General features: G+C 68.0%; 120 protein-coding genes, 2 tRNA genes and 1 pseudogene (1 of these 123 running past the window's edge). 45 read left to right on the forward strand and 78 right to left on the reverse strand.

Annotated features, from left to right (window positions below):
* From LT974_RS04290 to fer, 6 genes are all read right to left on the reverse strand, one after another.
* Positions 1-713 carry the 5' portion of a DUF5803 family protein gene (locus tag LT974_RS04290; protein ID WP_232589435.1) on the reverse strand. 10 nt of this gene lie to the left of the window's left edge, so 713 of the gene's 723 nt are visible here — the first part of the coding sequence; its start codon is at positions 711-713; the stop codon falls past the left edge of the window.
* Positions 710-1,375 carry a DUF2110 family protein gene (locus LT974_RS04295; RefSeq protein ID WP_232589436.1) on the reverse strand — a complete coding sequence of 222 codons (666 nt, stop codon included), beginning with the start codon at positions 1,373-1,375 and terminating at the stop codon, positions 710-712. Before LT974_RS04295 ends, LT974_RS04290 begins: the two co-directional genes overlap by 4 nt.
* Entirely contained in the window at positions 1,375-1,893 is a 519-nt protein-coding gene (locus LT974_RS04300; protein ID WP_232589437.1) for a transcription factor, read from the reverse strand. Before LT974_RS04300 ends, LT974_RS04295 begins: the two co-directional genes overlap by 1 nt.
* A 66-nt stretch (positions 1,894-1,959) precedes the next feature.
* On the reverse strand, positions 1,960-2,940 hold the full coding sequence (locus LT974_RS04305; protein ID WP_232589438.1) for a bile acid:sodium symporter family protein: 981 nt from the start codon (positions 2,938-2,940) through the stop codon (positions 1,960-1,962).
* A gap of 57 nt (positions 2,941-2,997) precedes the next feature.
* Positions 2,998-3,546 (reverse strand): tRNA (cytidine(56)-2'-O)-methyltransferase, encoded by a 549-nt coding sequence (locus LT974_RS04310; RefSeq protein WP_232589439.1) that lies wholly within the window; start codon positions 3,544-3,546, stop codon positions 2,998-3,000.
* 47 nt (positions 3,547-3,593) lie between these two features.
* Positions 3,594-4,280, reverse strand: coding sequence for a ferredoxin Fer (gene fer, locus LT974_RS04315; protein WP_232589440.1), 687 nt, complete (start codon positions 4,278-4,280; stop codon positions 3,594-3,596).
* A 102-nt stretch (positions 4,281-4,382) separates the two neighbouring features.
* On the opposite strand from fer, the gene LT974_RS04320 reads away from it, so the two are divergent.
* The 3 genes from LT974_RS04320 to LT974_RS04330 all read left to right on the forward strand — a co-directional run bounded on the left by LT974_RS04320 (position 4,383) and on the right by LT974_RS04330 (position 6,891).
* Positions 4,383-5,189, forward strand: coding sequence for an N-acyl homoserine lactonase family protein (locus tag LT974_RS04320; RefSeq protein WP_232589441.1), 807 nt, complete (start codon positions 4,383-4,385; stop codon positions 5,187-5,189).
* A 62-nt stretch (positions 5,190-5,251) separates the two neighbouring features.
* The gene (locus LT974_RS04325; protein ID WP_232589442.1) at positions 5,252-6,238 is read left to right on the forward strand and encodes an NAD-dependent epimerase/dehydratase family protein; all 987 of its coding nucleotides are present in this window, start codon (positions 5,252-5,254) and stop codon (positions 6,236-6,238) included.
* 251 nt (positions 6,239-6,489) lie between these two features.
* Positions 6,490-6,891: a hypothetical protein gene (locus LT974_RS04330; RefSeq protein WP_230888523.1), complete on the forward strand. Its 402-nt coding sequence runs from the start codon at positions 6,490-6,492 to the stop codon at positions 6,889-6,891.
* A 32-nt stretch (positions 6,892-6,923) separates the two neighbouring features.
* On the opposite strand, the gene LT974_RS04335 is transcribed toward LT974_RS04330, so the two are convergent.
* The 5 genes from LT974_RS04335 to LT974_RS04355 all read right to left on the reverse strand — a co-directional run bounded on the left by LT974_RS04335 (position 6,924) and on the right by LT974_RS04355 (position 12,438).
* A complete protein-coding gene (locus LT974_RS04335; protein WP_232589443.1) occupies positions 6,924-7,106 on the reverse strand; it encodes a hypothetical protein in 183 nt (60 codons plus the stop codon).
* Positions 7,107-7,175: 69 nt separating this feature from the next.
* Positions 7,176-8,189 (reverse strand): cytochrome b/b6 domain-containing protein, encoded by a 1,014-nt coding sequence (locus LT974_RS04340; RefSeq protein ID WP_232589444.1) that lies wholly within the window; start codon positions 8,187-8,189, stop codon positions 7,176-7,178.
* Entirely contained in the window at positions 8,186-8,578 is a 393-nt protein-coding gene (locus tag LT974_RS04345; protein WP_232589445.1) for a hypothetical protein, read from the reverse strand. Before LT974_RS04345 ends, LT974_RS04340 begins: the two co-directional genes overlap by 4 nt.
* On the reverse strand, positions 8,578-9,252 hold the full coding sequence (locus tag LT974_RS04350; protein ID WP_408611694.1) for a 4Fe-4S dicluster domain-containing protein: 675 nt from the start codon (positions 9,250-9,252) through the stop codon (positions 8,578-8,580). The genes LT974_RS04345 and LT974_RS04350 overlap by 1 nt, the downstream gene beginning before the upstream one ends.
* A gap of 3 nt (positions 9,253-9,255) precedes the next feature.
* On the reverse strand, positions 9,256-12,438 hold the full coding sequence (locus tag LT974_RS04355; protein WP_232589447.1) for a molybdopterin oxidoreductase family protein: 3,183 nt from the start codon (positions 12,436-12,438) through the stop codon (positions 9,256-9,258).
* A 171-nt stretch (positions 12,439-12,609) separates the two neighbouring features.
* On the opposite strand from LT974_RS04355, the gene LT974_RS04360 reads away from it, so the two are divergent.
* Both LT974_RS04360 and LT974_RS04365 read left to right on the forward strand, forming a co-directional pair.
* Complete coding sequence (locus tag LT974_RS04360) at positions 12,610-14,703, forward strand: hydrogenase iron-sulfur subunit (RefSeq protein ID WP_232589448.1); 2,094 nt, start codon at positions 12,610-12,612, stop codon at positions 14,701-14,703.
* A gap of 2 nt (positions 14,704-14,705) precedes the next feature.
* A complete protein-coding gene (locus LT974_RS04365; protein WP_232589449.1) occupies positions 14,706-15,329 on the forward strand; it encodes a TorD/DmsD family molecular chaperone in 624 nt (207 codons plus the stop codon).
* 7 nt (positions 15,330-15,336) lie between these two features.
* On the opposite strand, the gene LT974_RS04370 is transcribed toward LT974_RS04365, so the two are convergent.
* The 5 genes from LT974_RS04370 to LT974_RS04390 form a co-directional block, all read right to left on the reverse strand.
* Positions 15,337-15,477, reverse strand: a complete 141-nt coding sequence (locus LT974_RS04370; protein ID WP_232589450.1) for a hypothetical protein — start codon at positions 15,475-15,477, stop codon at positions 15,337-15,339.
* A 42-nt stretch (positions 15,478-15,519) separates the two neighbouring features.
* Positions 15,520-15,861 carry a hypothetical protein gene (locus LT974_RS04375; RefSeq protein WP_232589452.1) on the reverse strand — a complete coding sequence of 114 codons (342 nt, stop codon included), beginning with the start codon at positions 15,859-15,861 and terminating at the stop codon, positions 15,520-15,522.
* Between the two features lie 139 nt (positions 15,862-16,000).
* Complete coding sequence (locus LT974_RS04380) at positions 16,001-16,261, reverse strand: hypothetical protein (RefSeq protein WP_232589453.1); 261 nt, start codon at positions 16,259-16,261, stop codon at positions 16,001-16,003.
* Positions 16,262-16,328: 67 nt separating this feature from the next.
* The gene (locus tag LT974_RS04385) at positions 16,329-17,027 is read right to left on the reverse strand and encodes a DUF7124 domain-containing protein (protein ID WP_232589454.1); all 699 of its coding nucleotides are present in this window, start codon (positions 17,025-17,027) and stop codon (positions 16,329-16,331) included.
* The gene (locus LT974_RS04390) at positions 17,024-18,754 is read right to left on the reverse strand and encodes an aldehyde ferredoxin oxidoreductase family protein (protein ID WP_232589455.1); all 1,731 of its coding nucleotides are present in this window, start codon (positions 18,752-18,754) and stop codon (positions 17,024-17,026) included. The genes LT974_RS04385 and LT974_RS04390 overlap by 4 nt, the downstream gene beginning before the upstream one ends.
* Positions 18,755-18,832: 78 nt before the next feature.
* Here LT974_RS04390 and LT974_RS04395 point away from each other — a divergent pair, with 78 nt between their 5' ends.
* The 3 genes from LT974_RS04395 to LT974_RS04405 all read left to right on the forward strand — a co-directional run bounded on the left by LT974_RS04395 (position 18,833) and on the right by LT974_RS04405 (position 21,576).
* Positions 18,833-19,450, forward strand: a complete 618-nt coding sequence (locus LT974_RS04395; RefSeq protein ID WP_232589456.1) for a molybdenum cofactor guanylyltransferase — start codon at positions 18,833-18,835, stop codon at positions 19,448-19,450.
* Positions 19,451-20,040: 590 nt separating this feature from the next.
* Positions 20,041-21,081, forward strand: coding sequence for a hypothetical protein (locus LT974_RS04400; protein WP_232589457.1), 1,041 nt, complete (start codon positions 20,041-20,043; stop codon positions 21,079-21,081).
* Between the two features lie 30 nt (positions 21,082-21,111).
* Positions 21,112-21,576: a hypothetical protein gene (locus LT974_RS04405; protein ID WP_232589458.1), complete on the forward strand. Its 465-nt coding sequence runs from the start codon at positions 21,112-21,114 to the stop codon at positions 21,574-21,576.
* Positions 21,577-21,741: 165 nt separating this feature from the next.
* Here the strand turns inward: LT974_RS04405 and yqeC are convergent, their stop codons facing one another.
* From yqeC to LT974_RS04430, 5 genes are all read right to left on the reverse strand, one after another.
* The gene (gene yqeC, locus LT974_RS04410; RefSeq protein ID WP_232589459.1) at positions 21,742-22,461 is read right to left on the reverse strand and encodes a selenium cofactor biosynthesis protein YqeC; all 720 of its coding nucleotides are present in this window, start codon (positions 22,459-22,461) and stop codon (positions 21,742-21,744) included.
* Positions 22,462-22,779 carry a helix-turn-helix transcriptional regulator gene (locus LT974_RS04415; protein ID WP_232589460.1) on the reverse strand — a complete coding sequence of 106 codons (318 nt, stop codon included), beginning with the start codon at positions 22,777-22,779 and terminating at the stop codon, positions 22,462-22,464.
* An 81-nt stretch (positions 22,780-22,860) separates the two neighbouring features.
* Positions 22,861-23,577, reverse strand: coding sequence for a GAF domain-containing protein (locus LT974_RS04420; RefSeq protein WP_232589462.1), 717 nt, complete (start codon positions 23,575-23,577; stop codon positions 22,861-22,863).
* A 35-nt stretch (positions 23,578-23,612) separates the two neighbouring features.
* Positions 23,613-23,867: a hypothetical protein gene (locus tag LT974_RS04425; RefSeq protein WP_232589463.1), complete on the reverse strand. Its 255-nt coding sequence runs from the start codon at positions 23,865-23,867 to the stop codon at positions 23,613-23,615.
* Between the two features lie 58 nt (positions 23,868-23,925).
* Complete coding sequence (locus tag LT974_RS04430; RefSeq protein WP_232589464.1) at positions 23,926-24,153, reverse strand: universal stress protein; 228 nt, start codon at positions 24,151-24,153, stop codon at positions 23,926-23,928.
* 100 nt (positions 24,154-24,253) lie between these two features.
* Between LT974_RS04430 and LT974_RS04435 the strand changes: the two genes are divergently transcribed.
* Entirely contained in the window at positions 24,254-24,958 is a 705-nt protein-coding gene (locus LT974_RS04435; protein WP_232589465.1) for a DICT sensory domain-containing protein, read from the forward strand.
* A 42-nt stretch (positions 24,959-25,000) separates the two neighbouring features.
* Positions 25,001-26,221 carry a metal-dependent hydrolase family protein gene (locus tag LT974_RS04440; protein ID WP_232589466.1) on the forward strand — a complete coding sequence of 407 codons (1,221 nt, stop codon included), beginning with the start codon at positions 25,001-25,003 and terminating at the stop codon, positions 26,219-26,221.
* 1 nt (position 26,222) lies between these two features.
* Here the strand turns inward: LT974_RS04440 and LT974_RS04445 are convergent, their stop codons facing one another.
* Positions 26,223-26,525 (reverse strand): hypothetical protein, encoded by a 303-nt coding sequence (locus LT974_RS04445; RefSeq protein ID WP_232589467.1) that lies wholly within the window; start codon positions 26,523-26,525, stop codon positions 26,223-26,225.
* Positions 26,526-26,618: 93 nt separating this feature from the next.
* Here LT974_RS04445 and LT974_RS04450 point away from each other — a divergent pair, with 93 nt between their 5' ends.
* Complete coding sequence (locus tag LT974_RS04450) at positions 26,619-27,245, forward strand: cyclase family protein (protein WP_232589468.1); 627 nt, start codon at positions 26,619-26,621, stop codon at positions 27,243-27,245.
* On the opposite strand, the gene LT974_RS04455 is transcribed toward LT974_RS04450, so the two are convergent.
* Positions 27,242-27,481: a hypothetical protein gene (locus LT974_RS04455; protein ID WP_230891410.1), complete on the reverse strand. Its 240-nt coding sequence runs from the start codon at positions 27,479-27,481 to the stop codon at positions 27,242-27,244. The two genes, LT974_RS04450 and LT974_RS04455, sit on opposite strands and share 4 nt — an antisense overlap.
* Positions 27,482-27,570: 89 nt before the next feature.
* Here LT974_RS04455 and LT974_RS04460 point away from each other — a divergent pair, with 89 nt between their 5' ends.
* On the forward strand, positions 27,571-28,002 hold the full coding sequence (locus LT974_RS04460; RefSeq protein ID WP_232589469.1) for a DUF7112 family protein: 432 nt from the start codon (positions 27,571-27,573) through the stop codon (positions 28,000-28,002).
* On the opposite strand, the gene LT974_RS04465 is transcribed toward LT974_RS04460, so the two are convergent.
* The 3 genes from LT974_RS04465 to LT974_RS04475 are packed head-to-tail and all read right to left on the reverse strand — an operon-like array spanning position 28,003 to position 31,267.
* Positions 28,003-28,530, reverse strand: coding sequence for a response regulator (locus LT974_RS04465; RefSeq protein ID WP_232589470.1), 528 nt, complete (start codon positions 28,528-28,530; stop codon positions 28,003-28,005).
* A gap of 45 nt (positions 28,531-28,575) precedes the next feature.
* A complete protein-coding gene (locus LT974_RS04470) occupies positions 28,576-30,678 on the reverse strand; it encodes a PAS domain S-box protein (RefSeq protein WP_232589471.1) in 2,103 nt (700 codons plus the stop codon).
* 4 nt (positions 30,679-30,682) lie between these two features.
* Positions 30,683-31,267, reverse strand: a complete 585-nt coding sequence (locus tag LT974_RS04475; RefSeq protein WP_232589473.1) for a HalX domain-containing protein — start codon at positions 31,265-31,267, stop codon at positions 30,683-30,685.
* Positions 31,268-31,600: 333 nt separating this feature from the next.
* On the opposite strand from LT974_RS04475, the gene LT974_RS04480 reads away from it, so the two are divergent.
* Positions 31,601-32,581: a transcription initiation factor IIB gene (locus tag LT974_RS04480; protein ID WP_232589474.1), complete on the forward strand. Its 981-nt coding sequence runs from the start codon at positions 31,601-31,603 to the stop codon at positions 32,579-32,581.
* A gap of 80 nt (positions 32,582-32,661) precedes the next feature.
* Here the strand turns inward: LT974_RS04480 and LT974_RS04485 are convergent, their stop codons facing one another.
* Complete coding sequence (locus tag LT974_RS04485) at positions 32,662-33,219, reverse strand: DUF1684 domain-containing protein (protein ID WP_232589475.1); 558 nt, start codon at positions 33,217-33,219, stop codon at positions 32,662-32,664.
* An 87-nt stretch (positions 33,220-33,306) separates the two neighbouring features.
* Between LT974_RS04485 and rtcA the strand changes: the two genes are divergently transcribed.
* Entirely contained in the window at positions 33,307-34,326 is a 1,020-nt protein-coding gene (gene rtcA, locus LT974_RS04490; RefSeq protein WP_232589476.1) for an RNA 3'-terminal phosphate cyclase, read from the forward strand.
* 15 nt (positions 34,327-34,341) lie between these two features.
* Here rtcA and LT974_RS04495 read toward each other — a convergent pair whose 3' ends face one another.
* The 6 genes from LT974_RS04495 to LT974_RS04520 all read right to left on the reverse strand — a co-directional run bounded on the left by LT974_RS04495 (position 34,342) and on the right by LT974_RS04520 (position 41,266).
* Complete coding sequence (locus tag LT974_RS04495; RefSeq protein ID WP_232589477.1) at positions 34,342-34,812, reverse strand: carotenoid biosynthesis protein; 471 nt, start codon at positions 34,810-34,812, stop codon at positions 34,342-34,344.
* Between the two features lie 30 nt (positions 34,813-34,842).
* Positions 34,843-35,610, reverse strand: coding sequence for an ABC transporter permease (locus LT974_RS04500; protein ID WP_232589478.1), 768 nt, complete (start codon positions 35,608-35,610; stop codon positions 34,843-34,845).
* Complete coding sequence (locus LT974_RS04505) at positions 35,607-36,587, reverse strand: ABC transporter ATP-binding protein (RefSeq protein WP_232589480.1); 981 nt, start codon at positions 36,585-36,587, stop codon at positions 35,607-35,609. Before LT974_RS04505 ends, LT974_RS04500 begins: the two co-directional genes overlap by 4 nt.
* A 60-nt stretch (positions 36,588-36,647) precedes the next feature.
* A complete protein-coding gene (gene ppc / locus LT974_RS04510) occupies positions 36,648-39,329 on the reverse strand; it encodes a phosphoenolpyruvate carboxylase (protein WP_232589481.1) in 2,682 nt (893 codons plus the stop codon).
* A gap of 81 nt (positions 39,330-39,410) precedes the next feature.
* Positions 39,411-40,343, reverse strand: a complete 933-nt coding sequence (locus tag LT974_RS04515) for a hypothetical protein (protein WP_232589482.1) — start codon at positions 40,341-40,343, stop codon at positions 39,411-39,413.
* A gap of 44 nt (positions 40,344-40,387) precedes the next feature.
* Positions 40,388-41,266: a DMT family transporter gene (locus tag LT974_RS04520; RefSeq protein WP_232589483.1), complete on the reverse strand. Its 879-nt coding sequence runs from the start codon at positions 41,264-41,266 to the stop codon at positions 40,388-40,390.
* A 77-nt stretch (positions 41,267-41,343) separates the two neighbouring features.
* On the opposite strand from LT974_RS04520, the gene LT974_RS04525 reads away from it, so the two are divergent.
* Positions 41,344-42,252 (forward strand): ketopantoate reductase family protein, encoded by a 909-nt coding sequence (locus LT974_RS04525; protein WP_232589484.1) that lies wholly within the window; start codon positions 41,344-41,346, stop codon positions 42,250-42,252.
* A 10-nt stretch (positions 42,253-42,262) separates the two neighbouring features.
* Here LT974_RS04525 and LT974_RS04530 read toward each other — a convergent pair whose 3' ends face one another.
* The 6 genes from LT974_RS04530 to LT974_RS04555 form a co-directional block, all read right to left on the reverse strand.
* A complete protein-coding gene (locus LT974_RS04530; RefSeq protein ID WP_232589485.1) occupies positions 42,263-43,513 on the reverse strand; it encodes a hypothetical protein in 1,251 nt (416 codons plus the stop codon).
* Between the two features lie 166 nt (positions 43,514-43,679).
* Positions 43,680-44,282 carry a DUF6663 family protein gene (locus tag LT974_RS04535; protein ID WP_232589486.1) on the reverse strand — a complete coding sequence of 201 codons (603 nt, stop codon included), beginning with the start codon at positions 44,280-44,282 and terminating at the stop codon, positions 43,680-43,682.
* A 161-nt stretch (positions 44,283-44,443) separates the two neighbouring features.
* Positions 44,444-45,385, reverse strand: a complete 942-nt coding sequence (locus LT974_RS04540; RefSeq protein WP_232589487.1) for a winged helix-turn-helix domain-containing protein — start codon at positions 45,383-45,385, stop codon at positions 44,444-44,446.
* A 56-nt stretch (positions 45,386-45,441) separates the two neighbouring features.
* The gene (locus tag LT974_RS04545; protein WP_232589488.1) at positions 45,442-45,945 is read right to left on the reverse strand and encodes a metal-dependent hydrolase; all 504 of its coding nucleotides are present in this window, start codon (positions 45,943-45,945) and stop codon (positions 45,442-45,444) included.
* A gap of 44 nt (positions 45,946-45,989) precedes the next feature.
* Entirely contained in the window at positions 45,990-46,241 is a 252-nt protein-coding gene (locus LT974_RS04550; protein ID WP_232589489.1) for a hypothetical protein, read from the reverse strand.
* 156 nt (positions 46,242-46,397) lie between these two features.
* Positions 46,398-46,604, reverse strand: a complete 207-nt coding sequence (locus LT974_RS04555) for a cold-shock protein (protein ID WP_230888480.1) — start codon at positions 46,602-46,604, stop codon at positions 46,398-46,400.
* A gap of 154 nt (positions 46,605-46,758) precedes the next feature.
* Between LT974_RS04555 and LT974_RS04560 the strand changes: the two genes are divergently transcribed.
* Together LT974_RS04560 and LT974_RS04565 are read left to right on the forward strand one after the other, a co-directional pair.
* Positions 46,759-47,865, forward strand: a complete 1,107-nt coding sequence (locus tag LT974_RS04560) for a M24 family metallopeptidase (RefSeq protein ID WP_232589490.1) — start codon at positions 46,759-46,761, stop codon at positions 47,863-47,865.
* A 95-nt stretch (positions 47,866-47,960) separates the two neighbouring features.
* The gene (locus tag LT974_RS04565; RefSeq protein ID WP_232589492.1) at positions 47,961-49,397 is read left to right on the forward strand and encodes an MATE family efflux transporter; all 1,437 of its coding nucleotides are present in this window, start codon (positions 47,961-47,963) and stop codon (positions 49,395-49,397) included.
* 6 nt (positions 49,398-49,403) lie between these two features.
* Here LT974_RS04565 and LT974_RS04570 read toward each other — a convergent pair.
* Positions 49,404-49,476, reverse strand: a tRNA-Thr gene (locus LT974_RS04570).
* 165 nt (positions 49,477-49,641) lie between these two features.
* Here LT974_RS04570 and LT974_RS04575 point away from each other — a divergent pair.
* The 4 genes from LT974_RS04575 to LT974_RS04590 are packed head-to-tail and all read left to right on the forward strand — an operon-like array spanning position 49,642 to position 52,417.
* Entirely contained in the window at positions 49,642-50,100 is a 459-nt protein-coding gene (locus LT974_RS04575; RefSeq protein ID WP_232589493.1) for a YbhB/YbcL family Raf kinase inhibitor-like protein, read from the forward strand.
* Positions 50,101-50,155: 55 nt separating this feature from the next.
* Positions 50,156-50,827, forward strand: a complete 672-nt coding sequence (locus tag LT974_RS04580) for a phosphoglycolate phosphatase (protein ID WP_232589494.1) — start codon at positions 50,156-50,158, stop codon at positions 50,825-50,827.
* 40 nt (positions 50,828-50,867) lie between these two features.
* Positions 50,868-51,890 carry a carbohydrate kinase family protein gene (locus LT974_RS04585; protein WP_232589495.1) on the forward strand — a complete coding sequence of 341 codons (1,023 nt, stop codon included), beginning with the start codon at positions 50,868-50,870 and terminating at the stop codon, positions 51,888-51,890.
* A gap of 26 nt (positions 51,891-51,916) precedes the next feature.
* Entirely contained in the window at positions 51,917-52,417 is a 501-nt protein-coding gene (locus LT974_RS04590; protein ID WP_232589496.1) for a DUF7504 family protein, read from the forward strand.
* On the opposite strand, the gene thiC is transcribed toward LT974_RS04590, so the two are convergent.
* The gene (gene thiC, locus LT974_RS04595) at positions 52,418-53,860 is read right to left on the reverse strand and encodes a phosphomethylpyrimidine synthase ThiC (protein ID WP_232589497.1); all 1,443 of its coding nucleotides are present in this window, start codon (positions 53,858-53,860) and stop codon (positions 52,418-52,420) included.
* An 85-nt stretch (positions 53,861-53,945) separates the two neighbouring features.
* Positions 53,946-54,692, reverse strand: a complete 747-nt coding sequence (locus tag LT974_RS04600; protein WP_232589498.1) for a ribonuclease H-like domain-containing protein — start codon at positions 54,690-54,692, stop codon at positions 53,946-53,948.
* A 119-nt stretch (positions 54,693-54,811) separates the two neighbouring features.
* Here LT974_RS04600 and LT974_RS04605 point away from each other — a divergent pair, with 119 nt between their 5' ends.
* On the forward strand, positions 54,812-55,237 hold the full coding sequence (locus LT974_RS04605; RefSeq protein WP_232589499.1) for a hypothetical protein: 426 nt from the start codon (positions 54,812-54,814) through the stop codon (positions 55,235-55,237).
* Positions 55,238-55,247: 10 nt separating this feature from the next.
* Here LT974_RS04605 and LT974_RS04610 read toward each other — a convergent pair whose 3' ends face one another.
* Positions 55,248-55,619: a hypothetical protein gene (locus LT974_RS04610; RefSeq protein WP_232589500.1), complete on the reverse strand. Its 372-nt coding sequence runs from the start codon at positions 55,617-55,619 to the stop codon at positions 55,248-55,250.
* Positions 55,620-55,724: 105 nt separating this feature from the next.
* On the opposite strand from LT974_RS04610, the gene LT974_RS04615 reads away from it, so the two are divergent.
* From LT974_RS04615 to LT974_RS04640, 7 genes are all read left to right on the forward strand, one after another.
* Positions 55,725-57,020 (forward strand): 5'-deoxyadenosine deaminase, encoded by a 1,296-nt coding sequence (locus LT974_RS04615; protein WP_232589502.1) that lies wholly within the window; start codon positions 55,725-55,727, stop codon positions 57,018-57,020.
* Between the two features lie 53 nt (positions 57,021-57,073).
* The gene (locus LT974_RS04620) at positions 57,074-57,487 is read left to right on the forward strand and encodes a hypothetical protein (protein WP_232589503.1); all 414 of its coding nucleotides are present in this window, start codon (positions 57,074-57,076) and stop codon (positions 57,485-57,487) included.
* A gap of 282 nt (positions 57,488-57,769) precedes the next feature.
* Positions 57,770-57,898, forward strand: coding sequence for a hypothetical protein (locus tag LT974_RS17725; protein WP_269069708.1), 129 nt, complete (start codon positions 57,770-57,772; stop codon positions 57,896-57,898).
* 137 nt (positions 57,899-58,035) lie between these two features.
* Entirely contained in the window at positions 58,036-59,184 is a 1,149-nt protein-coding gene (locus LT974_RS04625; protein WP_232589504.1) for a helix-turn-helix transcriptional regulator, read from the forward strand.
* A gap of 129 nt (positions 59,185-59,313) precedes the next feature.
* Positions 59,314-60,564: a Glu/Leu/Phe/Val family dehydrogenase gene (locus LT974_RS04630; RefSeq protein WP_232589505.1), complete on the forward strand. Its 1,251-nt coding sequence runs from the start codon at positions 59,314-59,316 to the stop codon at positions 60,562-60,564.
* A 107-nt stretch (positions 60,565-60,671) separates the two neighbouring features.
* On the forward strand, positions 60,672-61,346 hold the full coding sequence (locus tag LT974_RS04635) for a helix-turn-helix domain-containing protein (RefSeq protein ID WP_232589506.1): 675 nt from the start codon (positions 60,672-60,674) through the stop codon (positions 61,344-61,346).
* Positions 61,347-61,492: 146 nt separating this feature from the next.
* On the forward strand, positions 61,493-62,110 hold the full coding sequence (locus LT974_RS04640; RefSeq protein ID WP_232589507.1) for a response regulator transcription factor: 618 nt from the start codon (positions 61,493-61,495) through the stop codon (positions 62,108-62,110).
* A 15-nt stretch (positions 62,111-62,125) separates the two neighbouring features.
* On the opposite strand, the gene LT974_RS04645 is transcribed toward LT974_RS04640, so the two are convergent.
* On the reverse strand, positions 62,126-62,329 hold the full coding sequence (locus LT974_RS04645; protein ID WP_232589508.1) for a hypothetical protein: 204 nt from the start codon (positions 62,327-62,329) through the stop codon (positions 62,126-62,128).
* Between the two features lie 431 nt (positions 62,330-62,760).
* Between LT974_RS04645 and LT974_RS04650 the strand changes: the two genes are divergently transcribed.
* Positions 62,761-64,134, forward strand: a complete 1,374-nt coding sequence (locus LT974_RS04650; RefSeq protein WP_232589509.1) for an NAD(P)/FAD-dependent oxidoreductase — start codon at positions 62,761-62,763, stop codon at positions 64,132-64,134.
* Between the two features lie 45 nt (positions 64,135-64,179).
* On the opposite strand, the gene LT974_RS04655 is transcribed toward LT974_RS04650, so the two are convergent.
* Positions 64,180-65,448 carry an RNA-guided endonuclease InsQ/TnpB family protein gene (locus LT974_RS04655; protein WP_232589510.1) on the reverse strand — a complete coding sequence of 423 codons (1,269 nt, stop codon included), beginning with the start codon at positions 65,446-65,448 and terminating at the stop codon, positions 64,180-64,182.
* A 221-nt stretch (positions 65,449-65,669) separates the two neighbouring features.
* On the opposite strand from LT974_RS04655, the gene LT974_RS04660 reads away from it, so the two are divergent.
* From LT974_RS04660 to bcp, 3 genes are read left to right on the forward strand one after another with little or no spacing between them, the layout of a single operon-like run.
* Positions 65,670-66,356: an AzlC family ABC transporter permease gene (locus tag LT974_RS04660; RefSeq protein WP_232589512.1), complete on the forward strand. Its 687-nt coding sequence runs from the start codon at positions 65,670-65,672 to the stop codon at positions 66,354-66,356.
* Entirely contained in the window at positions 66,353-66,670 is a 318-nt protein-coding gene (locus tag LT974_RS04665) for an AzlD domain-containing protein (protein ID WP_232589513.1), read from the forward strand. Before LT974_RS04660 ends, LT974_RS04665 begins: the two co-directional genes overlap by 4 nt.
* A gap of 31 nt (positions 66,671-66,701) precedes the next feature.
* A complete protein-coding gene (gene bcp, locus LT974_RS04670) occupies positions 66,702-67,157 on the forward strand; it encodes a thioredoxin-dependent thiol peroxidase (RefSeq protein WP_232589514.1) in 456 nt (151 codons plus the stop codon).
* Here the strand turns inward: bcp and LT974_RS04675 are convergent.
* The 6 genes and pseudogenes from LT974_RS04675 to LT974_RS04700 form a co-directional block, all read right to left on the reverse strand.
* Positions 67,154-67,285, reverse strand: a pseudogene (locus tag LT974_RS04675) (tautomerase); the annotation flags it as partial. The gene bcp and the pseudogene LT974_RS04675 sit on opposite strands and share 4 nt — an antisense overlap.
* A 224-nt stretch (positions 67,286-67,509) precedes the next feature.
* Entirely contained in the window at positions 67,510-68,163 is a 654-nt protein-coding gene (locus tag LT974_RS04680) for an O-methyltransferase (protein ID WP_232589516.1), read from the reverse strand.
* Positions 68,164-68,270: 107 nt separating this feature from the next.
* Positions 68,271-68,840, reverse strand: coding sequence for a thioredoxin family protein (locus LT974_RS04685; RefSeq protein ID WP_232589517.1), 570 nt, complete (start codon positions 68,838-68,840; stop codon positions 68,271-68,273).
* A gap of 52 nt (positions 68,841-68,892) precedes the next feature.
* Positions 68,893-69,840 (reverse strand): MBL fold metallo-hydrolase, encoded by a 948-nt coding sequence (locus LT974_RS04690; protein WP_232589518.1) that lies wholly within the window; start codon positions 69,838-69,840, stop codon positions 68,893-68,895.
* Positions 69,841-69,884: 44 nt separating this feature from the next.
* Positions 69,885-70,502, reverse strand: coding sequence for a uracil-DNA glycosylase family protein (locus LT974_RS04695; RefSeq protein WP_232589520.1), 618 nt, complete (start codon positions 70,500-70,502; stop codon positions 69,885-69,887).
* 25 nt (positions 70,503-70,527) lie between these two features.
* A complete protein-coding gene (locus LT974_RS04700; RefSeq protein WP_232589521.1) occupies positions 70,528-71,349 on the reverse strand; it encodes a hypothetical protein in 822 nt (273 codons plus the stop codon).
* Between the two features lie 99 nt (positions 71,350-71,448).
* On the opposite strand from LT974_RS04700, the gene LT974_RS04705 reads away from it, so the two are divergent.
* The 3 genes from LT974_RS04705 to LT974_RS04715 all read left to right on the forward strand — a co-directional run bounded on the left by LT974_RS04705 (position 71,449) and on the right by LT974_RS04715 (position 73,770).
* On the forward strand, positions 71,449-72,963 hold the full coding sequence (locus LT974_RS04705) for a cryptochrome/photolyase family protein (protein WP_232589522.1): 1,515 nt from the start codon (positions 71,449-71,451) through the stop codon (positions 72,961-72,963).
* A 55-nt stretch (positions 72,964-73,018) separates the two neighbouring features.
* A complete protein-coding gene (locus LT974_RS04710; protein ID WP_232589523.1) occupies positions 73,019-73,288 on the forward strand; it encodes a hypothetical protein in 270 nt (89 codons plus the stop codon).
* A gap of 110 nt (positions 73,289-73,398) precedes the next feature.
* Positions 73,399-73,770, forward strand: coding sequence for a winged helix-turn-helix transcriptional regulator (locus LT974_RS04715; protein WP_232589524.1), 372 nt, complete (start codon positions 73,399-73,401; stop codon positions 73,768-73,770).
* A 65-nt stretch (positions 73,771-73,835) separates the two neighbouring features.
* On the opposite strand, the gene LT974_RS04720 is transcribed toward LT974_RS04715, so the two are convergent.
* The 5 genes from LT974_RS04720 to LT974_RS04740 all read right to left on the reverse strand — a co-directional run bounded on the left by LT974_RS04720 (position 73,836) and on the right by LT974_RS04740 (position 78,039).
* The gene (locus LT974_RS04720) at positions 73,836-74,129 is read right to left on the reverse strand and encodes a MarR family transcriptional regulator (RefSeq protein ID WP_232589525.1); all 294 of its coding nucleotides are present in this window, start codon (positions 74,127-74,129) and stop codon (positions 73,836-73,838) included.
* A 150-nt stretch (positions 74,130-74,279) separates the two neighbouring features.
* Positions 74,280-74,582, reverse strand: a complete 303-nt coding sequence (locus LT974_RS04725) for an archaellum operon transcriptional activator EarA family protein (protein ID WP_232589526.1) — start codon at positions 74,580-74,582, stop codon at positions 74,280-74,282.
* A 55-nt stretch (positions 74,583-74,637) separates the two neighbouring features.
* On the reverse strand, positions 74,638-74,841 hold the full coding sequence (locus LT974_RS04730) for a heavy-metal-associated domain-containing protein (RefSeq protein ID WP_232589527.1): 204 nt from the start codon (positions 74,839-74,841) through the stop codon (positions 74,638-74,640).
* An 80-nt stretch (positions 74,842-74,921) separates the two neighbouring features.
* Positions 74,922-77,513 carry a heavy metal translocating P-type ATPase gene (locus LT974_RS04735; RefSeq protein WP_232589529.1) on the reverse strand — a complete coding sequence of 864 codons (2,592 nt, stop codon included), beginning with the start codon at positions 77,511-77,513 and terminating at the stop codon, positions 74,922-74,924.
* Positions 77,514-77,622: 109 nt separating this feature from the next.
* Positions 77,623-78,039 carry a DUF4149 domain-containing protein gene (locus tag LT974_RS04740; protein ID WP_232589530.1) on the reverse strand — a complete coding sequence of 139 codons (417 nt, stop codon included), beginning with the start codon at positions 78,037-78,039 and terminating at the stop codon, positions 77,623-77,625.
* A gap of 70 nt (positions 78,040-78,109) precedes the next feature.
* Between LT974_RS04740 and LT974_RS04745 the strand changes: the two genes are divergently transcribed.
* Together LT974_RS04745 and LT974_RS04750 are read left to right on the forward strand one after the other, a co-directional pair.
* Positions 78,110-79,753 carry a potassium channel family protein gene (locus tag LT974_RS04745; RefSeq protein WP_232589531.1) on the forward strand — a complete coding sequence of 548 codons (1,644 nt, stop codon included), beginning with the start codon at positions 78,110-78,112 and terminating at the stop codon, positions 79,751-79,753.
* A gap of 200 nt (positions 79,754-79,953) precedes the next feature.
* Positions 79,954-80,610, forward strand: coding sequence for an RAD55 family ATPase (locus tag LT974_RS04750; protein WP_232589532.1), 657 nt, complete (start codon positions 79,954-79,956; stop codon positions 80,608-80,610).
* Between the two features lie 921 nt (positions 80,611-81,531).
* Here LT974_RS04750 and LT974_RS04755 read toward each other — a convergent pair.
* From LT974_RS04755 to LT974_RS04790, 8 genes are all read right to left on the reverse strand, one after another.
* The gene (locus tag LT974_RS04755; RefSeq protein ID WP_232589533.1) at positions 81,532-81,963 is read right to left on the reverse strand and encodes a GIY-YIG nuclease family protein; all 432 of its coding nucleotides are present in this window, start codon (positions 81,961-81,963) and stop codon (positions 81,532-81,534) included.
* 2 nt (positions 81,964-81,965) lie between these two features.
* The gene (locus tag LT974_RS04760; protein ID WP_232589534.1) at positions 81,966-82,943 is read right to left on the reverse strand and encodes an aldo/keto reductase; all 978 of its coding nucleotides are present in this window, start codon (positions 82,941-82,943) and stop codon (positions 81,966-81,968) included.
* Positions 82,944-83,005: 62 nt separating this feature from the next.
* A complete protein-coding gene (locus tag LT974_RS04765; RefSeq protein ID WP_232589535.1) occupies positions 83,006-83,422 on the reverse strand; it encodes a DoxX family protein in 417 nt (138 codons plus the stop codon).
* A gap of 121 nt (positions 83,423-83,543) precedes the next feature.
* The gene (locus LT974_RS04770; RefSeq protein WP_232589536.1) at positions 83,544-84,311 is read right to left on the reverse strand and encodes a helix-turn-helix transcriptional regulator; all 768 of its coding nucleotides are present in this window, start codon (positions 84,309-84,311) and stop codon (positions 83,544-83,546) included.
* Between the two features lie 258 nt (positions 84,312-84,569).
* Positions 84,570-85,259, reverse strand: a complete 690-nt coding sequence (locus LT974_RS04775) for an SOS response-associated peptidase (RefSeq protein ID WP_232589538.1) — start codon at positions 85,257-85,259, stop codon at positions 84,570-84,572.
* A gap of 29 nt (positions 85,260-85,288) precedes the next feature.
* Positions 85,289-86,134 (reverse strand): class 1 fructose-bisphosphatase, encoded by an 846-nt coding sequence (locus LT974_RS04780; RefSeq protein ID WP_232589539.1) that lies wholly within the window; start codon positions 86,132-86,134, stop codon positions 85,289-85,291.
* Entirely contained in the window at positions 86,134-86,925 is a 792-nt protein-coding gene (locus tag LT974_RS04785; protein ID WP_232589540.1) for a class I fructose-bisphosphate aldolase, read from the reverse strand. The genes LT974_RS04780 and LT974_RS04785 overlap by 1 nt, the downstream gene beginning before the upstream one ends.
* 94 nt (positions 86,926-87,019) lie before the next feature.
* Positions 87,020-87,700, reverse strand: a complete 681-nt coding sequence (locus tag LT974_RS04790; RefSeq protein WP_232589541.1) for a DUF7409 domain-containing protein — start codon at positions 87,698-87,700, stop codon at positions 87,020-87,022.
* 84 nt (positions 87,701-87,784) lie between these two features.
* On the opposite strand from LT974_RS04790, the gene LT974_RS04795 reads away from it, so the two are divergent.
* A complete protein-coding gene (locus tag LT974_RS04795; RefSeq protein WP_232589542.1) occupies positions 87,785-88,654 on the forward strand; it encodes a 3-hydroxyacyl-CoA dehydrogenase family protein in 870 nt (289 codons plus the stop codon).
* Positions 88,655-88,997: 343 nt separating this feature from the next.
* On the opposite strand, the gene dnaJ is transcribed toward LT974_RS04795, so the two are convergent.
* The 4 genes from dnaJ to LT974_RS04815 all read right to left on the reverse strand — a co-directional run bounded on the left by dnaJ (position 88,998) and on the right by LT974_RS04815 (position 95,469).
* A complete protein-coding gene (gene dnaJ, locus LT974_RS04800; protein ID WP_232589543.1) occupies positions 88,998-90,146 on the reverse strand; it encodes a molecular chaperone DnaJ in 1,149 nt (382 codons plus the stop codon).
* 102 nt (positions 90,147-90,248) lie between these two features.
* Complete coding sequence (locus LT974_RS04805; protein ID WP_232589544.1) at positions 90,249-92,636, reverse strand: DUF2298 domain-containing protein; 2,388 nt, start codon at positions 92,634-92,636, stop codon at positions 90,249-90,251.
* 157 nt (positions 92,637-92,793) lie between these two features.
* Positions 92,794-94,680: a molecular chaperone DnaK gene (dnaK, locus tag LT974_RS04810; protein ID WP_232589546.1), complete on the reverse strand. Its 1,887-nt coding sequence runs from the start codon at positions 94,678-94,680 to the stop codon at positions 92,794-92,796.
* Between the two features lie 186 nt (positions 94,681-94,866).
* Positions 94,867-95,469 (reverse strand): nucleotide exchange factor GrpE, encoded by a 603-nt coding sequence (locus LT974_RS04815; RefSeq protein ID WP_232589547.1) that lies wholly within the window; start codon positions 95,467-95,469, stop codon positions 94,867-94,869.
* A 101-nt stretch (positions 95,470-95,570) separates the two neighbouring features.
* On the opposite strand from LT974_RS04815, the gene LT974_RS04820 reads away from it, so the two are divergent.
* Positions 95,571-96,929, forward strand: a complete 1,359-nt coding sequence (locus LT974_RS04820; protein ID WP_232589548.1) for a DEAD/DEAH box helicase — start codon at positions 95,571-95,573, stop codon at positions 96,927-96,929.
* Here LT974_RS04820 and LT974_RS04825 read toward each other — a convergent pair.
* Positions 96,926-97,273, reverse strand: coding sequence for a hypothetical protein (locus LT974_RS04825; protein WP_232589549.1), 348 nt, complete (start codon positions 97,271-97,273; stop codon positions 96,926-96,928). The genes LT974_RS04820 and LT974_RS04825 overlap by 4 nt on opposite strands.
* A gap of 70 nt (positions 97,274-97,343) precedes the next feature.
* Between LT974_RS04825 and LT974_RS04830 the strand changes: the two genes are divergently transcribed.
* The 3 genes from LT974_RS04830 (at position 97,344) to LT974_RS04840 (ending at position 99,908) form a co-directional block, all read left to right on the forward strand.
* Positions 97,344-98,852, forward strand: coding sequence for a DUF790 family protein (locus LT974_RS04830; protein ID WP_232589550.1), 1,509 nt, complete (start codon positions 97,344-97,346; stop codon positions 98,850-98,852).
* Positions 98,853-98,913: 61 nt separating this feature from the next.
* The gene (locus LT974_RS04835) at positions 98,914-99,540 is read left to right on the forward strand and encodes a SatD family protein (RefSeq protein WP_232589551.1); all 627 of its coding nucleotides are present in this window, start codon (positions 98,914-98,916) and stop codon (positions 99,538-99,540) included.
* Positions 99,537-99,908, forward strand: coding sequence for a hypothetical protein (locus LT974_RS04840; RefSeq protein WP_232589552.1), 372 nt, complete (start codon positions 99,537-99,539; stop codon positions 99,906-99,908). The genes LT974_RS04835 and LT974_RS04840 overlap by 4 nt, the downstream gene beginning before the upstream one ends.
* Position 99,909: 1 nt before the next feature.
* On the opposite strand, the gene LT974_RS04845 is transcribed toward LT974_RS04840, so the two are convergent.
* Complete coding sequence (locus LT974_RS04845; protein ID WP_232589553.1) at positions 99,910-100,476, reverse strand: DUF7122 family protein; 567 nt, start codon at positions 100,474-100,476, stop codon at positions 99,910-99,912.
* Complete coding sequence (locus tag LT974_RS04850) at positions 100,473-101,384, reverse strand: RsmB/NOP family class I SAM-dependent RNA methyltransferase (protein WP_232589554.1); 912 nt, start codon at positions 101,382-101,384, stop codon at positions 100,473-100,475. The genes LT974_RS04845 and LT974_RS04850 overlap by 4 nt, the downstream gene beginning before the upstream one ends.
* 113 nt (positions 101,385-101,497) lie before the next feature.
* Here LT974_RS04850 and LT974_RS04855 point away from each other — a divergent pair, with 113 nt between their 5' ends.
* Positions 101,498-102,244: a proteasome assembly chaperone family protein gene (locus tag LT974_RS04855; protein WP_232589557.1), complete on the forward strand. Its 747-nt coding sequence runs from the start codon at positions 101,498-101,500 to the stop codon at positions 102,242-102,244.
* 301 nt (positions 102,245-102,545) lie between these two features.
* Here LT974_RS04855 and LT974_RS04860 read toward each other — a convergent pair.
* The 6 genes from LT974_RS04860 to LT974_RS04885 form a co-directional block, all read right to left on the reverse strand.
* Positions 102,546-102,635, reverse strand: a tRNA-Gly gene (locus LT974_RS04860).
* Positions 102,636-102,764: 129 nt separating this feature from the next.
* Positions 102,765-103,451 (reverse strand): class I SAM-dependent methyltransferase, encoded by a 687-nt coding sequence (locus LT974_RS04865; RefSeq protein WP_232589558.1) that lies wholly within the window; start codon positions 103,449-103,451, stop codon positions 102,765-102,767.
* 5 nt (positions 103,452-103,456) lie between these two features.
* Positions 103,457-105,571: a type II secretion system F family protein gene (locus tag LT974_RS04870; protein WP_232589559.1), complete on the reverse strand. Its 2,115-nt coding sequence runs from the start codon at positions 105,569-105,571 to the stop codon at positions 103,457-103,459.
* Position 105,572: 1 nt separating this feature from the next.
* Positions 105,573-107,222, reverse strand: coding sequence for a type II/IV secretion system ATPase subunit (locus LT974_RS04875; RefSeq protein ID WP_232589560.1), 1,650 nt, complete (start codon positions 107,220-107,222; stop codon positions 105,573-105,575).
* A 62-nt stretch (positions 107,223-107,284) separates the two neighbouring features.
* Positions 107,285-108,211 (reverse strand): D-2-hydroxyacid dehydrogenase, encoded by a 927-nt coding sequence (gene ddh, locus LT974_RS04880; protein WP_232589561.1) that lies wholly within the window; start codon positions 108,209-108,211, stop codon positions 107,285-107,287.
* A gap of 51 nt (positions 108,212-108,262) precedes the next feature.
* On the reverse strand, positions 108,263-108,493 hold the full coding sequence (locus LT974_RS04885) for a hypothetical protein (RefSeq protein ID WP_232589562.1): 231 nt from the start codon (positions 108,491-108,493) through the stop codon (positions 108,263-108,265).
* Between the two features lie 81 nt (positions 108,494-108,574).
* On the opposite strand from LT974_RS04885, the gene LT974_RS04890 reads away from it, so the two are divergent.
* Positions 108,575-108,814 (forward strand): hypothetical protein, encoded by a 240-nt coding sequence (locus LT974_RS04890; RefSeq protein WP_232589563.1) that lies wholly within the window; start codon positions 108,575-108,577, stop codon positions 108,812-108,814.
* Here LT974_RS04890 and LT974_RS04895 read toward each other — a convergent pair whose 3' ends face one another.
* The gene (locus LT974_RS04895) at positions 108,815-110,044 is read right to left on the reverse strand and encodes a CobW family GTP-binding protein (protein ID WP_232589564.1); all 1,230 of its coding nucleotides are present in this window, start codon (positions 110,042-110,044) and stop codon (positions 108,815-108,817) included. It lies immediately after the preceding gene.
* Positions 110,045-110,105: the final 61 nt, after the last annotated feature.

The following is a 110,105-nucleotide window of genomic DNA, read 5'->3' on the forward strand; positions in this document are numbered from 1 at the left end:
TAGTCGAGACCGGACTGCTCGCGCTCGCGCTCCAGCCGGCGGATGCGCAGCCGGTAGTAGACGACGCCGCCGACCGCGACGACCGCCAGCACGCCGACGATGCCGCCGAAGACGTAGAGGTCGCGGTCGAGGTAGTACTCGGCGCTGACGGTGGCGCTGTCCAGGGACTCCCAGCGCAGGTGGACGCGGTTGTCCTCGATGGATTTCTCGTAGCCGCCCGGCGAGACGTCGCCGAAGATGGGGAACGACACGCGCATTCCCGGCGGCAACACGACCTCGTGCGAGCCCTCGAAGTCGAGGGGCGCGTTCACCGAGCGCGTGCCGGCCGTCCCGGTGTACGCGAACGTGCCGTTCGCCGCGGGCAGGTCGACCACCGTGCGCTGGTCGCGCGTGGAGACGTCGATGGCGTCCGCGCCGACGACGGTGCCGTTCTCGTAACGGAACTGTACCGCCGAAATCAACACCGGGTTCCGGCCGCCGAACCCGCTCGTGGAGGCGAGCCGCACCTGTTCGGTGCCGTTCACGTCGGCGACGGTCTTGTACTGTTCGCCGGTGACGTTGAGCGTGACGTCGGCGTCGCGGTCCCAGTCGTAGGTCGCGTTCTCCGCGAGTTGCTCGTCGCTGGGCGCGGGCGCGCCGCCGAGACCGGTACCGGCGCAGCCGGCGAGTGCGACGAGCGCGAGCAGCCCGAGCGCCACCCTGGCCCTGCTCATGGAACGACCGCGAGCAGCTCCGAGGGGAGGTACTCCCCGATGGCCGCGAGCAGGCCGGGCGGGTCCGTGCCCTCGCGGCAGACGATGCTCTGTTCGAGCAGACCGAGGCGTTCGACGGTGACGATGTCTTGGGCGTGGCCGGCGCGGTTGACCGTCGCGCGGACCTCGCCGCGGGTCGCGCTGTTGACGTTCAGCCGGCCGGTGCCGCGCGTCCACTCGTAGAGGCGGTCGCGCTCGACCTCCGCGAGTTCGGACGGCTCGCCGTACGTGAACCGCAGCGGGACGTGCTGCACGAGCCCGAAGCGTTCGCGAATCTGGGCGGCCGTCCCCGGCCCGAGGCCGAGTGCGTCGGTGGGCACGCGGACGTCCTCGCCCGCGTCGAGCACGAATCCCTCGTCGTCCCAGGATTCGAGCGTGCCGACGTACGTCTCGCCGGCCTCGAAGCCCTCGGTGATTTCGCCCCACGTCTCCGCGAGGACGTTCCGCGCGGCCACCTCGTCGGGACCCTCGAGGGTCACCGTCGGGAAGTCGTCGTGGCGCACGCCGACGTCGTACTCGACGTCGAGTTCGCCGACGTCGTTCTCCACTTGCGACCGGAGGCTGTCCAGCGAGCGCTCGCGGGCGTCCCCCTTCACGTACAGTTTGGTTGCGAGAACGACCATCAGGCCCTCACTCCGAGTTCCGCGCGGAGATTCTCGATGCGCTCGTCCATCGCTTCCACGAGGTCGGTGTTCTCCATCGCTTCGACGGGCGACCCGCACTCGGGGCACTCGAAGCCGAGGTCCATCGCCTCCCCGAACTCGAAGCGAATCGAACACACTTCACAGAGGTAGAACTCGTTGTCCAGCTCGTACTCGCGGCGGTCGACGAGCGCCTCCAGCAGGCGGTCCATCTCCTCGCGGAGGTTCTCCGGGACGTTGTCGTACTCGAACGTCCAGAGGTACGTGAGCCACCCCGAGTCCTCGTCGCGGACGCGGCGGTACGTCGCGAGGTCGTTCTCGTAGAGGATGAACAGCGCTCGGCGCACGTCGTTCAGTTCGAGCCCGAGCCGCTCGGCGAGCTCCTCGTCGGTCACCTCGCCGTCCGGCGGGGACACCGCCACCGGCATCCCCTTCGGCCCGACCAACTCGTGGAGGTACTTCTGAACCACGGGGTCGTCGAGTAGCTCCTCAAAAGCCATTACGTCAAAAAGGGGTCCGCGCCGGCATTAAGTCTTGTCACTCCCCCGTCTGACGGGCGCGGACCGTCAGTCCGCGGTCGCGGCGGCGGCGTCTGCGGTCTGGTCGTCGCGCCACGTGAAGTAGCTCGCGAGCGCGGGGCCGCTGACGTTGTGCCAGACGCTGAACAGCGCGGGGATGAGCGCGGCCGCCGGGTCGAACAGCGACGCCGCGAGCGCGACTGCGAGCCCGCTGTTCTGGAGGCCGACCTCGAAGGTCGTCGTCCGCACGCGGTCCTCGGACATGCCGAACAGCCGGCCGACGCCGTAGCCCGCGCCGAGCCCGACGCCGTTGTGGAGGACGACAGCAGCCAGCACGAGCACGCCCGCGGTGAGGATGTTGTCGACGTTCGCACCGACGACGCCGGCGACGATGGCGACGATGGCGACGACGCTAATCACGGGGAAGACGTCGACGCCGACCTCGGCCGCCTTCGGCGAGTAGCGGTCGAGGACGTACCGAATCCCGAAGCCGAGCACGACCGGAATGATGACGATCTGGACGATGCTCGTGAACATCTCCATGAACGTCACGTCGATGGCCTCCCCGAGGATGAACAGCGTCCACGCGGGCATCACGATGGGCGCGGCGAGCGTCGTCACCGTCGTGATGGCGACCGACAGCGCGACGTCGCCGCGGCCGAGGTACGACATCACGTTCGACGCAGTACCACCGGGGGCCGCGCCGACGAGGATGAGGCCGACGCCGATGGCGTCCGGCAGGTCGAAGAGGAGGTAGAGCGCGTACGCCGCCAGCGGCATCACGAGCCACTGCGTCACCGCGCCGATGCCGACGTCGACGGGGCGCTCGACGAGGCGCTTGAAGTCCGCGGGCTGGAGCGTCAGCCCCATCCCGAGCATGATGATGCCCAAGAGGGGGTTGACGTAGTCCAGCACGGGGACGAACGCGTCCGGATAGGTGAGCGCGAGGCCCGCCGCCGCAATCACCCAGACGACGAAGTACTTGCTCGCGACCTGTGCCACCCGCGAAATCCCGCCGCTGACGCTCATGATTGGACGGTGACGGCCCGCGAGAAGAAACCTTCGCCTACTGGCAGTATTGTGGATTCACTCCTCGTCGACTTCCTCGACGCGCTTCCCGAGGGCCTGTGGAATCACGCGCTGCTCGGCGTTCTCGTACTCCTGGTCGAGTTCCGCGCCGTCGAAGAGGTGATCGAGGAACACCGCCAGCCCCGCCACCTCCGAGTGGGGCTGGTTCGTGACGCCGACGTTGAAGTCGGCTTCCTCGTACACCTCGAAGGAGACCTTCTCGCCGCCGACGACCACCAGGAGGGGTTGTCGCTGGTCGTCGTGGACGCGTCGAATCTCGCTCTCGACGTCCTGCAGGCGCTCGCCGTACATCGTGAGGTGGACGATACAGCCCTCCCAGTCGCGGATGAACGCGTCCAGTCCGTCCGTGAGTTCGACGTCGAAGGGGCCGCCGAACCGCTCGGTGATGTCCGCGACCGTCTGCTCGGACTGCCCGGCGTTCCCGGGGAAGACGACGCGGTCCGCGCCGAGCGCGCGCGCCGTCAGGCCGACGTGCGTGGTCATCCGGTCGTCCCGGCCCGGCCGGTGGCCGTACCGGAGCACCGTGACCTCGGGGTATCCCTGCATACGTCCGCAGAATCGTCCCGCCGGGGTACGCGTTTCGACTCGCGGGGTCAGTCGTCGGCGTGCGCGAGTTCGAAGGGGTACGGCGGCAGCCGGAGGTCCTCCAGCTCCGCGAGGTGTTTGACGTTGTAGACGACGCGGAGGTCCTCGGTGGTGGGAACGCCGTTGCAGGACAGCCGGATGTCCCGGTCGACGAGCTCCGGGGAGAGAATGTGGTCGGTGGGCTGGGAGAGGTCGCCGTCGACGACCACGACCGCGCAGTTCGCGCACGCGCCGCCACGGCAGGCGTACGGCCACGCGAACCCGCGGTCCTCGGCGGCCTCCAGCAGCGACTCGCCGGGCGCGACGTCGAACTCGCCGTGGTTGACGGGGTCGAGGCCAGCGTCGGCGGCGCGCGCGAAGAGGTCGTCGTCGCCCAGCGCCCAGCCGTAGTCGTCCAGCACGGCGTAGTTCAGGTACTCGACGTGGGTCTCCTCCCACGGCCGGAAGTCGCGTTCGGGGTCGACGCCGTAGTCCGTCGGCGACTCGGTGCCGAAGCCGGCTTCCGTCGCGATGTCCGTGCCGTCGTCGGCGTCCTCGCTGGTGACTTTCTCGTAGGCTGCGCGCACTAACTGGAACTCCGCCGCCGACCCGCCCTGGTCGGGGTGGGCCTCCTTGACGCGCTCGCGGTACGCGTGCTCGATCTCCCCTTCGCTGGCGTCCTCGTCGACCCCCAGCACGTCGAAGGGAGAATCCATGTTCGACTCGAAGGGCCACACGTTCAAAAGTCTCTCCGCGGGCGCGCTCGTTGCCGGGGCTCGGCAACCACGCTTAGGAGGGAGCCGGGCGCAGCCACGGGCATGCCCGCGTCGAAGCTCTACGCGTTCGATACGGCCGACTGGGACTACGAGTACAGCTCGATGGTGCGCGGCGAGCAGCCCGGCGAGACGTACGCCTCGCCGTGCCCGTGTTACCTCGTCGACCACCCCGAGGGGACAGTGCTCGTGGACACCGGCGTCGACCCGGCGATGGTCGCCGACCCCGAGCACTACGGCAACTACGGCGCGCCGCAGGCCGCCGACCACACCGCGGACATCGAGACGAACGCCGGGCGGCGCGCGTCCGCGCTGCTCACGGACGTCGGCTACAGTCCCGAGGACGTCGACGTGGTGGTGCTCACGCACCTCCACCTCGACCACGCGGGCGACGTGAAGTCGTTCGCGGACGCCGAAATCGTCGTCCAGCAGGCCGAGTTGGAGTACGCGTGGTGGCCCGCGGACCCGTTCCAGCGCGACCTCTACCTGGAGGGGGACTTCGGCGTGCTGCGCTCCCCGGAGTTCGACGTGACGCCAGTCGAGGGACGCTACGACGTGTTCGGCGACGGTGCCATCGAGTGCGTCCCGACGCCCGGCCACACCGCCGGCCACCAGTCGGTGAAGGTCGACCTCGAGAACGAGGGGACCGTCGTGCTCGGCGGCGACGTGGCGTTCCTCGAAACCGCCTACGAGGCCGACCGCCAGCCGTCGTTCGCGTGGGACACCGAGACCGCCATCGCAACCGCGCGCCGCCTCCGGAACGACGCGCAGCGCTGGGACGCCGACGTCTACCTCGCCCACGACCGCGACCACCTCGACGCGCTCCCGGAGCCGCCCGCACACCTCGACTGAACGACGCACGCTGCGTGTCACCCATCGGAACGCTCTTGGCCGACGGTCCGGTGTCGTCGGGTATGGACCTCACAGGCAAGCGCGTCGTCGTGACGGGTGCCGCCGGACTCGTCGGCTCCCACCTCGCCGCGGACCTCGCGGCCGACAACGACGTGCTCGCGGTGGACAACCTCTCGAAGGGCACGCGGGACCGCGTCCCGGACGGCGTGGAGTTCGCGGAGGCCGACGTGCGCGACCCCGACGACGTGGCCGACGTCATCACCGCGGACGTGGACGTCGTCTTCCACTTCGCAGCGTACACGGACACCAACTACGGCGAACCCCGCCAGCTGTTCGAGGAGAACACGGAGATGACGTACAACGTCCTCGAACGCATGCACGAGGTCGGCGTCGACAAGCTCGCGTTCACGTCCTCGTCGACAGTGTACGGCGAAGCGCCGATGCCGACGCCCGAGGACTACGCGCCCCTCGAACCCATCTCGGTGTACGGCGCGAGCAAGCTCGCCGACGAAGGCCTGATTTCGACGTACGCCAACTCCTACGGCATCCAGTCGTGGGTGTACCGGTTCGCGAACATCGTCGGGCCGCGCCAGCGCGGCAACGTCGTCCCGGACTTCATCGAAAAGCTGCTGGACGACCCGGAGACGCTGGAGATTCTGGGGGACGGCCGCCAGGAGAAGTCCTACCTGCACGTCGAGGAGTGCGTCGACGCCATGACCCACGTCGTCGAGCACGCCGGCGAGCACAGTTCGCCGAGCAATCGGACGGAGTCCGATGACGCCGCCGACGACTACTACGTCTACAACCTCGGCACGCGCACCACCACCTCCGTCAACCGCATCGCGGACATCGTCGCCGACGAACTGGGCGTCGACCCCGACTACGAGTACACCGGCGGCGACCGCGGCTGGACGGGCGACGTCCCGAAGATGCGCCTTTCCATCGAGAAGCTCTCCGCGCTCGGCTGGGAGCCCAGCCAGTCCAGCGACGAAGCCGTCCGGGAGGCCGCCCGCGTGCTCGTCGAGGAACTGCGCGCGGAACGCGAGTGACCGGCCCAACGGGAATCAGCCCCGTGGCCAAACGGCGAACAGTACGACGTCGCTACGCTTCTCCCCATCGAGGAACTACCCGAGGGATCGAACCTCCTCGTCGGCGGCCCGCCGCTGACGGGAAACGCGAGCTCTCTGCGCGAGCTCGCGAGCGATTCGGCTCCACGGGTGGGTAATCTGCCGTCGCCCGAGAGACGGAAAATCGCCCGCACAGCCGAAGGTTCAAGCTGCCGTCGCACCTTCGGTCGTCCATGCGTATCGAACTGCGGGTGTGCAAACACTGCTACGAGGGCGAACACGGCAACCCAGAGAAGACGGCCGTCACGAAGGACATGGTGGAGATCGCGCGCCGCGTCCGCGAGTACAAGGACCTCATCGGTCTGGACGCGCTGTACGTGACGATGGTCGAAGAGGGCGACCCCGGCGGTGCCGAGGAACTCCCCGCCATCGTCGCGAACCTCGACCACGACCAGGTGAACCTCGCGGACACCCAGCTCGTGATGGAGGACGACGACGGCAACATGCTCGTCTACCCCGAACCCGAGGACATTCTGGACGTGCTCACGCGGAACATCGACCAGATTAGCCAGCAGACCCGCCAGGACGTCACCGTCGAGCTCTCCGAGGAGTCCGCGGAACTTCTGACGGCGTAACGACCGCGAGAAACGGGTTTTGGCGCGGCGATTCAGCTCAGGAACGGCCACGCGAGCAGCACGAGGAACGCCGACACCGCGACCGCGCGCAGCAGGTCCGAGGTCGGGTCGATGCCGTCGTCGAGGTCGCGGCCGATCCACCAGACGGTGAACACGCCGCCGACGGCGACGAGCAGTGCCAGCGCGACGTACACGAGGTCGAGTACACCAGCCATGATAGCGGATAGCACGACGAGTGCCTTAAACGAACCGGCTGACGGCGAAAAAACGGAGCCGTGGTGTGGTTACTCGTCGCCGCGGGGCTGGCCGCCGTCTGCGGCAGCCTCGGGCTCGGAGTCGTGTTCGTCGCCGGCGACCTGCTGCTCGTAGCGAGCGCGCAGGACGTTGCCGTACGTCGAGAGCACGACGCCCAGCAGCAACACGAACATCCCGATGTTGACGCCGATGGTGAGCAGGATGCTCGTCGGCCCGCCGCCGGGGGTCAGCCCGGCGGGTATCGGGTAGCCGGAGTCGAAGATGCTCGCGACGAGCATGCTGACGATGCCGATGACGACGGCAGCGCCGGCGAGGTTCACGGCCCACTTCCACGTGGGGCGCAGCGAGAGCAGCTCGATGCCGGTGCCCTCGTGGTCCTCGTGTTCCTCGTGGGGCATCATCGACTTCGGCACGAACGCCTTCATCTCCACGGGGTAGAACGCGGGGTGGAACCCGTGCTCGAAGATGTGGAACATGATACCCATCACCATCACGACCCCGAGCAGGCCGTGGAAGGTGACGAACGCGGTCGCGGCAGCCTTCGTCTGGAAGAACTGCGCGAGCCCGACCTTGCTCCAGATGAGCAGCCCGGAAATCATCAGGAGGACGAGCTCGACCGTGAAGATCCAGACGACACCCTTCCCGACGTACGACAGCAGCGGGACCTCGTCGGAGGAGTAGCCCGCAAACTGACGCGCGTTCGGGTGGCGTTCGTCGGCACGCCCGAGGACGAACTGCACGTCCTGGACGAACGCCTTCGCGTCCGTCGGCGTCGGGAGCACCGCCCTGAAGTTCTTGCGCCGTCCCGGCCCGATGAGCATCAGCGTCACCCAGAAGACGGTGAGCACGATGAGGCCGAAGCCGGCGATGCGGTGGAGCGCGAGCACGCCCGCGTTGCCGCCCATGAACTCCACCATCCACCAGAGTTCGTCGTTGAACATCACGGAGTAGCCCGTGAAGAACAACAGGAAGACGTCCAGCGCGAGCAGCGAGTGGAAGTACGTCGTGACGCGCGTGAACTTCCCGTGGTCCATGTTCGTCACGCGCTCTCACCTCCGCTATCCGCGTCGCGGCCGCCGTCCGTGGCGACCTCTGCGGGTTCGTCGGCGTCGCGCATCCGCGCGCCGAGGCGACGGAACGCCCCCCAGTGCACGAACACCAGCGCGAGGATGAACACGCCCAACAGGACGTCGACCGCGTGAACCACGACGATGAGCGCATCCAGCAGCGGGTCGGTGTTGCCGGCGACGTAGTCGGTGCCGACGCCACCGCCTTCGACGGTCGGGTTGACGCGGTACAGCGTCTCGAAGCTCGCGTCGAAGGGGCCGTTGACGTACCAGACGGAGGCGACTGCGACGACGATACCGACGACGGCGCTGACCGCGATGGCGAGCGCCTCCGACATGCCGCGTGCGTCGTCGCGGCGAGCCATCAGTTGAACACCTCCGCGTCCTCGCCGAAGATGACTCCCATCGCTTCGTCGTTGAAGAACGGGTCGCGGTCGCGCTTGTCGAGTTCGTCGGCGATTTGGCCGGGCTGGCCGACGAGGATGGCGTCTGTCGCGCACTCTTCGGCGCACGCCGGGCCCTTCCCGACGTTCTGGCGCTCCTCGCACATCGTACACTTGTCCATGATGCCGCCGGTACCGACGACCGCGTTCCCGCCGTCGTCTTCGTCGGGGAACTGCGGGGCGCCGAACGGACACGCCGACAGGCAGTACTGACAGCCGACGCAGAGGTCCTCGCTGACCTGCACAAAGTCGTCGTCGTTCTTCTGGAGCGCGTCGGTCGGACAGACCGACACACAGGGCGCGTTCTCGCAGTGGTAACACTGCATCGGGATGGCGGTCTCGCCGGGGAACGCGCCGTCGTCGAGGGCCTGGTCGCTGCTGGCGTTGTAGCCGTCGTCGGCTTGCTCGCCCTCGAACATCGTGGAGATGCTGATGCGCTGTTCCTCCGGGCCGATGTCCCACGTGCGATTGCACGCGACGACACAGCCACCGCAGTCGATACAGGCCTCGACGTCGGGGAAGATGCGGGCACCTTCGCCGGTGCTCATGACCCCCTGGCTCAAGACCTCACGTTGTGATTGTTGGTTCGATGACATGGGTTACTGAACGGGTTTGTTCTCCCGGACGTCGAAGTCTTTCTGTCGGCCGATACCGTTCTCGTCCTGGGGGAACGAGAACGACGACAGGTCGACGTCCATGTTGAGTTCGTCGACCACGGCCTGGGTCGCCTTCCGGATGCGAACCATCGCGGCCTTCGTCTCCTGCATCTGGGTTTCGACGTCGTACCCCGGCGACGTGATGGAGTTCACGCTGTCACCGATGGCGTACGGTGCCATCCCGTCCGGGTACTCGTCCAGGAGGCTCTCCCCTTGGAAGATGCCGCCCCAGTGGTACGGGAGGAACGTCTCCTCGGCGTTCGGGCGATTCGTCACGCGCGCTTTCACCAGCACGGAGCCGCGGTTCGTCGTCTCGACGACCACGAGTTCCCCGCCGTCCACGCCGAGCTCCTCGGCCATGTCCGGGTGAATCTCGGCGTACATGTGCGGCTGGAGGTCCGCGGTGAAGATGTTCGACCGCGTCTCCGACCCACCACCCTGATGTTCGACCTGTCGACCGGTCGTCATGATGGTGTCGATGCCGCCGTCCGAGTCGGCGATGCGGCTCATCGCCTGCGTCTGGACTTCCGAGTTGTTCTGGTCCAGCCGGTAGACGTTGCGCTGCTGGCCGTTCGCCGGCCACTGCTCGGTCAGTTCCGGCTCGGGGCTCTCGATGGGCTCCCGGTGGACGGGCGTCGTGTCGAGGAAGTTCCACGCGACCGCGCGAGCCCGACCGCGCCCCGTCGGCGGGTCCGGCTGCGGGTTGTCGAACTGCGCCCAGAACTCGAGGTCGAAGTCGAACTCGTCGCGCTCGTTGAGCGCCACCGCCGCGTCGTACGCCGAGTGGTCCTCGCTGAGCGCGTACTCGAACGGGAGTGACGGTGCCGAGGGGTTGTTGAGGTCCTCGGGCAGCGCCGTCGCGAAGCCCGGGTACTCCGGGACGCCCTCGAGTTCGCCGTCGTACCAGTCCGGCGAGAACGACGCCCGAAGCATGTTCAGGCCTTCCTCGCCCCCCTGGTCGTAGGTCTCCTGGAGCGGGTACTCCTTGTCGACGTCCATCGACGCCCACTCCTCGGGCGTCGGTGCCTGCGTTCCCCAGCGGGAACGGAAGTCCTGCCCGCCCTCGCGGGGGTCGACTTCGTCGGTCCAGAGAATCGGCGTGCCCGGGTGTCCGTCACCCCAGCACGGCCACGGGAGACTCCAGTACTCGCCGCTGACTGGGACCTCCGAGTCGTGACACTTCGTGTCCTCCTCGGAGAACGCGTAGTCGTACTCCCGGTGTTGCTGGAGCCGCTCGGGGCTCTGCTGGTAGCCGATGGTCCGCACACCGAGGTTGATTTCTCGCAGCGCCTCCTCGTACGTTGACTTCCCGTTGAACAGCTCGGGGCCCGAACCCCAGTCGAAGTGCTCGCCGAAGCCGAGGCGGTCGGCCAGCTCCTGCATGATCTGCAGGTCCGGCTTCGCCTCGTGGCTCGGCGGCCGCACGGGCTCGCTCCACTGCACCGCGCGGTGGGAGTTCGTGACCGAGCGCCAGTGCTCGTACTGGCTGGCCGCCGGCAGCAGGATGACGCCGTCGTCGCGGTCCGGCAGCACGGACGCCAGCGACGGGAACAGGTCGACGACGACCAGCAGGTCCAGCGCCTCCATCGCCTGGCGCATCCGTGGCATCTCCGAGATGGAGTTCGAGGAGTGCCCCCAGAAGAACGCCGCCTTCACGGGGTTCTCCTGGTAGATGGGCGACTCCAGTAGCCGGTCATCTTGGGGGAGTGCCGCTTCGAACCAGCGGGCGACCGTCAGCCCGTTCTGGAACATCAGCGAGCGGTCCTCCGCGGAGGCACCTGGGTCGCCGCCCTGCTGCTCGTAGAGGTCCGAGGGCATCGTCTCGAACTTCTGGGAGAGGTCCTGGTAGCTGATGTCCCCGGACGTCACCGGCGTCTGGTCCCAGACGTCGGCCCAGTACTCCCAGGAGCCACGGCTGGAGACGCCGTAGTAGCCGGGGAGGATGTGGCTGGCGACGCCGAGGTCCGTCGCACCCTGTACGTTCGCGTGGCCACGCATCACCTGCAGGCCACCGCCCGAGTGGGCGGCGCTCCCGGAGGCGAGGCTGGTCAGCGCGTACGAACGGATGTTCTGCGTGCCGTTGTTGTGCTGGGTGCCACCCATCGCCCACTCGATCTGGACGTTGGGCTTGTTCTCGATGATGAGGTCGCCGAGCTCCCGGACGCGGTCGGCGCTAATCCAGGTGATTTCCTCGACGGTCTCGGGGTCGTAGTCGTCGAGTTCGCCGTCGACGTCGGGCCACCCCTGCACGCGGTCTTCGAGCATCTCGTCGTCGAGCTCGCCCTGCTCTCGGAGGTACCGAATCAGTCCCATCATCAGCGCGACGTCCGTCCCCGGACGCAGCCGGTAGAAGTCGTCGGCGTGGGCCGACGTCTTCGTGTATCGGGGGTCCACGGAGACGACCGTGCCGCCGCGGGCCTGCCCTTCGAGGATGTGCTGCATCGCGATGGGGTGGGCTTCCGCGGGGTTCTGCCCGATGATGATGTTGAGGTCGAAGTTCCGGTAGTCGTTGACCGTGTTCGTCATCGCTCCGTAGCCCCACGTGTTCGCGAGGCCGGAGACGGTCGTGGAGTGGCAGATTCGGGCCTGGTGGTCGATGTTGTTCGTGCCCATGAAGGAAGCGAACTTGCGCGACGCGTACGCCTCCTCGTTGCAGTGGTGGGCACTCCCGAGGAACATCAGGCTGTCTCGGCCGTACTCCTCCCAGATTCGTTCGAGCTCCTCGGTGATGTGGGAGTACGCTTCGTCCCACGTGATCTTCTTCCACTCGCCGCCTTCCTTCCGCATCGGATGTTTCAGACGTCGCTCGGAGTGTTCGCTGCCGTAGATGGCAGCCCCCTTCGAGCAGAGCGACCCGTTGTTAATCGGGTTCTCCGTCCAGGACTCCTGCCCGACGAAAGCGTCACCTTCACGTTCCCCGCGGAAACCACATCCGACCGCGCAGAAGTTACAGATGGTCTTGGTGAGCGTCGAATCGTCGCCGGAGATGTCGGCGCCACCGCTTTCGCCGTCCTGAGCGAGCGTTTGGCCGGTTATCCCGCCGCCGAGGGCGATGCCGCCCGCGAGGGCGCTCGCCTTCATGAACGAACGGCGGTCTAGGTCCAGAGAGACCGGTTGTGTACTCATGGTTTAGAGCCTGTCACCGTGTACCACGATTAATGAGGGGGGAGCCACTTTAGTGTTCCTGCCTCGTTCCGCCATTCTGACCTCCAAACTCCCGGAAGGAAGTGGGTCCTGCCGGTTCTTCGTGGGAGCCAGCCGCAACCTCTTTCGGTGGGCGCACGTAACGGCGAGTGAATGAACGTCGGGGCGTTCGTCTGTGGCTGCGGTGGTGCGGTCGACCTCGACCTCGAAGGCGTCCGGGAAGGCGTCCGGGACGTCGACGTCGTCGCGAGCGGGTCGCTCCTCTGTACGGAAGGGCTCCCGAAAGTCCGACACGTCGTCGAGGAGTACGACCTCGACCACCTGATAGTCACGGCCGAAAGCGACAACTGCAAGCAACGATACCGGACGGTGCTCGACGACGCCGGGCTCCACCCGGAGGCAATCTCGTTCGTCAACCACCGCGAGCGCGGCGCGTGGGTCCACGACGAGGCCGACGCGACCGACCTCGTCGCGCGGAAAATCAACGCCGCGTACGCCGGCCTCCGCGAGGAGGCACCGCCGCGAACCGTCTCCCGGGAAGCCGGCGACGGCGTCGTGGTCGTCGGCGACCCCGAGGCCGCCGAGGCGCTCTCGGATTCGGCCGATGTCACGCTGCTGGCCGACGGGAAGGACTTCGCGGACGCCGACTACGACCTCCGCGACGTCACCATCGCTCGCGGCCGCGCCACGGACGTCGACGGCGTCTACGGCGAGTTCGAGCTGCAGGTGCAGGCCGGCGTCACCGAGGACTGCATCGACTGCATGGAGTGCGTCAAGCAGGGGCCCGACGAGTACGTCACGAGCAAGCCCGTCGACGTGCTGCCGGGCGCGCCGAACGGCGACTGGGTGGACTGCTGTCCCACGGACGCCATCCACCCCGAGGAGCGCACCGTCGAGGCCGACCAGGTCGTCTACCCGGACGCGTCCCGGGAGACCCGCGGCGGCCGCATGGGCTTCTACACGGGCCCCGTCGACGCCGCGACCGTCGCGGCCGTCCAGGACTTGATCGGCGGCATCGAGAAGCCGCAGTTCCTCGACGTGGAGATGGACGTCTGCGCCGCGGGCGGGTCCAGCCAGCAGGGCTGTACGGTCTGTTCGGACGCCTGCCCGCACGGCGCGGTCTCCCGCCCCACCATCGACAGCGTGGAGTTCGACGAAGTGGCGTGTGAGGGCTGTGGCGCGTGTACGAGTGCGTGCCCGACCGGTGCAGTGCGCGCCCGCGAACCCTCGAACGAGCGCATCGCCCGCGAGGTCGAGTCGATGCTCGTCGAGACCGACGACTCCGGGCTGCTCTCCTCGTCGGACGGCATCGAGACCGGCGTCGTGGCGTTCGTCTGCGACGAGCGCGCGAGCCGCACGCTCGACGAGTACGGCCGCCGCGCGCGCCAGCAGGACGGCATCGAGTACCCGCCGCTGCTCCCCGTCGAGGTGCCGTGCGCGGACACCGTCGGCGAGGCGCACGTCTTGCACGCGCTCGCCGTGGGCGCGGACGGCGTCGCCATCGTCGGCTGTGGTGGCGACTGCCTGCACTCCGGCCCGGACCCGAAGGCCGAACTCGTGACGCGCGTGAACCAGGCGACCGAGGACCTCGGGCTCGGCAAGCGCACCGCGTTCTTTGCGCCCGAACCCGGCGAGCCGGAGGCGTTCGTCGAGGACATCAGCCGGTTCGTCGAACTCGGCCTCGACCCGTCGCCGGTGCCGACCGGCCACGAGGCCACCGGCATCGCCGACGCGACCACCGCGAACCCCGAGTTCAACACTCACGAGTGGGGGCTGGAGAGCGTGCGCGCCATCGTCCCCCACACCGACCCCCGGGACGTCATCCGCGGGCTGGAGTCGTTCGGCCGCGTCGAAGTCAACGAGGACTGCACGTTCACGCCGACGTGTTCGAACCTCTGCCCGACCGACGCGCTCCGCCGCGAGGACGCCGGCCTGGAGTTCGACCACGAGCGCTGCGTGAACTGCGGGCTCTGCGAGGAGGGCTGCATGGAGGACGCCATCCGCGTGGACGGCGGCCTCGAACTCGGCCTGCTCCCCGAGCACAACGACGGGGACGCGTGGACGACCGTCGCGGACGGCGAGATGCGGGAGTGTCGCCGCTGCGGCAAACCGTTCACCAGCGAGGCGTCCGCACAGAAGATTAGCGAGGAAGTCGGGGACGTCGTCGCGGGCATCGCGCCCGACGCCGACGGCGACGTCTTCGAGTACTGCAGCGACTGTCGCGCGAAACTCGTCTACGACACGTAACCATGAGCTTGGACCAGCAGGCACTCTACGACGCACGACTCGAACTCGTCGACTACCTCGTCGACGCACTCTACGACACCCCCGAGGCGGCGTTCGTCGAACGACTCCTCGACGGCGGCCTCGACACGCCCGCCGACTCCATCAACGACGACCTCGATGCGGGCTTCGAGTACCTCCACGAGTTCGTCGAGGAGAACGAGGGCCGCGACGTCGAGGCGGTCGTCGACGACCTCGCCAAGGAGTTCACGCGGGTGTTCGTCGGGCCGCGGCCGCCCGTCCAACCCCACGAGACGTACTACCGCGAGGACACCGACTTCCTCTCGTCGGGGCTGGCGGAAGTCGACGCCAGCTACGGTGCCGCCGGCTGGAAGGTGCCGGAGTCGATTAGCGAGGAAGCCGACTACGTCGGCGTCGAACTGTTGTTCCTCCGGAACCTGCTGCGCCGCCAGCAGGCCGGCGAGGAGGAAGCCGTCGGCTTCGAGCGCGTGTTTCTCGACGAACACCTCTCGACGTGGCTGGACGCCTACCTCGACGACGTCGTCGAAGCCACCGACGAGCCGTTCTACCTCGCCGCGGTCCACGTGCTCCGCGGGTTCGTGGCGTTCGAACGCGACCTCGTCGCGTAGAAAGAAATTACTCGTCGTCGTCGTTGTCGCCGGACTCCTGCTCGGCGTCGTTGATTTCGCCTGGGGCGACGGCGTGGTCCGTGACGTCCTCGCCTTTGTACTGCATCGCGCGGCCCTTCGGTTTCCAGCCGGACTCTTTGTGTGCCATGTGATGCCGTAGTGCGGGGGGCGTAGAAAACGTTGCGGTCGCCTACTCCGTCGGCGGCGCGTTCGGCGGGCGCTCCTCCTGGTCGTAGTTGTCGAGAAACACCGTCGCGAACAGGTCGGCGTGCATCGCCAGCACGTCCGCGGGGTCGACGCCCACTGACTCGGCCTGCTGGTCGAGGAACGCCGCGAGCGCGTCGGTCGGCTCGTAGGTGACCGTCCGCTCGTCGACGTCGAACTCGACGTCCTGCTCGCCGGAGACGAGGTGTTCGACCTCCAACAGCGCCTGCTCGACTTTCGTTTCGAGCGCGTCCTCGCGGTCGCTCATGCGCTTGTCCGCCCACTCGTCGGCGGCCGCGACGAGGCGGTCGCTTGCTTCGAACTGCATCAGAAGCTCAGCCCCTCGCCCTCGAAGGCGACCTGCCACGTCGTCACTTCCTCACAGACGGGACACTGGCGCGTCGTCGCGTTCGTCTCGCAGGCCGGCATGCGGGTCATGTTCTCGCATTGCGAGCATTCGTACATCATTACGGCGGGAACGACTCGGGGGCGGGCTCGTTCTCGCCGGCCTCGCCGTAGACGTAGACGACGCCCGCGCCGAACCCGAGCAGCACCAGCAGCCCGAGTGCGCCGCCGACGAACGTCTGCCCGACGTAGGGGCCGACGACGCCCGAGTACGCCTGCGTGAGGTTCACTACGTTGAGCGCAGTGACGACAGTCCACAGCAGGACCAGCAGTACCGCGACGGGGAGCCACCCGGTTTGGTCGATTGCCTCTCTGAGACTCATGTCCGTGCGGACGGGCTCTCGCGTAAAAAATCATTCCCCCACGGAACGTCGCCGCGAGATGGCGCCGTCAGTCGTCGAGTTCCCAGCCAGCGCTCTCCGCGGCGTCGGCGAGGTCGACGAACTCCCAGCCGGCGTCCTCGGCGATCCACTCCTCGCCCTCGGTGCCGACGACGACCATCCGCTCGGAGTAGAACATCGAGTGCTCGCCGATGGCCGCGAGCCGCTCGGCGGGGCCGTCCCCGGAACCGTTGAAGAAGTCGATGTCGAGCTGGTGCTCGCGCAGGAACGAGTTGATGGCGTGCGCCGGCACGTCGCCGACCAGCCCCACCCAGTCGGACCACTCGTTCGTCTCGGCGAGCGCGATGCGCGGGTCGACGAGACGCTGGACGGCCTCGTACGTGTACGCAGTCGCCATCTCGTCGACGCCGCCGCCGTGCGGGCCGCTGGCCTCGGGCGCTTCCGCGCGGTCCTCTGCCGGACCCGCACCGCCACCCGAACCACCGTGCTCTTTCGGGATGCCCGCGGGGCTGTTCGAGGACTCGTAGGGAACGTGCGGGATGCGGTCGCCCTGCGAGTCGCCGGACGGCTCCTCGGGTTCGTCGGCGGACGCGGCCGCCCCGCCGTCGCTGCTACTGTCGGCGGGCGTGCCACCGACGTTGCCGTCGATGTCGTCGGACGCGTCGTCGCGCCACAGCCAGTCGCCGTCGTTACCCTCGTCTTCGTCGGTCTCCACCTCGACGTCGTCTAGGTCGATTCGGTCTGTCACTGTGTAATCTCCGTCAAGTCGAGTCGGTCGAGCGTCGCCTCGGTCGGGACGCCCTCGCTGTCCCAGCCGCGGGCGTCGTAGTACGCGTCCAGCATCGCGTCGAATTGCTCCCGGTCGACGGCCGCGCCCTCCGCAGGGCCGTCCGGCAGCGGGACGGTCATCGCTTCGGGGAGCGCGTCGTCCTGTCGGTCGTGGCCCTCGCGGACGTTGAACAGCCGCGTGAGGTTCCAGGCGCGCTCGCCGAGGTCGGCCAGCGACTCCGTGGTGGCGTCCACGCCGATCGCGCGCAGCCAGCGCGCGCCCTGTTCGGGTGCGGCTTCGCCCGCGAAGTCGTCGGCGACCAGACACCAGCGCGCGCTGCGGGCGTTCTGCTCGCTGACGACCGCACGCACGCGGTCCGCGTCGCTCCACGACTCGGCGGCGACCGCGGCCTCCTCGATGGGGCGGGCGCGCCGGTGGCACGCGCCGCGGTCGCTGGTCGCGTACGCGAGCGCCATCGCGGGGGCCGCTCGCGGGTCGTACGTCGGGAGTTCCATCGCCTTCACCGCGGGAATCAGTTGGTCGAAGCCGAGCCGGTCGGCGGCCGCGACGACGCCGTCAGCGAGCCCATCCCCGAGGGCCGTCTCCCGCGTGGCGACCTCGCGGATGAGCCGCCGCGCGCCCTCGGGGTCGCCGAAGTCGACGTCCCTGTCGAGGGCACCGCGCTCGCTCGCTCGGGCGGCGAACGCGACCGCGCTCCCGGCGCTGATGACGTCCACGCCGAGGCGGTCGCAGAGCCCGCCGAGTTCCGCGATCGCGTCGAAGTCGCTGATGCCGAGGCCGGCACCCAGCGTGATGGATGCCGCGCCCCGCGGCACCGTCTCGCCGTCGCCGTCGGGCACGCGGAACCCGCCCGGCACGGCCTCGCCGGGTCGCTCTCGCCCGACGCTGGCTTCGCGGACGGCCTCGATGCCGATGTCCTCGGCACCGTCGAACGTCCCCGACTGCCAGCCCCGCGTTGGAAGCGCGCCGACTTCGTCCGCGAAGTCGACGGATTCGAGGGTCTCGCTGGCGGCTTGCCAGCGCCCGACCTCCGCGTCCGCGAACTCCTCGTCTGCGGCTTCGAGTTCTGACGGCGTCTCGGGCGCGTCGCCGCGTGCGACGACGGCCTTCAGCCCTTTCGCGCCCATCACGGTGCCCGCGCCGCCGCGGCCCGCGTGGTGGTCGCCGCCGTCCGTCGCGACCGTCGCGAACCGAACGCCGTGCTCGCCCGCGGGGCCGACGCACGCGACCGCCGCGTCCGGATACTGGGCGTCCGTCTCGGCGGCGTCCATGCCCGCGAGCTCGGGCGCGTCCTCGATGCGCGCGGTGCCGTCTTCGACGACGAGCACGCCCGGCTCGTCGCGCTCGCCCTCGACGAGCACGAGCAGACAATCAGCGAGACTGCCCGCGAGCCGCGCGGCGAAGTCGCCGCCGGCGTAGGAATCCAGAAAGGCGTCCGTGAGCGGGGACTTCGTCACGACCGCGAACCGGGGTTCGCCGGGCGCACGCCCGGTCAGCGGGCCGACCGCGAACGCGAGCAGATTCTCGGGGCCGAGCGGGTCGACGCCCGCGTCGGTGTCCGCGAGCAAGTAGCGCGCGGCGAGGCCCTTCCCGCCGACGTAGCGCCGTCGCCACTCGGGCGGAATCGCCTCGCGCGACACGGTCCCCGAACCGAGCCGCACGCGCAACACGTGGTCCCCGACCATGCCCGAAGGCAACGGTTGCGCGGGGTTAAGCGTTGCCGCTCCGGAGCGTTCAAGCGACTGGCGCGCCGACGTTCCCCCGTGCGCTCAGCAGTCGTGCTTGCGGGCGGCCGCTCGACACGCTACGGCGACGGCGACAAGGCGCTGGCCGACCTCGCCGGGATGCCGATGCTGCGCCGGGTCGCCGACCGCCTCGCCAACGTCACCGACGAACTAGTCGTGAATTGCCGCGACGACCAGCGAAGTGCTCACCGCGACGCCCTCGACGGCTACCCGAACCCCGTGCGCGTCGCGGAGGACCCGGAACCCGACGAGGGCCCGATGGCGGGCATCGCCGCGGGCCTCCGCGAAGCAAGCGGCGAGTACGCGCTCGTCGTCGCTTGCGACATGCCGTTCGTCGACCCGGCCGTCGTCGACCTCCTCTTCGACCGCGCCGCCGGCCACGACGCCGCCGTCCCCGAGATGGACGACGGCTGGTACCAGACGACGCAAGCAGTCTACCGCGCTGACGCGATGGCCGCGGCCTGCGCGGACGCCCTCGACCGCGGCGACCGCAAGATTCTCGCGCCCCTCGAATCGCTGGACTGGGTCGCCGTCCCCGAGAGCGACGTGGCTGCCGCTGGCGACCTCGAATCCTTCGAGAACCTCAACACGCGCGAAGCCGTCGAAGACGCGGCCGGGCGGTTCGCCCCGCAGTAGCGTTGCGTGGTTTCCTGCGAGAATTGTCTCGACTGAATCGGTACGTAGGGATGCCTACCTAACGGCTGTTTCAGCGGGGAGTTGTCGAGACAATAGGAGTTCAACAAAGCTATCCCAGACACTATCGTATCCGGTCTCGTTACGTCCCTCCTCCTGGCCGTTGGTCGGCGACACCAGATACTGTCTTGCTTGTTCACCATGTGCTGGCAACCGGCGTAACGGTTACCCTTCTCGTCTTGCTCCCCCAGGCATGAGCCTTCTTAACTGAAAATCAGTCAGACGGACAACAGACAGTAGCTGGAGAGTAGTAGTTTGACTTTGTATTCAGTACGTGACGACAGCAGTAGTCCCGACCTCGAATCAGCAGGGTCGTTGCGCCGGTAGTAGAGAGTCCCCACTCCTCTAGCTAGAACCGGTGTTAAAGAGACATCTCAGTTCGTTCACTTTTATCGCCAGGATTTCACCAATTTCTCAATAGGCTAAAATGGTAGAAAAGTATATACTAAACTGGTTTAATACTGCTAATGCGTATGAAAGACCAAACAGATGGAGCTAGTTCAGAATTAGATAGCTCACGACGACGGAATATTATGAAATCCGTCCTCTCAGGTACGGCTATCTCACTTGGTGGTGGATCGATAATCTCAGGAGATGCCCTCGCTGCTCAAGCATCAGACGAATACGAAGAGAAAGATTTCGCTGCCGAAAATAGGGATTCACATTCCTACTCGGCCCCTGATAACATCTATGCAACTCAATATAAGACCCAGATTGGAGGGGCGTTCGGGTACAGACAATCCAGTAAAAATAATGTCGGGAACTGGGTTCACCGATTCGGTGCCGCACTTGACGCCAAGCACTTTGTTCGAGATGATGGCCAATCAGAATGGGAGCAGTTTGAAGGCATTAAAGAGATGGAAATTGAACTGATGGAAACGGGGGATAGCGGAAACAATCCCTCGATGAATACTCCGGCAGGAGGGTTTAAAGTTGGTGCAAGTCCAAACCCCGAACATAATACTAGCGCAGATTATACTGACGCGGTATACACACTAGCTAAATCTGCAATTGCAGCGGCAAACCCCGGGGCAAATGCCGCCATAATAGCTTCTGACGTTCTTAACTCGGCATTATCAGCGAGCTCTGGTACATACGATAATACTCAAGTATATACATGGACGTTCAACTCAAATAACACTAAACAGAAGGCAAATGCCCACTGCCTTTGGAATATTGAAGATCCAGACAGTGATACAGCCAAGTGCAACGTCTCCTTGCGGGCGTATGACGGAACGAACTATAATACCTGGGCTCAACTAACGACAGATATCACAGTACATAGCGGTGATAGTGATTCTGGAGAGATTCCAGATCCGTCACCATGGCCGACCCAACAGACGATAAACTCAGAGCAAGAACCAAAGGACCCACCTGTTCCAGATGACCACGTTATCGAAAAACGCCATACGGAAATCTCCCGAAGCGAAGGGATGGAAAGCCCAGTAACGGTTCCAGCAGCGGACCTCTCTGAACAGAATACCCCTGCACACATAGAATCGGATGAAGAGGTTACTATCATGGAGTTCCCCATAGAGACACGTATTAGCGCATATGCTGGCTATGTTGAGTAAGCAAAATATCGTAACGGTATTAAAAACCACATGAATAAATCCCGCCGCGAGCTGCTGTCGATGGTCGCTGCAGGGACACTCTCATTCAGCGGCTGCACAGCGCTCGAATCCGCCCCCCCAGGTGTCGCCATCGAGGCGATCTCATTCTCGAACTTTTCCGCCAACAACCACACAATCGAGTATCAACTCGCACGCGACGACCAAGTGGTGGTCGACGCGAGCGTGACACTGAACGCAGAACGGACAGACAGTAACGGCGACGACGAGTACTACGCCAACAAAATCGTCGAGCACGAAGAACTCCACCAGCAAGCGGTCTACACGATGCGCTGCCGGCTAGCCGACGACGAGGAGTGGCGCCACGAATTCACCTTCAACGGCGAGTCGTACACCTGCCTGAAACTCTCTATTGACGTCAACGACCACGAGAGTATGGCCGTCCTGACCGGCGAAGTGCCCGCAGAGAGGTGTTCCGCGCTAACCACTACTGATTAGCTGGCTCTATTGAAATCCTATTTTCTTGGCAATTTCCCCCACTGAAACAGCCGTTAGGTAGGTGAGCCAATTTATCTCTGTAGATTCTACCAGATTTCGTTGACGTTCACACGCTTCTGCTGAATACGGGGCGCTTGCCGAACGAAGAAATTGGACTCGCGACGACTAGACGACGGTCTTCACCGGGTCGTCGGCTTTCAGCGACGTGACGACGACGCGGGGCACGTCCACGCGGTCGTGGACGCCCTCGGCGATTTCCGTGGCGGTTTGGACGAGCGCGGCGTCGTCGGCCATGTTCACGAGCGGAATCGCGGTCGCGTCCTCGGGAACGTCTCTCATCCCGCCTTCGGGGTGGGCGAGCACGCGTGCGACGTCTTCGGGGCGAATCTCGTCGCCGACCGCGAGGTCCGTGAGGTCGGCGACGCGCTCGGGTCGGTGGGCGACGGCCTCCGAGAGCGGTTCGCCGACCGCACGCACGCTCGCAATCGGCACCACGACGTCCGCACAGGCCGGAATCTGGGGTTCGTGCTCGCCCGGCGCTTTCAGCCGACGGGTGCGCGCGCCGTCGGCTTTCACGAGGACGGCGTTCGCGCCGGCATCCGAGATGCTCGCGATTCGCTCGCGCTCGTAGCCGCGGTAGCGGTCCTCGCGCTCGCGCTCGGGCACCACGCCGAGCGGCCACTCGGTCGCTTCGTGGACGACGGCGGCCGGGTCGTCCGTGACGACGACCCGGGAGACGTGTTCGTCGAAAATCGGGATGCGGACGGTCGCGGTGACGACCGCGCGGTCGACCCGTTCGGCGAGCGCGTACAAGAGCGACTTCTTCCCGCCCGCCCCGACCGCGCAGACGACTCCCTCGGCGTCGACGGCGTCAGCGAGCGCCATTCAGTTGGCGAGCAGCAGGTGGTCGTCGTCGAGCTCCTTGACGGCGTCCCGGACGTAGCGGTTCTCCCACTTGCGGCGCGCGCGGAGTTCGCGGTCGCCACGCGTCGTGACCTCGTACTCGTTGGTGCGCTCGTCGCGCTGCCCCTTCTCGATGAGCCCCTTCTCGACGAGCGTGTCGAGGTTGGGGTAGAGGCGGCCGTGGTTGATGTCCGACTCGTAGTACTGTTCGAGTTCGTCCTTGATGTCGAGCCCGTTGGGGTCTTCGAGGCCCGCCGTCACGACGAGGAGGTCGCGCTGGAAGCCAGTGAGGTCGTCCATGGTTCTGGTTGCAGCGAGGTCCGGTATCGTATTAAGTTCGGTGGCCACTCCGTCTCGGGAAAACACGCGCGAGCGGCCGGCTCAGGCCTCGACGCGCGGCGGCGTCAGGAGGTCCGAGTCGGCGAGCGCAGCGCACGCGCCGGCGATGGCGAGCACGCGGTCGGGCGTGAAGACGTCCGGCTCGTGGGCTTCCGCATCGATGATGCCGACGACGTCGCCGTCCGCGAGGATGGGACAGCAGAACTCGCTCTGGACGCTGTCGTCGCACTCGTAATACGGGCCGTCGTAGTCGCCGACGTCCTCGACGAGCACGGCTTCGCCCGTGAGCCCGACGGTGGCGTTGTTCGAGCGTTCGGCGAACGACTCGGTGAGCGGGAACTCCGCGCGGGAGTGCTCGCCGACGTACGCCTCCTTGACGAGCACTTCCTCGCCGTCGGGGTTGGTGGCGCGGCGGTAGACGCCGAGCCAGTCGGGGTTGGTCTCCTCGGCGAGCCGGCGCACCGTCTCGTCGAGCGCGACCAGGCGCGCGGTGTTGGGGTGGTCGCGGAGGCGTTCGGGCTCGTACTCCAGCCCGCAGATGGGCGCGAGGTTGTACAGTTCGTCCGCGAGGCCCACACCACAGGTACCATCCGGCCCGAGTTCGGGGACGGGGTAGACGTAGCAGTCCTCGACGGTGTCGGCGTCGACGGTCGCGTGTGGCGGGCGGGCGACGAGCGCCGCGCCGCGTTCGGCGGCGTTCGTCGCGTGGTCGGTGTACTCCGGGAGGTCCACGGCCCGGAGGTAGGACTCGTGGTTCATACTGTGACGTTCGTCGCGGGGACGTATATGGCCGTTCACTCTGGCAAGACGCCGGCGTCGAGCGCGCGCTCCCCGGGCTCGGTGATGCGGTAGACGACCTCCCCGGTGACGGGTTCGACGAGATCGCGTTCGGCGAGCGCCGCGAAGCGGGTCTCGACGTACGGCGTGTGCATCCCGATGCGGTTCGCGACGATGGCGGGGTACTCGGCGCTGCGGCCCGCGAGGAACGTCAGAATGGCGACGTCTGCGGGACGGCTCCACGCTGGTCGGCCCGGCGTTGCCTCGTGCATACTAAATCATGAGCCATGCTACCACATAACACTGTCGTCGAACGGGACCCAGCTCCGCTCACGTCGTGACGACGGTGACAGCGCCGTCGAGTGCGTCGTCGACGGTGTAGTTGACGTCGAGGCTCGGGACGCTCATCATCGACTCGCGGCGCTCGGCGTACTCGTCGTCGGTCGTCACGTGGACCAACACGAGTTCCGCGTCGACGCCCGCGGCGAGTTCGCCGGCTTCTTCGACGAGGGATTTCGCGGAGTCGGAGGCTTCCACGACGGCGATGGCGCGTTCCATGTTCCACCGCCGTCGTCGTCCCACCATAAATCTCGCGGGCCCTCGCGGGTTGGCACACACCAGCCGAACGCATTTGTACCAGGGGTGGAACGGTCGGAGTATGAGCCTCCGCGAGGTGGTTGCGACGGTCCGGGGGCGCGAGAAGACGCTCACGGTGTACACGGAACCCGGGACGGACGTCGTGCCCGAACTCCGGGAGTACTTCGTGTCCCAGAACGTCGCCATCGAGGAAGCCGACGCCGGCAGCGACCCCGAGCACGCGGTGCTGTCCGACGACGGCGAGTTCCTCACCGCAGTCGGCATCGACGCGCTCCGCTCCCTGACCCACGGGAGTCCGCGGTCGGTCGGCGAGGACGCCGCGTACGGCCGCCTGCTCTCGCACCTCGACCGCACCACGTTCACGTCGTACAACCACCGCCAGATGCTGGAAGCCTCCCGCGAAATCGAGGACCGCGCGTGGCGCACGGGCGACGGGCGGCTGTTCGCGGGCTTCCAGCGGCTGTCGAACTTCGCGGGCGAACGCGGCACCTACGAGCGCCTCGCCAGCACCGACCTCGACGTCCACGTCTACGGCGTCCCCGACGACACCGTGGACGTGCCAGAGGACGTGACCTTCCACGGCAGCGCAATTCCGGACGTCGCGTCGCTGTGGTTCGTGGTCTTCGACGGCAGCGACGACCCACAGCAGGCGTGCGCACTGCTCGCCGAGGAACACAGCGACGGGTTCTACGGCTTCTGGACGTACGACACGAGCCTCGTCGACGACGCGTTGGACGCGCTCGGCGCTGCGCGGCGGTCGGCCTGAACGGAGGGTAACGCTTTCCCGGTGGCGCGCGAACCCCCAGTCATGCGAGTGTTCGACGTCGCACGACTCGTCGACGGCCAACGCGACGACGCCGTCGACGACGCGCGCCTCGTCGTCGAGGACGACGGCACCGTCGCCGCGGCCGGTCCCCGCGAGTCCGTCGACGCACCGCCAGACACCGAGCACGTCGAGTTCCCGGACCGCACCATCGTCCCCGGGTTCATCGACGCGCACGTCCACCTTCAGGGTGCGCGCTCGATGGACGTCGCCGACTGGACGACCACGCCGGACTCGCTGGCGGCCGCCCGCGCCACCGCGGACCTGCGGAAGTTGGCCGACGCGGGGTTCACGAGCGTCCGCGACCTCGGGAGCACGGTCGGCCTCGGGCTCCGTGAGGCGGTCGCGGACGGCGAGGTTTCGGGGCCGCGGGTGTTCACGAGCGGCCGCGCAATCTCCCAGACCGGCGGCCACGGCGACATCCACGGGCTCCCCCACGAGTGGGTCGCCGACGGCACGCCGCTGTCCACGCTCGCGGACGGGACCGCCGAGTGCCGGCGGGAAGCCCGCAAGCGAGTCCGGGACGGCGTCGACTGCCTGAAAATCATGACCACGGGCGGCGTGCTGAGCGAGCGCGACGCGCCCGACCGCCGCCAGTTCACGGACGACGAAATCACGGCGATGACGCGGGAGGCCGACCGCGCCGGCGTCGACGTCGCCGCTCACGCGCAGGGCAGCGCTGGCATCAAGGCCGCGCTCCGGAACGGCGCGACGACCATCGAGCACGGCTTCTACCTGGACGACGATTGCATCAGCCTCCTGAAGGAGTGTGGCGGGACGTTCGTCCCGACGCTCTCGATTATGTACCGCATCACCGAGCGCGGCGGCGACCACGGCGTCCCCGAGTGGGCGTTGGAGAAAGCCCGCGAAGCGCGTGAGGCCCACGTCGAGGCCGTCGAGCGCGCATACGAGGCGAACGCCGCCATCGCCGCCGGCACGGACTTCATGGGGCCCGAGCTGGTCCCACACGGCGAGAACGCCCTGGAGATGGAGCTGCTCGTGGACGAAATCGGGTTCTCGGAGATGGACGCCATTCAGGCGGGAACGCGGGTCGCCGCGCGCACGCTCCCGCGGAACGACGTCGGGACGCTGACGGAGGGCGCTCGCGCGGACTTCGCGGTCCTCGCAGACGACCCGCTGGCGGACATCTCGGCGGTGCGGCGCGTCGAGGCGACGTACGTGGACGGCCGGCGGGTGGACGTCTGAGTCACTCGTAGCGCCGCGAGCGCACGGCGGTCACGAGCGCGACGAACAGCACGACGAGCGCGTAGCCACCGACGACGACGCCGGTCGTGCGGTCGAACGTCTCCGCGACGCCGAACGCGAGCGTGACGAGGCCGAAAATCGAAAGCGATAGCCCGAGCAGGCGCGCGAGTGCGGCGGGGTCCTCGGCGGCCTCGCGGTCGTACAGCGGGACGTCGTCCATCGACTCTTGACGGCGGAGCACCAATCCTGTGCCGACGAGCACGACCCCGAGAGCGCCGTAGAGCGCGCCGGCGACCAGTCCCATACGTCGTACTGCCCGAGGGCGGGCTTAATGTTTACTGATTTTACACGAACCGGCACCGCGAACGTTTACCCGGAGGCGGTGGTAGCCGGTGTCATGTGGGACCTCACGCACGAACTCGGCTCCGGGCTGCCGTACCCCGGCGACCCGCAGGCGGCCGTGACGCCGCACGCGACGTTCGAGGCGGACGGATACCGGGTCGCCGAAGTCGCGTGCTCGACGCACTCGGGGACGCACGTCGACGCGCCCGCACACCTGCTCGCGGATGGCGCGACGCTCGGCGCGTACGACGTCGAGACGTTCGCGTTCGACGCGCGAATCGTGGACTGCACGGCGTTCGACGCGCGCGAGCCGATTCCCGTCGCCCGCGTCCCCGACACTGACGCCGACCTCCTCGTCTTCCACACTAGCTGGAGCGAGCACTGGGGCGACCAGCGGTACTTCGACCACCCCTACCTGACCGCTGCTGCGGCAGCGCGTTGTGCGGACCTCGGCTGTCACGTCGGCCTCGACGCGCCGAGCGTCGACCCGTCACCCTCCGAGCACGCGACGGACGACGAACCGACGGGCTATCCGGCACACCACGCGCTGCTCGGCGGCGAGCGACTGATTCTGGAGAATCTACGGAACCTCGGCGCGCTCCCACAGCGTTGTGCGATTCGAGCGTACCCGCTGCCCGTGGATGCAGACGGCGCACCCGTGCGAGCGGTCGCCGACGACTAGGCCTGGTCGGCGGTGCCGCGGTCCTCGACGAACCCGGACTTGAACGCGATCCAGCCGAGCACGCTGATGAACAGAATCGGCGGGAGGATGACGAACCCCCACAGCGGATTCAGCCCCCAGACGAGCAGCAGAACGACGTCCGCGATGCCGAGCAGGAGGAACGGGAGGATGGCGAGGAACGCGTACCGCCGGCTTCCGCCGGCGTCGTCGGTCGGCGTCGGTATCGGCGCGTCCATAGTCGGTGGTTCGCGACCGGTGACCAAAAGCCCACGCTTTGCGCGCGGGACCCGTCTGGCTTTTACGCGCGAGCGCCGTCCGTTCGTGTATGACCGACTACGTCTCCGAGGAGACCGTCGAGACGGTGACCGGGACGGTCGCCCGCGCCGGGGGGACGCGCCGTCACGAACTCCGCCTGCCCGCGGACGCGGCAGCCGACTTCCCGGCCGGCGAGGTTGTCCGCGTCGTCCTCGACGGCGACGAGTACCACGCGCAACTCCGCCACCACGACGACGGCACGCCCGTGATTCGCGGCGCGTACGACACGCCGTCGCTCGCCCGCGACCCCGGGAGCGCCACCAACCACCTCGCCGAGTGGCTCGACGACGGTCCGCTGGAGGCCGGGCGCTCCGTGCACGTCGATGTCGTCGAACCCGGGCTCAAGTACGGCGTCCGCGTCCCGGGCGAGTCCGCGACGTACGCCGCGACCCAGCCGCCGGATTCGAGCCTCTCGGCCATCGCCGACTCTCTCGACGAGTAGTCACTCCAGGTCGCGGAAGACGATGCGGTAGTCCCGCGCGTCGAAGCCGTCCGCGATGTCGTCGGCCCGCTCGCGCAGGTCGCGCACGCGCTCGGCGTCGTCGTGTTCGCCGGCCGCGCGGCGCTCGCTGGCCTCGTGGAACGCTTCGATGGCCTCGACGTACGCCGCCAGCGAGCGCAAGCGCTCGACGACGTCGGTCAGGTCGTCCTCCGAGACGGGTTTTCTGAGGTAGGCGTCGTACCCGAGGCCGACAATATCCTCGTCGGGTTCGTTTGCCGTCACCATCACCACCCGGCAGTCGTAGCCCGCGTCCCGAATCGCCGCCAGCACCTCGTCGCCCGAGACGTCGGGCATGTCCCTATCGAGAAGCACGACGTCCACATCCGGCGAGAGTGTGTCGAGCGCGGCCTCGCCGCCGTTGGCCGTCCGCACGTCGTACCGGTCGCCGAGTCGGTGCTCGTAGACGTCGAGGTAGTCCTGCAGGTCGTCGACGGCGAGCACAGTCGCGTCGTCACGCCCCCGGCTCATAGCTAGTCGTACTGACAGCCAACGTCAGGTGCTGTAAGTGTTGTCCTACTCACCACGACAGCCGGTGATTTCGAATCGAGCACCGCGGTCCGGGTCGCCCTCGTCCGGCGGAACGGCGTCGACGGTCCAGCCGTGGGCGTCGGCGATACGCTCCACGATGGCGAGCCCGAACCCGGTGCCGCCGTCCACGGACGTGAACCCGCGCTCGAACACCTCGTCGTGGCTACCCTCGGGCAGACCCGGGCCGTCGTCGATGACGGCGAAACCGTCCGCGCACGACGTGACTGTGACTGAGACACCGCCGGCGTCCCCAGCGTGCTCTACGGCGTCCTCGTGAGCGTGCGAACGAGGGTTCGTGGAGCCATGCCCCACGGCATCCTCAGAACGCTTCGCGTTCTGGGGGTCTGTGGAACCATGTTCCACAGCATTTCGGAAGAGGTTCTCGAACAACTCCTGGAGCCGCGTCGGGTCCGCTTCCACGCTGTCGTCGGTTTCGACCGCGAGCGTCGCGTCAGCCGCGTCGATACAGTCCCACGCGTCTGTCGCGACCTCGGCCAGCGCGGCGGACTCGGTTTCGTCAGCGAGCCCGCCCTGTCGGGCGAGTTTGAGCACGTCCTCGACGAGCGCTTCCATGCGGTCGAGGGCGCTGCTGGCGCGGTCGAGGTGGTCGTGGTCGCCGGTGTCCGTCGCGAGGTCGAGGCCCCCGCGAGCGACGTTGATGGGGCTGCGGAGGTCGTGGCTCACGACGCTGGCGAACTCGTCCAGGCGCTCGTTCTGCCGTTCGAGTTCGCGCTCGCGGGCCTTGCGCTCGGTGATGTCCCGAATCGAGGCGAGCACCACCACGTCGCCCTCGTAATCGATGCTCGTGGCGCTGAACTCGCAGAAGCGCACGTCGCCGTCGGGTTGCCGGATGCGGCTCTCGAACGTCTGCCGGCGGCCGGCCGCGGCCGTCAGTTCGCCGGCGACGCGTTCGAGTTTCACGCGGTCCTCGGGGTGGAACAGCTCGCAGGCGTCCGCGGCCAGGAGTGCCGCCCGGGAGCGCCCGAACAGCGCCGACGCGCGCTCGTTGGCGAACGATAGCTCGCCGTCGGCGTACGTGACGACGGCGTCGTGGCTCTGCTCGACGAGCGTCCGGTACTTCTGCTCGCTCTCCCGGAGCGCGTCCGCCGAGCGCAGCCGCCGGAGCGTCGCGGAGACGTGCGCCATCAACAGTTCGACGAGCTCGGCGTCCGTCTGCGAGAACGCGCCGTGCTCCCGGGAGCCGGCCTGGAACACGCCGACGTCGTCGATGGGCACGCTCAACACGGCCGTGTACTCGGGACTGGCGGGCTCGGCGTTTTCGTGGTCGCCGACGTCGTCGACGACCATCGAGGTGTTCTCCTGGTAGGTCCGCCCGGCGATGCCGGTGTCGGCGGGGAGACGCTGGGAGTCCTCGGGCTCCAACTCGGTGGACGTGGCCTTCGGGACGAGGTAGCCGTCTTCGACGACGTCGATGCCGCAGACGTCGAATTCGAGGATGTTTTCGGCGGCGTCGATGGCGAGGTGGTAGATGCTGGTGGCGTCCTCGCAGCCGACCATTCTGGCGGCGACGCTGTGGAGCTTCTCGAACTGCCGGCGCTCGGTCCGGAGGGAGTCGCGCAGTCGGTCGCGCTCCCGGGCGGCGTCCAGCCGCGTGAACCCCTGGCCGACGACTCTGCCGACGGCAGCGAGGCGCTCGCGCTCGGCGTCGGTGTCGGCCCGCGTGTCCGGCCCGAACGCGAGCGTCCCGTAGTAGTCGTCGGCGTCCACGACGGGGACTGCGGCGGCGTGCGCGTCGTCGTACGCGACCCACGTCACGGTGCGTTCGTCCGCTGCTGGTGCATGTGCATCGTCACCCAACGGTTCGGGCTCGCCGCCTATCTCGTCGGACCCGGACGGGGTTGGGCCGTTCGCTGCGCCCCGGAACGTCGGCGCGACGGTCTTCGGGTCGGGAGGTTCGACTGCGCCCTGGCTCGCCGTCGCGGGTTCGTCGTCGGTGCCACAGAAGCAGGCGAACTCGTGGCCGGCGTCGACGACGGCGTCACAGACGCTCGCTCGGAGGTCGGGGACACTGTCGGCTCGCTGGACGGTTCGCGTCACCGTGCTGACGAGGGGGCGGTCCGGCGACATCTGGTCAGTCGCTGCCCGTGTTCTGGTCGGGGACGTCGCGGAACGCGACGCGGAAGTCGTCGAACCCGAAGCCGTCCATCGTGTCGTCGATGCGGTCCCGGAGCTCCTGGATGCGGGCGACGAGCTCCTGGTAGGACTCGTCGAGTTCGAGGTCGCCGTCGTCGGCCTCGGATTCGAGCAGCGCGCGCTTCGAGGAGAGGGCGTACAACTCCTGGAGGCGGTCGTCGTACGCGGAGCGGTCGAGGAGGGTGTCGACGACGTCGTGGAGGTCGTCGCGGTCGACGGGCTTGAGGAGGTACTCGTCGAAGCCGAGGTCGACGACGTCGGTGTTCGGGCGCACGCCCGTGACCATCGCGACGCGGCAGTCGTACTCCGCGTGGCGGATGCGGTCGAGGACGTCCTCGCCGGAGAGCCCCGGCATCCGCCGGTCGAGGAGCACGACGTCGACGGCGTCGTCGAGTTCGTGCAGGGCGGCTTCGCCGGTGGTCGCGGTCTGGACGGCGTACCGCTCGGAGAGCCACTCGGCGTACACGTCGGTGAGCGCTTCGTCGTCGTCGACCACGAGTACGCGTGCCTCTTCGTCAGTCATGCGTGGGAATCGGCCTGTGTTGTATCGATAGTCACCCGAGTTAAAGGTTTCTCCAGCCGGAACTCTCCCCTCAAAATACCCCGACGGCACCGGTCGTGGTACTGACTACCACCGAAACACCTTTCAGTTACCACCCTACCCTTCGGTTATCGTGGCCGAATCGTTAGGCACCCCCAAAAGTCGGCTATTCTCGCTTCTTTTCGTCTCTGTGGCCGAAAGAGAGTGTGTCAACGATGCGCAAAACTGCAAAAGGTTTAAGTACTTATCGCTCCTACTACTGAGTACGACGAGTCGGGCAGCCTCGTGCGCCCTCCACCCGACGTTTCCACCACCATGAGTGACACCACAATCCGTACGTACTCCAGTGACCGACAGCACAACGAGAACGAATCCGAATCCGAGGTAGAGTCCGCGGACGAGACCGTCACCTGCCCCGAGTGTGGCGGCCGCGTCGTCAACGACGAGGAACACGGCGAGTCCATCTGTGCGGACTGTGGCCTCGTCGTCGAGGAGGACAGCATCGACCGCGGCCCCGAGTGGCGCGCGTTCAACTCCACCGAGAAGGACAACAAGAGCCGCGTCGGCGCGCCCACCACGAACATGATGCACGACAAGGGGCTGTCGACGAACATCGGCTGGCAGGACAAAGACGCCTACGGCAACAGCCTCTCGTCCAGTCAGCGCCAGAAGATGCAGCGCCTCCGCAAGTGGAACGAGCGCTTCCGCACCCGCAACAGCAAGGAGCGCAACCTCAAGCAGGCGCTCGGCGAAATCGAGCGGATGGCCTCCGCACTCGGCCTCCCGAAGGAGGTCCGCGAGACGGCCTCGGTCATCTATCGCCGCGCCCTCAGCGAGGACCTGCTCCCCGGCCGCTCCATCGAAGGCGTCGCGACGAGCGCGCTGTACGCCGCGGCCCGGCAGATGCAGACGCCGCGCTCCATCGACGAAGTAGCCAACGTCAGCCGCATCGACGCGATGGAGTTCAAGCGGACGTACCGCTACATCGTCCGCGAGCTCGGCCTCGAAGTCGCGCCCGCCGACCCCGCCAGCTACGTCCCGCGGTTCGCCTCCGAACTCGACCTCCCGGACGAGGTCGAGCGCCGCGCCCGCGAACTGCTCGACAACGCCAAAGAGGACGGCGTCACCAGCGGGAAGTCGCCGGTCGGCCTCGCGGCCGCCGCGATCTACGCCTCGAGCCTGCTCACCAACCACAAGGTGACCCAGAGCGAGGTCAGCGAGGTCACGGACGTCAGCGAGGTCACCATCCGGAACCGCTACCAGGAGCTCCTGGAAGCGACGGAAGTCGCGGCCTAACGCGGCCGACTGCGGTCACTGGTGGCGTCACTGCTGACGGTTTTTCTGTTCTTCACACCGCGTAGCCGGCGGCTCGCCGCTCAGGCGTCGTAGGCCTTTTCGCCCGCCCGAATCGCCACGTCGAGGCGGTTGTCCGCGGACGGGAGCGCACACGAGAACTGGTCGGCGTACGCACAGAAGGGGTTGTACGCGAGGTTGAAGTCAACGACGACGTCCTCGCCCTGTTCGGCGTCCGCGGCGTCGACGTCGAGGTAGCGGCCGCGGTGGTACGTCTCGCCGCCGTTCGTCTCGTCGGCGAACGGGACGAACAACGAGTCCTCGCCCTCGACGCGGAACGCTTCGAGGGTGCGGTGCTCGCCGTCGAGCGTGAACCCGAGCACGCCGACGCGGTCGTACTCCGCGGGCGGCCCCTGCGTGGTCTCCAGCGAGACCGGCTCGGGGTTCTGCGCGCGCCCGAAGCGTGCGACGACGCGGTAGTCGGGGTCGGGCTCGAAGTACGACAGCCCGTCGAAGTCCTCGCGGTCCTCGGGGGGAATCGGGGACTGCGGGTGCTCCGCGAAGAACTCGTCTTTCTCGGCGCGGTGCTCGCGGACGCGCTCGCGCCACGCCGCTTCGTCGAACGCGGGCTCGTCGGTCATGGCTGGTGGTGTGGCCGGGAGCGTGGTAACTGTGGCGACTCCGCGAGGTGACGAATCCCTTTTCACCTCCGAACGTCTCGTACCGGTATGAACATTCTCGACGGGGGCGAGGGCGGCGGCCAGCTGGTCCGCACCGCGCTCGCGCTGTCCGCGGTCACAGGCGAACCGTTCCGGATGCGACACGTCCGGCGCGCTCGCGCGAACCCGGGCTTGCAGGCCCAGCACTGCGCGGCAATCGAAGCAGTCGCGGCCGTCTGCAACGCCGAGACGGGGGGCGTCGAAGTGGGCTCGGAGTCGTTCACGTTCGAGCCGAACGAGGACATCGACGAGGACGCCGACCCGGCGGACCAGGGGGTCGTCGGCGGCAGCGTCTCCGTGGAAGTCGGCACCGCGGGCAGCGTCCCGCTGGTGTTCGACGCGCTGCTCCCGGTCGCGGTCGCGCTCGACGAATCCTTCACCGCGCGACTGGAGGGCGGCACCGACGCGAAGTGGGCGCCGCCGTTCGACTACTTCCAGCACGTCAAGCTCCCCGTGCTGCAGGAGCACGGCCTCGACGCGGACGTTACCCTGAATCGCCGCGGGTTCTACCCACGCGGCGGCGGGAAGGCGACGCTGACCATCGAGCCGTCGACGCTCGACGCGCTCGACGTCACCGAACGCGGCGAGCGCGAGTCGCTGACCGCGTACTCCGTCGCCGAGGAGTCCGAGGCCGAGGACGACGTCGCGGAGCGCCAGGCCGAGCCCGCGCCCGACGCGGCCGACGTCGAGACCGAGTACGCCGAAGCCGACTGCTCGGGGTCGGCGTTCGTGCTCGCAGCCGAGTACGAGCACTCCCGTGCTGGCTTCGCGGAGCTCGGCGAGATGGGCGTCGAGCCCGAGACGGTCGGCGAGAAGGCCGTCGAGCGCTTCGAAGAGTTCGAGGCCGGCGACGCCGCGGTCGACGAGTCCCTCGCCGACCAATTGCTCCCGTTCGTCGCGCTCGCTGGCGGCGAGATTCGCGCGCCCGAAGTGACGACGCACGTCGAGACCTGCATCGACCTCCTCGCCGAGTTCGGCTACGAGGTCGACGTCGAGGACGACGGCGACACGGTCCTGCTGTCCGCGTAACAGCGATTCGCTTTTCTACAGAACGAGTGTGGCGAGGCCGGCAGTCACGGCGCTGATGGCGAGCCAGCCGGCGAAGTTCCACCACGGCACCCCGCGGAAGCGCGGCCCGGGGAGGTCGTCGGTGTACGTCCAGCGGCCGTCCGCGACGCCGCGGTGGTCGACGAGCGCGTCGTAGCCGGTCGCGAGCGCGGCTGCGAGGACGACCGGCGCCCAGCCGTCCGTGACGAGGAGCGCTACCCGGAACGCGACGTAGATCGCGCCCGTCCACCCGAACAGCACGTAGACGGGAACGCCGAGGACTTTCGGGCCGACGTGGTGTTCGAGCCAGCCCAGATTGATGACGACTGCTTCCGCGACGAACGCGACGACAGCGCCGCCGCCGAAGAACGCGAGCACGGCGGCCGACGGCCACGTCAGCGCGGCGTGCGCGAGTGCGAGGAGGCCGACGGCAGCGACGCTCGCGGCGAACGCGCGATTGCTCGGCATGCAGGAAGGGAGAGCGGCGGCCGGAAAAAGCTAGTCGGTGAGGCCGTAGCCGCGCTGGAACAGCCAGACGTCGATAGCGAGCACGACCACCGTGAGCGCCGACAGCACGACGAGCGCGGTGTCGGGTTCGATGTCGGAGACGCCGATGATGCCGTAGCGCACGCCGTTGACCATGTACACCATCGGGTTCAGGTAGCTCGCGGTGCGCGCGAGCCCGTCGAGGGCGTCGAGGCTGTAGAAGACGCCGCCGAAGAACACCAGCGGCCGGAGGATGAACTGGTTCAGGACCGTGAGGTGGTCGAAGTCCTCCGCGACGAGCCCGCCGATGACGCCGAACGCCGCGAACAGCGTGGTGATGACCCCGAGGAACGCCACCGCGTAGAACGGGTGGGCGAGCGTTCGGACGGGCGTGAACAGCGCGCCGATGACGGCGATGAGGATGCCGATGAGCACGCCACGGAGCGCCGAGGAGACGACGTACGCGACGACCATCTCCCAGTACGCCATGGGGCTGGTGAGCGTCTCGTGGATGTACTCGTTCCAGCGCCCGTGGAAGATGGAAAAGGAGGCGTTCTCGAAGGCGTTCGAGACCGCACCCAGCACGGCCAGCCCGGGGAGGATGAACTGGATGTAGGGGACGCCGCCGATGTCGCTGATGCGCGCGCCGAGGATGACGCCGAACACGCTGAAGTAGAGCACGTTCGTGATGAGCGGCGGCAGGAACGTGTTGTACGGCCGCCGGACGAACCGCAGAATCTCGCGGCGCGTCAGCGACTTCAGTCCCGTCGAGAAGCTCACGGGGCCACCTTCTGTGTCTCGCTGTCCTCGTGGTCGCCGCTGCTGCCGTCGGTGGCGTCGCCACCGGTGCGGGTGATGTCAACGAAGACGTCTTCGAGGCTGGTTCGTGCGACGTCGACGTCGACGACGCGGTGGCCCGCCGCCTCCAGTTGGCGGACGGCGACCGGGACGACTTCGCTGCCGCTGCTCGCGCGCAGCGTCACCGTGGTTCCGTCGACGGCGACCCTGTCGACGCGGTTGTCGTCGATGGTCGGGGTCGCTGCGGGCGCGGCGTCGAGCGTGAGCGTCACTTCGTCGGTGCCGCGCTCGGTGAGGTCGTCGGGCGTCGCGACGGTTACTTTCTGCCCGGAGTCGATGATGGCGACCTCGTCGCAGAGGCGCTCGGCCTCCTCGATGTAGTGCGTGGTGAGGAGGATGGTGGTGCCGTCGTCGTTGAGCCCGCGGATGACCTCCCAGAGGTCGTGGCGCAATTCGACGTCCACCCCGGCGGTGGGTTCGTCGAGGATGAGGAGGTCGGGGTCGGTGACCATCGCTCGCGCGAGCATGAACCGGCGCTTCATCCCGCCGGAGAGCCAGTCGAAGCGCGTCTCGGCCTTCCCACCGAGCCCAACGGTTTCGAGGGCTTCGGCGGCCCGCTCGGCGGCCTCCTCGTCGGAGACGCCGTGGTAGCCGGCCTTGTGCATCAGCACTTCGCGAATCGGGAAGAAGCGGTCGACGTTGTACTCCTGGGGTGCGAGCCCGATGGCGTCCCGGGCTTCCCGGTAGTCGTCCTCGACGTCGTGGCCGAACACTTCGGCGGTGCCACTGGTCTTCCGGGCGAGCCCGACGAGCGTGTTGATGAACGTCGTCTTCCCCGCGCCGTTCGGCCCGAGCAACCCGAAAAAGGAGCCCTCCGGAACGGACAACGAGAGCCCGTCGAGCGCGCGGACGTCCCCGTACTCCTTGACGAGGTCGTCGGTGCGTATCGCTGGCGGCATTTAAAATACGGAAGGCACGTGACGCGGTTAAGGCCACGGAAGTCGGCGATCGGTTCTGGCTCAGCCCGTGTTCTGCATGCCCGCGGCGACGCCCATCACGGAGAGCCGGAGCGCGCGCTCGGCGCTCGGACTCCGCTGCTCGCGGTCCAGTAACTCCACTTGCAGGAAGTTCAGCGGGTCGACGTAGGGGTTGCGGCGGTCGAGGCTCTCACGGAGCCACGCGCGGTCCACGAGGTCGTCGCGCCCCGTCGCCGCCAGCACTTCGCCGCGGGCTCGTTCGTACTCGTCGTCGATGCGCGGCTGGAAGCGCTCGCGGAGGTCGTCGGGCGCGAGCGCGGCGTACTCGTGGGTAATCTCGGGCTCGCTGCGCGCGAGCGCGAGCGCCGCGTTGTCGAGCGTCGTCCGGAAGAACGGCCACTCCTCGTACATCTCTTCGAGGAGGGCGTCGTCCTCGCAGGCGGCCAGCCCCGCGCCGAGGCCGTACCAGCCGGGGATGACACACCGCGTCTGCGTCCACGAGAACACCCACGGAATCGCGCGCAAGTCTTCCACGGCGCGCTCGCCCGTCCGGGAGGCGGGCCGAGACCCGAGGTTGAGGTCCTCGACGACGTCGATGGGCGTTATCGCCTCGAAGTACGAGACGAACCCCTCCGAGTCGAGGAGGTCGCGGTACGCTTCGCGGGCCGTCTCCGCCATCTCCGCCATCGCATCGACCCACTCGTCGGGGACGTCCGGGTCGTCCTCGGCGATGGCGGCGTGGCGCGCTCTCACTTGGGCGTTCAGCATCTGTTCGAGCTCGCGCTCCGCGATGCGGGGGTTGCCGTACGTCTCCGCGATGGACTCGCCCTGCTGGGTGAACTTCACGTCGCCCGTCACCGTCTCCTTGGGGAGCGCGAGCAGCGCCTCGTTCATCGGGCCGCCGCCCCGCGAGATGGAGCCGCCCCGCCCGTGGAAGAAGCGCACGTCGACATTATGGTCCTCGCAGATGGCGGCGAGCCGGCGCTGCGCGCGGTCGAGCTGCCAGTTCGCCGCGAGGAAGCCGTTCTCCTTGTTGGAGTCGGAGTACCCCAGCATAATCTCCTGGGTACGGTCCCGGGCGTCAACGAGCGCGCCGTACGCCTCGTTCTCGAACAGCGTCCCGAGGATGTCGCGGGCGTTCGACAGCGCCGACCGCGTCTCCAGGAGGGGCACCACGTCGAGGCCGGCGTGGTCGGGCAGCGAGAGCACGCCCGCCTGGTCCGCGAGGAAGACGACTTCCAGCACGTGACTCGGTTCCTCGGTCATGCTGATGCAGTACGCGTCGATGGCGTCCGGGCCGTACTCGCGGTGCCAGTCCGCGAGCGCGTCGAAGCGCCCGAGCACGCGCGCCGTCTCGTCGTCCACGCCCTCCGTGTCTTCGAGGTCCACCACGGGGTCGTCTTGGAGGACGGCTTCCGTGAGGAACGCCACGCGTTCGTCCTCGCTCATCCCCGCGTAGTCGATGCCCTCACGGTCGAGCGCCTCGCCGACTGCGTGCGTGTGTTTCTCGCGGTGGTCGCGGAGGTCTAAGGCTGCGAGGTGGAAGCCGAACGTCTCCACGCGCCGCACGAACGGCGCGACGTGCTCGTCGGCGACCTTCCCGAGCCCGGCCTCGCGCAGGCCGGCTTCGAGCGCGCGAACGTCTTCGAGCAGGCTCTCGGTGTCCGCGTAGCCGCCCGGCTGGACGTCGGTCACGCGGTCGACGCGCTCCTGTACGACGGCGACGACCTGCCGGAACAGTTCGTCGGGGTAGCGCTCGGCGACCTGGTCGACGACCCGGGGCACGTCCTCGCTAGCCTCGTCGAGGAGGTCCGCGGCCGCTTCGCTGTCCACGCGCGTGCCGTCCATCGAGAGCGCGCCGAGCAGGTCGTCGAGGTCGTCGAGGTAGCGCTCGGTGACGAGCCGGCGCTGCCGGTCGAGCACGCGCTCGGTGGTTTCGGTGGTGACGTAGGGGTTGCCGTCGCGGTCCGAGCCCGCCCACGACCGGAACGCCAGCACTTCCGGAACTTCGGGCGGGTCGTCGTAGCGTTCGGCGAGCGCGTCGTCGAGGTCCGCGTACACCTCCGGCACGACGTCGTAAACGGCGTTCGCGAGGTAGAACTGGACGTCGCGCGCCTCGTCGAACGGCGTCGGCTGGCGCTCGCGCACGCGGCGCGTCGTCCACAACGACTCGACGTTCGCCTCGATGCGGCGCCACGTCCGCTCACGTTCGCGGGGCGTGAGCCGTCGCTCGTCGAGTTCTTCGAGCAGTTCGCGGATGCGCTTGAGGTGGGCTTTGACGGTCTTCCGCCGGGCTTCGGTCGGGTGTGCGGTGAACGTCGGGACGACGTGGACGTCGTCGAGAATCCCGGCAACTTCGTCGGCGCTGGCGCCTGCGTCGGCGAGCACGTCAACTGCCCCGCGGACGCTGTCCGCGAGCGTGCCCTCGGCCTCGCTGCGGCGGAGTTCGCGGACGCGCTCGCGCTCCTCGGCGAGGTTCACGAGTTCGAAGTACCCTGCGAACGCTCGCGCGAGGTCCTCGTAGCCGTCGATGTCGGCTTCGGCGACGACCTCTCGGAGGGCGTCGCGGTCGTCGCTGTCGCCGCGTCGGTAGTCGATGGCGGCCGTGCGCGCGGCCTCGACGGCGTCGTAGGCCGCCGGTGACTCGTGAGCGCGCATCGCGTCGCCGAGCGTGGCACCGAGTTCACGGACGTCCTCGCGGACGCTCCTGCTGTGCAAGTCCATACCACACAGGTGGTCGTGCGGGGTTTTCAAAACACGGGTCGGCGCGACATATTGCCACTCGATTACGAGTGAAGAATTAGTCTACTCCGCCGGACTCTCCCACGGTGCCGCCGACGGCGACGACTCGGGTGCGACGGTGACGTTCGTCTCGTAGGTCACGCGGTCGTCCTGCACGGAGACAGCCACGGTCGCGCTGTAGAGCGCTGGGACTGCCGTCGGCGACCCGCTGCTGCGGTCCGCGTACGTACTGGCAGACACGTCGTCCTCGGCGTTCGGCACGTCCACGACGAACCCGTACTTGCCGTTCGCGTTCCCGCCGTTCTCGACGCTAACGTCGTAGGGCGCGCTGACGTTCTCCGCGAACGTCCAGTTCGCGATTCGCGTCCCGTTCACCGTGCCCTCGGTGACGTCGAGGGCGACGGTGTCGGAGGACTGGGTCTCTGTCGCGACCCGTGATCCGTTCTGGAACGCGGTAACGTTCGTGTCCGAGCCCTCGTCGATGACCTCAACGCGCCACGACGCCGTTCCGTCCGAGAACGTGAACGTCACGGGGCTGCCGCTCGTCGGCGTGACGACCGCCTCGAAGCGCCGCGTCTCGCTCACGTCCACGGCCGCCGTCCAGTCGTTCGTCCCGTTCGCGTCCGAGAAGTTCCGCTCGTCGGGCTGGGCGATGCGCGTCCCGTTCTCGACGCTCCCGACGGAGGCCGCCGTGATAGTGCCGCTGCTCGCGGACAACAACGACGCGTTCGCGTCCCACGTTCCGACGCCCGCCCCCAGTACGTTCCGAAGGTTCGCGTGGTCGGCGTCGTCGTGCGTGTTCGTCTGCACGAGCAACCCGCCGACCCCGGCCTCGGTAGCGCGCTCGTAGCCGACCACGTCGTCGGTCTCGCCGTGGTTCCGGGTGGCGAGGTTCTCCGTGAACACGACCGCGTTCAACACCAGCGCGAGCACCACGAACGCGAGCGCGAGTCCGAGCCCCGCGACGAGCAACAGCTGGCCGCGGTCCCGGTCCATGTCTCCGGGAGAAGCGGGCGGAGTACAAAAGGATTGTCGCGCGGCTACCCCGTGCGCGCGGTGCTGACGAGCGCGACGCCGACGCCCATCACGACGCCGCCGACGGCGAACCCGGGGCCCAGCGTTTCGCCGAGCAGGAGCGCGCCGAGCACGCCGCCGACGAGGGGCTGCGCGAAGAAGCACGCCGCGACCACGGTCGCCGTGGTGCGTTCGACGCCGCGGTACCAGAGGAACCACGCGGCCGCGGTGCTCGCGAGTCCGAGGTACGCGACCGCACCGACGACGCCCGGCGTGAGGGGGACGGTCGCGCCGGTCATCGCGAGTTCGACGGCGGCGAGCACGCCGAGCACCGGCACTGCCGCGAGCGAACTGTACGTTGCCGCGACGAGCGCGCCGTGCTTCCGGACGAGGCGCGCGCCGTCCACGGTGTAGGCCGCCCACGCCGCGCTCGCGACGAACAGCACCGCGACGCCAAACGCGCTCCCACCGCCGATGGAGAGCCCGTACTGGCCCGCGACGACGAGCGCGGTGCCGACGCCAGCGAGCGCCATCCCGCCGGTGGAGCGCCACGTCAGCCGCTCGTCGAGCATCGTGACGCCGAGTAGCAGCGTGAACACGGGCGTCAGCATCGTCAACAGCGACCCCTGACTGGCGGTGGTACGGTCGGTGCCGACGAACTGCGTCGCCAGCGTGAGCGCCACCCACGCGCCCAGCCGGAGGAAGCCGCGGCGGTCCCGCGCGGAGAACGATGCCTGCGTCCCGAGCGCGCGCAGCGCGACGTAGAGCGCGACGCCGCCGACCACGATTCGGAGGAACGCCAGCGTCACGGGCGGCACGGACGCGAACCCCCACTTGCTGACGACGTACATGCCGCCCCAGAGGCCGGCGGCGGCAAGCGGCGCGGCGGCGTCCCGGAGTCCCATAGTCGCTCGCGGACGCCCGCCTCCTAAGTCCCATCGAACCCCGGGAGGCTTTACCGACACCCGCCGTACCGCCGCCCATGCGCGTGGTCGTCCTCGGTTCGGGGTCGCTCGGGTCGCTGCTCGCGGGAGCGCTCGCCACGGCGGACGTGGACGTGACGCTGCTCGGCCGGGACGGGGACCACGTCCGTCGCGTCCGCGAGCACGGCCTCCGGTTCACGCACCCGGACGGCCGCGAGGAACAGATTCCGCTGGACGTGGCCACAGAACACGCGGCCGCCGTGGACGCCGACCTGCTCGTCGTCTGCGTGAAGAGCTACGACACCGGCGACGCGCTCGCCGATATCGCGGGGTACCTCGGCGACGCGGACGTGCTCACGCTCCAGAACGGCCTCGGGAACGCCGAAGCAATCGCCGACCACGTTCCCCGCGAACGCGTGGTCGCGGGGACGACGACGCACGGCGCGGTTCTCGAAGCCCCCGGCCACGTCCGGTACGCGGGCCGCGGCGACACCACCATCGGCCGCTACTTCGCGGCGAACGACGCTCGCGTCGAGGCCGTCGCGGACTGCTTGACTGCGGCGGGCATCGAGACGAGCGTGACCGACGACCCCGAGGCCGCGGTGTGGACGAAGGTGCTCGTGAACGCGGGCATCAACGCGGCGACGGCGCTCGCGCGCGTGCCGAACGGCGCGCTCGTCGAGTCCGAGAGCGGCGAGCGCGTGCTCCGGCGTGCGGTCGAGGAGGGCATCGCGGTCGCACGCGCCGAGGGAATCGCGGTGCCGCGGGACGCCGTCGAGCGCACGCGCGAGGTCGCCGAGCGCACCGCGACGAACCCGTCCTCGATGCGGCAGGACGTCGAGCGCGGCCGGCGAACCGAAATCGAGGCGCTGAACGGTGCGCTCGTCAGGCACGGCGCAACCCACGGCGTGGAGACGCCGGTCAACGAGACACTCGCGGAGCTCGTGCGACTCGCCGAAGAAAAGTAGGGCGCGCGGACTACTCCTCGTTGCGCGTGACTTCGTAGGAGAACTGCATCGCGTTCTCCGGCATAATCTTCACCGACCACGCCCCCGCGGCGGGGTCGTCGAGTCGGTACCGGAACGTCTGGTGTTCGCCGCTGTCGGCGTACGTCCCGTCGGACGTCGCCTGCCGGCGGGACGAGCCGAGGTCGACGGTGCCGCGGTTCGTCACGCTGACGCGTTCGGCGGCGACCTCCGTGCCGTTCGGCGAGACGAACGTCACGTCGAAGCTCGCCGGCTCGCTGTCCGCGCTCCGGTAGCGGCTCGCGGACAGGTCGAGGGTCACGTTCTCGGTGTCGTCGCTCACTTCGAACGACGTCTGGAAGGGCTGGTCGGGCTGAGTCCACACCTGGAAGCGGAGGCTGACGCGCTGCCAGTACGAGGAGCGGTCGGGGCGCGCCGGGTCCTTCAGCCCGAGGTCGAGTTCGGCGCGGTAGTCGCCGCGGTCGGCGTCACTCGGCGGCGTGACGGTGACCTCGATGGTCGCCGTCTCGCCCGGCGCAATCTCGTTGGGCGCGTCGATTTCCACCCACGAGCGTTCGAGCGTGTCGCGGTTGGCGTTGGGGCGGTAGCGGTCCTCGGTGACGAGTTCGGGGCTCACCGGGACGGCCTGGTCGCCGGTGTTCTCCACGACGAACTCGCGGGTGAACGAGTCGCCGGCCTGCACCTGCGAGTGCATGTACGTGTCCGAGACGACGCGCACGGTGGGATCCTGCCAGACTTCGACGTTCAGGGAGACGCCGTTGGCGGGCTGTGCGGGGCGGCCGGGATAGGAAATCGTCTCGTTCGTGAGCGCGATTGCCCCGGCGTACCGGTTGAGTTCGGCGTCCTCGGGAACGGAGACCGTGACGTCGAACTCCCGTTCCTCGCCGGCGTCGAGCTGGAGGTCCGAGCTCCCGATAGAGACCCACGACTTCTCGACGGGCCGCTCGCCGCGCGGCGGCACGAATAGGTGCGGCGAGAGCGTCACGGCCTCGTCTTCGCCGTTCTCGACGGTTATCGTGACGGTCTCGCTCTCGCCGGGCTTGAGGCGGAGGTTGCGGTACTGTTCGTCGACGTACAGTCGCGTGTAGTTCGTCTCGCCGTCCGACTGCTGGACCGCGTCCGCGTCGGCGGTCGCGGGCGAGTCGGTGGCGGGGCTGTTCGGCTGGGCGAGTGCCGTTGCGCCCGCTGCCGAGACGACGAGGACGGCAGCGATGGCGACGGCGGTAATCGTTCGCGCGTTCATGTGTACCTGCCAGTCCCGGCAGCGCTGTCGCTACGTTGCGGTACCAATCAGGGGCTTGCGGGGACCAGCGTCGGGACTGTCGGATGGTCGACTATTAGTAGTTCGGTTAGGTCAAGCGCCGATAGAACCGGCGACAGACTCTTGTGGATGCGACGGTCGTCCGACGTTAGGCTTCCGAGGGGCGCGGACAGTCGTAGGTGTCGCGGACGGTGTCCGCGAGAATCGATTCCTTGTGCAGGACGAGGTAGACGACGACGAAGTCGTGGTCGAGCGGCCGGAAGACGAACACCTCGTGCTCGCAGTCTTCCTCCTCGTTCAGGCGGTCGACGAGCGGCTCCAGCGGGAACGCCCCGGTCTGTATCTCCTCGAAGACGTCGCGCTCGCCGGGCTGTTCGGCGAACGCGTACACCGCGCCGTTGGGTTCGCCGTCCGCACTGAACGTCGGCCGGCCCTGCACGCCGGTGGCCTCCTGGTGGGCTTGCTCCATCGTGTCGAGGGCGGCCTCGAACAGGCCCGAGACGGCGTCGGCGTAGGTGAACAGCGTGCGCTTGCGGACGTCGAGGGCGGCGAAGCGCGCGTCGCCGTCGTCCCACGAGAGCGTCGCGTCGACGAGGTAGCCGGGTCGGAGCGCGTCGACTGCGAGGTCGTCGTAGCCGTCGGCGGCGACGCGGACTGGCTCGTGGTCGGCCCGGTCGAGCAGCAGGAGGTCGTCGGCGCGCTCGGGGGCGGCGCCGAGCACGCGGAACGTGCTCTCCGTCGTGGTCTCCATGCGCCGGGATTGCGTGCGAGAAGGGATAAGGGCGTCCGTCTTCGCGCCCAGCGGAGCCCTGGCCGTGCCTCTGCCCGCCGGCAGCGGCACGTCGTGTCCGGAAAGCATAAGACTCGACGAACCGGTGTTTATTTCCTGTTGTTCGTGCCAAAACGAACCGCTCAGTCCGCGGAGACGCGGCCCGCGTCGTCGGCGGCGTCCGCACAGCGGCGCTCCGTGTCCACGACGCGGAGGTCGCCGTCGAGCGTGACGTCCATCGCCTCGCCGGCCAGCGCAAATGACACCGTCACGCGCGTCGGGTCGGCGTCGTACGTCGTCGACGCGTCGGTCACGCACCACGGGAGCGTCCAGTGCTTGCGCGTGTCGAGCTCGACGCCGTGGTCGGCGTGGAACGCCACCACGTTGGAGTTGTCCAAAAGCGACAGCCCGACCGGCGAGGAGATGGTGTGCTGGCACTGCACGCACGTGTGGTCGACGCGCACGTCCAGCCCGAGCAGGTCCTCGTCGTCGGGGACGACGGCGGTGTCCACGCGGCCGCCACACTCCGGACAGACGCCGTCCGCGGCGAGACAGTGGAGGTGGCGCACGCGCTGGTCGAACGCCGCCTCGATTTCGGTCGTCGAGCGGTCGCGCAGCCCGCCTGGCGGGAACGCGTAGCGGCCGTAGACGCTCTCGCAGTCAGTACACCGGACGGTGAGGCGCTCGTCGGCGTACGCGGCTTCGAGCGAGCCGCCGCAGTCGAAGCAGTCGCCGGTCACGGGGAATTCGAGGGTGACGCGCTCGGTGAACGTCCCCGCGAGGATGGCGCGGACGACCTTCTCGCCGGCGTACTGGAACTCGTAGCCGTCCTCGACCTGCCGCACGAAGTGGTCAGTGAGCTTCGAGAGGTGGTAGTTGAACTGCGCGCTGTCCTTCATCCCGACCCGCTTGCGGAGGTCCGAGAACGCGACCGGGTGGTCGGGCGCGAGCCACAGCTCCTGCAGGATGGTGATTCGGGTCTCGTTCCCGAGCAGCGCGAACGCCTCGGCGGGCGGCAGGCTGTCGTCGAGGCTGCCGTCCGGGTCGAGGGGTGCGCCGTCGAGGGGCGTGTCGGAGCCGCTCATGCGCGGACGTACACGGACACGGGCCATAAGCCCTCGCAAAAATTCGGTTATGTAACTTACGCGAGAGGAATCGCCAGCACAACAGCAGCCGCCGTCGTGAACACGCCGAGGGCGAACAGGCCGACGTTCCAGACGGTGCTGTCGGCGGGGGTCAGCCCCAGCGAGTAGCGCGTGCTCGACACCGGCCACAGCGCGGCGACGCCCATCGGCGTGAGCGCGTCCGCCAGCAGGTGCGCGAGAATCGCGAACGCCGCGACCCCGCCCGCGCCGACGGTGAGTTCGACGGCCTGTTCGGGCGCGAGCGCGAGCCCGGCGGGACCAGTGAGGAGCCACGCCGCGCCACCGACGAGGACGCCGACGACGCCAGCGAACAGGAGCGTGTGCGTGACGCCGCGGTGCGAAATCAGCGGGATGTCGTGGTCGGCGTCGGGCAGCGGCGTCAGCGCGAGCACGAGCGCCAGCCCCGCCGCGGCCGCGACGACGCGGCCTAGCGACCCCAGTACGTACAAGACGGGTGCGTACGCGAGCAACGCGACGCCGTAGTGACCACTCCGGTACACAGTCTATCGTCGGCCCCGAGCAAGTAGAGGGTTCCGAGAGCGACTCAGGGCTGGCGCACGAGCAACACCGCGCCGACGACGAACGCCAGCAGGTACGCGGGGTGGCCCTGCGCGTACGCGACCGCTTCCGGGAGCGCCGCGCTCACGTCGCCGGTCGCCACCGCGGTGTCCAGCGTCTGGTCAGGTGCCTGCGCCCACAGCGCGAAGTGCGCTATCGCCGCCACGCCGAACACCACACCGACCAACTGGTACGCTCGGCCCGCCAGCGCGTCCCCGAGAGTCTGCGTAATTCCCATACGCGAGTGGTCGTGCCGCCGGTAGAAAAACCGTCCGCAGTCGTGCGACTCGCTGCTCGAACTTCGATGCGTCCGTACACACAGCAGTCGCTACGTCGTGTAGCGTCTCAAAGAAGTGGAACGTCGGCCGTCACTGAAAGCGACGGCGGGTAGGACTTAGTTGCGGACGAGGTTCGTCGCGCGCGGGCCCTTCGGGGAGGACTCGATGTCGAACTCGACTTCCTGACCCTCTTCGAGGTCGGGACCGCCGATGTCCTCCATGTGGAAGAACACGTCCTCGTCGTCGTCCACGTCGTCGCTGTCAGTCGAAATGAAACCGTAGCCGCCAGTGTCGTTGAAGAAGTCAACCTTGCCTTCTGCCATTACAAACAACCGTAGGGCCGCTTCGGGGATAACGCTTCCGAGAGTCGAGTTACCACGGGCCTCCGGGGGTGTTCGTCGCTATTTCCGGGCCGAGTCCAGCCGGCTGCGGCCGCACTCGACTACTGTTAAGGGCGTCCACGAGCGAGCTATCGGCATGTCAGCGTTCCAAACGCGCACCCGAGAGTGCCAGCAGCGACTCCGGGAGCGCGGTGCCAGCGGCGTCGTCCTGTTCCCGAGCCCGAACCTCTCCTATCTCGGCGGCTTCCGCGAGGAGCCCGGCGAGCGCCACCTCTTCCTGTTCGTGCCCGCGGCGGGCGACCCGGCGTTCGTCGCACCCGAACTGTACGGCGAACAGCTCCGCGAGGCCACGTGGGTCGAGGACGTCCGGCTGTGGGCCGACGTCGAAGACCCGACTGAGTTGGTCGCCGAGACGGCCAGCGACCTCGGGATGGCCGACGGCGAACTGTTCGTGGACTCGACGATGTGGGCGCGGTTCACGCAGGACCTCCGCGCGACGCTCCCGGACGCGACGTGGGGGCTCGCGGACGAAGTGCTCGGCCCGCTGCGCGTGCAGAAGGACGACGCCGAGTTGGACGCGCTCCGGCGCGCCGCGGACGCCGCCGACGCCGCGATGGAGGACGTCCACGACCTCGGCGCGGACGCGATTGGGATGACGGAGCGGGAACTCGCGACGTTCGTCGAGGACCGCCTCGTCGCGCACGGCGGCGACGGCACGTCCTTCCAGACCATCGTCGGGAGCGGGCCGAACGGCGCGAAACCACACCACCACCGCTCCGAGCGCGAAGTCGAACGAGGCGACCCCGTGGTGTTGGACTTCGGAACGCGCGTCGACGGCTACCCCAGCGACCAGACGCGCACGGTCGTGTTCGCGGGCGACCCACCGGCCGAGTTCGAGCGCGTCCACGACGTCGTTCGAGAAGCCCAGCAGGCCGCGGTCGAAGCGGTCGAACCGGGCGTGCCTGCGGAGGACGTGGACGCCGCCGCGCGCGAGGTCATCGCGGACGCCGGCTACGGCGAGGCGTTCGTCCACCGCACGGGGCACGGCGTCGGCCTCGACGTCCACGAGGAGCCGTACATCGTCGGCGGCAACGAGCGGCCACTGGCGGAGGGCATGGTGTTCTCGATTGAGCCCGGCGTCTACCTCGACGGCGAGTTCGGCGTGCGCATCGAGGACCTCGTGGTCGTCACCGAAGACGGCTGCGAGCGCCTCAACGACACGCCGCGCGGCTGGCGAGCGTAGCGCGGCGAGCGACCCACGACTGTCCGGCCCGCGGTCTATATTTCGTTCCGAAATAGTTGCGTTTTTATCCGGGCCACGCCGAGCACGAAGTAGTCGTGGTCCCGAACCCGTTCAGTCGGCTCCTCCGCGAAATCGGGCTGGCGCTGGCGCGCCTCGGGCTCATCTCCGAGGAACGCGCCCGCCGGACCTCGGACCTCGCGTGGCCGCGCATCGTCACCGGCGTCGCGCGCATGTCCAAGAGCGCCGCGGACGTCGCGATGGTGGGCGTCGTCCTCGGGAGCTCCGCCATCGCCGGCGTCGGGTTCGCCGGCCCGTTCTGGGGCGCGGCGTTCAGTCTCGGCGGCGGGCTCGCGGCGGGGACCATCGCGCTCGTCTCCCAGCGCTTCAGCGCCGAAGCCTACGACGAACTCGGGCAGGCCATCCGGTCGAGCACGCTGCTCGTGTTCGCGACGACGCTCCCGGTCGCCGCGCTGTTCTACCTCTTCCCCGTCGAACTCATCGAACTGCTGACCGACGACCCCGCGGCCGTCACGTACGGGGCCGACTACCTCCGCGTGCTCGCGTTCGGCGTCCCGTTCGCCGGCCTCAACCTCGTCGGGAGCCGCTCGCTCATCGGGGCCGACGACGCGTGGACCGCGATGGTGTTGCGCGCGGGCGGGGCCGTCGTCAACATCGGCTTGAACGCCGTGTTCATCTTCGCACTCGGGTGGGGCGTCGAGGGCGCGGCGCTCGGCACCGTCGTCAGCAACGTCGTCATCGTGGCGGCGTTCGTCGTCGGTATCACGCGCGGCCGCCTCCCGCTCGTCGGCGCGTTCCCCGTCACCGTCTCCCCGTTCGGCGGCTACTGGGACCGCGAGACGTGCCGCGACGTCGTCAGCATCGGCCTGCCGGTCGTCGGTCGGAACTCCGTCTGGACGGGCGCGCGCTTCCCCCTCCTGGCGTTCGTCGGCCTGCTCGGCTCCGAGGTCGTCGCCGCGTACGTCGTTACGCGGCGCATCTGGGGCATCATGAACGCGCCCGGCTGGGGGTTCGGGCTCGCCGCGTCCAGCCTCGTCGGCCAGGAACTCGGCCGCGGCGACGAGTCCACCGCGGAAGCCTACGGCCGCGAAATCGTCGTGTTCTCTGTCGCCACATACGCACTGTTCGCCGCGCTCGTCGCCATCTTCGCCCGGGACATCGTCGTGCTGTTCGTCGAAGACCCGACGTCCGCGAGCGTCCCCATCGCGGTCGGGATGGTGTACGCGGCCGCGCTCGCCATCGTCCCGCAGGGCGTCACCAGCGCCGTCGCGGGCGCGCTCGACGCCACCGGCGACACCCGCTGGCCGTTCTACAGCCGCGTCTTCGGCATGTTCGGGCTCGCCATCCCGCTGGTCTACCTCGGCGCGACGACCTCGCTGGGGATTCTCGGCATCTACCTCGCGTTCTTCGCGGAGACGGTCGCGCCCGCCGTCATCAACTACTACCGCTTCGCCACCGGGAAGTGGAAGGCCATCAGCCGCGGCTATCGGCCGGAAGCCGCGACCGACGACTGAGAAGGAAGCCGTGGGGGGGAGTTGAACCCCCGACCGGTCGATTACAAATCGACTGCTCTGGCCACTGAGCTACCACGGCGCGCGTCGCCACGTCAACGTACAGCCAACGAGGAAATAACCCCTTTGATACCCGCCGGGTTCGCCGCCCGACTCCGGGACGGGCCACACGTGGCCTCCCGTGGCCGGCGACGAGCTTTTTGTGTGTGCCGAGCGAGCAGTCGATAATGCACTGGAGTGGTCGCGCGTGAGTCTGTCCGTGTCCAGCCCCGCGTTCGCCGACGGCGACCGGATTCCCGAGCAGTACGGCCACGACGCCGCGAACGTCAACCCCCCGCTGTCGATTTCGGGGGTGCCCGACGACGCGGTGTCGCTGGCGCTCGTCGTGGACGACCCGGACGCCCGGAAGCCCGCCGGAAAAATCTGGGACCACTGGACGGTGTGGAACGTCCCGCCGAGCGTCGAGGAGATCCCCGAGAACTGGGACGCGAGCGCCGACGGCGCGACTGAGGGGACGAACGACTTCGACGAGCGCGGGTACGGCGGGCCGGCGCCGCCGGACCGCGAACACACGTACCAGTTCAAACTGTACGCGCTCGACACCGAACTCGACCTGCCCGAGTCGGCGGGCCGGGAGGCGGTCGAAGCCGCAGTCGAGGGCCAGGTCCTCGACGACGCGCTCCTCGAAGGGACGTACGCGCCCTGACGCGCGAGCGCCCGCGAAGAGTACGGCATTTACGCCAGCACTCCCTTCTCCGGGTATGGTCGCGCCGCTCGCCGTCGACATCGACGGGACGCTGAGTCGCCCGGACCGGTCCATCGACAGTCGCGTGCTGGACGTGCTCCGGGAGTGGGAGGCACCGGTCGTGATTGCGACCGGGAAGGCGCTGCCGTACCCGGTCGCGCTCTGCCAGTTCGTCGGCGTCGCCGAGCGCGTCATCGCGGAGAACGGCGGCGTCGCGTACGTGAACGACGAACTGTTCTACTTCGGCGACAGGGACGCCGCCGCGGACGTCCACGAGGCGTTCGCGGACGCGGGCTTCGACCTCGGTTGGGGAGAGTCGGACCTCGTGAACCGCTGGCGGGAGACCGAACTCGCGGTGAACCGCGAGCGTCCGCTGGACGTGCTGACGGACCTCGCGGACGAGTACGGTCTGAGCGTCGTGGATACAGGGTTCGCGTACCACGTGAAGGCCACCGAGCCGAGCAAGGGCGCGGCGCTGGAGGTCGTCGCCACGGAACTCGGCTACGAGCCCGCGGACTTCGCCGCTGTCGGGGACTCCGCGAACGACGTGGAGCTGTTCGAGGCAGCCGGCGAGTCGTACGCCGTGGCGAACGCCGACGACGCCGCGCGCGACGCCGCAGAGGTCGTGCTCGACGAGTCGTACGCCGACGGCTTCCTCGCGGCGACGCGGCGCATCCGTGCCGAGTAGCGACTCGGGGAATTTAGTGGCGTCGCGCGAACCACGAGGTATGGACTTGGCCGCGCGGCTCGCGGACGCTCCCTCCCCGACGATGACGATGCTGCCGGACGGGAGCGTCGACCGCCGGTTCGGCGTGCTCGACCGCGGGCACGCCCCCGAGAGCCGCAGCGTGTTCGTCGAGCAGTTGTCGGGCGGGCAGCGCTCGTTCGTCACCGAGCACCGCGGCGTCGAACCCGGCGGGCAGGCGGTGAACGCGGCGATACAGGGCCGCGAACTGGGCGCGGACGTCGAACTGTACGGCCACCTCGACCACGAGGTGTTCGGCGTGCTCGACGCGGACGGTCACTCGATGGGCGCGCCCGCGTCCGTGAACGTCTACGAGTTCGAGGACTCCGCTTTGATGCTGACCACGGAGTCGACGGACATCCGGACCTGGACGTACGACGACCTCGTCGCCGCGGGCGGCGACGAAGCGCTGGACGCGGACGCAGTCGTCTGGACGAACTGGTCGTCGCTGGCGAACTCAACGGATGCGCTCCACCGCGCGGCCGACCGCCCCGGCGAGGGCGGCGTGCTCGTGCTCGACCCGGGCGGCGTCGCGGTGCGGACGCCCGCCGAGCGCGCGGGCTTCGTGGACGCGCTGGGCGCGCTCGCGGACCGCTACGACGTAATCGTCAGCGCGAACGACGAGGAACTCGGGTCGCTGGCGTCGGCGGTCGGCGTCGAAGGTAGCGTCGTCGAGGAAATCCGTCGGCTCCGCGAGCGCGCGGGCATTACCGCGGTCGTGATGCACGGCGAGCAGCGCGCGGTCGCCGCCACGTGCGGGGAGGTCGTCGCCGTGCCGAACTTCGAGACGGCGGACGTCTCCCGGTTCACGGGCGGCGGCGACCGTTTCTCGGCTGCGCTCGGGTTCGCGAGGGCCTGCGGGTGGGCGTGGGAGCCGTCGCTGTGGCTCGCGAACGCGTGTGCGTCGTACTACGTCGGCACGGGGTTGACAGGCGACCGCGCCGCCATCGCGGAGTACGTGAGCGAGGCGGCGGTGCTCGCTGGGGACGGGAGCCACAACGATTAACCGTCAACCTTTCGATAGAATTACTGATGAGCGGCGACGCAGGGCGCTCCGCTAGCGCCCCGGACACCGGCGAGGCCCGTGAGGGCGCGACGCTCGTTCTCGGCGAAACCAGTCACGACGACGCCTGCCGTCGGCTCGCCAACGAGAGCGCCAACTACGCGCACCGCGTCCGTGCGACTACCGACGCGGAGTCGGGGACGTGCTGCGCGAGCGCGGATGACCTGTACGACACCGGCGTCTACGAGGACCTCGCGCTCGCGGAGGCCGGCATCGTCGTCTCGGACACGATTGCGAACCTCGACGGCGGCGTCACCGAGCCGAACCCCCTCGTCGTCTGCGTGGACGGGCTGCCGCGGCCGACCGACGAGACCGGCCGCCAGCAGCTCGTCCAGTTCCTCCACGCCGTCACGCACCGCGTCGGCACCGCGAACGGTCGCTGTCACGCCCACCTCGCCGTCGACGCCGACGACGACCTCGCCGAGGTCGTCGAACCGCTGTTCGAGACGGTCGTCGACGCCAGTCCCTAGTCAGTCGTCGGCCGCGAGGTCGTCGGCGTGGTCGTGCTCTTCGAACTCCGCGCTCTCGGGTACGTCACTGGTGTCGTGGACGCCGACCGGCGGGAGGTTCACGCCGGCAGCGGGCGACGCTCCGAGGTCGGTGTCGGCGTCGATGTTGTCCATCTCGCCGTCCGCGTCGCGGGCATCCTGGTCGATGCGCATCGAACAGAACTCGACGCCACACATCGAGCAGAAGCGCGCGTCCTCGTAGTTGTCTCCGGGGAGCGTCTGGTCGTGGTAGTCGCGGGCGCGCTCGGGGTCGAGCGCGAGGTCGAACTGCCGCGACCAGTCGAACTCGTAGCGCGCCTCCGAGAGCGCGTCGTCCCAGTCGCGGGCACCCGGGAGGCCGGCGGCGACGTCGCCGGCGTGCGCGGCGATGCGGTAGGCGGCCATCCCCTCGCGGACGTCCTCGGCGTCGGGGAGGCCGAGGTGTTCTTTCGGCGTGACGTAACACAGCATCGCAGCGCCCGCACGCGCCGCCTCAGTCGCGCCGATGGCGCTCGTAATGTGGTCGTAGCCGGGCGCGACGTCCGTCACCAGCGGCCCGAGCACGTAGAACGGCGCGCCGTCGCAGACCTCCTGCTGGCGCTCGACGTTCGCCCGAATCTCGTCCATCGGGACGTGGCCCGGCCCTTCGACCATCACCTGGACGCCGTGGTCCCACGCGACCTGCGTGAGTTTCCCGAGCGTCTCCAGTTCCGCGAACTGGGCGTCGTCGCTGGCGTCCGCCAGCGACCCCGGGCGGAGGCCGTCGCCCAGCGAGAACGTCACGTCGTGCTCGCGGAATATCTCACAAATCTCCTCGAAGCGCGTGAACAGGGGGTTCTGCGCGCCGTTCTCCTCCATCCACTGCGCGAGAATCGACCCGCCGCGGGAGACGATGCCGGTGGTGCGGCCGTCCGTCAGCGGGAGGTGTTCGGCGAGCACGCCCGCGTGTATTGTCATGTAGTCGACGCCCTGCTCGGCCTGCTTCTCGATGACGTCGAGCAGGAGGTCGGGCGTGATGTCGGGCACGCCGTCGACGCGCGTGACGGCCTCGTAGATGGGGACCGTGCCGACGGGCACCGGCGAGTGCTCGACCTGCATCTCGCGGATGTCGTCGAGGTTCGCGCCCGTCGAGAGGTCCATCACGGTGTCCGCGCCGTAGTGGACCGCGGTGTGGAGCTTCCGGAGTTCCTCCTCGCGGCTGCTGGTCGTCTCGCTGTTCCCGATATTAGCGTTCACTTTCGTGGCGAACTCGCGGCCGATGACCATCGGGTCGAGCGAGGCGTGTTCGTGGTTGGTCGGGACGACGGCCTGCCCGTCGGCGACCTGCTGGCGGACGAACTCGGGGTCGCGGTTCTCCCGTTCGGCGACTCGTTCCATGGCGGGCGTGACCGTCCCGTCGCGGGCGTGTTCGAGCTGCGTCGGCATGGATAACTAGGTGGTAATACCAGGTAATAAAACGTGGTGGTGGCCGCGGCTCAGAGTAGGCAAACGTCGGGAGAAGCGTGGCGGCTCAGGCGTGGGGCTCGAAGACGTCCTCGTGGAGTCGGCCGGCGACCGTGTCCAGCAGCGTCTGGAGATTCTGGGTGTCGTAGCGGTTGTACTCCACGAGTTTGTCGAGGGCGGCCTCGTCGCCGTCCTCGTAGCGGTGCCAGAGCCGGACGGCCTCGCGGCCGTCGACGTCCATCCCGCCGCGGTCGATGCCGAGGTCCTGCTCGACCTGCTTGAGCCCGCCGGTCAAATCGAGGCGCCGGCAGAGGTACATCAAGTCGAGGTGCGGCGCGTCCACGCTGACGTCGTAGTTGTGCTCGACGAACGGCTGGTCGAAGCGCTTCCCGTTGAACGACACCACGAGCGAGGCGTCCAGCAGCTCCGCGAGGTTCTCGCTGGTGAGGTCGTCGCCGCGCACGAGCGTCTCGGTGCTCCCGCCGTGGTGGACGCTCACCGTCGTCACGTCGCTGCCGCGCTTGTCCAGGCCGGTGGTTTCGATGTCGAAGAACGCCACGTCGTCGGCGACGTTCTCGTAGAGCCGCCAGAGGGCGTTGTTCGGGAACGCGTCGGCGAAGAACTGGGTGTCGCCCGTGTCGAGCGCCGCCCGGGCGTCGTCGATGAACGCGTGGACGTTCGCGGCGGTGGTCTCGCCGACGCCGGGCGCGCTCGCGTCGAAGTCGTCCCAGTGCGTGACGCCGTGCTGCCAGAGGCGTCGCTCGGTGGTTTCGCCGACGCCGGGTGCGGGGATGAACGAGTTCTCGACGCGCATACTACTCGGTGGGTGCCTGCGGTACAAAGGCGTCGCGGTCCCGCGGTCGGGCGCCTCCCGTACGAACACCGAGCACGACCAGCGGAAGCCTTCAGTTCGTTCGGTCCCTACGCCTCGTCGTGCGTCGAACTGTGCTCGCCGTCGTCGCCGGCGCCCTCGCGCAGGCCGCGCTCCTCGCGGCCGTCTCGGGGATGCCACACCACCACCCGGGCCTCGGAACGATTGCGTTTCGCGTGCTCTCGGTCGGCGTCGTCGGCGGATTCGTCGCGGCGGCTGTCGCCGACCACGCGCCGTTCCGCGCGGGCGCTGCGTCCGGCAGCCTCGCAGGACTCGGCGTCGGCGCGGGGTTCTGGTGGCTCGTCTTCTACGGCGACGCGGTCGGCGTCTTCCACCACTTCCACTACGCGCTCGCGACGACGACCGCGCTCGTCGACCTCCTCACGGCGACGCCGCGCCTCGTCGTCGCGGGCGGGGCGCTCGTCGTCGCCGTCGCGTTCGCCGCTGGCGGGCTCGTGGGCGGGTACGCCGCGAACCGCCAGCCCTGAAGGCCCTGAACTACGTCGCGGCGCGCGACGCCACCAACCCGAGCAGCCACGTGACCACGAACCCCGTGACGGTCGCGGCCGTCTCGCCGGCGACCGCGCGCACGCCGGTCGACACGAGCAGGTAGCACACGACGACCACGCCACAGGCGAGTAGCGCCCACGCGACGCCCGCGAGCCGGCTGTCGAGGCGCTCAGTCCACGAGTCCGCGTAGATGTTCGGGACCGCGACGCCCGCGAGAATCACGAGGGCAAACGCGTCCCGTTCGCCCGGCACGTGCGAGAAGACCAGCGAGACGGCGGCGAGCGCGACGACGACGGACGTGGCTGTCACGGCGAACTCGACGCTGCCGAGCCACGACCGGAATCGAGAGAGCGCGCTCATACTGGCTGGTTTCGCGCCGGCGGCTTCAACGTAGCGACGAGTCGCGCGCAGTGAGGCACGAGACCGCAACGCGTTAGGGGCGGAGGCGGCGTACGTGGTGACGGTATGACGCTACTGTGCGCCGACACTGTCGTCTGTGACGCCGACCGGACCATCGACGACGGCGCGGTCGTCGTCGCCGGCGACCGCATCGAGGCGGTCGGCGACCGCGGGGACCTCGCGGACGCGTACCCGGACCACGAGCGCGTCGACTGCGACGTGCTCGTCCCCGGGCTCGTCGGCGCGCACATCCACTCCGTACAGAGCCTCGGCCGCGGCATCGCCGACGACGAGGAGCTGCTGGACTGGCTGTTCGACCACGTGCTCCCGATGGAGGCGTCGATGGGGCCAGACGAGATGCGCGCGGCCGCGGACCTCGGCTACCTCGAACTAATCGAGTCGGGGACGACCACGGCCATCGACCACCTCTCGGTCGCGCACGCCGACGAAGCGTTCGACGCCGCCGCCGACGGCGGCGTCCGCGCGCTCATGGGGAAGGTCCTGATGGACAAGGACTCCCCGGACGGCCTGATGGAGGATACCGACGCCGCGCTCGCCGAGACCGAGGACCTCATCCAGCAGTACGACGGCATCCGGAACGACCGCATCCGGTACGCCATCACGCCCAGGTTCGCCGTCTCCTGCACCGAGGCGTGCTTGCGGGGCTGCCGCAGTCTCGCCGACGAGTACGGCGTGCGAATTCACACGCACGCCAGCGAGAACCGCGGCGAAATCGAGACCGTCGAGGACGAGACGGGGATGCGCAACGTCCACTGGCTGGACGAAGTCGGGTTGACGGGCGAGGACGTGGTGCTGGCGCACTGCGTGTGGACCGACGAGACCGAGCGCGAGGTGCTCGCCGAGACGGGCACGCACGTCACGCACTGCCCGTCCTCGAACATGAAACTCGCCTCCGGCGTCGCGCCGATTCGGGACTACCTCGACCGCGGCATCAACGTCGCGCTCGGCAACGACGGCCCGCCCTGCAACAACACGCTGGACGCGTTCACGGAGATGCGCCAGGCCAGCCTCCTCGGGAAAGTCGAGGAACTGGACCCGACCGCGATTCCCGCGCGCACCGTCTTCGAGATGGCGACCCGCAACGGCGCGAAGGCCGCGGGCTTCGAAACCGTCGGCAAACTCCGCGAAGGATGGACGGCGGACGTCGTCGGGCTCACGACGGACAACGCGCGCTCGACGCCGATTCACGACCCCTACTCGCACCTGGCGTTTGCGGCGCACGGCGACGACGTGATGTTCACGATGGTCGACGGCGAAGTGCTCTATCGGGACGGCGAGCACGTCCGGCTGGACGACGCGGGCATCCGGGAGCGCGCCCGCGAGTTCGCCGACGCGTACTGACCGTTCGCCGGTTCGCCCACAGCTCTATTTGGTAGCCACTCGCACACCAGGGCATGGGTTACGCCGAGGACATGTGCGACATCGTCGTCTCGCACGCCGGCCGGAAGGTGCGCTTTTTCGTTCGTATCGACCCGGACACCCGCGAACAGGACGTGCTCCACGAGCGCGAGGACCTCGAGTGGACCGACGAGGACGCTGACGCCGCCGACTCCGAACTCCAGGAACTCGTCGCGAAGACCGCCTACGAGGCCCAAATGGGCGCGGAGAACGTCACCCAGCTCGTGAAGGTCGCCGACGACATGGTGCTGTTCACGGGGTTCATCGAGGACGAGGTGGTCGTCGTCTCCTTCGAGCGCGGGATTCTCGGCGCGCTGCCGGCGATGGTCGGGGAGTTCCGCGAGTACATGCTCGACCACGACGTCGAATTCACGGCGCTGGCCGAACCCAAGCAGTCCGCGGACGGCTGACCGGTGGTGTTCAGATAAGCAGTTTCCAGCAGCAGAGTTGTGGGGGACAGCTGAAAGCCCTCGGCTGTCTCGGCTCCCGCGGCTCGCTGCGCGCGTTCGCTCCCGCTGGTCGCTCACGTGCTTGTGTCGCCGGGATTCGCCGAGACGCCTCGCCCTTTCAATCCACCAGGATTACCGGCTGTATCGGCGAGCACATCAAGCCAGTTTCAGTCCTTATCTGAACACTGCCGGCTGACCCGGCACCACGCTTTTCCGGCGGGCGCACGCACCTCTGGACGTAGTATGTCCCGGAGCGAGCCGGTTCAGTGTCCGATTTGCGGCTGGACGGGGCACGCGAGCGACCTCGACGAGACGCCGTCGGGGTCGGCGTGCCCGACCTGTGGCGAGCCCGTCAGCGCGGCGTCGGCCTGACGGCCAGCCGCGATTTTCTCTCATTTTCGCGTCGCTCGGCGTGGACTGTGGCTTCGTCACGGGGACCTCGAACCAGAGTGACACGACCGCGGGCCAGCGATAACAACGTTTTCAAGCGCACCGACCGGAGTGAGCGTATGGACCGCGGTCTGGCGTGTTGGGTGGTCGGGTTGCTCGTCGTGGCGTCGGTCGCCGCGCCAGCGGCGGGCACCGGTGCGCCGGACGGCCCGTTCGGCGTTGCACAGGAAGAGTTCGACCCGGACGACGTGACGTTGTCCGCGGCGCTCGACGAGGACGGCAGCGCCACGTGGTCGTTCAAGTACCGGATGGAACTGACGACGGAGAACGAGACGCAGGCGTTCGAGGAGTTGCAGGCGGACATCGAGGCGAACCGGTCGAGGTACGTCGACCGGTTCCGCACCCGCATCGAGTCGACGGTAGCGTCCGCGGAGAACGCGACCGGACGCAACATGAGCGTCGAGAACGTCTCCGTGCGGGCGTTCCAGCAGACGAGCGCGGAGTTCGCCGACTCCTACGGATTCGTCGTCTACACCTTCGAGTGGTCCGGCTTCGCCGCGACCGACGGCGAGCGCATCGTCGCCGGGGACTCGCTGGCGGGGTTCTACCTGAACGAGGAGACGTCGCTGCAGTTCTCGTGGCCGGACGGCTACACGGCGACGGACGTCGACCCGGTGCCCGCCGAGGAGACGGCGACGTCCGTGCGGTGGAGCGGCCCGGCGGACTTCGGCACCGACCAGCCGCGCCTCGTCCTCGAGCCGAGCGACGGGACCGGGACGAGTGAGCCGACGGAGACGACTGCCGCGTCCAGCGGCGAGAGCAGCGTCGTGCTGCCCGCGCTCGTCGGCGCGCTCGTGGCAGTGCTCGTGGCAGCGGGCGCAGGTTGGCTCTACTTCCGTCGCGAAGGCGGCGGCACGGGTGGAGCTCCCGAACCGACCGAACCCGGCGGTGGTGGCGGCGGTGCCGGTGAAGCGACGACTGGCGTCGGGGAATCCGCCGAGGAAGGCGGTGCGGGCGCGACCGCGGGTGCAGCGGCGGGGACGGAGCCGCCCGAGGAGCTGTTGAGCAACGAGGAGCGGGTCAAGCGGTTCCTCCGCGAGCAGGGCGGCCGCGCGAAACAGCAGGACGTCGTCGAGGCGATGGGTTGGACGGAGGCCAAGACCAGCCAGGTCGTCAAGGACATGCGCGAGAGCGACGAACTGGAGTCGTTCCGTATCGGCCGCGAGAACGTCCTGAAGCTCCCGGACGCGGACATCAGCGAGGAGTAGCGGCGAACATCGTGAGCCGCGAACACAGCGAGCCGTGAGCACGGCGCGCGGACGCTGCCCACCGCGAACGTGTCTCACGGCGGCCGCGATGCGGCATCTCCTTACGTAGTGCGCAAATACTGCCGAGACATGACCGAGACCGGTCCGCTGGACAACATGCTCGCGCAGATGGAGCAGGCGCGGGAGTACGTCGACATCGACGACGGCATCTTCGAGCGACTGAAGTACCCCGAGCGGACGCTGTCCGTGAGTCTCCCCGTGGAGATGGACGACGGCTCCGTGGAAGTGTTCGAGGCCTACCGCTGCCAGTTCGACGGCGCGCGCGGCCCGTTCAAGGGCGGCATCCGCTACCACCCGAACGTCTCCGAGGAGGAGGTCTCCGCGCTCGCGGGGTGGATGACGTGGAAGACCGCGCTCGTGGACCTGCCGTTCGGCGGCGCGAAGGGCGGCATCATCTGCAACCCGAAGGAGCTCTCGCAGTCCGAAATCGAGCAGCTCACCCGCCGCTACACGGAGGGCATCCGCCGTATCATCGGCCCGGACACGGACATCCCGGCCCCGGACGTGAACACGAACCCGCGCACGATGGCGTGGATCATGGACACGTACTCCGTCTACCAGGGCTACGCCGTCCCCGAGGTCGTCACGGGGAAGCCGCCGGAAGTCGGCGGGACCGCGGGCCGCGTGGAGGCGACCGGCCGCGGCGTCACCATCGTCACCGAGGAGACCTTCGAGTTCCTCGGCACGGACATCGCGGACGCCGACATCGCCATCCAGGGGTTCGGGAACGTCGGCAGCGTGACCGCCCAACTGCTCGCCGAGCGCGACGCGAACGTCGTCGCGGTGTCTGACGTCACGGGAGCCATCTACGACCCGGACGGCCTCGACGTCGAGGCCGTCGGCGCGCACGTCGCCAACGACGGCCGCCTCGAAGACTACGACGCTCACGAGCACATCACCAACGACGACCTCCTGACGATGGACGTGGACGCGCTCATCCCCGCGGCTATCGAGGACGTCATCACGGTCGACGTCGCCGAACGCCTGGAAGCCGACGTCGTCGTGGAGGCCGCGAACGGGCCGACGACGTTCGACGCCGCGAACGTCCTCAAGGAGCGCGACGTCCCCGTCGTGCCGGACATCCTCGCCAACGCCGGCGGCGTCATCGTCTCGTACCTGGAGTGGGTGCAGAACAGCCAGCAGTACTCCTGGGAACTCGAAGAGGTCAACCGCGACCTCGAAGCGCGGCTAACGACGGCGTTCGACGAGATGCTCGCCGCCTACGAGCAGAAGGACATCCCGGACCTGCGGACCGCCGCGTACACCCTCGCGCTCGAACGCACCGCGGACGCCCACGAGTACCGCGGCCTGTTCCCGTAACCGGCGCGGCCCGACGCGTTCGGCGGCCGCCCGGAGCAGACGTGTTCTTTTCCCTAACTTTCGCCCAGACGTGAAGTAGCCCTGGCAATATTTTCTACCGGACACGGATGGCCGGCGAACCAGCCGCGTTCGCGGAACTCGAATTCGCAGTCGAAGACACGGCCTACCCAGCCGTCCGGGTGTCGCGGACGCTGGACTGCCGGCTGGAGTTGCTGGACTCGCTGCAGACTGACGACGGTTTCGTGATGTTCGTGCGGCTAGCCGACGGCGCTGCGGACGAGCTGGCCGAGCGAGCGGCGGCCGGCTCTCTCGACGGGGAAATCGACGCGCTCCAGACCGTCGGCGACGAGGTCGTCGTGGAGTTCTCCCCGACCGAATCCGTGGTCGGGACGCTGGCACACCTCGGCGTGCTGACGCAGACGGCAACCACCACCGACGACGCGGCTCGCATCACCGCCGTCGTGCCCGCCGACGCGGACCTCCAGTACGTCGTCGACCGCGTACAAGACGCCCACCCGTCTGCCGCGTTCGTGGGCAAGCGCAGTTGCGACATCGTCGCGCCGTTCGTCACGGAGAGCGGCGTGCGGTCGCTGGTCGCCGACGCGCTCACCGACCGCCAGTGGGAGGCGGCGTACCTCGCCTACGAACGCGGCTACTTCGACGAGCCACGGGGCTGCTCGCAGGCGGAACTCGCGGCTGCGATGGACATCTCCCAGAAGACGTTCAGCCAGCACCTCCACGCCGCCATCTGGAAGGTCTTCGACGTCGTCTTCGGGGGCTAGACTCCGTCGAGAATTACTACTGACAGCGGCTATCACGGCCGTACGTACCACGCCGGTCGGTGCCACGGTTCACATCACTCTATCGAGGTAGACCGCCTTTCCTATCGGCACTCCGATGTAGCGTATGTCTGGGACACGAGTGGACGATGCCTGAGCGGGATGCAGGCGGTGCGGCGGACGACGCACGAAGCGACGCGATTACGGTCCTCGTCGTCGAGGACGAGGAAGCGCTCGCGAGCCTCTACGACGCGTGGCTGAGCGACGACTACGACGTCCGCATCGCGCACACGGGTCGGGACGCCCTCGACCTGCTGGACGAGACGGTCGACGTCGTGCTGCTCGACCGGCGGCTCCCGGGGCTCTCCGGGCGGGAAGTGCTGACCGCGATTCGCGAGCAGTACGACGACTGCCAGGTCGCGATGGTGACCGCCGTCGAGCCGGGCCTCGACATCCTCGAAATGGGGTTCGACGACTACGTCACGAAGCCCGCTTCCCGGGACGACATCCGGAGCGTGGTGGCGTCGCTCGCCGACCGCAAGCAGTACGACGCCTACGTGCAGCGGTACTTCCGGCTGCTCTCGAAGCGCGCCGCTCTGGAGCGCGAAGTCGGCGACCTCGCCGAGCACCCGGAGTACGACGAACTCCGCGCGGACATCGAGGCTGTCGAGGCGAACCTCGACGGCCTCGTCGACGAATTCGGGCCGACGGACTTCGACGCGCAGTTCTACTCGTTCTCCTCGCCGAACGGCGTCGCGGACGACTGACGCAGTGGTCCGCGCTCAGACGTGGCGCGCGTACTGCGCGAGCAGGAACGTGACGAGCACGAGCACGCCGAACCCGCCGACGGCGAACCACAGGCCCGCGACCTGCGGGGCTTCCGCAATCTCGGGCGCGAGCAGCCAGACGACCGTGGCACCGGCCACGAGCAGGAGCGTGTACACGTACGCTCGCACGACGTCGTAGGCGATGCGTACGCGGTCCATACCCCGAAACTACTATTGTAGAACTTATATGTTCGGGTGAGCGGGCGGGCAGTGTTCAGATAAGCAGACGAAAGTAGCGGAGACGACGTTGCCTTTTGAAAGCCCTCGGCAGTCTCGACCGTCGGGAGACTCGCAGTGCTCGTCTCCCGTGGTCTCGTTCGTTGCACTCACGACACTCCCGCGGCTCGCTGCGCGCGTTCGCTCCCGTTGGTCGCTCACGTGCTTACTTCGCCGGGGTTCGTCGAGACCACCTCGCCCTTTCAATCCACCAGGGAACCGGCTGATTCGCCGGCTGAAGCTGCGGTCAGACCAATCCTTATCTGAACACCACCAGCGGGCGTCGCCGGGAACGCGCGACTCCGTCGGGGGGTCCGTCGGCGTCGGCGTGAAAACTCGAAGCACTTTAACGCCAGCACAGTAACGAGAGTACTATGACCGACGTAGACGTGGCCATCGTGGGCGGCGGGCCGGCGGGGTCGGCAGCCGCGTACGCGGCCGCCGACCGGGGCGCGGACGCCGTCGTCTACGAGAAGGGCGTGCCGCGGGCCGACCGCGACCGCCTCGGCCCGGACTCGACGGACGCCGCGGGGTTTCTGGACTACTGGCTGGAGGTCGCGGACCTCGACTTCGCGGAGATTCCCGACGACGTCGTCGAGCAGGAACTCGCGGGCGCGGCGTTCATCGGCCCCGACGAGGAGGTCGTCGTGGACCGCACGGGCATCGACGCCGACTACGACAACTTCGGGTTCACGTTCCACCGCGCGAAGTTCGACGACTGGCTGCGCGACCGCGCGGAGGACGCCGGTGCCGACTACGTCGCCGGCACCAGCGTCAAGGGCGTCGACTCGGACCTCTCGGGCGGCCACGAGCACGCGCTGACGTTCGGCGACGGCGAGGAAGTCACGGCGGAGTACCTCGTGCTCGCGGACGGCCCGCAGCGCCAGGTCACGATGCGCGTGCTCGACCCGCTTCTCCCCGACGGGAAACGCGCCAGCGAACTGCTCAGTCCGCCCTCCGCCAACCACATCGCCTACCAGGAGTACCGCCAGTTCCCCGCGGAGCTGTTCGACGAGGACACGCTGAAGTTCTGGTGGGGCTGGATGCCCGGCGAGACCGCCTACCCGTGGGTGTTCCCGAACCGGGACGGCGTCGCGCGCGTCGGCCTCACGATGCCCATCGGCCTGGACGTCGACGACTTCGACGCCAGCGAGTGGCGCCTGCTCCGCGAGGACGACGACCGCATCCCCTCCGGGAAGGTGTACCTCCAGCGCCTCCTCGACGAGCTGTACGGCGACGAGTACGACGTCGACGAGGACTTCCCGCTCGTGGACGGCCACGGGAAGTCCAACAGCACGGAGACGTACGCCATCTCCTCGACGCGCCCCATCGAATCCCCGACCGACGCCGGCATCGCGGTCGTCGGCGGCGCGATGGGCGCGACGTCGTCGTTCCACGAGGGCGGCGACCACGTCGCTCACCGCACCGGGAAACTCGCGGGCTGCCTCGCCGCCGAGGGCAACCTCGAGGAGTACAACGCCGCGTGGCACGACGCCATCGGCGACGAAATTCGGCGGAACGTCGCGATGGCCGACGTCGTCGGGGAGTTCGGACCCGCCGACTGGGACAAGACCATCCGCATCACTCGGCAGATGCGCGAATCCAGCGACAGCGGGAAGATTATCTCGAAGTCGAACGCGCGCTCGGCCGCGGGCGGCATCCGCCTCTACACACGCTACAAGCGCGCGAAGTTCCGCTACCGGAAGCGCAAGTACGCCCAGATTCGGGAAGGCGACTACACGCTTTGACATCCTCCCCGCGCTGAAGGGCGAGGATTCCCGAGCGTTGGGATATTACGGTTCGCAACCCACCTGTTCGCTCGGTGCGAAACGCCCCGAGGTTTGATTGAACAGGTAGGCTACTGGCCGTGCCAAACGACCGTTACTCATATCCCCAGATGGGGGACTCTGAGTTATCTTTCTGCGAATATTTACTGCACCGTTCACGTCCGCGTTCATCGTCGTCTCGCACGACTCACAGACGTACAACCCACGCTCCACACGATTCGCGTCTCGCTTCCGACCACAACACGAACACGTCTTCGACGTGTCTCGCTCGCTCGTGCGGTCTACGAGGATGCCGCGTTCTTCGGCCTTGTATTCGAGCAACGTGGTGAAGCGGTCGAACTCCCAGCCGTGGAGTTTCTTGTTCCCACGCTTGCCCCAGTTCCGAGAGTCACCGTTCTCGTCCTCACGAATCTGGCTCAAGTCACCGATGGCGATGCGACCGACTTCGTGGTCGATGCACCGCTCTACGATGTGCTTGGCGAGCGCGTGGAGGAAGTGGTCTTTCCGCCGAGACAACTTCTGACGGGCACGGAACGCTCGACGAGACGGGCCGTTTTCGCCTTCGGTATCGTACTCGTCGCGGGTGAAGTAGTGCTTGTCCTGCTTCAGCACGTTCCCCGGATACAACTCCGCATCACCATCATCGTAGGCGATAGCAAGATAGTTCTTGATACCGAGGTCGATTCCGGCGGTGTTGTCGCCCGGTGCGTCCTCGACGGGGATCTCTTTTTTGCAGACGAGGTGAAGTTCCCAACGGTCGCCGTTCCAGACAGCTCTGACTTGCTGGATGTTCTCGACGGTCACGTCCGGTCGTGTTTCGTATTCTGCGAGGATGAAGTCCGAACGGTGACTCTTGAGGTTGAAGCCTTTGCTCAGACGGAGTTGGTTGTGCTTGGAGTCGTGCTTGATACCGTTCTGTTTCCACGTCACGGTAGAGCGTGGGTGTTTGTCGCCTCGCTTTCGGTAACCGGGCGGATTTGCGTCTGTGTCGCCATTCTTGCGCTTTTTGAACCAGCCGGTGAACGACTCAGCAAGCTCTTCAAGAACTCGCTGACTTGACTGAGAATGGAGGTCACTGTATCGTTCGTGGTCTTTTAATTCGCGCTTGAGGTCGGCTTCGGACGGTATCTCGCCCGTGTCATCCCATTCTTGCTGGGTGTGGTAGCGAGCGACGTTCCACAGTTTCGACGCGGAGTGCCCGCAGTCATCGAGGTCGCCACTCACCTGAGAGTGGTTGGCGATTTTCGCTCGATGGGTGTGGGTTGTCTCCAGCATCGGACTGTGTTCATAAGTACTTATGAGAATTAGTATATTAAACGTAACGACTGAGGCGCGGAATATCTAGACTGCCATCGAACGTGGTTAATGGAGGAGTTGTCGGCTGTATCCCCGCCCTGAAGGGCGGGGTTTTAGCCTTGCAACTTCCATAACCCCGTGACTGCGGGACGCCACCGCGTCGGAACGTTCAAGCGGGCGTCGCCGCCTACTCCGAATCAGTGAGCCAACGCGAGGACTTCGTGGCCGGCGTGTGGGACACCTGCCCGACGCTTCCGGCCAACATCCCGTTCGGGTTCGTCGTCGGCGCGGCGGCCGTGCAGGCAGGCTTTTCCGGCGTGCAGATTGTCGCGATGTCCGCGACGGTGTTCGGCGGCGCGTCGCAGCTCGCGGCCATCGATCTCCTGGCCAGCAACGCGCCCCTCGCTGTCGTCGCGCTCACGGCAGTCGTCGTGAACCTCCGCTACACGATGTACAGCGCGGCTATCGCGCCGCACTTCCGTCGGCTGTCCGAGCGCTGGCGACTCGTCTGCGCGCAGTTCCTCCTGGACACGACGTTCGCCATCGCCATCACCGAGTTCGAGCGTAACGAAGACACCGACCGGCTGGCGTACTACTTCGGCACCGCCGCGGCTGTCTACGTGACGTACCTCGCCGGGACGGTCGCGGGCGTGGTGTTCGGCAACCGCATGCCCGACGGCCTCCAGTTGGACTTCGCGGTGCCGCTGCTGTTCCTCGCGTTGCTCGTCCCGTCGATTAGCGACGAGCCGACGGCCGTCGCGGCCACGGTCGGCGGCTTCGTCGCCGTCGTGGCGGTCGGTGCGCCGATGAATCTCGGCATCATCGTCGCCGGCCTCTCCGGCGTGACTGCCGCCGTGCTCGTGAGCGAGACGGGGGTGGGACAGTGAGTCTCTGGTTGGTCGTCCTCGCGGCCGCAGCCGGCACGTACGCCCTCCGGGTGTCGTTCATCGCGCTGTTCGGTCGCCTCGACGACGTTCCCCCGCGCGTCGAGCGCGTGCTCTCGTACGTGCCGCCGGCCGTACTCGCGGCCCTCGTCCTCCCGGAACTCGTCCTCAGCGACGGCACGCTCGCCGTCTCCCTCGGAAACGACCGCCTCCTCGCGGGTGCGATAGCGGCCGTCGTCGCGTGGCGGACCGAGGACATGCTCGCCACCGTCGTCGTCGGGATGGGGGTCCTGTACGCGCTCTCGCTGGTACCGTAACTGCTTCACCGGGTGAGGACGAATCGCGGGTATGCTCTCGGAAGGCGAACCCGCACCCGACTTCGAGTTGCCGAACCAGGACGGCGAGTCCGTGGCGCTCTCGGACTACGACGGCCAGTATGCTGTCGTCTACTTCTACCCGCGTGCCGACACCCCGGGCTGCACCACGGAAGCGTGTAGCTTCCGGGACAACTGGGACGAGTACACCGAGCGCGACGTCCCCGTGTTCGGCATCAGCGACGACCCCGTGAAAGACCTCAAGGACTTCGCACAGAAGTACGACCTCCCGTTCGACCTGTTGAGCGACGAGGACGGCTCGGTCTCCAGCGCCTACGACTCCTACGGCGAGAAGACCGTCTTCGGCAACGAGGTCGAGGGCGTCTTCCGGAACACGTACGTCGTCGGGCCGGACGGCAACATCGTCGCGGCGTTCGAGGGCGTCGACCCGGAGGAGCACGCCGACGAAATGCTCGCGGTCATCGACTAGTTCCAGTCGCCGCCGACGCGGTCGACGCCGTGCATCTGTACACCGGCGTGCTCGGTGAACACGACTTTGAGATTCTCGTCGGGGACGCCGAAGCGCTCGGCGGCCTCGGCCATCACGGCCGTCGCGAAAATCGGCATCGACCGCGGCGACGCTGACCGTCGGCTCCGGCACCAGCGACGACACGCCGACCACCGAGGGCGACGAACAGACGCCAGAGTCTACGACCGACGGCACGACGGCCGCTGACACGACTGACGACTCGAACGCCAATTCGCCCGGCTTCGGGCTCGCCGTCGCTGCCCTTGCGATTGCCGCAGCCGCACTGCTGGCGTCCCGAGACTAACGCACGACCTTATCTTTTCACGCTGACCGAGATGCCCTCGCCGAGCGGCACGAACGCCGTCTCGAAGTCGGGGTCGTCGCGGACGTGTTCGACGTACGCCGCGATTGCCTCCGTGTGGTCGTCGACTGGCTCCGCGCCGTCGAGCGCGGCCGTAACGTTCTCGGGTTCGACCGGGCCAGCCATCACGTTGTCCGCGACGATTATGCCGCCGTCGGCGAGCTTCTCGCGGGCGTCCTCGAACGCGTCGACGTACTGTGGTTTGTCGTGGTCCAGCAGCACGACGTCGAAGGGACCCCCGTAGCGCTCGAACGTCGCCATCGCGTCGCCAGCCTCGTAGTGCGCGGTAGCGCCGTCCTGCCGGTCGAGGAACTCCCGGGCGGTCGCGAGGTTCGACTCGTCGTAGTCCGTGAGCACGATTTCGCCGTCCGCGGGGAGTGCGGTGCGGAACCACGCCGCCGAGTAGCCGAAGCCCGAGCCGAACTCGAAGACGCGCTCGGCGTCCGCGAGCGTCGCCGCCACGCGGAAGAACTGACCGACGTCCGGGCCAACGATGGGGAAGTTCTGCTCGCGCCCGTACGCGGTCATCTCCTGGAGCAATTCGGACGGTTCGGGGTTCGCGGCGTCGAGGAGGGCGTCGATGGTGTTGCTCAATACGCGGTTCATAGGTGCGCCGTCGGGAGCGCGGCCCATAGCCGTACCGGAGTCAGCGGTTCCGGCTGACGGGAAACGTCACGCCGGGGCGACGCTCAAAGAACTACCGTCCCCGTCCACTACTCGTCGGTCCACTTGATGGAGCAACCACGGGAGGGCTGCCATTCCGTCTCGACGGGCTCGCCGGCGAGGATGCTGTCGATGGCGTCGCGGACGTCGCCACCGGGCCGCGTGGGCTTGTCGCTGGGATTGAGCGCGTCGTCGAGGCGGCCGTGGTAGGCGAGCTCGAAGCCGTCGTCGGCGTTCCGCAGGAGGAACGGGTCCGGGGTGCAGACCGCGCCGTACGCGCGAGCGACTTCCTGGGACTCGTCGCGGAGGTAGGCGTCGTACTGGATGGTGCCCTCGTCCACTAACTCCTGCATGCGCTCGAAGGAGTCGTCGGGGTACTCCTCTGCGTCGTTGGGATTGATGCCGACGACCGCGGCGTCGTCGTAGTCGTCGGCGACGTCGTTGAGCACGTCGAACTTCGCCTTCGCGTACGGGCAGTGGTTACAGGTGAACACCAGCAGGACCGCGTCGTAGTCCGCGAAGTCGTCGAGGCCGTACGTCTCGCCGTCCGTCCCCTCCAACTGGAAGTCGGGCGCGGGGTCGCCGGCGTCCCGTTCCGTCTCGGATTCCATCTCGACCATACTCGAAACCACGGCCGGGAGTGGCAAAGTAGGCCGGGGTTGCGGCACGCGCTCAGGCCGGCACGTAGCCGTCCGCGGTCGCTTCGAGTAGGCCCTCGCGGACGAGGTGGTCGAGGTGCGCGTCCGCCTCGCCGGGGCCGTGGAGGACGTGGATGCCGGCCAGCGAGCCGAACAGTTCGGCGCTGACCTCCCACGCCGTCGCGGGCGCGAGGTCGGCGACGGCTTTCTCGACGCGGGCGGTGCGCTCCTCGTGGTGGCCGGCGATGTCGCGGGCGCGTTCGGTGGGCGCGATTATCGGGCCGCGGTGCCCGGGCCACGCGCGGTCCAGGTCGAGCGCTTCGACGCGCTCCAAACTGTCGAGGTACTCGGCGAGCGGCCGGTCGACGCGGACGTCCGCGCCGCCGACGTTCGGCGTGTACTTCGGGAGCACCGCGTCCCCGACGAACGCCTCGCGGCGGTCCTCGCGTTCGACGACGTACGCGACGAGGCCGGCGGCGTGGCCGGGGAGGTGGACGACCTCGGCCTCGAACGGGCCGAGCCTGACAGTGTCGCCGTCCACGAGTTCCGTCACGTCGACCGGCTCGCCGCGGAGTCCGCGGTGCTCGGCGTTGAACGCGAGCAGCCCCTCGCGTTCGTCGTCGGGAAGCCCCCAGTCGTGGAGCGCGGCTTCCTGCGCGTCGTGGAGGTCGCTGCGGGCGCTCCCGCGCTGTGCGAGGAGGTCCGCGTCGTCCTCGTGGACGAAGACAGTGGCGTCGCTCTCGTTCTGAATCGCGCCCGCGAGCCCCGCGTGGTCGTGGTGCCAGTGCGTGAGCAGCACGCGGTCCACGTCCGCGAACGCGACGCCGCGCTCGTCGAGCGCGGCCCGCAGTTCGGCTTCGACCGCCGTCGTCGCGACACCCGTGTCGACGAGCGTCGTCGGCGCGTCCGCGTCGCCGTCTCCGAGGAGGTAGACGCTGTTGTGCCCCTCGAAGGCGGCGTTCGACAACTGAATGTGGTGCACACCACCCCGTACGCGACACCCCGACAAATGCGTACCTGCTGGTGCTACCGGACGCGGTAGGATTCGGAGCCGACGAGGAACCGCCCGAGGTCGGCCTCGCGGTGGTAGTCCGTCGCCCGGAGGTCGCGCAGCGCGTCGACGTACGCGGCCTCCTCGTCGGCGGTCCACTCACCGGGGTCGAGCGCGGGCACGACCAGCCAGCCGCTGCCGTGGAGTTCCTCGCCGTGGACGGCCGCGAGGTCGACCTCGTCCGCGACGATGGCGGTGTACGTTTCGAGGACGTGGCGGGTCGCGCGCTCCCCGACCGGCAACAGCACGTGCGCGGTGATGGCGCGCAGTTCCGCGTCGAAGAACGGCTCCATCTCCGTGTAGCCGCGCGCCGTCGGTTCGCCCTCGGGCACGCCGGCGTGGAGGTACGAGAGGAAGAGTTCGACCGGCTCGCCGTCGTCGTCGAGCAGCCCCGCGGCCGTCAGCGCCCCGTGGAAGCGCTCGGCACCGGGCGTTCCCGTGAACGGCACGCCGGTGTCACCGCCGCCGTGGACGCCCGGGTGGTCGCCGACGACGTGGAAGTCGGCGTTCGCGTCGCCGTACCCCGGGACGAACGATTCGCAGGGCGGCTGCATGCCGAACGGGTTGCTCGTGCGGTCCGTGACGTTCTGCACGACGCGCCGTAGGCGACTACGGGACTTAAGCGCCGCGAGACTGGTCGTCGTTGCCGGGCGCTGGCTGGTCGGGGGCTCGCTGGTCGCGTGTCGGCTGGTCGGCCACTTCGTCCACGACGAGCAGCGCGGCCGCCGACGCGACCAGCGCGGGGTACGCGATGACGGCGGCCATTACGACGATGGCCCCGAAGCCACCGGCGGCGAGCACGGGTGAGACGAACAGCGAGACGACCGCGACGCCGACCGCGAACAGCACGGAGAAGTAGAGGTAGTGGCCGCCGTCCAGCGCCAGCGCGACGCTCTCCACCAGCGCGTCGACGACGCCGCGGTCGCGGGCGACCACGAGGAACGGCGCGCCCCAGAGTAGGTAGCCCGCGAACAGCACGAGCGGGAACGCCACGAACGCGAGCAAGATGTTCCCGCCAGCGACGAGCAGGAACGAGAACAGACCGACGGTCAGGAATTCGACGACGCGGACGCCGAGCACGGGCAGCGCGTACGTCGCGACGTTCTCCACGAAGTCCGGCTGGACGTCGTGGGCGGCGTCATGGATGCCGCCGAGGTAGCCCGCTGTGAGCACCGCATCGACGACGAGGTAGACGGGGAGCGCGCTCAGCCGCGTCGGCGTGACGAACGAGACGCCGGTCGTCGGCGGGTCGAAGACCGTCCACAGCGTCGGAACGGCTGTCGGGAGCGCGAACTTCACGGAGACACTGAGTCCGCCATCGCTGGCGGCGGTCGCGGCGACGTTGTCGAACGCGAGCAGCGTCAGGAGCGCGGGGACGACCGCGTAGGGGGCGACGCGACCCGCGACGCGGGCCGCTCTGTCGAGGAGGGACTCGGGCATACCGACGGCATCGGCCGGCCCCGACAAACAACTTTCCCGTCCCAGTAGCTCCGGCGGGACGCCCACAGACATTTGCCGGCCGCGGCCGACGCTCCCGCCATGACCGCCGTCTGGGTGCTCGGCGACCAGCTCTCCGGCGAGCGCGGCCCGCTCGCCGACGACCCCGAGCGCGTCCTCTTCGTGGAAGCCAGCGAGTTCGCACGCCGGCAGCGCTACCACCCGCAGAAGCTCACGCTCGTCTTCGCCGCGATGCGAAACCTCGCCGACGATCTGCGAGCGGACGGCGTGGACGTCGTCTACGAACGCGCGGGCTCCTTCGGCGACGGCCTCGACGCGTACTTCGACACCCACCCAGGCGACGAATTAGTGGTTCAGCGGCCCGCGACCCACGGTGCCGCCGACCGCCTCCGGGAACTCGTCGAAGCGCGCGGCGGCAGCCTGCGCGTCGTCGAGAACGAGCAGTTCCTCCGTTCGCCCGCGGCGTTCGACGCGTGGGCCGTCGACCGCGACGGCGACGCCTACAGCCACGAGGCGTTCTACCGCTGGATGCGCCGCGAGACGGGCTACCTGTTGGTCGACGGCGACCCCGAGGGTGGCGAGTGGAACTACGACGACCAGAACCGCGAGACGCCGCCCGACGACTACGAGAGCCCGGAACTTCCGAACTTCGAGTACGGCGAGCACGTCCCCGAAGTCCGCGAGTGGGTCGCCGAGGCGTTCGACACGTGGGGCGACCCAGAGGGGTTCGGGTGGCCGGTGACCCGCGAGCACGCCGAGCGCGCACTCGCCGACTTCCTCGACCACCGGCTCGCTGACTTCGGGTCCTACGAGGACGCGATGCTCGCCGACGACTGGCACCTCGACCACAGCCTGCTGTCGGCGGCGCTGAACGTCGGCCTGCTCGGCCCGCGAGAAGTCGTGGACGCCGCCATCGCCGCGTACCGCAACCGCGACGACGTTCCACTGAACTCCATCGAGGGGTTCGTCCGCCAAGTCATCGGGTGGCGGGAGTTCGTGCGCCACGTCTACCGCCGCGAGATGCCCGCGCTGGCGGACGCGAACCAACTCGACCAGACCCGCGACCTGCCGCCGCTGTACTGGGACCCGGACGCGACCGAGATGGCCTGCGTCGGGGCTGCGGTCGGGCGCGTCCACGACCGCGGCTACACCCACCACATCGAGCGGCTGATGGTGCTGTCGAACTTCGCGTTGCTGTACGGTGCCAGCCCGCAGGCGCTCAACGAGTGGTTCTACGGCGGGTTCGTGGACGCTTACCACTGGGTCGTCACGCCGAACGTCGTCGGCATGGGATCGTTTGGCACCGCGGCGTTCACCACGAAGCCGTACGCGGCGTCCGCGAACTACGTCGACCGCATGAGCGACTTCTGTGCGGGCTGCCGGTACGACCCGGACAGCACGACCGGCCCCGACGCCTGCCCGTTCAACAGCCTCTACTGGGACTTCCTCGCCGACCACGAGGACGCCCTCCGCGCGAACCACCGGATGGGGCTGGTGTACGGCCACCTCGACGACAAGCGCGACGCCGGCAACCTCGCGGCGATTCGCGAGCGCGCCGACGAAGTTCGTTCGCTCGCCGAATCCGGGGACCTCTGAGCCGTCGCCGGATTCGGCCACCGCGTTCATGGGCGGGGCAGCACTCACGCCGATTATGGCAGGCATCAATCCGGACGCGCCGACCGACCCGCTCACCGACGTTCCCGAACACGTCGAGGGCGCGCGGCTCGCTGGCGTCGACGCGACGGGCGTCCCAATCTACTTCGACGAGGCGAACGAGCGGGCCTTCGAGGCCATCGAGCGCGACGGCGAGTGGGTCGTCGGCGAGGAGCGCACCCGCGGCGCGCTCGCGGACGTCGTCGACGACATCGGCGCGCTCACGGGCTGGAAGGTGCTCTCGCCGTTCGGCCGCGGCGAGGAGTGAGTGTGGTCGCGGCGGGGAGCGGGCTGGCCGTCGCGCCGCGGACCCGATTACGGAGACGTAACGGGCTATCGTTAGGTAGCCTTAACTGGCGGTCGGCCCTATTGGTGGTCATGAGCGATACCGAGCAGTTGCCCGCGTGGTGTCCCGGCGACGGCTGGTGTTCGATTACCGCGACGGCCTCCCTCGTCGGGAAGAAGTGGCACCCAGTCATCATCCACCGGCTGCTCACGCGCGGCCCGCTCGGCTTCAACGCCCTCCAGGAGGAAGTCGACGGCATCTCCAGCAAGGTGCTCTCCGAGAGCCTCGACGACCTGGAGGAGAAGCAGGTCGTCTCCCGGACCATCGTCAGCGAGAAGCCCGTCCGCGTGGAGTACGCGCTCACCGAACTCGGCGAGTCCCTAAAACCGGTCGTGACCGCGCTCGAAGACTGGGGGAACGAACACCTCGAACCGGTCGACGAAGAAGCGGCCTCGCTCGTCTGAACGTCACGAACGGGAGAAAAACCTGCGGCTCCGAACGGAGCGAAACGTGACGACCGGAGGAACCGCTAGTCGAGAACGGCTTCCGCTTCGGCTTCTTTCTCGGCGGGCTCCTCGGCGTCCTCCTCGCTCTCGTCGATGGAGAGCCGGTAGAGGTTCTGCCGGGCGTCCGGGATGTAGATGTCCTTCTCCACGACGTCGGCGTCCTGGAGGCGGTCGAGGGCGTCCCGGACCGTGCGCTGGGACAGCCGGGAGTTCTCGACGATCTGTTTCTGCGTGAGTCCGCCGTTGTACTCCAGTACTTTCAGCACGAGCTTCGCACTCGGGGGTAGGTCCTGAACGAGTTCGTCGGTCGTCGTCATCTACTACATACTGGGGACGCCACCCCCTTTAGCGCTCGGTAACGGAGGTGTGAGCCAGTTACCATCGGGTAACCTCCCCCCGGTTCGCGGCGCGGAACCGCGACGCTATTCCGGGCGAGTACGCGGTACAGCGCGAGGATAGCCGGACCGCTACACGGTGTCGGCGTGGACGTCTTCGGTGTACGTGCGCTTCCACGCGACGACGTTCTCGATGGCGTCCCGGCCCGCGTCCGTGATGCGGTAGTAGTTCGTCCGGGAGTCGCGTTCGCCCTTCTCGACGAGGCCGCGCTCGGCCAGCGAGTCGAGGTTCTGGTAGACGCGGGCGTGCAACACCTCAGAGCCGTAGTACGATTCGAGTTCCGACTGAATTTCCATGCCCTTCGGGTCGTCGAGCCCGCAGAGCACGCAGAGGATGTCCCGCTGGAAGCCCGTCGTCTCGTCTCGCTGTCCCATAGACAGACTCACTCATCGTAAAATTATAACTATTTCGCCGGGAAGTTAACTGCAGTCAGTCGGCGAGCTCCGCTTCGTAGCCCGCGAACTCCACCGACTCCACGAGGTCCTCGACGTCGGCGTCGCCCTCGACGGTTGCGACGCCCTCCTCGCGGTCCGCGTTCGTCTCGTCGACGCCGTCCACGCCGGACAGCGCGTTCTCGACGATGTCCTCGCAGCCCTCACAGCCCATGCTTTCGACGGTGAGTGTCGTCGTCATGTCGACAGCACGTACACAGTCCGCCGGCTAGGGTTTTTCGGCTTCTCGCGAAGCCGCCAAACGAGTCGCTGCGGAGTTCGCTACCGCCCGAACAGCCGATAGTCCTCGTCCGGCGTGTATCTCCTGAACAGCAGGCTGTTCGTGAGCACGCTGACGCTGGAGATGGCCATCGCGACCGCCGCCAGCACCGGCTGGAGCAGCCCCAGCGACGCCAGCGGAATCATCGCGGTGTTGTAGCCCAGCGCCCAGAAGAGGTTCTGCTTGATCTTCGAGAGCGTCCCCTCGCTGACGCGGATGGCCTTCACGACGTCGTAGGGGTCGTCGCGCATCAGCGTGACGTCCGCGGCCTCGATGGCGACGTCCGTCCCGGAGCCGATGGCGACGCCGACGTACGCCGTCGCGAGCGCGGGCGCGTCGTTGACGCCGTCCCCGACCATCATCGCCTGCGTGCCGTCCGCCTGAATGGCTTCGACGGCGTCCGCCTTCTCGTCGGGGAGCACGCTCGCCCGGACGTTCTCGGGGTCGACGCCGACCTGCTCGGCGACGGCGCGCGCGGTGCGTTCGTTGTCCCCCGTAATCACGTGCACGTCGACGCCGCGCTCGCGGAGGTCCGCGACGGCGCGCGCCGAACTCTCCTTGACGGTGTCGGCGTCCGCGACGACGCCTGCGACGCGGCCGTCGACGGCGACCAGCATCGCCGTCTTTCCCTCGCGTTCGAGGCGCTCCATCTCGGCTTCCGCGGGCGTGACGTCGACGCCTGCGTCTTCGAGGAGCTTCCGGTTGCCGACGAGCACCTCGCGCCCGTCGACAGTGGCTCTCACGCCCTGCCCGGGGACGTTCTCGAACTCCTCGGCGTCGCCGACGTCGACGCCGCGCTCGCGCGCGCCCTCGACGATTGCCTGGCCGAGCGGGTGCTCACTGCCGGATTCGGCGGCTGCGGCCATCCGGAGGACGAACGACTCGTCGTCCGCCTCTTCGGATTCGGGTGCCGCCACTGCGCCGCCGTCCGGGGCCGCGTGCTCGTCGTCCAGGATGGCAACGACGTCGGTCAGTTCCATCTCGCCGGTCGTGAGCGTGCCCGTCTTGTCGAAGACGACCGTGTCGACGTCCCGAACGCGTTCGAGGATGTCGCCGCCCTTGAACAGGACGCCGTTCTGCGCGCCGATGCTCGTGCCGACCATCGTCGCCGCGGGCGTCGCGAGCCCGAGCGCGCAGGGGCACGCGATGAGCACCGCCGACGCGAACACGACGACGCTGAACTCGAAGACGCCCACCGCCGCGGGCCCGCCGACCACGACGCCCCACAGCGGGAGCGCGCCGACGACGCCCGCGAGCGCGTCGGGGAATGCGTACCAGACGACCGCCCAGAAGACGGCGTTGAGGATGACCGCGGGCACGAAGTACGCGGAGATGCGGTCGGCGACGTTCTGAATCTCCGGCTGGCGGGACTGGGCCTCCTTGACCGTCTGGACGATTTGCTGGATGGCCGTGTCCTCGCCGACCTTCGTCGCCTCCACGACGAGCACGCCGTTCTCGTTGACGGTGGAGCCGACCACTTCGTCGCCGGATTCCTTCGAGACTGGAACCGATTCGCCGGTCACCATCGATTCGTCGACCGCGGACTCGCCCTCGACGACTACGCCGTCCGTGGGAATCTTCTCGCCGGGCCGCACCTTCATCCGGTCGCCGACTTCGACCTCGGAGAGCGGAATCTCTTCTTCAGTACCGTCCTCGCGAACGACGGTCGCGGTGTCGGCCTCCATTTCGAGGAGCTTCCGGAGGGCGTCGCTGGCTTGGCTCTTCGAGCGGGCTTCGAGGTAGTTCCCGAGCGTGATGAATACGAGGATGAGCGCGGCCGTGTCGAAGTACAGCCCCGCCTCCGGGAGGATACCGAGCAGCGCGACGACGGAGTAGCCGTACGCGGTCGTCGAGCCGAGCGCGATGAGCACGTCCATGTTCGCGGTCCGATTCTTCACCAGCGCCTTGTAGGAATTTTCCAGGAACTCGCGGCCGAGAACCGCGTAGACCGGCGTCGCGAGCAGGAACTCCACCCAGCCGAAGCGCGCGCCGAAGACGGTCTCCGGGAGGATACCCCCGCCGAGGAGGTGGGTCTCCACGACGAAGAACAACAGCGGCACGGACAGCAGCGCGCCGAACAGCGTGAGGTTGCGCTGGCGGCGGGTCTCGGCCTCACGCGCCGCGTCGGCAGCGCTCCGACTATCCTCCGTGCTCTCGCTGTCCTCCCCGCTCTCCTCGTGGACGGGCGTGTAGCCAGCGTCTTCGATGGCCGCGTAGACGTCGTCGAAGTCCACCTCCGCGGGGTTGTAGCGGACGCTGACCTCGTCGGTGGCGTAGTTCGCGTCCACCGAGATAACGCCTGCTACGTCGCCGACGGCGTCCTCGATGGTCGTCGCGCAGTTCGCACACGACATGTCCGTCACGGAAATCGCCCGGTCGTCGTCGACGGGGTCGTAGCCGGCGTCCTCGATGGCCGCGTAGATGCCGGCCAGCGACGCCTCGTCGGGGTCGTACTCGACGGTGCCGCCGTCCGTCGCGAAGTTCACGTCGGCGTCGTGGACGCCGTCGAGGGCGGTGACCGCGTCCGCCACGGTCGACGCGCAGTTCGCGCACGTCATCCCCGAGACGTCGATGTGGATTCGGCGCTCTGTCATTACGTGCTAGTACGGTCTACTCGTTCAAGCGAATTCCCCCTTCGGAAGCAAACTACAGAACGAGTCGTACCTTCGAATCCAAAACGACTGGCCGGGGATGCTACGCAACTCACAGGTGAAGGACGGCGAACGCGGCGGCGAGGCCAGCGAGCGCGACGAGGTTGAGGCCGACGGACTGCTTGTGGTAGCGCGCGAACGCGTCGGAGCCGGCAGCCTCCATCTTCGGAATCAACTGATAGCGCGCGTAGAGGTTCGCGAGGAACGCCGCCACGACGCCGACGTCCGCGACGAGGGCTGGCTCGGCGACGTCGGCGACGGTGGGTCCGAGCGCCCACACGACGAGTACGATTGTGCCCATCCAGATGCCGAACGAGTAGTAGCGCGGGAAGACGACGTTGACCGCGTCGCCGGCGCGCTCCTCGCCGAGTTCGTCGAACAGCGCGGGCGCGGCGACGAACGAGAAGAAGACGATGCTGCCGAGCCACATGCCGAGCGCGGCGTGCACGACGAGGGAGCCGAGACTCATGTCCACCACCTCGGTGGCCAGCCCTCTCAACGTTCGGGTTTTAAGTCCAGTGCGCGGGTAGCTCACAGCGATGTCGAGACAGGAGCGCCGCGTGCTCGCGTACGCCGGCCTCCTCGTGGCCGTCGCAGCGACGTACACCGTCGCGTTCAAGCACGGGATGGCGTTCTTCGAGGGCCGCGAACTGACCTACGTCGAGTCCCTCCAGTTCGTCGGGCAGACGTTCACCACCACTGGGTACGGCGAGTACGCGCCGTGGACGTCGAACGTGATGCTGATTACGGTTGTCGTGATGCAGCTCAGCGGCGTCTTCCTCATCTTCCTGACGCTGCCGCTGTTCGTCGTGCCGTGGATAGAGGAGCGCCTGGAGGTCGAGCCGCCCCACAGCGTCGACCTCGAAGACCACGTCGTCATCTGCGGGTTCGGGGCGCGCGACGAGACGCTCGCCGCGGAACTGGACGCGCAGGGCGTCGAGTACGTCGTCCTCACCGACGACCGCGAGACCGCGCTCTCGCTGTACGAGGACGGCTGGCGCGCGGTCCACGGCGACCCGGAGACCGAGCGCGGCCTCGAACGCGCGAACGTCGCGGACGCCCGCACGGTCGTCCTCGACGAGAGCGACGAGCGCAACGCCACCATCGCGTTGACCGTCGGCGACCTCGCGCCCAACGTCCAGACGGTCTGTTTCGTGGAGGACCCGTCGCTGGCGGAGTACCTCCGGTACGCGGGCGCGGACCGCGTGCTCGGGCCGCGGGAGATTCTCGGCCGGAGCCTCGCGCGCAACGTCACGACCAGCATCACGTCCCGGCTCGGAGACGCGGTCGAAATCGGCGAGAACTTCGAGGTCGTGGAGATGCCCGTCCAGTACGGCAGCGACCTCGACCGTGCCACGCTCCGCGAGACTGACCTGCTCGAACCCGGCGGCGTGAACGCGGTCGGCGCGTGGTTCGCGGGCGAGTTCGTCGGCTCCCCGGACCCCGACCGCGAGCTCACGCGCAACACCGTGTTGCTGGTCGCCGGCCGCGAGGACGACCTCGAAGCCTTCGAGGAGCGCACGCTCGCGCCCACCGACGAACAGGGCGACGAGTACGTCGTCGTCGCGGGGTACGGCGAGGTCGGGTCGACCGTCCGCGAGGTGCTCGACGAGGAAGACATCGACACGACGGTCGTGGACATCGAGGACCGCCCCGGCGTGGACATCGTTGGGGATGCAACGGAGGGCGGGACGCTGCGCACCGCGGGCATCGAGGACGCGACCGCGCTCGTGCTCGCGCTCGGCGACGACACGTCGACGGTGTTCGCCACGCTCGTCGCCCGTGAAGAGAGCGAGCGCGTGGAGATTCTCTGCCGGGCGAACGACACCGAGAGCGCCCGGAAGCTCTACGCGGCGGGCGCGGACTACGTGCTGTCGCTGGCGACCGTCGCCGGCCGGATGCTCGCCCAGACCATCCTCGACGAGGACGTGATGGCCCTCGACAAGCAAATCGACGTCGTGCGCACCGAGGCACCGGCGCTCGTCGGACAGACGCTCGCGGAGGCGGACGTCCGCGCTCGCACCGGGTGTACGGTGGTCGCGGTCCAGCGCAACGGCGACGTCGTCTCCCAGCCCGACGCCGACTTCCGGATTCGCGAGGGGGACGCGCTCGTCGTGGTGGGCGCGGACGCGGACGTCGCGCGGTTCAACGAGGTCGCGGGCGTGCATGTTGGCCCCCCGTGACCACGCACGCGAGCAACGCCATTGAAGTGATATTTTGTCGGCGAGCGCGCACGACCAGACGCGGGCGTACGGACGCTGCGGGGCGGCTATCCGCCGATTGAAACCGGCGTAGGCCCCGCTATCCCGCACATACTTATGTGTCTCCGTACAACTATCGGCCAGCGGAACAGGCCGAAGCGATGTCGGTTTCGCCCGTACAAATGACGTACAACGTCGATGGGGTACTCCCCACCGGGCTCGTTTCGGGGTTCGACGACGGCACGAACCTCCTGTTGAGCGGCCCGGCGATGTCCGGTAAGCGCGAGCTCCTCCTGTCGCTGCTGGCGCGCGGCGAGGCCGACGGCGATGGTTCCGTCATCGTGACGGCCCGCGACCCGGCAGAGGAGGTGGCCACCGAGTACGCCGACGCGGTCGGCGCGGAGCCCCGGTTCCTCCGCATCATCGACTGCGTCAGCGCACAGAGCGGCAGCGCTACGAACGGCGACAACACCCACTACGTCTCCTCACCGGGCGACCTGACGGGGATGGGCATCGAGTTCTCGGAAGTCGCGCGCAGCGCCGGCGGCGCGGGCGTCGACCGGCTTCGCGTGGGCTTCGACTCGCTGTCCCCCCTGTTGATGTACGTCGACCTCCAGCGGCTCTTCCGGTTCCTCCACGTGTTCACGAGCCAGATACAGTCACAGGGCTGGCTGGGCGTGTTCTCTGTCGACCCGGAGAGCCACGACGACCAGACCATCAACACCATCAGCCAGCTGTTCGACGGCGTTATCGACGTCCGGCTGACTGACGACGGCGACCGCGAAGTCCGCGTGCGTGGCGTCACCGACACGCCGACCGAGTGGACCGTCGTGGAGTGAGCAACGGTTCTTTCGCCGCCGTTGCAGTCGAACGAACTAAACATGCGCCGAGCACCTCTGCGAACAGATGCCGGCTTTCGGTGACGAATCTGGGAATTTCCGAAACCTCCTCTCGGGAAACGAGCCATATTTCGTGCTCGCTGTCGCTGCTGGCGAACGAACTGCGTGTGGGGCCTGTGCCGGTCGTACGATACGGCTTAGCGACTCGATGAAAGAAGCGAAGTGGAACGACCTAGTCGACGTGGAGAAACGACGGTTTCTCGAATCTGTGTCCGACCGTCGCGTACAGGTCGCCTACGCCGTCGCTGAACGGAGCGATTTCGACCGGATGCGGCACAGCTATGCTCTGTACGATGAGACCAGGATGCACGTTCGACCGACGAGCTTCGTGACCGGCGCTATGCTGCGCTCCTTCTTTCGTTCGAGGAATCGGTACGTGCGTTCGAGTTCGATAAAGTCTGGTCCGACGACATCTCCGCGGCTGTCGTCGACGTTCTGAACGAAGTAGGTACTTCGTTCGACGCCATCCCCGTGATTTCGAGCCAATCGAAGGGAGTACAAACAGCAGACTGCGCAGCTGGAGCGGTTCGAGAGCACGCTCTAAACGGGGGATGGCAATCAGCACTCCGGGATTGGAGCGACGAGTCGGAGTACGCACTAGCCACTGTCGAGAAGTGGCTCTCGGAATATCGCACGTAGAACGTCGGCCCGCGAGTGGCCTTTCACCCACTTGCACTCGCCGGCTGCCCTCTTAGAGTGGATGGCCAGCGAGCGCGAGGAGCTTTTAACTCCGATGCGGGGGCATCGCCCACCTCGCGGTGTTATCGACAAGAGAGTCTTGCGCTTGGTGTCTGATAAATCTAACTGCGCTCCACGGCGTTCGATAAATACGAGTTACCAGCCTCCGCGAACTGCCGTTTTCTATCCGCGGTTCTTTCGCAGTTTGTCTTCGTGAACCCGTGCTATCTGACTGTCTAGTGCTCTTCTCTCCGGACTGAACGTGAGGTGCGTGGAGCACTCGCAGTCCGACGCACCCAAGCCCGCCAGCGGCGTTCCAGCCTCGTTCAGCGCACGTGCCGTCTCGCACTCGATTTCCTCGTTCTCCGTGACGTAGACTTCCCGAATACGTGATTCAGGGTGCCCGAGCAAGTAGTCGACGTGCCAGTGGCGGGCGTCGGACTCGCCGCGTGCGAGCCGCTGGTGACGCTCGACGCGCGTCAGTCCGCCCGCCCCGAACGCGCTGCCCGTGTACGCGTACCAGCCCGCGTCGAGGTCGTACTCACCGCGCGCCCCGAATTCGACGGTCGCCGGCCCCGCGAGTTCCACGAGCAGCGTGTACGTGCCCGGCCGCATCCTCACTCGTGGCCCGAGGCGGGCACTGGCTCGTAGGGTTCTTCGAGGTGCTCGATGTCCGAGTCCGAGAGGTCGATGTCGAGGGCTTCGACGGCGTCCTCCAGGTGTTCGATGCTCGTCGTGCCGACGATGGGCGCGTCCACGCGGTCCTTGTGGAACAGCCACGCGAGCGCGATTTGGGCCATCTTCACGTCCTTCTCGTCGGCGAGCTCCTGCACGCGCTCGTTGACTTCCGGGCCGCTGCCTTCCCGGTAGGGGTGCTCGTAGAGGCGCTTCTCGCTGGCACCACGCTGAGTGGCTTTAACGTCCTCGTGAGGCCGCGTGAGGTAGCCGCGCGCGAGCGGCGACCACGGCATCACGCCGATACCTTCCTTCTCGCAGAGCGGCAGCATCTCGCGTTCCTCCTCCCGGTAGACGAGGTTGTAGTGATTCTGCATCGTCACGAACCGCTCGTCGTCCTCGCGGTCGCTGGTGTGCAGCGCGTCCGCGAACTGGTGAGCCCACTGCGAGGACGCTCCGATGTAGCGCGTCTTCCCGCGCCGCACGGCGTCCGTGAGCGCCGCCAGCGTCTCGTCGATGGGTGTGTCGTAGTCCCAGCGGTGGGTCTGGTAGAGGTCAACCGTCTCCATCCCGAGGCGGTCCAGCGAATTCTCCAACTCCTGTTCGACGGCCTTCCGGGAGAGTCCGCCGGAGTTCGGGTCGTCGGGGTCCATCTGGAAGTACCCCTTCGTGGCGACGACCTGCGCGTCGCGGTCGTAGTCCGCGAGCACGTTCCCGAGGATGCGCTCGCTCTCGCCCTCGGAGTACATGTTCGCCGTATCGAAGAAGTTCACGCCCAACTCGATGGCGCGCTCGATGACGGGCCGCGCGTCCTCCTCGTCTAGCACCCACGGCCGCCACTCCGAGGACCCGAAGCTCATACACCCAAGACAGATTCGGGAGACCTCCATCCCGGTGTCGCCGAGTGTCGTGTGCTCCATACGGGAGGCGTCGGCCGCGTGTCTCAAAGTCGTTCGCCCGGCGGCAGTCGCGGGTGGGAGCCTCAGAAGAGGCCGACCCCAACCGCGTACTCCCACTCCGTGCCGCTAATCGCGAGGAACGTCAGCGCCGCGCCGAGCAGTTCGCCGTTCTTGATGAAGTCGGTCATCTCGCTCTGTGTCTGCTCCTCGGCCACTGCCCAGAAGTTGTGAATCGCGGGCGACGTGACGAGGAGGAACACCGCGACCATGCCCGCGCCGATAGTGGCGTACGCGCCGGCGAGGATGGAGAGGCCGCCGAGTATCAACATCACGCCCGATGCGACGACGCCGACGCGCGGCGCGGGCACACCTTTCGCGTCCGCGTAGCCCGTGAGCTGGTCGACGTTCATGAAGTGGTTGACGCCCTGGAACGCGATGAGGCCGCCGAACAGTACGCGGCCCACCAGCAGGAACACTGCAGCGGTACCGGTTATCGCCACGACCGCTCACCCCCTGTGTTGTGCGACATGTCTGGGAGCAGACCCGTCCGACTGAAACCAGTTGTAGCCGCGCGTGTCACCTACTTTCGGTCTGCAATCCGGATACGAGACGAAACCGCTCCTATCCGTGAAGCAACTCGGCGGCCGCGCGAATCCGCTCGTAGACGCTGTCGGCCCACTCGACAGCGTGGCGCTCGTCGTTCTCGACGATGCCGGCGAGCCCGTGGTCGTCGAAGACGAGCGCGCAGACGACCGTCCGTTCGGGCTGCTCGGCGAGCACGAGCCCGTAGTCTAGCTCCGTCGTCGCCTTCCGGAGCGTCAACCGGCCGGTGTCGAGCGACTCCTCGACGGCGTCGGCGTGCGAGGAGACGAGTTCGTCCAGCGCCGCGGGCGCGACGGTGAGGTCGACGGGTGCTTCTCCGTCCACAATCCGGTCGCGGAACTGGGCGACGTTCTCGTCGAGGACGACCGGTGCGAAGCCCCGAATCGCGGTCGCGTCCTCGACGATCGACTGGTACGCGACGTAGGGGCGTTGTGGTGCGATTGGGTTCGACTGCACGACGTCCGCGCCGCGCAGCAGCGCGCCGCCGATTGTCGCGTCTGCGAGCAACACGTCCAGCAGGTCGCCAGCGGCGTCGAGTGCGTCGAGGAGGTCCACGAACTCGTCGTAGGCGTCGAGCGCGAGCCGTCCGCGGAGTGTGAGCGAGACGGCGTCGTCGCGGGCGACGAACCCGCGTGCTTCGAGAGTGCGCACCGCGCGGTCGACGGTCGACCGGGAGACCGACTGTGCCGCCGCGAGCTCTTGCTTCCCGCGAGGGTCGTCCCGGAGCGAGCGCAACAGCTCCGCGCGCTGGGCGAGCAACGCGACGGCGTCGTCGGCCTCGGTCATCGTGTCACCGGACGAGTAGCTTTACCGACCACGAGTATATAAATAACCGGGAGGATTATGAGTTCTTCTCGCTTCCCGGGCAGACGTGCAAGCGGTAACGTGAAGGCCTCCGGGTATCGACAGTTGGGTGCTGGTGTACGAACACCGGCTGTGCCTCTGACATGCTCCACGCCGCCGGCGGTTCGCCGGCGGCTACCGGAGCGACGACAGAACATCCCGTAGCCGCGGTGCGCGTCCCGTATTCTCGATTCCGAACAGCTACGCGACGGACTCGACGAGTTCCGGCCGGTCGTTCGCCGGATTGTTGACCGCCTGTGACACTGGCCACGCCTGCAACTCGACGTCGCTCGGTTCGAGGAGGTCGCTGGGGTCGTCCGCGGACAGCCACCGCTCGCCCGTCTCCGTGTCGAGCACGACCGCCATCCGGTGGTGGTAGTCCGCGAGGAAGTCGTTGGGTTCGGTGGTGACGACGGTGAACGACCGCACCGGTTCGGCGTCCCGGCTCGGGCCGTCGCCCCCGAATTCACCGAGCCCGGTCTGTTTCTGCTCGGGCGTCCACGTCTCCCACAACCCCGCCAGCAGGAGCGACCGGCCGTCGGCCCGCGAGACGAAGTACGGCTGCTTGCCGTCGCCGGTCTCGATCCACTCGTAGAAGCCGTCAGCGGGTACCAGGCACCGCCGTTGCCGGTACGCCTCCGAGAACAGTCGGCGCTCGGTCAGCGTCTCCGCGCGAGCGTTGATTGGGTCGGGGCCGTCCTTCGGGCCCTCGGACCACGACGGCACCAGCCCCCAGCGCGCCGTCGAAAATGACGTTGGTTCGTCGTCCAGAAGCACCGGCAACTCCTCTGAGGGCGCGGCGTTGTACGTCGCCTCGTAGCTGGCGTCGTCCAAGCCGAATTCCGCGGCGAGGTTTTCCGGGTCGCTGAACAGCGCGTACCGGCCACACATACCCGGGCAGAGGGACCGGACGGTAAAAGTCAGTCCGGTAGCGCGGCTTCGAGGTTGTCGATGACTGACTGGTTCCCGACGAACATCGGCACGCGCTCGTGGAGGCTGTCTGGTTCGACGTCGAGCAGCGACTGCGAGCCGTCGCTTGACGCGCCACCGGCCTGCTCGACGACGAACGCGATGGGCATCGACTCGAAGTGCGCGCGCAGCTTTCCTTCGGGACGGGACTGCAGCCCGGGATACCCGAAGATGCCGCCGTACGTCAACACCTGGTTCACGTCCGCAATCATCGCGCCGCCGTACCGGAGTTTCATCTCGTCCTCGACCTCGCGGACGAACGACTCGAAGTCGGCGGTCCAGTCCGGGACGCGCCCGCCGAATCCGTAGACGACCGGGTCGTCGGGAAGCTCGACGGGTCCGAGGTCCGTGCGCCCGTCGTCCTCGACGAGGTACTTGGTGACGTCGCCGTCGCGAGCGACCGTCATCGTCGTAATCGGGCCGTACAGCACGAACCCCGCGGCGACGAGGCTCCGGCCGGAGGCGGGCAGTTGCTCGTCGTAGACGCCGACGACGGTCCCACAGGGGTTGTTCGACTGCACGTTCGAGGAGCCGTCCAGCGGGTCGACGGCGACCGCGTAGCCGTCGTCGGCGTCCCCGACGACTTCGAGGGCGTCGCGCTCCTCGCTGGCGTACCAGTTCACGCCGTCGACGCCGGCGAACCGCTCGAATAGCAGGTCGTCGGCCCACAGGTCGGCCTCCAGTTGCACGTCGCCGGAGACGTTTTCGGTCGCCGCTTTCGCGCGGCGCTCGGGAAGTCCGTCACGAATCTCGGGCGCGGCGTCGGCGACGACGTCGAAGACTGCCTCGACGACCATCAGATTCGGTCGAGGGCTTCGTCGACGCTCGTCTCCTCGTAGATGACCGCTTCGAGCGCGTCGAGGAACGGTTCGGGTTCCTCGCGCTGCCAGACGTTGCGCCCGACCGCCAGCCCCTTCGCGCCGGCGTCGACGGCGCCTTTCACGTTTTCGAGGAACTCGCGGTCGCTGGTCTTCGACCCGCCGGACATCACGACGTCCGTCGGCCCCGCCATGTCGACGGCGAACGACATCGCGTCCGTGCTCCCCGGGTACTTCACCTTCGCGACGTCCGCGCCGAGTTCCAGCGCCTGCCGCGCCGCGTACGCGATGGTGTCCGGCGACGTGTCGTTCTTGAGGCCCTGCCCACGCGGGTACGACCACATCACGACTGGGAGGTCGTAGTCCCGCGCGGCCTCCTGGGCCTGCCGGAACTCCTCGGCCATCTCGATTTCGTTGTTCGAGCCGCCGTACAGCGTGAAGCCGATGGCTTCCGCGCCGAGCTCCGCGGCGTAGTCGACGGACCAGTTCACCGCCGAGTCGGGCTCGCCCATCCAGAGGTTCGACGTGCCGTTGAGCTTCGCGAGGAGGTTCACGTCGTCCTCGTAGGAGGGGTAGTACGCCTCGGCGATGCCCTTCTGGACGGCCATCGCCGACACCGCGTCGTGGGTGGCGATGTCCCAGACGTTCCCGGGGTCCATCGTCTCGGGCACTTCCTCGAAGTCCACCGGGCCGTGTTCGAGCCCGTGGTCGTACGCGAGAATCAGTACCTTCCCGTCGCGCGAAATCGGAGAGTCCTCGAAGGGACGCATCAACTGCACGTGCGGCGAGGACGTATAAGTGTCTAACTGTCCGCGAGTCGCGCCGAGACGCCAATTTTATGCATATTTACTGCACCCCGAGTAACTACTGTTCGTGGTCGGCGGCGGCGCGCTTCCACGCCGCGACCTCGTCCTCCGCGATGCCCAGCGAGTCCGCGACGTGCTCGACGTGCGCGGTCGCGAGGCTCCGGACCGAGGTCACACCCGCGCGAGCCAACAGTTCCGAATCGCGGACATCGATATCCTCCACGGCGGTCACGGGTGTGGGCGTCGACTGCTCGCGCCACTCGCGCTCGTCGCGCTCGGGCGACGCGTCGTTGCCGTCGCCGTTCGGCCACGACCGCTCGCGCCACGCAGCCTCGTTCTCGGTTTCGTCGACGCCGGACTCCGCGCCGCCGCTCGGAGTAACGGGTTGTTTGCGCCACGCCGACTCCTCGGCGGTCGCGTCCCCGCTGCCGTCGGCGGACGCCTCGTCGTCGTCGTAGCTCGCGGCAACCCACTCGCGCTCCTCGTCGTGGAGGCCGCGCACCTGCTCGGCGCGCCGGTCGAGGTCCTGGCCGCCCTCGAACGACCACTGGAGGGAGTGCTCGCGGCGGATGCGAGCGGCGACCCCGGGGTTGACGCCGAAGTCGACGAGTTCCGCGTGCGAGACCACCTTCGATTCGAGGTCGCGGGCGTCCACGTCGGTATCGACGAGGACGTCCGCGGTCGCTGGCCCGACGCAGCTCAGCGACAGTAACGCGTCCCGCGTGTCCTCGTCTGTCACAGTTGCTGGGACGAAGCCCCCGAAGGTGCTTGAGTGTTTCCACGTTCCGGCATCCTTAGGTGTCAGCCAGTCGCAGTCGCGGCTATGCGAGACCTTCAAGACATCGAGACGGTCGGCGTCGTCGGCGCTGGCACGATGGGTGCTGGCATCGCACAGGTCGCCGCGACCGCCGGCTACGACGTCGTGATGCGGGACATCGAGACGGAGTTCGTCGAGCAGGGCTTCGACCGCATCGAGGACTCCCTCGACCGCCTCGTGGAGAAGGGCGAGGTCAACGCCGACGAGCGCGGCGACATCCTCGACCGCATCACGGGGACGACCGACCTCGAAGATTTCTCGGAGTCGGACCTCGTCGTAGAGGCAGCCGTCGAGAACATGGACATCAAGCGGGACATCTTCGCGGAGCTGGACGACGAAGTCCCCGACGACGTGCCGCTGGCGACGAACACGTCGACGCTCTCGATTACGACCATCGCAGCCGCAACCCACCGCGAGGACCGTATCGTCGGTCTCCACTTCATGAACCCGGTCCCCATCATGACCGGCGTAGAGGTCGTCGTCGGCGAGAAGACCAGCGAGGAGGTCGTCGAACTCGCCCACGACTTCACCGAAGCGCTCGGCAAGGAGACGTGGGAGTCCGAGGACAAGCCCGGGTTCGTGACGAACCGCATCCTGATGCCGTGGATCAACGAGGGCATCCGCGCGTTCGACGAGGGCGTCGCCACGAAGGGGGACATCGACAAGGGAATGAAACTCGGCACGAACGTCCCGATGGGTCCCCTCGAACTCGCTGACCACATCGGCCTGGACATCTGTTACGACGCCAGCGAGACGCTTCACGAGGAACTCGGCGACCGCTACAAGCCCGCCTACCTCCTCAAGCGCAAGGTCGACGCTGGCGACCTCGGGAAGAAGACCGGAAAGGGGTTCTACGACTACGAGGAGGAGTCGTAAGCGGACCCGAATCGTCCACGAAGGGCTTGCAGGCGGCGAACTGAACCCGGTGTGCGCTGCCGCCGTCCCACATCCGAGCACACCGGGCGGCTGTCAGGTCACGCGCCAGGTTGGTCCCGGCTTCTTACTTGAACCTACGCAGAAAGTAGCGATTCTACTGACCAAGACACCGACCCGCTAGCATCCGCGAGCGAGTGGTCCGAAGGACCCGAGCGAAGCGGTTCACTCGCGGCGCAGCCGCGAGGCCGACGACCGACCGGAGGGTGGGAGGGAGGAGTGCTTTTTCCGCAAGTTTTTGCCAGCGACGGCGCGCTCCGTGCGCCGAGCGCAGCAAAAAGTGCGTTTAGAAGCTACTCTTCAGTTTCTCGAAGAAGCCCTGGTCGACGTCGATTTCTTCGCCGCCGGCTTCCGCGAACTGTTCTAAGGCTTCGCGTTGCTCCTCGTTGAGGGACTCCGGCGTGACGACTTGCACGGTGACGTAGAGGTCGCCGCTGCCGCGGCCGCGCAGGCGAGGCATTCCCTTGCCTTTGAGGCGGAAGGTCTCGCCGCTCTGGGTGCCGGCGTCGAGGTCGAAGGTCGCGCCGCCGTCGAGCGTGGGGGCTTCGATTTCGTCGCCGAAGACGGCCTGTGGGAACGAGATGGCGTGGCGGTGGTGGAGGTCGTTGCCGTCGCGTTCGAAGTCCGGGTGGTCTTCGACGTCGACTTCGACGAGCAGGTCGCCGTTGCGCGCGCCGCGGTCGCCTGGTGCGCCTTCACCGTCCATGCGGAGCGTCTGCCCGGAACGGATGCCGGCGGGCACGTCCACAGTGAGTGTCGCCTGTTCGCGGACTTGGCCCTGCCCGCTGCAGGTCGAACACGTCTCGGAGGCGAGTTCGCCGTCGCCGCCGCAGCGCGAACACTCCTGAGTCTGCTGGACGCGGCCCAGCGGCGTCTGCCGGACCTGCGTCACCTGCCCTTGGCCGTCGCACTGCGGGCACGTCCGCACGTCGGCGTCCTCGGGGTAGCCCGCGCCGTCACAGTCCGGACAGGCTTCGGGCCGCCGGACGGTGACCTGCTTCTGGACGCCCTCGTAGGCTTCTTCGAGCGTGATGGTGAGCCGCGTGCGGAGGTCGCGGCCGGGCTGGGGACCCCCCTGCTGGCCGCGGCCGCCACCGCCGAAGAACTGGTCGAAGATGTCGCCCATGCCGCCCGCGCCACCGCCGCCAGCGCCGCCGAACGGGCCGCCGCCCATGCCGCCCGCGCCGCCACCAGCGCCGCCGCGCTTTTCGGCTTCCGTGAAGCGTTCGTGGCCGAGCTGGTCGTAGCGCTGGCGCTTCTCCTCGTCGGTGAGGACGTCCTTGGCCGTCTGTATCTTGTTGAACTTCTCTTCGGCGTCGGGGTCGTCGTTGACGTCCGGGTGGTACTCCGAGACCTTCTCGCGGTACGCCCGCTTGATTTCCTCCTCGGAGGCGTCCCGGGAGACGCCGAGAGCTTCGTAGAAGTCCTCGCTCATCAGTTGTGCGTACGTATCCGATTGAGACACTTGAAACGCCCGCTTGTCGGCGTTGGGCGCGTCGACGCCGGCGAATCCGGTTCGACGCGGTGCGCCTTCGGGCTATTCGGTGGACTGGTCGACGAGTTCGTCGTGGTGGACTTCGTAGATGGTGACCGCGTCGTTCGTGTAAACGGCTTCGATGCCGGGGTCGTCAGCGATTGACCCGACGTCGTACTCCTCTCGTTCGAGCGGCCCGACCCAGACGTACTGCACGTCGTGCTTGTCGAGGAGGACGGCCCGCGAGCGCGCGTCGTTCGTCTCGTAGACGATGTTCACGTCGCTGACGCGCTGGTAGTACGGCTCGTCGCCGCGGTAGCCGGTTTCGTGGAACCAGCCCGCGACCGTCGGCAGCCCCGTGAGCGTCGAGACGGGGTTCTGCCAGCCGCGACTCAACCCGGGCTTCTCGACGAACGGCGGCGTCCCAGTCTCGCGCTCCATCCAGAGCACCGACTGCGTCGTGCTCACTTCGTCCTCGAACCACTCCATCGCGGCGACCTCCTGCGGGTGGTCAGCCCGGTGTTCCGCGTACCCGTCCAGCGACGGCTTCACTCCATCTTGATACGGTTCGACGACGTCCGTCGCGACGACGAGGGGCGCGAACAGCGCCGAGGAGACGAGCACGACCGCGAGCACGACCGAGATAGCGGTCGTGGCGGTCGCCGCGCTGGACTGCCGGACCTCGGCCAGCGAGGGTGTGGCGGCCCGAACGTCGCCGACGAGAATCGCGGCGATGGGGCCGGCGGCGAGCCCGCAGAACACCCACCCCTGGATGGCGACTTTCAGCGTCGTGTTCCAGCGCGCGAGCTCGAACGGGTGGACCTTGGCGTGGACGAGTTCCATCGCGAGCACGAGGCCGACGCCGCCGACGACGAGCATCGCTTCGAAGCCCGCCGACTCCCGGAAGCGCATCGCGAGCCACGCGCCCACGACGACCGGCAGGAGGACGACGACTGCGCCGAGGTCACCGACGAGCGCGCCGACGCCAACCACGAGCGCGACTGCGCCAAATGCTTTCGCCACGTCCGTCGTGTCGCTGTCCTCGACTGTGGTGAGCCGCGTGAGCAGGTACGTCGCGAACAGCGCGAGCAGCGCGCCGTAGATGAGCAGCACGCCCGCAGCGGTCGTGCGCGGCGGGAACAGCCCGATGCCGTCGTTCGGCGGGACGCTCGCGAGCAGGAACGGCGACGCGAGCAGGTATCCCACGGCGCCGACGCCGGCCGCGACGATCGCCGCGAGCACGGTCCGCCACGCCTCCGCGAGCACGAGCGAGCGCCGCGATTCTCCGGATTCGGGCGCGACTGCTTGGAGGTGTTCGCCGACGCGGCCCGGGACCAGCGTCGCGGGGTGTGGGCCGGCGTAGACGACCGCCAGCCACGCCATTCCGACGGCGCTCGGCAGCGACCACGTGTTCGTCACGCCGAAGTAGCCCGCGACCGCGCCGAGCCCACCGAACAGCAGGCCGGCGCGGCGCTTGCGCGCGCTCGTTGGCGTCTGCACGTAGGCGTACGCCAGCGCCGCCGACAGCACGAGGAAGCCGGTCGTCACGGTGTGACCGTGCATGTCGGCTTTCACGAACGAGTACAGCGGGAACTCCTGTAGCGTCCCTTCGACGACGTAACGGGTGTCCCACCAGCCCCACGAGGACAGCGACGACTGCTCGAACAGAATCTGGGTGTAGTCCGAGCGGTTCAGGTTGAACGCCGCCCGACCCCACTTTACGGCGAGGTCGCGGGGGAGCCGCCCGAGCGCGAACCGCACGATTGTCACGGCGTTCCCGGCGAACGCCACGAAGAACACGCCGAGCGCGCCGCCGAGCCGCCGCGAGTAGCCGCGGTCGCGTGTAATCCACCCACACAGCGAGTACGCGCCCACAACGAGCGTCCCGAAGTAGCCCGCGAGCGCGACGTTGTGGACGTACTCCACGCTCGTGTCCGTGAGGAACGCCGCGACCGCGTTGAAGACTGGCAATCCGTAGTAGTAGCGCACCGACTTCCCCGCGTACCACATGTCCTCGGGCGGCAGCGCCTCCGCGCGCAGCACGGCGTTCAACAGCCCGGTGTGAAGGAACTTCTCGCCGCCCCAGCCGCTCATCACGGGATTCATCGACCGCAGCGCGAGCACGAACCCGAACCCGACCGCGAACACCGCGAACGCGCTCGCGACCCGGCTCCAGTCGTAGTCGGCGAGCCCGCGACGCTGCGCGAGGCGATGCCCGACTGCACCGAGCGCGACCAGCGCCGCCACGCTGACGAGTGCGGTCCACGGCCCGAAGCTGAACTGCCCGACGTAGAACGCGACCATCGTCACGACGACGGTGGCGATTGGAATTGCGAACCCCGCGCCGTCGTCGGGCGCGGACGGAAACAGCAGCCGCGCTATCGGCAGCGCGGCGACGAGGAACGCGCCGTACAACACGAGCCAGCGGAGGACGACGGCGGCGTCTGACATATCGAAGTGGCGGTCCACGCCGCGCATAAACCTTCTGTCCTCGGGGCCTCGGCACGGCTCTCAAACGTAGAAGAACGGCAGCGAGAAATTCGGCCGTCGGCGGATCGCGTCAGTTTCGGTTCGTGATTTCCCGAGTCGAGGATGACAGCGAGTCGCGTTACTCCTCGCTGTCTTCCTCGACGTCTTCGAAGTCGGCGTCCACGAACTCCTCGTCGTCGCCGTCAGCGCCAGCACCGGGGCCTGCGCCGCCCATGCCACCCATGCCGGCACCGGCCGCCCCAGCGCCGCCAGCGCCTGCCTGGGCTTCCTGCTGGTAGGCCTGCTTGCCGATTTCCTGCAGGGTCTTGCTGAGGGATTCGGTGGCGTCTTCGAGCTCGTCGGGGTCGACGTCGTCCTCGTCGAGGAGGGCTTCGAGGTTCTCGATTTCGTCGTTCACGTCGGCTTCGAGGTCCTCGTCGACGAGTTCCTCGTTCTCTTCGAGGAGGCTGTTCGCGCGCTGAATCGCGGTCTCGGCCTCGTTACGGGCTTCGATGCGCTCGCGGCGCTGCTCGTCCTCCTCGGCGTGCTGTTCGGCCTCCTCCTGCATCTCCTCGATTTCCTCGTCGCTGAGGCCGACGCCGCCCTCGATGGTGATGGATTCGGCGTTGCCGGAGCCCTTGTCCTCGGCTTCGACGTTCACGATACCGTCGGCGTCGATTTCGAAGGTGACTTCGATTTCGGGGGTGCCCGCGGGCGCTGGCGGGATGCCCGTGAGCTGGAAGTCGCCGAGCAGTTCGTTCTCGTTGGCGATTTCGCGCTCGCCCTGGAAGACGCGAATCTGGACGCTCGTCTGGTTGTCCGCGGCGGTCGTGAACACCTTCGACGCGGTCGTCGGGATGGCGGTGTTCTTCTCGATGAGGCGTTCGAAGAGCCCGCCCTTCACCTCGATACCGAGGCTGAGCGGGGTGACGTCCACGAGCACGATGTCGTCGACTTCGCCGGAGAGCACGCCGCCCTGCACGGCCGCGCCGAGCGCGACGGCCTCGTCGGGGTTGACGTTCTTCTTGGGCTCCTGGCCGACGAGCTCCTCGACTTGCTCCTGAACCTGGGGCATCCGCGTGGAGCCGCCGACCAGAATCACTTCGTCGATGTCGTTCTTCGAGAGACCGGCGTCCTCGAGGGCCTGCTCCGTCGGGCCGACGGTGCGCTCGATGAGGTCCTCGGTGAGGCTCTCGAATTTGGCGCGCGTGATGTCCTGTTCGAGGTGGACCGGACCCGAGTCGGTCGCCGTCACGAACGGGAGGTTGACGGTCGTCTCCTTGCGGGAGGAGAGTTCGATTTTGGCTTCCTCGGCGGCGTCCTTGAGCCGCTGGAGGGCCTGCTCGTCGTCGCGTAGGTCGATGCCGTGGTCGTTCTCGAATTCGTCGGCGAGGTAGTCGATGATGGCCTGGTCCCAGTCGTCGCCACCGAGGTCGTTGTCCCCGTTGGTCGCGACGACCTCGTAGACGCCGCCACCGAGGTCGAGGATGGAGACGTCGAAGGTGCCGCCACCGAGGTCGTAGACGAGGACAGTCTGGTCCTGGTCCTCGTCGAGGCCGTACGCCATCGACGCGGCAGTCGGCTCGTTGACGATGCGCTCGACCTCGAAGCCCGCGATTTCGCCGGCGTTCTTCGTCGCCTGGCGCTGCTTGTCGTTGAAGTACGCGGGGACCGTGATGACGGCCTTCTCAACGTCCTGGCCGAGGTACTCTTCGGCGTCGTGCTTGATCTTCTGGAGAATCATCGCCGAAATCTGCTCCGGCGTGTACTCCTCACCGTCGAGTTCGACCGTGTAGTCCTCGCCCATGTGGCGCTTGATGGACGCGACGGTCTCCTCGGAGTTCTGGACGGCCTGATTCTTCGCGGGTTTCCCGATGAGGCGCTCGCCGTCGTCGAACGCGACCACCGACGGGGTCGTGCGGTCGCCTTCGCTGTTGACGATGATTTCGGGGTCTCCACCTTCCATCACCGCGAACGCGCTGTTCGTGGTGCCGAGGTCGATGCCCAAAATCTTCTCACTTGCCATGTTACCCGTGTGTAAGCCGCGTTTTCCCTTTAAGCCTTGCTAGTGACACCGAGTGCCACGAACGAGCGAGTCGCTGCCATCTTGCGGTTTTCCCGACCACCGGAAAAACGGGCCGGCGGATTTATGACGAACCGGTGGACTATCGGTGCGTCGTCCGCCGAAAAAATTCCCGAGTGCCGCAGAACGTTACTCGCCGCCAGGACCGTCGCTGACGGTGACCTGCGCGGGCCGGAGCACTTTCCCGCCCATCTCGTAGCCCGAGCGGTAGACGTCCGTGACCGTGCCCTCGGGCTGGTCGCTGTCCACGCGCATCATCACTTCGTGCCGCTGCGCGTCGACCTCCTCGCCGGCGGACGGCGCAATCTCGGAGACGCCCTCCGCGTCGAGCACGCGGTCGAACTCCTTGCGCGTGAGTTTCACGCCCTCGCGGAGGCTGTCCACGTCCCCGGACTCCTCGTCGAGCGCGCGGCCGAGGTTGTCCCGTACGTCCAACAGGCGCTCGACGAGGTCCTCGGTGGCGCGCTCCCGGATGTCCTCCTGCCGCTGCTTCGCGCGCTGCTTGTAGTTCTGGAAGTCCGCCTGCTTGGCCTGCAGTCGCTCCGTCAGGTCGTCGACTTCGGCCTCCGCCTCGGAGAGGTCGGCCTCCAGTTCCGCGACGCGGGCTTCGAGGTCCGCGACCTCGTCGCCGAGGTCCTCGTCGTGCTCGCGGACGCGCTCGGCCAGCGACTCCCCGCTGGCGTCGTCGGCGTCTGCGTCGGCGTCGGCAGCCTGCTCGGCGTCGTTGCTCATGTGCGTGGGAAACGGATACTCGGGTTTACGGATTTCGGGACGCCCGCGCTCGGCGCTACTGAGTCCGACGACTAATTAGCGTCCGCTTCCTACGTCCGCGCGTGACAGTCCGGCTGGCGTTCGAGGACGGCACGCTTCGCGTCGAGCACGACGGCGACGGCCCGCCCACCGACGGCGTCGCCAGCCTGCCCGGCGTCGAGTACGACGAGCGCACGGAGACGGGACGAGCGCCGGCAATAGCGTACGCCGACCTCGTCGCGTACCTCGACGCGCGCGAGATTCCCTACGAGGACGACGCGCTCCACGCCGACGCCCTCGCCGTCGAATCCGCGTACGAACTCCGGGACTACCAGCAGGACGCCCTCGACGCGTGGACCGGCAACGACCGCCGCGGGGTGCTCGAACTGCCGACGGGCTCCGGGAAGACGGTCATCGGCTTGAAGGCCATCGAGGCGGTCGGCCAGTCCGCACTCGTCGTCGTGCCGACCATCGACCTGTTGACGCAGTGGAAGCGCGAACTCGGCCGCGAGTTCGACTGCGACATCGGCCAACTCGGCGGCGGCGAGCAAGTGGTGGGGCCGATTACGGTCGCGACCTACGACTCCGCGTACCTCCGCGCGGACGACCTCGGCGACCGGTTCGGGCTCGTCGTCTTCGACGAAGTCCACCACCTCGGCGGCGAGGAGTTCCAGAACATCGCGCGCCTGCTCGCCGCGCCCGCTCGACTCGGCTTGACGGCGACGTTCGAGCGCCCCGACAACGCCCACGAGGTCGTCGCGGACCTCGTCGGCGACGTCGTCTACCGACTCTCCGCGGACGACCTCGCGGGCGACCACCTCGCGGAGTACGACGTCAAGCGCCTCGAAGTGCCGCTGACGGCCGCGGAGCGCGAGCGCTACGAGGCCGCACAGGGGACGTTCACGGACTACCTCAAGCAGTCGAACGTCCGACTGCGCTCGGGCAGCGACTACCAGGAGCTCGTGAAGCGCTCCGGGAACGATCCGCGGGCACGCGAGGCGCTGCTGGCGAAACAGCGCGCGCGCCGTATCGTCCGCGAGAGCGACGCGAAAGTCCAGCGTCTCGAAGGCATCCTCGACCGCCACCGCCGCGACCGCGTCATCGTGTTCGCGGCGTCGACGGACCTCGTCTACCGGCTCTCCGAGACGTTCCTCCTCCCCGCGATCACGCACGAGACGGGCGCCAGCGAGCGCCGAACCATTCTGGAGAAGTTCCGGAGCGGTGAGTATTCGCGGGTCGTCACGGCGAACGTCCTCGACGAGGGCGTGGACGTGCCGGACGCGAACGTCGCGGTGGTGTTCGCGGGCAGCGGCAGCGAGCGCGAGTTCACGCAGCGGCTCGGGCGCGTGCTCCGACCGAAGGAGGACGGCGGGCGCGCGCTGCTGTACGAGCTCGTGAGCGCCGACACCGCAGAAGAACGGGTCGCCGACCGCCGCCGCTAGTCCTCGACGAGGTCCGTGTTCCAACTGGCGTTCGTGACGTCGTCGTAGGCGACGTCGTACTCGACGCGGACGACCGTCGTCTCGTTCGGGCCGAGGGTGACCTCTCGGACGCGCGTGTAGGCCTCGTCGTCGAACTCCGTGTTGACGTACAGCGTCCCCGACGCCTCGCGGCCGGAGGGGTTGCTGACGGTGACGACGACCACGACGTTGCCATTCTCGCCTTCCTCGTACGTGGAGTCGGCGACCGTCAACCCCGCCTCGCTATCGCCGCTTCGCAGGCAGCCCGCGAGCGGGAGGGCGACGCTCGCGACGGCCGTCCGTCGGAGCAGCGTCCGCCGGTTCATACGTCTCGGTCCGGGCGTACCGGCAAGAATCTTCTGTATCCTTTTGTGCGTGCGCCGCCAACCGCCGAGCGTGCTGACGAAAGACCTCCTGCGAGTGTCCCGGGCGGGCGGCGGCTACCAGCCGCAGTTCGCGAGCGAGGACGACGAGGCGCTCGCCGCGCGCGTGCTCGGGACCTTCCAGGGCCACGTCGGCGAGGAGCGTGCGGACCTCCGCGAGTCGCTGACGGACCTGGAGCAGGAGGCACGCGACTTCAAACTCGTGCGCGGGCTCGCGCACCTCGTCGAGCGCGACGCGGCCTTCGAGGTGCAGTCCGCAGTCGACCCGCGGTCGGCGCGCCGCGCAGCGTTCACCGCCGCCGAGGACGTGGGCGTCGTCGACGCCGACGAGCGCGAGCGCGCGCTCTCCGCGGCAGCCGACGGCTTCCCGGGCGACGTAACCTCTGACGAACTCGCGGCCTCGCTGTACGCCGACCGCGAGACTCGGGAAGTGTTGACGGAGGTCGCCTCACGCTGGACGCCCGCGTCGCTGGTCGCCCAGTACAACCTCTCGCTCGCGCAGACCGCGCTGTTCGACGCGACCGAACTCCGGGTGCGCTCCTCGGACCCGCGCCGGCTCGTCTCCGCGGTGAAGCGCCTCGGCTTGCTGTACGAGGTGATCCCCGTCGAGGACGGCGAGGGCCGCGAAGTCGTGCTCACCGGCCCGGACGCGCTGTTCCAGCGTTCGCGGCGGTACGGCACGCGGTTCGCGCGCGTCCTCCGGACGGTCACGAAAGGCGACGACTGGGAAGTCGAAGCCACAATTGAGGACCGTGGCCGGGAGCGCCTGCTCGAACTCTCCACGGGCGACCTCGACGTGCCGGACGCCGACCCCGTCACGGACGTGGAGTACGACAGCGGCGTCGAGCGCGAGTTCGCCGCGCGCTTCCAATCGCTGGATTTGGACTGGGAGCTCGTTCGCGAGCCGGACGTGCTCGCGGCCGGCGACCGCCTGATGGTGCCGGACTTCGCGTTCGATTACGCGTTCGGCGACGAGCGCGTCTACTTCGAAATCATGGGCTTTTGGACGCCCGAGTACGTCGAGAAGAAGCTCTCCCAACTGGACGCCACCGACGAGACGCTGCTGGTCGCCGTGGACGCCAGTCTCGGCGTCGGCGAGGACATCCAGTCCCGCGACCACCGCGTCGTCGAGTACACGGGCTCCGTGCGCGTGAAGGACGTCGTGGACGCACTCCGCGACCTCGAAGCCGACCTCGTCGCCGAGTCGGCGGCCGCGCTCCCGGACGAACTCGCGCCCGACGCGGACGCAATCACGCTCGCGGACCTCGCGGCGTCCCGCAGCGTCAGCGAGGCCGCCATCGAGGACGTGCACTTCCCCGAGCACGAACTCGTGGGACGCACGCTCGTCCGACCCGACGTGTTGGACGACGTGGCTGCGGAGCTAGCGGCAGGGATGTCGCGGGCTGACGCCGAGACTGTCGCAGCGGATTACGGCGTGGCCGACGCGAGCGCGCTGTTCTCCCGGCTCGGCTACCGCGTCGAGTGGGACGGATTGAGTGGTGGGACGCTGCGCGAGAAATAAGCCACTTAGGTTATATTTACGAACATAACTCCTATACGTTATTAGTGGGTACGTCGTGTTGATGACGACCCGGTACGTCCTCCTCGGCGACGTTGTCTCCTCTCGGGAGATAGACGACCGTGCGGAGTTTGGAGCGCGGCTCCGCGAGGCCTGCCGGACGGTGGCCGAGCAGCACGAGAACGCGTTCGACGCACCGCTCGAACCGCTCAAGGGAATCGACGAGATTGGCGGGGTTCTCACCACCGTCGAACCGCTGTACGACGTCCTCGACACGCTTCACGCTGCGCTCCACCCACACGAACTCAGAGTCGCCGTCGCTAAAGGTGTCGTCGACGTCGGCCTCGACTCTGGAGACGTCTCACAGATGGACGGGCCCGCGTTCCACCGGGCGGACGACCTCCTCTCGGAACTCGAACGTGGAGCACTTCGGTTCACGTTCGACTTCCAGATGGAGTCACTCGATACGGCAGTTGCCGACGAGGTGAATCTCTTGTTCGCGTCCAAGCGTCGCTGGACGGACCGCGAGCGGGAAGTCGTCGAGAGCTATCTGGAGACGGGTTCGCAAGCTGAGACAGCCAACGCACTCGACATCTCACAGGCAGCGGTCTCTCAGGCCCTCTCACGCGCATCGTGGCCGACCGTCCGTGAAATTGAAACCAGATTACGAACCACCCTGCAAACAGTATGAGCGCGCTCCCGTTCGTTCCGACCGCGGAACGACTCCTCGTCGTGGTTGCCAGCTACGCATTCCTGTTAGCGACGAGCGGGTTCGTCGTCACACGGTCACTTCGTACTGTCCCGTCGGACGACGACGTTCCGACTGGTCGCGAGCGCGCCGTCGGGGTTCTCGTCGGGAAGTGTGAAAACGTGCTAACGCTCACGTTCGTCCTCGCTGGCGCGTACACCGCGCTTGCTGTCGTGTTCGCCGCGAAAGGAATCGTTCGGAAAGACGACATCGAGAAGAACAGCCTGTTCTACCTGGCCGGGACGCTGGTCAACCTCACGTACTCCGTGCTCGTCGGACTCGCGGCTGCAGTTCTCGTCACCGTCCTCTGAACTACAGGTCCCGGCGATGCCCCTTCGGTACCATCGACTTGAGGTCGCCGTACGTGTAGAGGCCGACGCCGATGGGTTCGACACCGCCGGCGAGTTCGTGAGCGACGACGAGATAGCCCCAGTCGCCGCCCCACTCGATTTCCTGCTCCTCGCCCGCGATGAAGCGCTTCGCGCGCTCGTCGCCGAGCACGATGACGTTCTGTTCGGCGTCGCGGCCGAACCGCTGGACGGCGTCGGTCGTGGGCTTCCAGTGCTCCTGCCGCGTGCGCAGGATTTTCAGGCCGAGCGCTTCGACGGGCACCGGCTCCCCGGGGTCGTAGGGGAGCGCCCAGACCTTCCCCTTGCCCTTCTCCCAGAACGTGTACTCGTCGAAGGTGTCCTCGGGGACGGCGAACCGGTCGACCCACCAGTTCACGACGGCCTCGCGAGACGGCCGACCTTTGACCGTCCGGTCGGCGTCCGTCTCGGGGAGGCGGTCGAACTGGCCGCTTCTGTTCCGGCGGAAGTGGTCGACACCGCTGTCACCACCGCTGTCGCTCTCGCTGGAACCGCGGTCGTCGTCAGTCACGCCGTCACCTCCAGTTTCGCGGCGAAGAACCCTCCCGTGTCGTTCTGGTGGGGGTAGTAGCGGCGCGTCTTCGTCAGCGAGTCGTCGTACGTCTCGTCGTTCCACTCCGTGATTCCGGGCGAGGATTCGAGGCCGGTGTCGAACTCGACGAGCCGACAGTCGCCGTCGGAGAGGGCGCTGTCGACGACGGCCTCGTTCTCTTCGGGGGCGAACGTGCACGTGGAGTACACCACGGTCCCGCCCTCGCGAGTGAGTTCGATGGCGCGTTCGAGGATGTCCGACTGGAGCGCACCGAGATTCCGGCTGGCACTCGCCCCCGCGCCGTCGAGGGCGTCGGCGTTCTTGCGGACGGTGCCCTCGCAGGTGCAGGGCGCGTCGACGAGCGCGCGGTCGAAGGCGTCGACGTTCGGGAACGCGTCGAGCGTCGCGCGGCGAGCGTCCGTGTTCGTCACCGCCGCGCACGTGACGCCGAGGCGGTCGCAGTTCCCGCGCAGCGCGGAGAGGCGGCCGAGGTTGTCGTCGTTCGCGACGACCAGACCCTCGTCGTTCATCTCTGCCGCGATCTGGGTGGTCTTCCCGCCGGGCGCGGCACACGAGTCCCAAACGACCTCCCCCGGTTGCGGATCGAGAATCGCGGGCGGCACGGCCGACACTTCCTCCTGGCCGTGAATCCAGCCGTGGACGTAGGGCCACGTGTTCCCCGGTTTGCCGGTGGCGACGCCCAGCACGTCGCTGTTCCAGTCGCGGCCGTAGACGTCGACGCCCTCGGCTTCGAGGGCGTCGACCACGCGGTCCCGGGTCGCCTTGATCGAGTTGACCCGGACCGTCGTGGGGAGGTGGCGTTCGCAGGCGTCGAGGAACGCGTCGAAGTCGTCGACGAGCGGTTCGTATCGCGAGAGCGCGTCCATTACCCCGGTGATACGCCCGACGGGCGCTTGTGGGTTACGCTCGCCGGCGGCGCCGGCCGCACTCCTCGCGCGCCGCCCCCGCCTTTAAGCCGTCTCCGGGAGTCGGTTCGCGCATGGCGAGCATTCGCACCAAAACGGAGTTCGACCTCGAAAATCCGACGCTCGTCGAGGGGCTGCCGGGCGTCGGGCTCGTCGGCAAAATCGCCACCGACCACCTCGTCGACGCCTTCGAGATGGAGTACGTCGCGAGCGTGGACTGCCAGAACATCCCCCGCGTCTCCGTCTACGAGGAGGACGCGCGTGACGTCCTCCCGCCGGTCCGGCTGTACGCCGACGAGTCCCGGGACCTGCTCGCGCTCCAGTCGGACGTACCGCTGGCCCGCGACACCGGCGGCGCGTTCGCGGACTGCATCACCGAGTGGCTCGCGGACAACGACGCCACGCCGCTGTACCTCAGTGGCCTCCCGATGCAGAACCTCGACCCCTCGAACGTCCCCGACGTGTTCGGCATCGCCACCGGTGACGCCGCGTCCCGTCTCGACGCCAACGACATCGGGACGCCACCCGAACGCGGCCTCGTCAGCGGTCCGACGGGTGCGCTCATCAACCGCGCGGCCGAGAGCGACATCGACGCCATCGGACTCGTCGTCGAGTCCGACCCGCAGTTCCCCGACCCCGCGGCGTCCAAGCGCCTCCTCGACGAAGCTGTCGACCCGCTCGCCGACGTCGACGTCCCCACCGAGGAGCTCGTCGAGGAGGCCGAGCAGATTCGCGAACAGAAAAAGCGCCTCGCCGAGCGCATGCAGGAAGCCGAGGAGGAGGAGTCCACGCAAGCGCGCCCGATGCGGATGTTCCAGTAGCGTCGCGGCGGCTCCGAGTCTCGGCCGACGTGCGGGTAGCCCGACTCGCGTGGCGTCGTTCGACAGAAATGCACCGACCGGGAGTCTCGCGAGCACAGCGAGCGAGACATCGGTCGGAAACGACCGGCGGGAGTGCACCGACCGGGAGTGAGCAGTCCGAAAGACTGCGAACATCGAAAGACGCCACGCGTCTTTCGGGATTTGAACCGTTGTGAGACGTTCCTGCTCGCTACGCTTCGCGGGCTGCGACTCACAGGGTTCAGAATCCCTGTGCATTTCGTCTCACTCCGTTCGACAGAAATGCACCGACCGGGATTTGAACCCGGGCCATGAGCTTGGAAGGCTCAGGTCCTAGCCACTAGACCATCGGTGCGCTGCGCTTCGCTTGCGCGCCGTGGCTCGCAAAACATTCGGTTTTGCTCACCATCGGTGCTCGTTCCACTCGCACCGCGCATCGGCGAAATCCGTTCGCCTCAACATCGGTGCTCACGTGCCAGTTCCTCCCGGTCGCTTAAGGGCGTTACTCTTCGCCGTGGACGACGCCGTAGCAGTTCCCGCTGGCAGTGAACGTTTCGGCGACGGCGAGCGAGCTGGCCGCGAGGTCCGCGCGGAACTCCTCGGGGCTGTAGACGTGGTAGAAGCGCGGGACCGTCTCGCCGCCGGGGAGCGTCCAGTCGACGGTGGTGTCGAATCCCTCCACGCTGATCTCACTGCCTTCGGCCGTTCGACTTTCCGAGGGGTTTCGCGCCTCGCGGTCGAATTTGTCGTGGGTGGTGCTCCACGCGCTCACGAGGGCGTCGCCGTCGGCGGTGAGCACGCGCGCGAGTTCGTCGAGGCTGGCGACGCGGGCGTCCCGGTCGGGGAGGTGGTGGATGGTCGCGATGTACACTGCCAGGTCCGCGACATCCGCGGCGAGCGGGAGGCGTTCGGCGTCGCCGGCGACGAGGGCCGCGTCGAAATCGTGGTCGGCGGCGCGCTCGCGAGCTTCGTCGAGGAGGCCGCGGCTGGCGTCCACGCCGACTGCGCGGTCGGCGCATTCCGCGAGTAGTTCGGTGTGGCGGCCGTTCCCGCAGCCGACGTCGACGGCGACGCTGCCGGTGCGGTCGGCGAGGAACGTCTCGATTTCCGGCCACGGGTACTCGCGGGTCTTCGAGAAGTGCTCGGCGATGCGGTCGTAGGTGTGGTGGATGTCAGTAGTGTCAGTCACGAGAGTCACCCGAGGAGGACGAACGTACCGTACGCGAGCGCGAGCATTACAGTGGCGTGTTTCGCGCCCGCCTTCACGCTTCCCTGTCCCATTTGCCCGGCGACGAGCCCCGAGCAGACCGCCTGCACGAGCCCCGTGTGGAAGAAAACGAGGCTGTACGCGTCCTTCGTGGCTTGCGTGAGTTGGGCCGTCCGCGAGAACGCGCCCGAGCCACCCCCACCGGGGAGCTGGTCGGTGGATGCGGTGGCGTCCACGACCGGGATGTTCGGGATGAAGATGACGTCGAGCGCGACGATGATGGCGAAGAAGACGAAAAAGGAGATGTAGATGACGACGAGGTACGTCAGCAGTTCGCTGCGGCGGTCGCGTTCGAGCCGCCGGGTCGCCTTCGCTTCGTTGGCGGCGATGCGCAGGACGGGGCCGAGGTCGCCGCTGGCCTGCATCGCGTTCGTCGTCAGCGTCACGACGCGGGAGATGGCGGGGGTGTCCGTGCGGTCGCGGAAACGGCCGAACGCGTGCTCGACGCGTGCGCCCCACTGCACGTCCGCCCACGTGCGTTCGAGTTCCGTGGTGAGCGCGCCGAGGTCGCTGCCGACGACGCGCCCGAGGCTCTGGACGACCGGCATCCCGACCTCGTTCGTGGACGCGAACCGGTCGAGGAAGTCCGGGACGCCCGCCTCGACGGCTTTCACGCGGCCTCGGTGGAGTTCGTATGCGATCGTGAACGTCCCGAGCACGAACAGCGTCGCGTGGACGAGCGGGTCGTCGTACGCCGTGAGGTCGGTGACGCCAGCCGACGCGAACGGCCACCACCGGACGACGAGGTAGAGCCCGGCGAGTGGCGTCGTCGCGTACAACAGCATGGTCGGGGATTCGCGGACGACCGACAGCGGGTTGCGCAGCCGGTAGAGTATCGGCCGCAGCGTCTCGTAGACGTCGAGGCGCTGGCGATTGAGCTCCGTCTCCGTCGCCGTGCCCGCGGTCTCCCCACCGTCCGTGCGCGCCGCCGACCGCCGCGGGATGGACTGGAAGCGCGTGGCAGCCGCCGACGCTTCCTCGCCGGTGACCGTGCCGCCGGTCGCGGTCTCGGTGATGCTGTCGAGGTAGACCACGAACCCGAGCGTCGCCATCGGAATCAGCAGGTACGCGGTGAACTGCAGGAACGTCAGCGTGTCTCCGAGCGTGAGACCGACGACGACGAGGATGGTGATGAGGAACAGCGGGCCGGCGACCAGCAGCGTGACGTAGGCCTCCGCCAGCGTCGCGAGCAGTTCGAGGAACTGCGCCTGCTGGGCTTCGGCTTCCTCCGCGTAGTAGTCGTACTGGCGCTCGAGGAACCCCGGGAGGTTGCGGCCGCTCTGGAGGACGCTCGTGAGGTTCTCCGCGAACTCCGAGAGTTCCTCGCTCGGCGTGCGCTGACCGAGCCGGCCGAGCGCGCGCAGGATGTCCGCACCGTACATGTCGACGTCCTTGACGACGATGGCCATCTCCTCGGCGCTCTCCCCGTAGACGTCGCGGTTGCGCGCGAGAATCCGCAACACCTCGGGGAGCGCCATCCCGCTCCGCGAGAGCGCGTAGAGGAACGCGACCGTGCGCTCCATCGAGACGTCGATGCGGCGCTCGCGCTCGCCCGCCCGGTAGCTCGGCATCGACCACCGGAGCTGGTAGGCGGCGTACGCCGCCAGCACGCCCAGTGTCGCGCCCGAGGCGAGGAAGAGCACGAACAGTTCGCTCACCGCGAACCCGCCGACGCCGTCCACGAACAACCCCTGTACGGCTGCGGGGAACCGCGACTGGAGGCTCGCGGGGGCGCTCCCGAGGAACACGAGCACGCTCGCGACGAGGTAGACGCCGAGGATGCTGCCCGCGAGCGCGCCGACCGTCGCGTAGAAGAACGTCCGCGCGGCGTACACGCGGTACGTCTGCGGGACGTGTGCGCCCTGCAGCGCGGCGACCTGCTCGGGGTTGGCTTCCCGGCGGCGACGCGCGAGCCCGCCGAACGCCGCCAGCGACACCCGAGAGACGAAGCGGTCTATCGGACGGGCGACCGGCGCGGCCGCGAGCGCGAACAGGACGCCGAGCACTGCGACCAGCGGCGCGAAGACCAGTGGCGACGCCATACTACTCGGCGACACCCGGCGCGTTCACGACGACGTCCTCGTCGAATTCGGCCTGGACGCGGTCGACGACGCGCTGCGGGTCGGCGTAGTACTCGTTGATGACGGCCGTGAACTGCCGGTAGTCCGTGACGTCCTGCTCGGTGAGGTACCGGAGGACGCGCTTGCGGTTCCGGAGTTCGCGCAGCAGTTCGCCCCGCGACCAGCCGCGCTCGTCCCGAATCTCGTCGAGCACCACCGAGTCGCGCTGCTCGAAATCGTCGTCAGTGGGGTTCCACTCGAACGCCGTCGAGTAGTCGAGGTCGCCGGTGCGCTGGTCGATGCCCTCGATTTCCGCGATAACGCGGTTCCGGCGCACGCGCTCGCCGCCGACGTGCGTGAGCGTCTGCACGCAGAGGATGTCGAGGCTCTGAATCATCGCCCGCGGGACGTTGATGGGCTCGTTCTCCAGGCGGTTGATGACCGTCTGCACGCTGTCGGCGTGCATCGTCGAGTACGTCGTGTGGCCGGTGTTCATCGCCTGGAACAGCGTGATCGCCTCGTCGCCGCGCACCTCGCCGACGATGATGTACTCGGGGCGGTGGCGCAGCGCCGAGCGCAGCAGGTCGTACATCGTGACGTCCTCGCCCTCGCCGATGGACTCTCTGGTGACCGAGGAGAGCCAGTTCTCGTGAAACAGCGTCAGTTCGCGGGTGTCCTCGATGGTGAGCACCTTCGAGCGCGGCGGCACGAACATCGAGATGGCGTTCATCGACGTCGTCTTCCCGGAGGCGGTGCCGCCCGCGAACAGCAGGCTCTTGTTGGACTCGATGGCGAGCCAGAGGTACGCCATCTGGTCGAGGTCGAACGTGTTGTAGTCGACGAGCGTCGCGGGCGTGAACGGGTCCTCGCTGTACTTCCGAATCGTGAACGCCGACCCGCGCGGCGTGACTTCCTCGCCGAGCGCGAGCTCCGCGCGGGAGCCGTCCGGGAGCGTGGTCTCCGTCACGGGGTCGCCGATGGAGATGTGGCGGCCGGACTGCTGGGCGAGGCGCACGACGAACCCGTCGAGTTCCTCCTGCTCGTAGGAGACGTTCGTCTCCACGTCCGTGTACTGGTCGTGGTAGACGAACAGCGGGACGCCGTAGCCGTCGCAGGAGATGTCCTCGATGTGGGGGTCGCGCATCAGCGGGTCGAGCTTCTCGAACCCCTCGAAGGCGCGGTGAAGGTAGTAGAACAGCCGGTAGAACGCGTTCGGACCGACGTCGATTCCGTACTCCTCGACGAGCCGCTTCATCTGCCGCTTCAGGACGGCTTCGGGGTCGTCGGGCTCGTACTCGGCGTCGTAGATGAGCGCGTCCCGGATGTCGTCGTACAGCGTCTCCAACAGCTCCTGCTCGAAGTCGTCGAGCGCTGGTTCGACGACGTGGTAGCGGTACTCGTCGTTCTCGGCGTCGTGGCCGACGTAGACGAACGCGTACGGCGCGTGCACCCAGTAGCGGTCGACCTCCTCGTAGCCGTCGAGGCCGTCGAAGTCGACCAGCGGCCCGTGGGCGGCGGGGTCGTACTCGACGAGTTCGACCGTGGACCCGCGGACGACGTCGACGACGCGCTCGGCGCGCTGTCGGACGGCTTCGAGTTGCCGGTCGATGTCCGCGAGGAAGTCGTTGGGCATCGATTACTACCTCCACGTTCGCCCGCGTCACCTTAAAGGCTGGCTGCCGGACCGCCGCCGGGCTACACGACGCCGTTCGCGAGGCGCTCGCCCTCGGCGATGCGGCGGACGTTCTCGCGGACGAGCGCCGCCATTCTCCGGGGGTAGTCGCGGGTCGCCGCGGCCGCGTGCGGCGTCACGACCACTTCGTCCATCTCCCACAGCGGCGAGTCCTCGGGCAGCGGCTCCGTCTCGAAGACGTCGAGCGCCGCGCCCGCGAGGTCGTCGGCTTCCAGCGCGTCCACGAGCGCGTCCTGGTCGACGACCGGGCCGCGCGCGACGTTCACGAGCACCGCATCGTCGCGCATCGCGTCGAGTTCGGCTTCGCCAATCATGCCCGCCGTATCGTCGGTGAGCGGCACCGCGAGCGCGACGAACTTCGCGTCCGCGATGGCCTCGTGGAGGTCCGGGCTCGGGTAGACGGTGTCGACGTGGTCGACGGGCGTCGGCGTGCGCTTGACGCCGACGACGTCCATCCCGAGCGCGTCCGCCCGCGCCGCGATGCCCTGGCCGAGCGTGCCGAGGCCGACGACACAGAGCGAGGAGCCGGCGAGCGTGAACGGTTCGTCCCACGCTGGCCACTCCCAGTGCTTCTCAGCCTGCTGGTCGCGGTACGCGTGGAGCCGGCGCGCGAACGAGAGCATGTAGCCGGCGACGGTCTCGCCGACGCTGTCGCCGTGCGTGCCCGTGCTGTTCGTGAGCCGGATGCCCGCGGCTTCCAGGTCGTCGAACGGGAACCGGTCGACGCCCGACTGCACGGAGTGAATCCACTCCAAGTCGGCGTCGAGGAAGGCGTCGTCGTACGCGAACGTCACGAGCGCGTCGACGTCGTCGAGGTCGTCGGACGTGACCACGGTCACTTCGGGGTCGACGTCGGCGAGTTCGTCGACCAGCACTGTCGGCGGGAACAGAGTCTCCACGGACGCGTGAATCCCGATGCGCGTTACCATGTCGGGGGGTTGCTCACCCGGCCTCTACAGTTTGTCGATGCCCGTGGTAATTCACCGCGTCGCGATGTACGAGATGGTGAAGAGGACCACTGCCGCCGTCGCCACGTTCACGAGCGTGAACGCCATCGCGCCGATGAACTCCAGCCCGCCCACGACGACGAGCGCGAACAGCGCCGACAGCACCGCGTTGATTCCCTGCGCGACCCACGGGCTCCCCTCGGAGCGCTCCGCCGCCTCGCTGAACCCCACCTCGTCTCGCTCGCCGCGGTCGTCTTCGCTCATACGTCGAATCGCGGGGGTGGCGCACTTAGCTCTTGGCCGGCGGAACCCGGGAACTAAGGCAGTCGAATGCTATGATTAGACATGGGCATCGTCAACAAGGTTTCGGCCGCGCTGTCGGGGAGCGCGGGGTCGGGGGCGGACGACGTGGAAGTCGACGCCTCGCGGGGTGCGTACTGGTGTGACGACTGCAGCGTCCGCGTGCGGGACGTAACTATCGAGGACGAGGGACTGGACCGCGACGAGGCAGGCACGCCGCTGTGTCCGGACTGTGGCGACCCGATGCGATTCGAGCGCACGTACGCCGACGGCTGCGCCTGCTGACTACTGGGTCGCGGGCTCGGGCTCCCGCAGCACGACCTCCGCCTCGTTCTCCGTGCCGAACGGACCGTCCGGGAGCGGCGCCACATTCTCCCACTCTTCGTCCGTGACGAGCGCGTCGTCGAGCCGCTCCCGGAGCGCTGCCTCCTCGACGTCCGTCCCGATGACGACGAACTCCGTCCGGCGGTCGCCGTGCTCGTCGTCCCACTCCAGGCTCGGGCGGTTCGACCGGTAGAGGTCCTGTTCGACCTCGGGCAGCGACGCAATCCACGGGCCGCGCGCGGTCACGCGCACCGACGGCCCGGCCTGTCCGACGGTCTGCCGGAGGTCGTTGCCCGCGACCCACAGCGTCCCCTTCGAGCGCACGACGCCGTCTGGGAGTGTTCGTAGGACTTCAGCGACTCGCTCGGGGTGGAACGGCCGCCGTGCCCGGTACGTGAACGACGACACGCCGTACACCTCGTCGGGGTGGCGGTGGCCGTGGTGTTCGTCCTCGTCGTGGCCGTGGCCCTCGTGGTCGTCCGAGTCGAGCGCGCGCTTCCAGCCGGGGAGGTCGCCGACCTCGCTCTCGTCGAAGCGCTCGACGTCCAGCAGCCACGACGGGGCGACTTCCGAGAACGACGTGCGCACCGTGTCTGCGTCCGGCTGGAGCGCCGCCACCAGCGCCTCGGCTTCGTCGAGTTCGGCGTCCGTGCAGAGGTCGACCTTGTTGAGCACGACCGCGTTCGACACCTCGATTTGCTCCACGAGGAGGTCCGACAGCGGCCGGCCGTCCTCGTCGGTGCCGACACGCTCGGGCGTGCCGTCGCCGCCGAACGTGTCCACGAGCAGCCGACTGTCCACGACCGTCACGAGGCCGTTCACGCGATATTTCGCGGCGACCCGCGACTCGGTGGTGAACAGCCGCGCCACGGGCGCGGGCTCGGAGATGCCCGAGGATTCCACGACGAGGTGGTCGAAGTCGCGGTCGCCCGCGAGCCGCACCACCGCGGTTTCGAGGTCGTCCTGGAGTTCACAGCAGATGCAGCCGTTCGACAGCTCCGCGACGCCCTCGGCGACGTCTAATTCCGAGCCCTCCGCCACGAGGTCGGCGTCAATATTCACGTCGCCCATGTCGTTGACGAGCACGGCGACGTCGCGGTCGCCCGAATTGGCGAGCAAGTGATTCAGTAGTGTCGTCTTCCCGGCCCCGAGACTCCCCGACAGTATCGTCACCGGACTCCGTTCGCCCATGCGTGTGAGTACGTGCCAGTCGCCTTGAACCTCGTGCTTCTCGGGGCCGCTCGCCGGGCAG

The organism is Halobacterium noricense, from assembly GCF_021233435.1.
Taxonomy (GTDB): domain Archaea; phylum Halobacteriota; class Halobacteria; order Halobacteriales; family Halobacteriaceae; genus Halobacterium; species Halobacterium noricense.

Coding starts and splice junctions, on each gene's coding strand:
- LT974_RS04560 (WP_232589490.1), top strand. CDS start 46,759: ATGTCAGCGTTCCAAACGCGCACCCGAGAGTGCCAGCAGCGACTCCGG.
- LT974_RS04550 (WP_232589489.1), bottom strand. CDS start 46,241: ATGGGAATTACGCAGACTCTCGGGGACGCGCTGGCGGGCCGAGCGTAC.
- LT974_RS04420 (WP_232589462.1), bottom strand. CDS start 23,577: ATGAACCACGAGTCCTACCTCCGGGCCGTGGACCTCCCGGAGTACACC.
- LT974_RS04540 (WP_232589487.1), bottom strand. CDS start 45,385: ATGAGCGGCTCCGACACGCCCCTCGACGGCGCACCCCTCGACCCGGAC.
- LT974_RS04785 (WP_232589540.1), bottom strand. CDS start 86,925: ATGCGTCCCTTCGAGGACTCTCCGATTTCGCGCGACGGGAAGGTACTG.
- LT974_RS04525 (WP_232589484.1), top strand. CDS start 41,344: ATGCGCGTGGTCGTCCTCGGTTCGGGGTCGCTCGGGTCGCTGCTCGCG.
- LT974_RS04370 (WP_232589450.1), bottom strand. CDS start 15,477: ATGGCACACAAAGAGTCCGGCTGGAAACCGAAGGGCCGCGCGATGCAG.
- bcp (WP_232589514.1), top strand. CDS start 66,702: ATGCTCTCGGAAGGCGAACCCGCACCCGACTTCGAGTTGCCGAACCAG.
- LT974_RS04645 (WP_232589508.1), bottom strand. CDS start 62,329: ATGGACCGCGTACGCATCGCCTACGACGTCGTGCGAGCGTACGTGTAC.
- LT974_RS04460 (WP_232589469.1), top strand. CDS start 27,571: ATGACCGACTACGTCTCCGAGGAGACCGTCGAGACGGTGACCGGGACG.
- LT974_RS04685 (WP_232589517.1), bottom strand. CDS start 68,840: ATGGTCGAGATGGAATCCGAGACGGAACGGGACGCCGGCGACCCCGCG.
- LT974_RS17725 (WP_269069708.1), top strand. CDS start 57,770: ATGTCCCGGAGCGAGCCGGTTCAGTGTCCGATTTGCGGCTGGACGGGG.
- LT974_RS04610 (WP_232589500.1), bottom strand. CDS start 55,619: ATGAGCGCGCTCTCTCGATTCCGGTCGTGGCTCGGCAGCGTCGAGTTC.
- LT974_RS04580 (WP_232589494.1), top strand. CDS start 50,156: ATGGTCGCGCCGCTCGCCGTCGACATCGACGGGACGCTGAGTCGCCCG.
- LT974_RS04740 (WP_232589530.1), bottom strand. CDS start 78,039: ATGAGTCTCGGCTCCCTCGTCGTGCACGCCGCGCTCGGCATGTGGCTC.
- LT974_RS04470 (WP_232589471.1), bottom strand. CDS start 30,678: ATGTCGCCGGACCGCCCCCTCGTCAGCACGGTGACGCGAACCGTCCAG.
- ppc (WP_232589481.1), bottom strand. CDS start 39,329: ATGGACTTGCACAGCAGGAGCGTCCGCGAGGACGTCCGTGAACTCGGT.
- LT974_RS04380 (WP_232589453.1), bottom strand. CDS start 16,261: ATGAGTCTCAGAGAGGCAATCGACCAAACCGGGTGGCTCCCCGTCGCG.
- LT974_RS04400 (WP_232589457.1), top strand. CDS start 20,041: ATGAAATCCGTCCTCTCAGGTACGGCTATCTCACTTGGTGGTGGATCG.
- LT974_RS04710 (WP_232589523.1), top strand. CDS start 73,019: ATGGCAGGCATCAATCCGGACGCGCCGACCGACCCGCTCACCGACGTT.
- LT974_RS04455 (WP_230891410.1), bottom strand. CDS start 27,481: ATGGACGCGCCGATACCGACGCCGACCGACGACGCCGGCGGAAGCCGG.
- LT974_RS04835 (WP_232589551.1), top strand. CDS start 98,914: ATGACGACCCGGTACGTCCTCCTCGGCGACGTTGTCTCCTCTCGGGAG.
- LT974_RS04715 (WP_232589524.1), top strand. CDS start 73,399: ATGAGCGATACCGAGCAGTTGCCCGCGTGGTGTCCCGGCGACGGCTGG.
- LT974_RS04855 (WP_232589557.1), top strand. CDS start 101,498: ATGGCGAGCATTCGCACCAAAACGGAGTTCGACCTCGAAAATCCGACG.
- LT974_RS04300 (WP_232589437.1), bottom strand. CDS start 1,893: ATGGCTTTTGAGGAGCTACTCGACGACCCCGTGGTTCAGAAGTACCTC.
- LT974_RS04350 (WP_408611694.1), bottom strand. CDS start 9,252: ATGTCATCGAACCAACAATCACAACGTGAGGTCTTGAGCCAGGGGGTC.
- LT974_RS04445 (WP_232589467.1), bottom strand. CDS start 26,525: ATGGGACTGGTCGCCGGCGCGCTCTACGGCGCTCTCGGGGTCGTGCTC.
- dnaJ (WP_232589543.1), bottom strand. CDS start 90,146: ATGAGCGAGGACTTCTACGAAGCTCTCGGCGTCTCCCGGGACGCCTCC.
- rtcA (WP_232589476.1), top strand. CDS start 33,307: ATGAACATTCTCGACGGGGGCGAGGGCGGCGGCCAGCTGGTCCGCACC.
- LT974_RS04870 (WP_232589559.1), bottom strand. CDS start 105,571: ATGGCGTCGCCACTGGTCTTCGCGCCGCTGGTCGCAGTGCTCGGCGTC.
- LT974_RS04390 (WP_232589455.1), bottom strand. CDS start 18,754: ATGGTCGGGGACCACGTGTTGCGCGTGCGGCTCGGTTCGGGGACCGTG.
- LT974_RS04805 (WP_232589544.1), bottom strand. CDS start 92,636: ATGTCAGACGCCGCCGTCGTCCTCCGCTGGCTCGTGTTGTACGGCGCG.
- LT974_RS04615 (WP_232589502.1), top strand. CDS start 55,725: ATGACGCTACTGTGCGCCGACACTGTCGTCTGTGACGCCGACCGGACC.
- LT974_RS04535 (WP_232589486.1), bottom strand. CDS start 44,282: ATGGAGACCACGACGGAGAGCACGTTCCGCGTGCTCGGCGCCGCCCCC.
- LT974_RS04480 (WP_232589474.1), top strand. CDS start 31,601: ATGAGTGACACCACAATCCGTACGTACTCCAGTGACCGACAGCACAAC.
- LT974_RS04555 (WP_230888480.1), bottom strand. CDS start 46,604: ATGGCAGAAGGCAAGGTTGACTTCTTCAACGACACTGGCGGCTACGGT.
- LT974_RS04465 (WP_232589470.1), bottom strand. CDS start 28,530: ATGAGCCGGGGGCGTGACGACGCGACTGTGCTCGCCGTCGACGACCTG.
- LT974_RS04655 (WP_232589510.1), bottom strand. CDS start 65,448: ATGCTGGAGACAACCCACACCCATCGAGCGAAAATCGCCAACCACTCT.
- LT974_RS04520 (WP_232589483.1), bottom strand. CDS start 41,266: ATGGGACTCCGGGACGCCGCCGCGCCGCTTGCCGCCGCCGGCCTCTGG.
- LT974_RS04745 (WP_232589531.1), top strand. CDS start 78,110: ATGTCGAGACAGGAGCGCCGCGTGCTCGCGTACGCCGGCCTCCTCGTG.
- LT974_RS04585 (WP_232589495.1), top strand. CDS start 50,868: ATGGACTTGGCCGCGCGGCTCGCGGACGCTCCCTCCCCGACGATGACG.
- LT974_RS04890 (WP_232589563.1), top strand. CDS start 108,575: ATGGGCATCGTCAACAAGGTTTCGGCCGCGCTGTCGGGGAGCGCGGGG.
- LT974_RS04770 (WP_232589536.1), bottom strand. CDS start 84,311: ATGACCGAGGCCGACGACGCCGTCGCGTTGCTCGCCCAGCGCGCGGAG.
- LT974_RS04325 (WP_232589442.1), top strand. CDS start 5,252: ATGGACCTCACAGGCAAGCGCGTCGTCGTGACGGGTGCCGCCGGACTC.
- LT974_RS04680 (WP_232589516.1), bottom strand. CDS start 68,163: ATGAACCGCGTATTGAGCAACACCATCGACGCCCTCCTCGACGCCGCG.
- LT974_RS04475 (WP_232589473.1), bottom strand. CDS start 31,267: ATGACTGACGAAGAGGCACGCGTACTCGTGGTCGACGACGACGAAGCG.
- LT974_RS04825 (WP_232589549.1), bottom strand. CDS start 97,273: ATGAACCGGCGGACGCTGCTCCGACGGACGGCCGTCGCGAGCGTCGCC.
- LT974_RS04375 (WP_232589452.1), bottom strand. CDS start 15,861: ATGCAGTTCGAAGCAAGCGACCGCCTCGTCGCGGCCGCCGACGAGTGG.
- LT974_RS04530 (WP_232589485.1), bottom strand. CDS start 43,513: ATGAACGCGCGAACGATTACCGCCGTCGCCATCGCTGCCGTCCTCGTC.
- thiC (WP_232589497.1), bottom strand. CDS start 53,860: ATGCCGACGCAGCTCGAACACGCCCGCGACGGGACGGTCACGCCCGCC.
- LT974_RS04295 (WP_232589436.1), bottom strand. CDS start 1,375: ATGGTCGTTCTCGCAACCAAACTGTACGTGAAGGGGGACGCCCGCGAG.
- yqeC (WP_232589459.1), bottom strand. CDS start 22,461: ATGGCGCTCGCTGACGCCGTCGACGCCGAGGGAGTCGTCTGCGCGGTC.
- LT974_RS04620 (WP_232589503.1), top strand. CDS start 57,074: ATGGGTTACGCCGAGGACATGTGCGACATCGTCGTCTCGCACGCCGGC.
- LT974_RS04735 (WP_232589529.1), bottom strand. CDS start 77,513: ATGACAGAGCGCCGAATCCACATCGACGTCTCGGGGATGACGTGCGCG.
- dnaK (WP_232589546.1), bottom strand. CDS start 94,680: ATGGCAAGTGAGAAGATTTTGGGCATCGACCTCGGCACCACGAACAGC.
- LT974_RS04415 (WP_232589460.1), bottom strand. CDS start 22,779: ATGGACGACCTCACTGGCTTCCAGCGCGACCTCCTCGTCGTGACGGCG.
- LT974_RS04750 (WP_232589532.1), top strand. CDS start 79,954: ATGACGTACAACGTCGATGGGGTACTCCCCACCGGGCTCGTTTCGGGG.
- LT974_RS04625 (WP_232589504.1), top strand. CDS start 58,036: ATGGACCGCGGTCTGGCGTGTTGGGTGGTCGGGTTGCTCGTCGTGGCG.
- LT974_RS04335 (WP_232589443.1), bottom strand. CDS start 7,106: ATGGCTGGTGTACTCGACCTCGTGTACGTCGCGCTGGCACTGCTCGTC.
- LT974_RS04775 (WP_232589538.1), bottom strand. CDS start 85,259: ATGTGTGGCCGGTACGCGCTGTTCAGCGACCCGGAAAACCTCGCCGCG.
- LT974_RS04320 (WP_232589441.1), top strand. CDS start 4,383: ATGCCCGCGTCGAAGCTCTACGCGTTCGATACGGCCGACTGGGACTAC.
- LT974_RS04330 (WP_230888523.1), top strand. CDS start 6,490: ATGCGTATCGAACTGCGGGTGTGCAAACACTGCTACGAGGGCGAACAC.
- LT974_RS04795 (WP_232589542.1), top strand. CDS start 87,785: ATGCGAGACCTTCAAGACATCGAGACGGTCGGCGTCGTCGGCGCTGGC.
- LT974_RS04355 (WP_232589447.1), bottom strand. CDS start 12,438: ATGAGTACACAACCGGTCTCTCTGGACCTAGACCGCCGTTCGTTCATG.
- LT974_RS04425 (WP_232589463.1), bottom strand. CDS start 23,867: ATGCACGAGGCAACGCCGGGCCGACCAGCGTGGAGCCGTCCCGCAGAC.
- LT974_RS04730 (WP_232589527.1), bottom strand. CDS start 74,841: ATGACGACGACACTCACCGTCGAAAGCATGGGCTGTGAGGGCTGCGAG.
- LT974_RS04850 (WP_232589554.1), bottom strand. CDS start 101,384: ATGGACGCGCTCTCGCGATACGAACCGCTCGTCGACGACTTCGACGCG.
- fer (WP_232589440.1), bottom strand. CDS start 4,280: ATGGATTCTCCCTTCGACGTGCTGGGGGTCGACGAGGACGCCAGCGAA.
- LT974_RS04450 (WP_232589468.1), top strand. CDS start 26,619: ATGTGGGACCTCACGCACGAACTCGGCTCCGGGCTGCCGTACCCCGGC.
- LT974_RS04495 (WP_232589477.1), bottom strand. CDS start 34,812: ATGCCGAGCAATCGCGCGTTCGCCGCGAGCGTCGCTGCCGTCGGCCTC.
- LT974_RS04895 (WP_232589564.1), bottom strand. CDS start 110,044: ATGGGCGAACGGAGTCCGGTGACGATACTGTCGGGGAGTCTCGGGGCC.
- LT974_RS04650 (WP_232589509.1), top strand. CDS start 62,761: ATGACCGACGTAGACGTGGCCATCGTGGGCGGCGGGCCGGCGGGGTCG.
- LT974_RS04360 (WP_232589448.1), top strand. CDS start 12,610: ATGAACGTCGGGGCGTTCGTCTGTGGCTGCGGTGGTGCGGTCGACCTC.
- LT974_RS04640 (WP_232589507.1), top strand. CDS start 61,493: ATGCCTGAGCGGGATGCAGGCGGTGCGGCGGACGACGCACGAAGCGAC.
- LT974_RS04755 (WP_232589533.1), bottom strand. CDS start 81,963: ATGCGGCCGGGCACGTACACGCTGCTCGTGGAACTCGCGGGGCCGGCG.
- LT974_RS04405 (WP_232589458.1), top strand. CDS start 21,112: ATGAATAAATCCCGCCGCGAGCTGCTGTCGATGGTCGCTGCAGGGACA.
- LT974_RS04720 (WP_232589525.1), bottom strand. CDS start 74,129: ATGACGACGACCGACGAACTCGTTCAGGACCTACCCCCGAGTGCGAAG.
- LT974_RS04485 (WP_232589475.1), bottom strand. CDS start 33,219: ATGACCGACGAGCCCGCGTTCGACGAAGCGGCGTGGCGCGAGCGCGTC.
- LT974_RS04840 (WP_232589552.1), top strand. CDS start 99,537: ATGAGCGCGCTCCCGTTCGTTCCGACCGCGGAACGACTCCTCGTCGTG.
- LT974_RS04590 (WP_232589496.1), top strand. CDS start 51,917: ATGAGCGGCGACGCAGGGCGCTCCGCTAGCGCCCCGGACACCGGCGAG.
- LT974_RS04600 (WP_232589498.1), bottom strand. CDS start 54,692: ATGCGCGTCGAGAACTCGTTCATCCCCGCACCCGGCGTCGGCGAAACC.
- LT974_RS04875 (WP_232589560.1), bottom strand. CDS start 107,222: ATGCCCAACGACTTCCTCGCGGACATCGACCGGCAACTCGAAGCCGTC.
- ddh (WP_232589561.1), bottom strand. CDS start 108,211: ATGGTAACGCGCATCGGGATTCACGCGTCCGTGGAGACTCTGTTCCCG.
- LT974_RS04630 (WP_232589505.1), top strand. CDS start 59,314: ATGACCGAGACCGGTCCGCTGGACAACATGCTCGCGCAGATGGAGCAG.
- LT974_RS04310 (WP_232589439.1), bottom strand. CDS start 3,546: ATGCAGGGATACCCCGAGGTCACGGTGCTCCGGTACGGCCACCGGCCG.
- LT974_RS04635 (WP_232589506.1), top strand. CDS start 60,672: ATGGCCGGCGAACCAGCCGCGTTCGCGGAACTCGAATTCGCAGTCGAA.
- LT974_RS04365 (WP_232589449.1), top strand. CDS start 14,706: ATGAGCTTGGACCAGCAGGCACTCTACGACGCACGACTCGAACTCGTC.
- LT974_RS04345 (WP_232589445.1), bottom strand. CDS start 8,578: ATGGCTCGCCGCGACGACGCACGCGGCATGTCGGAGGCGCTCGCCATC.
- LT974_RS04305 (WP_232589438.1), bottom strand. CDS start 2,940: ATGAGCGTCAGCGGCGGGATTTCGCGGGTGGCACAGGTCGCGAGCAAG.
- LT974_RS04435 (WP_232589465.1), top strand. CDS start 24,254: ATGAGCCTCCGCGAGGTGGTTGCGACGGTCCGGGGGCGCGAGAAGACG.
- LT974_RS04780 (WP_232589539.1), bottom strand. CDS start 86,134: ATGGTCGTCGAGGCAGTCTTCGACGTCGTCGCCGACGCCGCGCCCGAG.
- LT974_RS04885 (WP_232589562.1), bottom strand. CDS start 108,493: ATGAGCGAAGACGACCGCGGCGAGCGAGACGAGGTGGGGTTCAGCGAG.
- LT974_RS04515 (WP_232589482.1), bottom strand. CDS start 40,343: ATGGACCGGGACCGCGGCCAGCTGTTGCTCGTCGCGGGGCTCGGACTC.
- LT974_RS04505 (WP_232589480.1), bottom strand. CDS start 36,587: ATGCCGCCAGCGATACGCACCGACGACCTCGTCAAGGAGTACGGGGAC.
- LT974_RS04725 (WP_232589526.1), bottom strand. CDS start 74,582: ATGGGACAGCGAGACGAGACGACGGGCTTCCAGCGGGACATCCTCTGC.
- LT974_RS04705 (WP_232589522.1), top strand. CDS start 71,449: ATGACCGCCGTCTGGGTGCTCGGCGACCAGCTCTCCGGCGAGCGCGGC.
- LT974_RS04700 (WP_232589521.1), bottom strand. CDS start 71,349: ATGCCCGAGTCCCTCCTCGACAGAGCGGCCCGCGTCGCGGGTCGCGTC.
- LT974_RS04430 (WP_232589464.1), bottom strand. CDS start 24,153: ATGGAACGCGCCATCGCCGTCGTGGAAGCCTCCGACTCCGCGAAATCC.
- LT974_RS04760 (WP_232589534.1), bottom strand. CDS start 82,943: ATGGAGCACACGACACTCGGCGACACCGGGATGGAGGTCTCCCGAATC.
- LT974_RS04440 (WP_232589466.1), top strand. CDS start 25,001: ATGCGAGTGTTCGACGTCGCACGACTCGTCGACGGCCAACGCGACGAC.
- LT974_RS04815 (WP_232589547.1), bottom strand. CDS start 95,469: ATGAGCAACGACGCCGAGCAGGCTGCCGACGCCGACGCAGACGCCGAC.